Here is a 109746-nt window from a genome sequence, read left to right on the forward strand (position 1 = left end):
CTGCACTCGCGGCTCGCTCCGGATCAAAGAAACTCGCCATCGTCGCTGTCGCCAGAAAACTTCTGATCACTCTCAACGCCATCATTCGAGACAAAACCGCATTCGCATGAACACAGTTGCCATGCCGTGACTTACGAGCGCCGTGGCGGCGCAGATCCTTGCGAGACGTCGGCGGGAACGCCAAAGAGGGGAGCCCGTTCTGCATCGCTGCGTTTTCCTCCGCGTCACGGGATGGATCTTGGGGTCGGCGCGACGTCGCTTCGCTCCTGCTTCGCCCTAGGATGACGAAGGTGAAGAGGCTTCGGCCAAGCCTAAAGCTTATACACATACATGACGAACTCCTCCGCCGGTCCATGCGGCTCCCGGCGCGACTCGTAAAGCGCTCGCGCCGCAGCATTGTCCGGCTCGGTGCCGACCCACGTTTCCTCGCAGCCATTCTCCCTGCCGATCACAAACATCGCGTCGAGCATTTTTCGGGCGATGCCCTGGCGCTGGAAGGCCGGCGTCACGCCGACCTCGTCGATGTAGAGTTCGCTCACCTTGTCGGGGTGGCGATGGATGACGGCGGCGCATTCACCGACGACCACGCCGTCGGCCAGCGCCACAATCATGAAATGACCCGGCGAAGCGAGATAGGCGGCAAGCCTGTCCGGCCGCACCGGCTCGTCGAACACGTCTTCGGCGACATGCATCACAAGGGCGTCATCGCCCGCTTCCAGCCTTCTGATTTCGATCGTCATTGTGTAAATTCCTCGAAGTCGGCTCACAAACTTTGACGTTTACGTAAGTCCCAAATCATCTAACCGATTGAAATTCCTACGCCCAAAATAATCGTTTGAATTTCATCTCCACCGAGGCTATTTGGTGCGGCGAAAATCCGCGGTTCCCCGCAGCATTCCGGCCTCTTCCTCGACGCCGTTTGGCGCCGTCACAGACCAAGGGAAAACATCCTGACATGGCACGCAACAAGATAGCGCTCATCGGCTCTGGCATGATCGGCGGCACGCTCGCCCATATGATCGGCCTCAAGGATCTCGGCGATGTGGTGCTGTTCGATATCGCCGAGGGCATTCCGCAGGGCAAGGGGCTGGATATCGCGCAATCGTCGCCGGTGGACGGCTTCGACTCCAGGCTGACCGGTGTCAATGACTATGCCGGGATCGAGGGCGCCGATGTCTGCATCGTCACCGCCGGCGTGCCGCGCAAGCCGGGCATGAGCCGCGACGACCTTCTCGGCATCAACCTCAAGGTCATGGAACAGGTCGGCGCCGGTCTCAAGAAATACGCACCGAAGGCCTTCGTCATCTGCATCACCAACCCGCTCGACGCCATGGTCTGGGCGCTGCAGAAGTTTTCCGGCCTGCCCAAGACCCATGTCGTCGGCATGGCCGGCGTGCTCGACAGTTCACGTTTCCGCTATTTCCTGGCCGAGGAGTTCAAGGTGTCGGTCGAGGACGTCACCGCCTTCGTGCTCGGCGGCCATGGTGACTCGATGGTGCCGATGATCCGCTATTCGACTGTCGCCGGCATTCCGCTGCCCGACCTCGTCAAGATGGGCTGGACCTCGAAGGAAAAGCTCGACCAGATCGTGCAGCGCACCCGCGACGGCGGTGCCGAAATCGTCGGCCTGCTCAAGACCGGCTCGGCCTATTACGCGCCGGCCGCCTCGGCGATCTCGATGGCCGAAGCCTACCTCAAGGACAAGAAGCGCGTGCTGCCCTGCGCGGCGCATCTCTCCGGACAGTATGGCGTCAAGAACACCTATGTCGGCGTGCCCGTGGTGATCGGCGCCGGCGGCGTCGAGCGCATCATCGAGATCGACCTCAACAAGAGCGAGCAGAAGATGTTCGACGCTTCGGTGGCGACGGTGCAGGGCCTCACCGAGGCCTGCGTCAAGATCGCCCCGCACCTCGCCTCGAAGTGATCCCCCAGCAGCTGATCTGGAGACAACGCGTATGAACATCCATGAATATCAGGGCAAGGCGCTGCTGAAGAGTTTTGGCGCGCCGGTGGCCGAGGGCGTGCCGGTGTTCAAGGCGAGCGAGGCGGAAGCCGCCGCCAAGGCGCTGCCCGGCCCGCTCTATGTGGTGAAGAGCCAGATCCATGCCGGCGGCCGCGGCAAGGGCAAGTTCAAGGAGCTGTCGCCCGACGCCAAGGGCGGTGTCAGGCTGGCGAAGTCGGTGGCCGATGTCGTCGCCAATACCAACGAGATGCTCGGCAACACGTTGGTCACCAAGCAGACCGGCCCGGCCGGCAAGCAGGTCAACCGGCTTTATATCGAGGACGGCGCCGACATCGAGCGCGAGCTCTATCTGTCGATCCTGGTCGACCGTTCGGTCGGCCGCATCGCCTTCGTCGTCTCGACCGAGGGCGGCATGGACATCGAGGCGGTCGCCCACGACACGCCGGAGAAGATCATCACCGTCGCCGTCGACCCGGAAAAGGGCGTGACGGCGGATGACGTGAAGACGCTCAACAGCGCGCTGAAGCTCGACGGTGACGCGGCCAAGGACGGTGGCACGCTGTTCCCGCTGCTTTACAACGCCTTCGTCGAGAAGGACATGAGCCTGCTCGAGGTCAACCCGCTGATCGTCATGAAGAACGGCCGGCTGCGCGTGCTCGACGCGAAAGTGTCGTTCGACAACAACGCTCTCTTCCGCCACCCCGACGTGATGGAATTGCGCGATACCACCGAAGAGGACGAGAAGGAGATCGAGGCGTCGAAATACGACCTCGCCTATGTCGCGCTCGACGGCAACATCGGCTGCATGGTCAACGGCGCTGGCCTCGCCATGGCGACGATGGACATCATCAAGCTCTATGGCGCCGAACCCGCCAACTTCCTCGATGTCGGCGGCGGCGCTTCCAAGGAGAAGGTGACGGCGGCGTTCAAGATCATCACCCGGGATCCGGCGGTCGAAGGCATTCTGATCAACATCTTCGGCGGCATCATGAAGTGCGACATCATTGCCGAGGGCGTCATTGCCGCGGTCAAGGAGGTCGGGCTGCAAGTGCCGCTGGTGGTGCGGCTGGAAGGCACCAATGCCGAGCTCGGCAAGAAGATCATCAACGAGAGCGGCTTGAACGTGGTGTCGGCGGATGACCTTGACGACGCGGCCAAGAAGATCGTCAAGGCGGTGAAGGGCTAAGCCTGTGCCTCCGCGCAAGATAAACCTCGTCGAGGCGGCGGACCGGACGATCACTAAGGTGTTCGATCCGCACATCGCCGGCGACGTCAATGACAGCCAGGCGAAGGTCGCCAAGTTCGGCGACGTCTTCGACTGGCACGCGCATGACAATGAGGACGAAGCCTTCCTCGTCCTGCGCGGGCGTATCGCCATCGATTTCCGCGACGGGCCGGTCGAGCTCGGCGAAGGCGACTTCATCGTCGTGCCGCGCGGCGTCGAGCACCGGCCGCGCTCGCTGAGCGAACAGCCCATCGTGCTGATGTTCGAGCCGGCGACGACTTTAAACACCGGCAATGCCAAGAGCGACCTCACCGTCGCCGATCTCAAGCGGCTCTGACCATGACCGCGCAGCCTTCCTCGATCAACGGTTTTTAGAAAAGGGCTCCAATGTCCATTCTCGTCGACAAGAACACCAAGGTGCTGGTGCAGGGCCTGACCGGCAAGACCGGCACATTCCATACCGAACAGGCGCTCGCTTATCACGGCACCAAGATGGTCGGTGGCATCCACCCCAAGAAGGGCGGCGAGACCTGGACCGGCGCGACGGGCGAGAGCCTGCCGATCTTCGCCACCGTCGCCGAAGGCAAGGAAAAGACCGGCGCCAATGCCTCGGTGGTCTATGTGCCGCCGGCGGGTGCAGCTGAGGCGATCATCGAAGCGATCGAGGCGGAGATCCCGCTGATCGTCTGCATCACCGAAGGCATACCGGTGATGGACATGGTCAAGGTCAAGGCACGGCTCGACCGCTCGACTTCGCGGCTGATTGGGCCGAACTGCCCGGGCGTGCTGACGCCCGACGAATGCAAGATCGGCATCATGCCCGGCAACATCTTCCGCAAGGGTTCGGTCGGCGTTGTTTCCCGCTCTGGAACGCTTACCTATGAGGCAGTGTTCCAGACCACCAATGTCGGCCTCGGCCAGACCACTGCCGTCGGCATCGGCGGCGATCCGGTCAAAGGCACCGAGTTCATCGACGTGCTGGAGATGTTCCTCGCCGACGACGAGACCAAGTCGATCATCATGATCGGCGAGATCGGCGGCTCGGCCGAGGAAGACGCCGCGCAGTTCCTCAAGGACGAAGCCAAGCGTGGCCGCAGCAAGCCGATGGCCGGCTTCATCGCCGGGCGCACGGCGCCGGCCGGCCGCACCATGGGCCATGCGGGCGCGGTGATCTCTGGCGGCAAGGGCGGCGCCGAGGACAAGATCGCGGCGATGGAATCGGCCGGCATCAAGGTATCGCCGTCGCCGGCACGGCTGGGCACGACGCTGGTCGAGGCGATCAAAGGTTAAGTGAGTAGTGAATAGTGAATAGTGAATGGAAAGAGTGGGTGAGTAGCGGCGCGCAGTGGGGAATTCCCCTGCTTACTACCGACTATTCACTACTCACTATTCACCATTCACTCTGACAAGGAGACGGAGCCGGGCTCCGCAGACAAAAATGGCACGACAAGATCAGGCCAACGACCAGTTTTCGCTTACCTCTTTTCTTTATGGCGGCAATGCCGACTATATCGACGCGCTCTACGCCGCCTATGAGAACGATCCTGAATCGGTCAATCCCGAATGGCAGGACTTCTTCGCGGCGCTGCAGGATGACGCCGGCGATGTCCGCAAGAACGCCAAGGGCGCTTCCTGGGCGAGGCCGTCCTGGCCGCTGCAGGCCAATGGCGAACTGGTGTCGGCGCTCGACGGCAATTGGGGCCTCGTCGAGAAGGCGATCGAGAAGAAGGTCAAGGAGAAGGCGGTCGTCAACGGCGTCGCGCTGTCCGACGCCGACGTGCACCAGGCGACGCGCGATTCGGTGCGCGCCATCATGATGATCCGCGCCTACCGCATGCGCGGCCATCTGCACGCCAATCTCGACCCGCTCGGCATCGCCAAGCCGCTCGAGGACTATAACGAGCTGTCGCCGGAGAATTACGGCTTCGTCGCCGCCGACTACGACCGGCCGATCTTCCTCGACAATGTGCTCGGGCTTGAATTCGGCACGATCCGGCAGATGCTGGAGATCCTCACCCGCACCTATTGCTCGACGCTCGGCGTCGAGTTCATGCACATTTCCGACCCCGAGGAGAAGGCCTGGATCCAGGCGCGCATCGAAGGCGCCGACAAGGAGATCACCTTCACCGCTCCCGGCAAGAAGGCGATCCTGCAGAAGCTGATCGAGGCGGAAGGCTTCGAGCAGTTCATCGACGTCAAGTACAAGGGCACCAAGCGTTTCGGTCTCGATGGCGGCGAGTCGCTGATCCCGGCGCTGGAGCAGATCCTCAAGCGCGGCGGCCAGCTCGGCCTCAAGGAAGTCGTGCTGGGCATGGCGCATCGCGGGCGTCTCAACGTTCTCAGCCAAGTGATGGCCAAGCCGCACCGTGCCATCTTCCACGAATTCAAGGGCGGCTCGGCCGCTCCCGACGAGGTCGAGGGCTCGGGCGACGTCAAGTACCATCTCGGCGCATCGTCGGACCGCGAATTCGACGGCAACAAGGTGCATCTGTCGCTCACCGCCAATCCCTCGCATCTGGAAATCGTCGACCCGGTGGTGATGGGCAAGGCACGCGCCAAGCAGGACCAGTTCGCCGGCCGCGAGCGCGGTGAAATCGTGCCGCTGTCGGAACGCGCCAAGGTGATGCCGCTGCTGCTGCACGGCGACGCCGCCTTCGCCGGCCAGGGCGTGATCGCCGAGATCCTCGGCCTGTCGGGCCTGCGCGGCCATCGCGTCGCCGGCACGCTGCACTTCATCATCAACAACCAGATCGGCTTCACCACCAATCCGCGTTTCTCGCGCTCGTCGCCCTATCCGTCGGATGTGGCCAAGATGATTGAGGCGCCGATCTTCCACGTCAATGGCGACGACCCGGAAGCCGTGGTCCACGGCGCCAAGGTGGCGACCGAATTCCGCATGAAGTTCCACAAGCCAGTCGTGGTGGACATGTTCTGCTATCGCCGCTTCGGCCACAATGAGGGCGACGAGCCGGCCTTCACCCAGCCGATCATGTATCGCAGCATCCGCAACCACAAGACGACGGTGCAGATCTATGCCGATCGCCTGATCGCTGAAGGCCACATCACCCAGGCCGAGTATGACAAGATGAAGGCCGACTGGCGGGCGCATCTGGAATCGGAATGGGAGGTCGGCCAGCACTACAAGCCCAACAAGGCCGACTGGCTGGACGGCGCCTGGTCGGGCCTGCGCACGGCCGACAACCACGACGAACAGCGGCGCGGCAAGACAGCCGTGCCGGTCAAGACGCTGAAGGAAATCGGCAAGAAGCTGACCGAGGTGCCGAAGGATTTCGAGGCGCACAAGACGATCCTGCGCTTCCTTGAGAACCGCCGCCAGGCGATCGAATCCGGCGAAGGCATCGACTGGTCGACGGCAGAGGCGCTGGCCTTCGGCGCCATCCTGCTCGACGGCAATCCGATCCGGCTGTCCGGCCAGGATTCCGAGCGCGGCACCTTCTCGCAGCGCCATTCCGTGCTCTACGACCAGAGCGACGAAACCCGCTACATCCCGCTCAACAATCTGTCGGCGGCGCAGGCAGGCTACGAAGTCATCAACTCGATGCTGTCGGAAGAAGCGGTGCTCGGCTTCGAATACGGCTACAGCCTGGCCGAGCCGAAGGCGCTGACCTTGTGGGAAGCACAGTTCGGCGACTTCGCCAACGGCGCCCAGGTTGTGTTCGACCAGTTCATCTCGTCGGGTGAACGCAAGTGGCTGCGCATGTCCGGCCTCGTCTGCCTGTTGCCGCATGGCTATGAAGGCCAGGGGCCCGAACACTCATCGGCCCGGCTCGAGCGCTTCCTGCAGCTTTGCGCCGAGGACAACATGCAGGTGGCCAACGTCACCACGCCGGCTAACTATTTCCACATTCTGCGCCGGCAGCTGAAGCGCGATTTCCGCAAGCCGCTGATCCTGATGACGCCAAAGTCGCTGCTACGCCACAAGCGGGCGGTGTCGACGCTGCCGGAGATCTCGGGCGAAAGCTCGTTCCACCGGCTGCTGTGGGACGATGCCCAGCTGCTTTCCGGCCAGGCGATCAAGCTGGTCAAGGATTCCAAGATCCGCCGTGTCGTGCTGTGCTCGGGCAAGGTCTATTACGACCTCTACGAGGAGCGCGAGAAGCGCGGCATCAATGACATCTACCTGCTGCGCGTCGAACAGCTCTATCCGTTCCCGGCCAAGGCGCTGATCACCGAACTGTCGCGCTTCCGCAACGCCGAGATGGTGTGGTGCCAGGAGGAGCCCAAGAACATGGGCGCCTGGTCGTTCATCGATCCGTATCTCGAATGGGTGCTGGCGCATATCGACGCCAAGCATCAGCGGGTGCGCTACACCGGCCGGCCGGCTGCCGCTTCGCCGGCGACCGGACTGATGTCGAAGCATCTCAGCCAGCTCGCCGCCTTGCTCGACGACGCGCTCGGCGAATAGAACCCTTCAAGAGACAGAACGGACAGGCACAATGGCTACCGAAATCCGCGTCCCCACACTCGGCGAATCCGTCACCGAGGCGACCATTGGCAAATGGTTCAAGAAGGTCGGCGACACGATCGCCGCCGACGAGCCGCTGGTCGAGCTCGAAACCGACAAGGTGACGGTGGAGGTGCCGGCAGCAAGCGCCGGAACGCTGTCCGAGATCACCGTCAAGGAAGGCGAGACGGTCGAGGTCGGCGCGCTGCTGGGGACGATTTCGGCTGGCGCCGGCGCTCCGGCGGCCAAGTCAGAGGCCAAGCAGGAGACCAAGCCGCAGGCGGTGTCACAGGCGTCGAGCCCCGAGGCGGCGTCCACCGTCAAGCAGGCCGCGGCCGAGAGCGCCAAGATCGCCGGCGACGCCGGCGCGATCGAACAGCGCTCCATGCCGCCGGCGCCGGCCGCGGCAAAGCTGATCGCCGAGGCCAATCTCGCGGTCGACCAGATCGCGGGCTCGGGCAAGCGCGGCCAGGTGCTGAAGGGCGACGTGCTCGATGCCATCGCCAAGGGCGCGCCGTCGCAGCCGGCCGAGACGCCGAAGGCGGCACCGGTTGCCGTGCGCGCGCCGTCAACCGCCGACGACGCGTCGCGCGAAGAGCGCGTGCGCATGACCAAGCTGCGCCAGACCATCGCGCGCCGGCTCAAGGAAGCGCAGTCGACCGCCGCCATGCTCACCACCTTCAACGAGGTGGACATGAGCGCGGTGATGGCGCTGCGGACCAAATACAAGGACGTGTTCGAGAAGAAGCACGGCGTGAAGCTCGGCTTCATGGGCTTCTTCACCAAGGCGGTGACGCATGCGCTGAAGGAGATCCCCTCGGTCAATGCCGAGATTGACGCCACCGACATCATCTTCAAGAACTATGCCCATATCGGCGTCGCCGTCGGTACGGAAAAAGGCCTTGTCGTGCCGGTCGTGCGCGACGCCGACCAGATGTCGATCGCCGAGATCGAAAAGGATATCGGCCGGTTGGGTATTGCCGCGCGCGACGGCAAGCTCTCGGTGGCGGATATGCAGGGCGGCACCTTTACGATTTCCAACGGCGGCGTTTACGGGTCGTTGATGTCGACGCCGATCCTCAACGCACCGCAATCGGGCATTCTCGGCATGCACAAGATCCAGGACCGGCCGGTGGTGGTCGGCGGCCAGATCGTCATCAGGCCGATGATGTACCTGGCGCTGAGCTACGATCACCGCATCGTCGACGGCAAGGAAGCCGTGACCTTCCTGGTGCGCGTCAAGGAAAGCCTGGAGGATCCGGAACGGCTGGTGCTCGACCTTTAAGGTCTGGTGCTGTGGCTGAGCCTGTCGAGCCGATCGATCTGTTCGAGCTTGTCACGACAGGCCGGGCGGGGCCGATCGAACTCGGCAAAAGCAGCCGTGAAACGGTTCGAGGCTTGATCGACCCGGAGGATGTGCGGGCGGACAATTATTATCGCCACGGAGACACCGCGTCGGCGTGGTGCATCTATGGCACGAATTGCGAGTTCTTCTTCAGTCCCGATTTTCGCTTGCGGTCGATCAGCATCAAGCCTTCCACCGCAGGATTGGTAATCGGTATCTGATGGCGACCTGGCGCGGCGATTTCGAACTCAATCTTGGAAGGCATCCGGCAATTTTTTCCGGAAGCAAGCCGATTGCGCTTCACGCGCTGCCGAAGGCGCTGCAGTTCCTGAACAAATCCGAATTCAAGTGGAGAGTCGGTGGCGGCGATGAACGCGACATTTATGTCGAGCTGGCGGAAGGCTCCCGCTATTTGACTCTCAAATACGAGGTCAGCACCATTCCGGTGGACGGCAATGCAAAAATTGTCTTTGAGATAGACTACTTTCTGACTGCGGTCTCCATTGTCGACCGGGATGTTCAGGGCGGATAGAAGCGAATGACGATCCGGCCCTCCCGCATTTCCGAGCGTGCACTGGCTGCATCGATAGCAGTGGTCGTGATGGCACCGATTACCGCGCTCGCCGCCTGTCCGCTGGCGCTTGCCGTCTATGCGGATGCCGAAAGCGAGGCCGGCATCGATTTCAGGCCGACCATGGACTCGGCCACCGTCACCAACAGCTTCAAGATGGTGCTCGACAAGGGCGTCGTGCTGGACGGCATCGTCATGTGGACGGATGGCGTGGCACGGCCGCATGGTTCGCTGATGTACAAATGCCCGACAGGCGACGTCACCGGCGATGAGCTCGCCGCCTGCACGGTCTGGGAAGGTGTCGTCTACAGTTCCGACGACAAGGGCAATATCGCCTTGCTGCCGGCCGAAGGCGTCGACGCGCCGAAGACGCTGATCTTCCCCGACCTCGGGCCGTCCCTGCAGATGTCGGCGGCCTATGGCGCCAGCGGTTTTTCCAAGGTGCCGTGGGATGTGTTTCTGCTGAAGGGCTGCCAGGAATGAGCGCGGCGCAAAAGGTTCTTCTGGTCACCGGCGGCAGCCGCGGCATCGGTGCGTCGGTCTGCCGGCTCGGAGCGGAAGCCGGCTACCGCGTCGCAGTCAACTATGCCGCCAATGAAGGCGCCGCCAGGGCGCTGGTCGCTGAGATCGAGGCTGGCGGCGGCGAAGCGATCGCGGTCAGAGGCGATGTCGGCAAAGAGGCCGATGTCCTGGCAATGTTCGAGGCGGTCGACCGTGCCTGGGGGCGGCTCGATGCCTTCGTCAACAATGCCGGCATCGTCGACGTCAAGGCGCGCCTCGACGAGATGAGTGGCGCGCGGCTGGAACGCATGATGCGCATCAATGTCGTCGGATCCTTCCTCTGCGCGCGCGAGGCGGTCAGGCGCATGTCGACGCTGCACGGCGGCAAGGGTGGTGCCATCGTCAACGTCTCGTCGGCCGCCTCAGCGCATGGCTCGGCGGGTGAGTATGTCGACTACGCGGCATCCAAGGGCGCGATCGATACCTTCACCCTCGGGCTTGCCCGCGAGGTGGCGACCGAGGGCATCCGCGTCAATGCGGTGCGCCCGGGCATCATCGACACCGAAATCCATGCCTCCGGCGGCCAGCCCGACCGCGTGGCGCGCATCCAGGATACGCTGCCGATGAAAAGGGCGGGCACATCGGATGAAGTCGCGCGCGCAATCCTCTATCTGTTGTCGGACGCGGCGTCCTATTCGACGGGCGCGATCCTGAATGTAAGCGGCGGCCGCTGACGGCCGGACCAAGAAGGACACCATCATGGCTTATGACGTCGTTATCATCGGATCGGGACCCGGCGGCTATGTCTGCGCCATCAAGGCAGCACAGCTCGGGCTGAAGACGGCCGTGGTCGAGAAGAACGCGACTTTCGGCGGCACCTGCCTGAACATCGGATGCATCCCGTCCAAGGCGCTGCTGCATGCCTCCGAGGTGTTCGCTGAGGCCGGCCATTCCTTCGACGCGCTCGGCGTCGAGGTGACGCCGAAGCTCAATCTGAAGAAGATGATGGCGCACAAGGACGCAACGGTGGCGGCCAACGTCAACGGCGTCGCCTTCTTGTTCAAGAAGAACAAGATCAATAGTTTTCACGGCACCGGCAAGGTGGTCGCGGCCGGCAAGGTCTCGGTCACCGGCGAGGACGGCAAGGTCGAGGAGATCGAGACCAAGAACATCGTCATCGCCACCGGTTCCGACGTCGCCGGCATTCCCGGCGTCAAGGTCGATATCGACGAGAAGGTCATCGTGTCGTCGACCGGCGCGCTGTCGCTGGCCAAGGTGCCGGGCCATCTGGTGGTGGTTGGCGGCGGCGTCATCGGGCTCGAACTCGGCTCGGTGTGGGCGCGGCTCGGCGCCAAGGTCACCGTCGTCGAGTTCCTCGACACGATCCTCGGCGGCATGGACGGCGAGGTCTCCAAGCAGTTCCACCGCATGCTTTCCAAGCAAGGCTTCGAGTTCAAGCTCGGCGCCAAGGTCACCGGCGTCGCCAAGGCCAAGAAGGGTGCGACCGTCACTTTCGAACCGGTGAAGGGCGGTGCCGCCGAGACGATCGAGGCCGATGCGGTGCTGATCTCGACCGGGCGCAGCGCCTATTCCGACAGTCTCGGGTTGAAGGAAGCCGGCGTCGAGGTCGACGAGCGCGGCCGGGTCAAGACTGACGGCCATCTCAGGACCAATGTGCCGGGCATCTACGCTATCGGCGACGTCATCGCCGGGCCGATGCTGGCGCACAAGGCTGAGGACGAGGGCGTGGCGGTGGCAGAGTCGATTGCCGGCCAGGCCGGCCACGTGAATTATGACGTGATCCCGAACGTCGTCTACACCAGCCCGGAAATCGCCTCGGTCGGCAAGACCGAGGAGGAGCTGAAGAAGGCCGGCATCGACTACAAGGCCGGCAAATTCCCGTTCACGGCCAACGGCCGGGCGCGCGCCATGCTGCACACCGACGGCTTCGTCAAGATACTGGCCGACAAGGCGAGCGACCGCGTGCTTGGCGTCCACATCGTCGGCTTCGGCGCCGGCGAGATGATCCACGAGGCGGCGGTGCTGATGGAATTCGGCGGCTCGTCGGAAGATCTCGCCCGCACCTGCCATGCGCACCCGACAATGTCGGAAGCGGTGAAGGAAGCGGCGCTGGCCACGTTCTTCAAGCCGATCCACATCTAAGGCCCCTTCATAAACTCTACTCCGGCGGCCATCTGACGCGGTTTTCTGCGCTTCCGGTGCTCACGGCCCCAAATGTCCGCTGCGCGCCGGTTCTCGAAAACCACGCCAGCTGACTCACCGGAGCGAGTTTCTAAAGGAGCCTTTCGCGTGTCTTGCCCCAAAACAAAACGGCCCGCTTTGCAGCGGGCCGTTCGTCGTTGAATTCAGGGCCTGATCAGTTGGCCGGTGCGGGCGCCGGGGCTGGTGCAGGCGCCGGTGCAGGTTCTGGAGCAGGCGCCGGGGCTGGTGCGGGAGCCGGAGCGGGTTCTGGCGCAGGTGCGGGAGCCGGTTCGGCGGGCTTCATCGGCTCAGCCGGTGCGGGCGCAGGCGCCGGTGTGCTGGCGGCCGGCGGTTCGGCGGGCGCCGAGGGGTGTTCGCCGCTTCTTCCGAAAACATAGTACGCGACGATGGCCAGGATGATGACAACCAGGGCAATCAGCCAGCCGCTACCGCCGCCACCCGATTTGGGCGCAGGGCCAGGAGAGGTGAAGGGGTCGTTTGGGTTCGCCATAAAGTGTCCTCCGAGGATGAAAAGTATCAATCAACACCCATCAACGCGCAACCGTTGAACGGGTTTCATACTACGCTTGGAAAATGCCGAAAGCAGGGCAATTTTAACCCGGAATCGCTGGTTGGCATGTATTTCCCCCGCAAATTTGGCCGCGAGCGAGCGGAAGCCAACCGCTTTGGCCTTTTTCGCTGAAAACAGGACCCGTCCGCCATCGATCTGCGAATCAGGGCGAATCCCGACAAGGACGGCGACTCGCGTGATTCGACGTGCAACCCGACCGTGCAGATCAGCGCACGGCGGTGACGGTATAACCCGCCTTGCGAAAATCCTCGACCAGGCCTTGCGCGCCCGGAAGGTGCATGGCGCCGACCGCCATGAAGGCGTTGCCGCGAGCGAGGATTGGTCCGGCATGGTCAGCCATCACCTGGTTGCGGCTGGTGATCATGGTTTGATCGAAGGCCGCGTAGCCCGCCGCGTCGTCGCCATCGCCTGGCAGGATCGCGCGGAACAGCGGCCAGAACATGCCGGTGTCGCCGTTCAAGTAGAGCACGATCATGGTTTCGTTGACGTCGTTTATCCTGTCGCCGAGCTTGAGTGTGTCGACCAGCCCCTTCATGTGAAAGGCGAGCGGCAGCGAGGCCATGGCGCGCAGCTGGCCGGCGACCGTTTCCAGACCTTCGACGGTCTTGCCTGAAGCCATGGCATCCTGCGCGAGCTTGACGTCGAGCACCGGCGTGCCGCCGGCCTGGCGGGCGACCTCGCAAACCGGGAGCGCCACCATGGCCGACAACAGCCACGGCTTCATCTTGGACACGCTGCCCGGCGGAATGCCGCGTGCGTCGAGTGCCTTGTTCACCACCGCGGCATCGTCCGGCGACAGCAGCGACGACAGCGTGGTGTTGTCGGTGAACATCATCAGGTCCGGCTCGTTGAGCATGGCCGCCATCATCTTCTGCTTGTCGAGCACTTCCGTGGTCTCGATGATGATAGTGTCTGCGGCGTCATAGGCCGTTTGCGCGGCGGGCGGCAGCGTGGTGACGCGCGGGTCGGTCATATGCATGGTGCCGAACAGCCAGGATGGCTTCTCGCCGGCCTTTTCCAGTTTCCACAACAATCCCTTGCCGTTCGGGGTCGCGGCCGCCTCCGTCTCGATCTTGCGGTAGGTGTCCGGGTTGTCCTTCTGCAATGCCGACAGCATGTCGGCACCGCTGCAGACCGGCGTCTGCGCATGCGCCCTGCCGGCCGCAAGCAGCGCGACGATCAGGAAAGACAGGAAAAACAGGACGTTGAACGCAACAAGCAGCTTGAGCGACACAGAGGCCGCGCGGTCAGCGGTGGCGATGACACGTTTCATGGCCTGCGTCTTAAGGGAAAAAAGCGGCAAAACGGTTAACCGGCGTGGCAAAATTGTTCTGAGACCCAAGCCGATCACGCCCTCGGATGCGCGGAGTCGTAGATTTCGAGCAGCCGTGCGGTGTCGACGCCGGTGTAGATCTGGGTGGTCGACAGGCTGGCATGGCCTAAGAGTTCCTGGATGGTTCGGAGGTCGCCGCCGCGTCCGAGCAGATGCGTGGCGAAGGAATGGCGCAGCGCGTGCGGTGTCGCCGTATCCGGCAAATTGAGCGCCGAGCGCAGTTTTGCCATCTCGCGCTGGACGATGGCCGGATTGAGCGGACCGCCGCGGGCGCCGCGAAACAGCAGCCCCTTCGGGTCGATATGATAGGGGCAGAGCCGCCGGTATTCGGCAACTGCCCTGAGCGCCACCGGCAGCACCGGCACCAGCCGCGTCTTGCCGCCCTTGCCGGTGATGCGCAGCACGGTGTCGGTCTCCGACGACAGGTCGGCGCCGCTGAGGCCGAGCGCCTCGGAAATGCGCAGGCCCGAGCCATAGAGCAGCGTCAGCACAGCGGCGTTGCGGGCGGCGATCCATGGCTCCTCCGCCAACTGGCCCTCCACCGAAACGACGTGCCGCGCGTCGCCGGCGGTCAGCGGCTTGGGCAGCGACTTCGGCTGGCGCGGCGCGCGCAGCGCTGCCGCGCCCGCCGCATTGGCGAGGCCGCGCCGTTCGAGAAAGCGCAGCAGCGAGCGGATGCCGGCCAGCCCTCGCCCGAGCGTGCGGGCGCTGGCGCCGGCGTTGCGGCGGGCGGCGAGAAAGCCGCGCAGGTCTGCCGGGCGCAGATCGGCGATATCCGAAATTCCGGGCGGGCCGCCGCAATGTCCGGTCAGGAAATGCAGGAACTGGCGCGTGTCGCGCTCATAGGCTTCGACGGTTTCCGGCGACAGCCGGCGTTCGCGCGCCAGCATCTTCAGCCAGCTTTCGCGCGCTGCCTGAAGGTCGGGCTTTGCCGGGATGAGGAATTCCTGCATGGCGCTCTTCCAGTTCCCGGCCATTTTCCGGCAGCCGGGTTAGGAAGCGGTGAAGAGCGCGTCATTGAAATGACAACTGGCTAGGGATAGAGCAAGGCAAAGGACCTTTCGCCATGAGCAAGCCCCAGAACCCCGTCCAGATGGCCGTGATCGGCGCCGCGCATGGCATCAAGGGCGAAGTGCGCGTCAAGACGTTCACCGGCGAGCCGCTTGCGCTGGCCGATTACGGGCCGCTCTATGCCAGGGACGGCCGCGCCTTCCAGATCATCGACATCAGGCCGGCCAACACCGTGGTCGTGGTGCGGTTCAAGGGCGTCAGCGACCGCAACGCCGCCGAGGCGCTCGCCGGCACGGAACTCTTCGTCGACCGCTCGATGCTGCCGGACGATGGCGAGGAGGACGAATTCTACCATGCCGACCTGGTCGGCCTGGCGGTCAGGGACGACACCGGCGCCGAGATCGGCAAGGTCGTGGCGGTACACAATTTTGGTGGCGGCGACATACTCGACGTGACTCTAGGCGGGCGCAAGGGCGTGCTGATCCCGTTCACGCAGGCCGCCGTGCCGCAAGTGTCGATCGCCGAGGGTTTTGTTCGCGTCGATCCGGCGGCCGCCGGCCTGGTCGACGACGAGGACAGCGAGGCGTCCGGCCGCGACGGTTTCGATCCGAAGGGCCGGCCGCGCGGACCAAGGGATGCCGGGGGCAACCGGTGAGCTTTGCCGCCTCGGTGCTGACGCTCTATCCCGAGATGTTTCCGGGCGCGCTCGGCCTGTCGCTGGCCGGGCGGGCGCTGGAGGCCGGGACATGGTCGCTGGACGCGATCCAGATCCGCGATTTCGCCACCGACCGGCACCGCACCGTCGACGACACGCCTGCCGGCGGCGGCGCCGGCATGGTAATGCGCGCCGACGTGCTGGCGAAGGCGATCGACCATGCTTCGCCGCCGGGCGATGCGCGACCGCGCCTGCTGATGAGTCCGCGTGGAAAACCGTTGACGCAGGCTCGGGTACGCGAGCTCGCCGCCGGGCCGGGCGCTGTCATCCTCTGCGGCCGTTTCGAAGGCGTCGACCAGCGGCTGATCGAGGCGCGCGGGCTGGAGGAGGTTTCGGTCGGCGACTTCATCCTCTCCGGCGGCGAGCCGGCCGCACTGGTGCTGCTCGACGCGGTGGTGCGGCTTTTGCCCGGCGTCATGGGCAATGCGGTGTCGGGCGAGGAAGAAAGTTTTGAGAACGGTCTGCTCGAACACCCACACTATACAAGGCCGCAGGAGTTCGAGGGCCGACCGATCCCCGAGGTGCTGATGTCGGGCAATCACAAGAAGATCGCCGCCTGGCGGCGTGCGGAGTCCGAGGCGCTCACAATAACACGACGGCCGGACCTGGTGCAGAACGGCAAGATCAAAGGCTGAGATCGCTTCAGAGTCTCTGGCGACAACTTGGCTACCCTGTTGGCTATTAGCCGGGCATCCGCTCGAACTTCTGCAAGACGGGATCCCATCGTGTCCCAGGCATGGCCGCGAATGCTGTATGTCACAACCCGCGGATTGAATTGGCCTGGGTCGTCAAGGCTGGTCGCGTGGACCGCGATCAGGTCCGGCATGGCGGCGAATGTCAGATAGACCGGCGTTCCGCAGGTCGGGCAGAAGGCATGCACCTTTTCGTTGCCGCTGTCGCCCGCCAACCGCCAGGTTTTCGCTTCGCCGGTGATTGCCATATCGGCGCGCCGGCCGAAGGTCAGATAGGATCCGTGGCCAGTGCCACTGCGTTTCTGGCAATCATGGCATTGGCAGTGGTTCTCGAAGATGGGTTCGCTGCTCGTTTCGTAACGGATTGCGCCGCACGCACATCCGCCGCCATAGATCTTGCTCATCGTCGTTCTCCCGCTAACTCTTTGTTTTCACGCAATTTCGGACGGAAAACCGCTACGCACTTTTCCTGGAATCGCTCTAGCGTTTCAGGCCGATTTCGGCTTGGCGAAAAGGTCGATTCCGCTGCCGGTTTCGAGGAAGGATTTCATGCTGGACAGCACCGCCGGCCAGCCCTGGCTGATGCCTTTCGCCATGCCGCTGCCGGCTTCGAGCTCGTCATGGGTGACGGTCAGCCGCACCATGGTCTCGTATTCCTCGATGCCGAACGTCACCCGGCTGTACTGCGACGGATCGTCGGCCTGCGAGGCGTTCGCCCAGGTCATCACGAGACGGGTCGGCGGCGAGATTTCGGCGACCTTGCCAACGAGTTCGACGGTGCGCTCGTCATTGGCGCGGATATGTTCCCATTTCGATCCCGCCTTCCAGTCGGAGACGTTCTCGTGGCCCCAGTAGCGCCTGGCGATATCGGGCCTGGTTATGGCCTCGAACACTTTTTGCGGCGTAGAGCGGATATAGGTCACGTAGACAAAACTGGTCGTCTCTCTGGTCATCGGTCCTCTCCTTCGAGTTCTTGCTTCAGGTCGTGCAGCAGGCTGAGCCGCTGCCGTTCGAATTTTCGCACCCACCGCTCGTAGATGTCGTGCAGCGGCACGGGGTTGATGAAGTGCAGCTTTTCCCGGCCACGCCGGACCGTGCTCACCAGATTGGCCGCCTCCAGCAGGTCGATGTGCTGAGTGGCGGACTGCCTTGCCATCTCCAGGTTTTCGCACAGCTGGCCGAGCGTCTGCCCGTTCTGCTCGCACAGAAGGTCAAGCAGCTTTCTGCGTGTCGGGTCGCCCAGCGCTTTGAAAACCTTGTCGGCGTCCATCGCCCTCACTCCGTTGTGAGGCCAACATGCAGGTAAATACCTGCATGTCAATGAAGCTCAGCCGTGTTTCATCGCGGCGGCGGACAGGCCGGTCATGACGAACGTGATGCCTGCGCCGATATTGATCCCGGCAACCGCGCGCGGACGGCTAAGCAGCCATCGGCTCAAAACCGAAGCAAAGCCGCCGATGAGCGAAAGGCCGATGGCGGCGATGATGGCAAGCCAGGCGCCGTAGGTCAGCATCTGCGTGTTGACCGGGCCGCGGTCGGCGCTGACGAACTGCGGGATGAAGGCAAGCACGAACAGTCCGATCTTCGGATTGAGGACGTTCGACATCAGCCCCGCCAGGTAGATCGCGTGAAGAGGCCGCCGCGCCGTCGGCGCGAAACTGACGAGATTTCGCGAGAACAGCGCCTTCGCCCCCAGCCAGACAAGATATGCAGCTCCGGCGAGTTTTAGCGCCAGGAACGCGGCGGCCGAGGTCTGGATCAGCAGCGCCAGCCCGAAGGTGGCGGCAAGCGAGTGGATCAGGATGCCGGTGCCGGCCCCCATTCCCGATACCGTCGCCGCGAGGCGGCCCTGGCTCAGGCCGCGCGCAATCGAGAGCACGATGTCGGGTCCGGGCGCGAGCACGATCAGGACGCTCGCGATTGTGTAGGCCAACCAGATATCGATCGGAAACATGGCTCAGTCCTCCGTGTGAATGCGTTGGTGTCGGCTGGCTGTTTTGCGTGGTCCATTTCGACCACCAGGCTCGGGGCCGACATCGGTCATGGGCTGAACGGTAGATCGCCAGCGTCAGCACGCACAGTCACAGCCAGCGGGCATCTGATATGGTACAGTGAGGATTATCGGGCATCTGTACCAGGCGAAGTGCCTGCAATCTGTGTCAGTCGGCTCAGTCGATTTTGCGGTAGGCATTGCACATGCAAGACGATCAATCCGCAGAGGTCCTTTACCTGCAGCTCGCGCATTCGATCGCGACGCCGATCCGGGCGGGTACGCTGATGCGGGGCGAACGCATTCCCTCCGTGCGCGAACTGGCGCGCAGCCGCGCCGTGTCGATCGGCACCGTGCTGCAGGCCTATCGCATGCTGGAGGATGCGCACCTGATCGAAGCGCGACCGCGCTCGGGCTATTTCGTCGCGACACGGTCGCCGAGCCTGCCCGAACCGGAGACATCGAATCCGCCGGCAGATTCCATGGCGGTGGACGTCGGTTCGCTCGCGGCGCGAGTGATGCATCTCGCGCACGATCCCGCCTACATCTCCTTCGGCGCTGCCTGTCCGAGTGCGGACCTGTTTGCCGAGGAGCGTGTCCGCCGTGCCGTCAGCCGCGCCGTGCAACGCCACCGGGCGACACTGTGCAACTACACGACCGGCTATGGCGACGAGAGCCTGCGGCGCGCCATTGCACGCCATGCGCTACGCATGGGCTGCCAGCTCGACCCACAGGACATCGTCGTGACCAACAGCTGCCTGGAATCGATCACGCTGTGCCTGCGGGCGGTGACGAAACCGGGCGACATCGTTGCGCTGGAATCGCCGACCCTGTTTGCCTTCCTGGAGATCCTCGAGAACCTGCACCTGCGCGCGCTCGAGATCCCGACCCATCCACGCACCGGCTTCTCGCTCGATGCGCTGCAATTCGCCTTCGACACTCAACCGATCAAGGCCGTGCTCGCAGTGCCCACGCTTTCCAATCCGATCGGATCAAGTATTCCCGTGGCCGACCGGCAGCATTTGGCGCGGATGGTTGCCGACCGTGGCATCCCGCTGGTCGAGGACGTCCTCTACAACGATCTCGCCGAGCTGGACGAACAGCGCCGCGCGGTGCGCTCATTCGATGCGACCGGGCACGTCATGATGTGCGGGTCGTTCTCCAAGACGATCGCGCCAGGCCTTCGGCTTGGCTGGGTGGAGGCCGGGCGCTGGGGTGCCAAGCTCGTGCGCCTGAAGGAATCGACCAGCGGCAGCCAGACGGCGGTGCTGGAGCGTGCAATGGCCGACCTCTTGACGCAGCCGGGCATCGAGGCCGGATACCGTCAATTGCGCGCGACGGTCGCGACGCGGGTCGACGAGGCGCGCGGATTGATAGCGCGGAATTTTCCAGCGGGAACGCGCGTCACCGATCCGCAGGGCGGGTTTATTCTCTGGGTGGAACTGCCGCACAGCATCGACTCGCTTGAGCTGTTCCGGGTCTGCCTGGCGGAGAACATCGTGATTGCGCCTGGAAAGATGTTCAGCGCCACAAACCATTTCGGCCACTGCATCCGGCTGGGGCTGGGCGGACGCTGGGACGATGCCCACCGGCACGCACTGCGGCGGGTGGGGGAGCTGGCGAATTCCATGGTGACGAACGAGACCGATGCCGAGAAAGCTTCCGGCAATGGTCGGGTTCACCCCTTGGCGAAGTAATAGAAGGCGAGAAAGAGGCCGACGGCGACGACGAAGCCGCGCACGACATTTTGCGGCACGCGTTTGGCGATCCAGACGCCGGCATAGCCACCGAGCGCGCCGCCCGGGATCATGACGATCGCCTGCGGCCAGGCGATGACGCCGCCGGAGACGAAGACCAGGATGGCGATCGCGGCGATGACCATGGCCAGCATGTTCTTCAGTGCGTTCAGCTTGTGATAGTCGCCTGACTGGGTAAGGCCAAGCGTCGCCAGCATCATCACGCCCATGCCCGCGCCGAAGAAGCCGCCATAGATGGAGGTCAGGAACTGTGCCAGCGAGCCGACGAGCGAGCCCACAGACGCTTCATGATCCGGCTTCGGCGACGGCTTCAGCCATGGCCCGGCAGCGAAGAGAGCAGTTGCGGCCAGCAGCAGCCACGGCACCATGGCGCGGAAGGACGGATTGTCGAGCGCCAAAAGGATGAGCGCGCCGGCCAGCGCGCCGAAGGCCGAGATCAGACAGAGCAGCAATGCCTGGCGCCAGAAATGTCTGATGTCTGCGGCGTAGGCGAGCGTCGAGGTGACGTAGCCGGGAAACTGCGTCACCGAAGAGGTGGCGTTGGCGACGATCGGCGGCAGGCCGACCAGCGTCATGGCACCGAAGGTGATGAACGTGCCGCCGCCGGCGACCGCGTTGGCGGCGCCTGACAAAAAACCCGCCAGAAAGAGCAGGATCACGTCGAAAACAGACATCAGGGCGCCGCCGAAGACTGAATGCTTGCCCCGGATTAGGAAGCTTGACAGGAGGGCGCAACCCCGCCCGGGACAATTGCGTGATGGCATGCGCGCAAAAAAGACAGGGCCAAGGCGTGACAAAGCGTCGAAATAGCTGTATGTGCCCGCCCGAACCGGAAGAACAATCTGCCAAGCGCGATCTTCTGGCCCGTCAACAATGACGGTGTAGTCGCCCCTGCCCGATGTCTCCGACAAAGGGCATAGCCGAGCGGTCAATGGAACTGCAAGGCGAGTGTCGGACGCTCTGACTGTCGGAAGAACAAGAAGTGGATTTTTAAGAGATGGATATCCTCCGTCAGCTCGAGGCCGAACAGGCCGCCAAGATCGAAGCCAAGCGCAAGCTTCCCGAATTCCAGCCCGGCGACACCGTGCGCGTTCAGGTCCGCGTGACCGAAGGCACCCGCACCCGCGTCCAGGCCTATGAGGGCGTCGTCATCGCCCGCTCCGGCGCCGGCTTCCAGGAAAACTTCACCGTCCGCAAGATCTCCTACGGCGAAGGCGTGGAGCGCGTGTTCCCGGTCTATTCGCCGATGGTCGAGGGCGTCGAGATCGTGCGCCGCGGCAAGGTGCGCCGCGCCAAGCTCTATTACCTGCGTGACCGCCGCGGCAAGTCGGCCCGTATCTCCGAGAACACCGGCGTGCGCGCCCGCAAGCTGAACGACGAGGAGCGTGATGCGCTGAACGCCGAGAAGGCGCGCATCGAGGCCGAGAAAGTCGCCGCTGCCCAGGCGCTGGCCGCCGAGAAGGCCGCCCAAGAAGCCGCCGAGAAGAAGGCCGCCGACGAAGCCGCCAAGGCCGCCGACGAGGCCGCCAAGGCCGCGGAAGCGGCTACCGCCGAATAAGTTTTTCGATACGCATTCTTCGGAAAGGCGGCTTCGGCTGCCTTTTTTTCGTTTGGGGGCAGGCAGAGCCCGTCCCGATGGGATCGGCTTGCTCCAGGCGGAAAATCTGCCCCAGCTTTGGTTGACTCCAATTATCTTGTACACTAAACAATCGTGCATAAAATAATTGGAGAAACGAAATGCCTGCACTCTACTCCACCGAAGCCCGTGCCGTCGGCGGCCGCGCCGGCCATGTACGGACCAATGATGGCCTGCTCAGCGTCGACCTTGCCATGCCGAAGGAACTGGGTGGCAAGGGTGGCGCCACCAATCCGGAGCAACTGTTTGCTGCCGGCTATGCGGCGTGCTTCGAAAGCGCCATGCGCTTCATCGCCGGCAAGCAGAAGCTACCGCTCGAGGACGCTGTGGTGACGGCCAATGTCAGCCTGCACCCCAATGGCCAGGGCGGTTTCGCGCTTGGCGTTTCGCTGTCGGCCGAGACGAAAGGCCTTGATCAGGCGGCCACGGAAGCGCTTGTATCGGCGGCGCACCAGATCTGTCCCTATTCCAACGCCATCAAGGGCAATGTCGAGGTAGCGCTTTCGGCAGTGGCGCTTCCGGCAAAGGCAGCATGACGACAAAGACCATAGAGAGTGCCAGCGACGTCCCGGCGGCAACCGCCGGGACTTTTCCCGTTCCGCGGCTCGACCAGCAGCTCTGTTTCGCGCTCTATTCGGCGAGCGGGCTGATGACGAAGCTCTATCGGCCGTTGCTCGATCCGCTCGGGCTCACCTATCCGCAATATCTGGCGATGCTGGCGCTGTGGGAGCACGCGCCGAGCACGGTGGGGGCGCTTGGCGCGGCGCTGGGCCTGGATTCCGCGACGCTGACCCCGCTGCTCAAACGACTGGAAGCAGGTGGTCTGGTCACGCGTCGGCGCGACGCGGCGGACGAGCGCCGCGTGCTGGTCGAGCCGACCGCCAAGGGCCATGCGCTGCGCGGGCGGATGAAGGAGGTGTCCTCCGGGCTTGCCTGCAGCATGCCGCTGGAGCCTGGCGAGCTGAAGGCCCTGCACGCGACGGTCAGCCGTTTGGTCACTCGGTTGCGGAACGCTACCGAGAATGCGGCGGATCGCGACTGATCCTCACCACGACACGATCGTTCCGGAATCCGCCGATTGAAAGCATGGGAATCCGCTATCGCGCCAAGCGGTGCAGCGGATCGGCTTGCATGGCGCTTGCGGAAAGCTAAAGTCGGCGCCGGATTTTCCTGCAAGCCCCAAACGGATGGGGGCGTTTCACGTTCCGGGAGTGTGTCATGACCAAATCGAAACTGCTGCTGGCCGGCCTGCTGGCCTGCCTACTCGCGCCCGTCGCCGCATGGGCGCAGGCGCTGCCCGATCTCGGCGGCAAGAAGGTGGTTGTGGTGACGGAAAACGCCTATCCGCCGCTGCAGTTCATCGATGCCAAGACGGGAAAACAGATCGGCTGGGAATATGACGCGATGGATGAGATCGCCAAGCGGCTGAACTTCAAGGTCGAGTACCAGAACACTTCCTGGGACGCGATGATCCAGGCGGTTTCCGACAACCAGTACAACATCGGCATGACCGGCATCACCATCAAGGACGACCGCAAGGAGAAGGTCGACTTCTCCGACCCCTATATGCGCTCGGAACAGTTCATGCTGGTGCGTGGCGACGAAAGCCGCTTCACCGACGCCAAGACCTTCGGCGCCTTCAAGGACGGGCTGATCGGCGCGCAGGCCGGCACGACGCCCTTCTACACCGCCGTCTACAGCGTGCTCGACGGCAATGAGCAGAACCCGAGGATAAAACTGTTCGAGACGTTCGGCGCCACGGTGCAGGCGCTGAAGTCAGGCGACGTCGACGTGGTGCTTACCGACGGCACTGCCGGCAAGGGCTATGTCGATGCCTCCGAAGGCAAGCTGAAGTTGATCGGCGGACCGCTCGGCACCGAGGATTTTGGGTTTATCTTCCCGAAAGGATCCGACCTGGTGAAGCCGGTCAATGCGGCGATCGCAGCGCTGAAAACCGACGGCACGCTGGATGCGCTGAACAAGAAGTGGTTTCTTGATTACAAGATGGGGCAGTGAGCTCGTCTTGGCGCGAATGATGCTCGACGGTTGTGCGTCGAAAATCCCGCTGGCATTGCGCCAGGCTACCCCCCTCTGCCCTGCCGGGCATCTCCCCCTCGAGGGGGGAGATCGGATGTCGCTTCGGTCTTCGCCAATCTCCAAAGTTGCAGGATGGGCGGCGAGGGTGAAGCTGCCAATCTCCCCCCTTGAGGGGGAGATGGCCGGCAGGCCAGAGGGGGGTGCCTTGGCGCCCGGCTTTCGGAAAGCCACCTTGATCGCTGTCGCCTGATGGCAACGCCCGCAACCTCCTCCGCCAAATCCGAGTTCCCCTGGTGGCTAGCCGTAGCCGCGACGCTTGCGCTTGCGGCCGCCGTCTTTATCGCGACGAGCGGCCTCTACGCCCAGGTTTTCGCCACCGTCGCAAAGGGCATCGGCATCACCGTCTTCGTCACCGTCATTGCCTTCGCGCTGGCGTCAGTGATCGGGCTTGGCATCGCGCTGATGGGATTGTCCGGCTCGCGTGTGCTGCGCCAGGTCGCGCGCTTCTATGTCGAGATCATCCGCGGCGTGCCGATCTTGGTGCTGCTGTTCTGGATAGCCTTCGCCGGCGCGCCGGCCTTCGTCGCTGCGTGGAACGCGCTGACAGCACCGTTGCAGAATGCCGGTATCCTCGGCGAGCTTTTGGTGCGCGACGTGTCGCTCTTATGGCGCGCCATCATGGCGCTGACCATCGGCTATTCCGCCTTCATCTCCGAAGTGTTTCGCGCCGGCATCCAGGCGGTCGAGAAAGGCCAGATCGAGGCGGCCAAGGCGCTCGGGCTGACGCGTGCCCAGCGCTTCCGGCTAATCGTGTTTCCGCAGGCAATCCGCACCATCCTGCCGCCGCTCGGCAATGATTTCGTCGCCATGGTCAAGGATTCCTCGCTGGTCTCGGTGCTCGGCGTCGCCGATATCACCCAGATGGGCAAGGTCTATGCCGCCGGCTCGTTCCGCTTCTTCGAGACCTACTCGATCGTCGCCTATATCTATCTCATCCTCACCGTCGGCCTGTCGCTGGCCCTGCGGGCGCTGGAGAAGCGGTTGCGAAACCAGCACGGGGAATAGAAGTCCGGCGAAGACGGCGCTACGATGGCAGAATGCGACCAGCTCCGGAGAGTCCCATGATCGTCGACAAGGCCAATGCGGCGCTGGATTCCGTCTATGCGGCCGATACGCCGGAAGCGCTCGCCAAGGCCTATGCGGCATGGGCCGCGACATATGACAGCGAGACCGCTTCGCTCGGCTATCTGCTGCCGTTCCTGATCACCGCCTGGGTGTCGCGCCATGTGCCATTGAGCGAAGGGCCACTGCTAGACGCCGGCTGCGGCACCGGTCTGTCGGGGCCATCTCTCAAGGCGCTTGGCTATCATGACATTGCCGGGCTCGACCTGTCCGACGACATGCTCAAGATCGCCGGCAGCCGCAATGCCTACAGCGAACTGAAGAATGCGATGCTCGGCGGTCCGCTGCCCTGGCCGGACGGGCATTTTCGCGCTTTCTTCTCCACCGGCGTGTTCACCATCGGCCATGCGCCGGCCTCCGGCCTGCACGAACTGGTGCGCATCACCAGAAAGGGCGGCCACGCCATCTTCACCGTGCGCGACCAGGTTTTTGAGGCCGGCGGGTTTCAGCTCGTGTTCGATGAGCTTGCGCAGGCGCAAAAATGGCGGCCGGTCGAGGAAAGCCCATGGTTCCGCTGCTATGCGATCGGCGATCCGGAGGCGCTGGTGAAGACGTTCGTGTTCGAGGTGCTTTGATTGGGAGGGGCTCTTGGGTTCCTCGCCCCTGCGAAGCGGGGGAGAGGTGGCCCGGCGAAGCCGGGACGGAGAGGGGGACGACTTTCGCGAAGCCAAAGCCCGGTGAGAGACCGGGCGCGCCGGACAGGCCATGATATGAAGGGCCTACCAGGCCCTGAGACAACGAATCCCCAACGCCGCGCAGGCCCCTCTCCGTCCCGGCTGCGCCGGGCCACCTCTCCCCACTTCGTGGGGCGAGGAACGCAGATCCTGAAAAGGCAGCCGCAATTGCCGAAAAGCCAAAACATTGATATGAGCAGCGCCATGGAAGAGCTTTTTGGCGATCCGGCCTACAAGGGTTTCGTGCTGCAGGACAGAAAACGCCTGCCGTCGCGATTTTCCGCGCGCGTCTGCGGCGCGCCGACCAGCCGACTTAGCTAGGCCGAACTGACCAGACCGCTTGCCGGGCCGGTTGGCTTCCGGCGCTCACCTCTTCCCCATTTTCATATCGACGGATTTACGCACATGAGCGCACCGCGCACCCTCTACGACAAGATCTTCGACGACCATGTCGTCGACCGCCAGGACGACGGCACCTGCCTGCTCTATATCGACCGTCACCTCGTCCATGAAGTGACCAGCCCGCAGGCCTTCGAAGGCCTGCGCATGACCGGCCGCAAGGTTCGGCATCCGGAAAAGACGCTGGCCGTGGTCGACCACAATGTGTCGACCTCGCCGGAGCGCAAGTTCGGCATCAAGAACGAGGAAAGCCGCATCCAGGTCGAGGCGCTGGCGACGAACGCCAAGGACTTCGGCATCGAATATTATTCCGAGAACGATATCCGCCAGGGCATCGTCCACATCATCGGCCCGGAGCAGGGTTTTACGCTGCCCGGCATGACCATCGTCTGCGGCGACAGCCACACTTCGACGCACGGTGCCTTTGGTGCCTTGGCGCATGGCATCGGCACCTCGGAGGTCGAGCATGTGCTGGCGACGCAGACGCTGATCCAGCGCAAGGCCAAGAACATGCTGGTGCGTGTCGACGGCGTGCTGCCGGAAGGCGTTACCGCCAAGGATATCATCCTCGCCATCATCGGCGAGATCGGCACGGCCGGCGGCACCGGCTATGTCATCGAATATGCCGGCGCGGCGATCCGCGCGCTGTCGATGGAAGGCCGCATGACCATCTGCAACATGTCGATCGAGGGAGGTGCCCGCGCCGGCCTGATCGCGCCCGACGAGACGACCTTCGCCTATGTCAAGGACAAGCCGCGCGCGCCGAAGGGCGCTGCCTGGGATGCGGCCCTTGCCTACTGGCAGACGCTGCAGTCGGACGAAGGCGCGCATTTCGACAAGGTGATCGTGCTCGATGCGGCGAAACTGCCGCCGATCGTCTCCTGGGGCTCCTCGCCCGAGGACGTCGTCTCGGTGCAGGGCATCGTGCCGAATCCGGAAGACATCACCGATGAGAACAAGCGCACATCGAAGCTGCGCGCGCTCGACTATATGGGGCTGACGCCGGGCACCAAGATCACCGACATCGCGCTCGACCGCGTCTTCATCGGGTCCTGCACCAATGGCCGCATCGAGGATCTGCGCGCCGCCGCCAAGGTGGTCGAGGGCAAGACCGTCAATCCGCGCGTCAACGCCATGATCGTGCCGGGCTCAGGCCTGGTCAAGGAACAGGCCGAGGCCGAGGGTCTGGACAAGATCTTCCTTGCCGCCGGCTTTGACTGGCGCGAGCCGGGCTGCTCGATGTGCCTGGCCATGAATGACGACCGGCTGAAGCCGCATGAGCGCTGCGCCTCGACCTCGAACCGCAATTTCGAGGGCCGGCAGGGCTTCAAGGGCCGCACCCATCTGGTGTCGCCGGCGATGGCGGCGGCGGCGGCGATCGCCGGTCATTTCGTCGACATCCGCGACTGGAAATAGGTACTGACCTCAGCAATCCGTTGCGAACCATGCCAAACCCCGAGACCGCAATGCGGCTCGGGGTTTTGCTCTGTTTGTTTTGATGCAATTCCGGACGGAAAACCGTTCACACTTTTCCTGGAATTGCTTTGAAGGATCGCGCCGGCGACCCGCCGATAGGAGACGATCCCTGTATATTTCCGGTGTCGTTTAACTGCTTGTTTGGGCTTGGGGCCTAACGTCTTCCCCGGCGTAAGCGAGGGGAAGTCACGGTCCTTTGGACACAGGCCTATTCATAGCGCTGCTCAATCCGACGATAGCGCTGGCGCTCGGCGGTGCGTTCCTCGTGCTGTGGTTCCATCAGCGCCACCGTCCCTATCTGGCCGTGCTGGCTGTCAGCTATACCTTCTGTCCGGCGGGTTTCCTGCTGCAGTATTTCACGCTGCCGATCGGCATGGCGCCGACCAAGCTCCTGTCCAACATATGCTTCACCATTGCCGCCTGCTGCCTGGCCGGGGCGATCGTTTCGCGTTACGGGCGGCGCGTGCCCTATGTCGGGATCGGCATTCTGGCGGGCGGCGGCTTGTCGGCGCTGTGCTGGTTCCTGTTCGTCCAGCCGGACCTGACATGGCGGATTCTCTCGATGAATTTCGGTTTCGGCGGCCTCAGCCTGCTGGTCGCCGCGGAACTGCGCACCGTGCGCAGAAATGGCCCGACGGAGATGATCCTGTTCGTGCTGGCGCTGCTTTCCGGGCTCAATTTCATCGGCCGCACCCTCGCCATCGTCGTCGTGCATGGCCCCTTCACGACCTATGACGGGTTTTATTCCTCGTCCTACTGGACTACGGCGCTGCTGTCGCAGGCGTTGCTGTCGCTGTTGATCGCGCTCTCGCTGTTTACCGCCGCCGCGCTCGACGTGATGAAGGCGCTGAAGGCCGAGACCTACACCGATCCGCTGTCCGGCCTGCTCAACCGCCGCGGCTTCGAGGAACGGGCGGCTCTGCTTCTGCGGCAGTGTGACTCGGCCAGGCTCCCGGTTGCGCTGGTGCTGGCCGACCTCGATCACTTCAAGGCGCTCAACGACCAGCACGGGCATGCGGCGGGCGACAGGGTCATCGCCGATTTCGCCGCCAAGCTGAGTTTCGCCACCGGCACGCGGGGTGCTGCCGGCCGCATCGGCGGCGAGGAGTTCGCCGTGCTCCTGCCGCTGTGCGATCTTGCTTCGGCGCGCCTGTTCGCCGAGGCGATCCGTTCGCTCTATTCGTCCGATGGCGTCGCCACCCTGCCGCCGGGTGTCAGGGTGACGGCAAGCTTTGGCGTCGCCGCCCGCACCGGCGATGAAGGGCTGGCGCCGTTGATGCAGCGCGCCGACGAGGCACTCTACAAGGCCAAGAAGAACGGCCGCGACAGCGTGCGCCTGTCCTACGAGCGGGCGGAAACCGTCTTCGTTCCGGAGAACGCCAGCGTCGGCTGAAGGCGAACGCGCTTCGGCCAACGACTATGTCATCATGCCGCCCGTTAACGTCTTTTTCGCCCGTCGATGGTTTGCTGTCCTGCGGGGTATGAAGAACAATGGGCAGCGCCGAATTCATTCTGATTATCAATCTGTTCGTCGCCGGCCTGCTGGCGGCGGCCTTCATGATGATCGCCATCCACGACGTGGGCCGCGTGTCGGCGCGCTGGCTGGCGTTCGGCTACATGCTGGGCATGGCCTATTTCGCCATCGAATTCAGCATCCCGGCCTTCGACAATGCCCGGCCGGTGGTTGTCACGGCCTTTGCCGTGTTCCTCGGCGCCACCATCGCCTTCAATGGCGGGCTGGCCCATAAATACGGTGTGACGCCGCCCTGGCCGCCGATGCTGGCCTTCTTGGCCGTCGCTTCGGTCGCGGTGTGGTTCGTGCAGGATCTGCCGCGCCATTCGCTCACCCGCATGATGGCCTATCAGCTTCCCTACGCAGCCATGCAGTTCGCGGCCCTCGGCATCGTCTGGTCGTCCAGGCAAAGGCGCGGGCGTCTCGATGCCCTGCTGATGGCCGTTCTGGCCGCCAGCGCCGCGCAATTCGCCTCGAAGCCGTTCATTGCGCATGAGCTGGGTGGCTGGGGCGCCAATCCGCAAGCCTATGGGCAGACCGTCTACGCGTTGGTGTCGCAATCGCTCGGCACGGTGTTCGGGTTCGCGCTGGCGCTGCTGGCGCTGGCGATCCTGGTGCGCGACGTGCTGGCCGAAGCGACGTCGAAGTCGGAGACGGACACGCTGTCGCGGTTGCTCAACCGCGGCGGCTTCGAGCGTCATGCCGAGATCGCGCTGAAGGACGCGGTGCGCCAGGGCGTTCCGGTGGCGCTGGTGATCGCCGATCTCGATCATTTCAAGAGCATCAACGACAGCTATGGCCATGCCGCCGGCGACCGCGTCATCGAGACGTTTGCCGGCTTCCTGCGCGAGGCGGCGGCCGAGCATCACGTCGCCGGCCGCATCGGCGGCGAGGAGTTCGCCATCATCCTTCCGGGCACCAACCTCGCGGCCGCGCGGCTGTTCGCCGAAGGCGCGCGCAGTGCTTTCGGCGCGCTGCCGATCGACAGCCTGCCGGTCGAGCATCGCTGCACCGCCAGCTTCGGCGTCGCCGAGCTTCATGCGGGCGAGGATTTTTCCGATCTGCTGCGGCGCGCCGACGAGGCGCTGTATCAGGCCAAGGGCAGCGGCCGCGACTGCGTGCGCGTCTCGGCCGGGCCGACCGCGCGGCAAGACCGCGCGATGCCCAAGGTCAGCGGCAAGGGCTGAGGTTCGGCATCTCGCCGTCGGATAGGCCGTACATATAGGAGCGGCCCTTCACGAAGACCGGCGGCTGGTAGCAGCCATGGCCCGAGACATCGTCCGATTCGTTCTCATAGATCACGTCGGGCTGGCCGGCGCCGGTGTAGTCGGACAATTCCTTGGCCAACTTGCCCTCGCCGACGATGATGCGCTTGTAGCCAGCGGCGCTGTCGATGACGAGATTGCCGAAGGAATCAGCATAGACGCGATCATGGTGTCTCAGCCCGGCATAGGCCGGAGCCGTAAAGCCGACGGTCAGCGCCGTCAGCGTGAGCGCCGCGAGGCGCAGTCTGCCCGAATTCGAACGCATGGCGTCCTCCGTGATGTTTCGACCTTTGGTCTGGGGCCTGATCGAATCGGAAATTAACCTTTTCTTAACCTTTGTTAATAGCCCGGCGACTTCCGGGGCAGGATCTTGATGAACATGGTTAATATCCTGGGCCCGGCAGCCATCTTTCGGCCATGCCCGCACCATCGCCGGCCCAGGGGCTAAGGTCTGGTGACCTTGATCTGGCGAGGCATCGTGGCTAGCTTTGCCGCGCGGGAGGACAGCATATGGCGTTACGCCGGACATTTCGGGTGGCGCCGTTGGTTTTGCTGCTCTTGGCCGTAGCGGCCTGCGTGCCGCAACACAGCGCGCCGAAGGCTGGAAATGCCGCCGCCACCACTGCCACCGACCTGACGGCGCCGCAGCCGCGCACTGCGACCTACAACTGCGCCGACGGCGGCAGGATGACCATCGAAAATCTCGGCACGTCACTGCGCGTGCTCGGTCCCGACGGCACGAGCGAGGATTTGCCGGCCTCGCCCGCCAACCAGAGCAGCCGGTTCGGCATCGCACATGACGCAATCGTGATCGACGGTCGCGACGCTCTGGTGATGAAGGGTGGAAAGACGCCGCTTACCTGCACCCGGTAATGCGGTGCTACCGGTATACCGCACTGCAGCGAACGTTGCGCCGGCTTCGAGCCGGCGCCCTAATCGATTGAAGCAAAAGACCGTCGATTTGTCAGACTAAATGACGTTTCCAAAACGATTTTCTGGCTTTGACGCGGTGCAAAAAGAGCATTAGAAACCGGCTGTCCGAAGTCATATGTAAAAGCGGCAAATGCCGCATTTATCGCGGCTCCGGGACGCCGAACCTGGGGGAGCCATGAGCAAATCACCAGCCACCCGCGCAACTGCCAGACGTGAACGGCCGCTTTCGCCGCATCTGACCGTATACCGGCCGCCGATCACGATGACGATGTCGATCATCCATCGCATCACCGGCGGCGCGCTCTATTTCGGCACGCTGCTGGTGGCGCTCTGGCTGATGGCTGCGGCGAGCACCGAGGCCACCTTCGATCTCGTCAACTGGGCCTTCGGCTCGTGGCTGGGGCGGCTGATGCTGTTCGGCTACACCTGGGCCCTAATGCATCACATGCTGGGCGGCGTGCGCCACCTGGTCTGGGACACCGGCGCCGGGCTTGAGAAGCACACCGCCTCGAAGATCGCCTGGGCGACGCTGGCCGGTTCGATCGCGCTGACGCTGCTGATCTGGATCGCCGGCTACATGGCGCGGGGAGCCTGACCATGGGCGGCAAGAATACCGATATGCGCACGCCGCTGGCCAAGGTCCTTGGTCTTGGCTCGGCCCGCGAGGGTACCGAGCATTTCTGGCGCCAGCGCCTTACCGCAATCGCCAACATCCCGCTGATGCTGTTCTTCGTCGGCTTCCTGATCGCGCTCAACGGCGCCGGCTATGCCGAGGTGCGGGCAGCGCTCGCCAATCCGTTCGTGGCGCTGATCCTGGCGCTGGTGCTGATCTCGGGGCTCTACCATATGCGGCTCGGCATGCAGGTCATCATCGAGGACTATGTGCATGGCGAGGGCATGAAGCTGGCGCTGATTGCGCTCAACACATTCTTTTCCATAGCGGTCGGCGTCGCCTCGCTCTTCGCCCTGCTCAAACTGGCATTCGGAGGCTGACGTTGGCCAAGGACGCAAAAGCCGCCAGCACGGCTTCCGCCTATACCTATGTCGACCACAAGTTCGACGTGGTGGTCGTCGGCGCCGGCGGTGCCGGCCTGCGCGCCACGCTCGGCATGGCCGAGCAGGGGCTGCGCACCGCCTGCATCACCAAGGTGTTCCCGACCCGCTCGCACACAGTGGCAGCGCAAGGCGGCATCGCCGCCTCGCTGTCCAACATGGGCCCGGACTCCTGGCAGTGGCACATGTACGACACCGTCAAAGGATCCGACTGGCTGGGCGATGTGGACGCCATGGAATATCTGGTGCGCGAAGCGCCGGCCGCCGTCTACGAACTCGAGCATTACGGCGTGCCGTTCTCGCGCACCGAAGAGGGCAAGATCTACCAGCGGCCGTTCGGCGGCCACATGATGAATTTCGGCGAGGGTCCGCCGGTGCAGCGCACCTGTGCCGCCGCCGACCGCACCGGCCACGCCATCCTGCACACGCTCTACGGTCAGTCGCTGAAGAACAACGCGCAGTTCTTCATCGAGTATTTCGCGCTCGACCTGATCATGGAGCCGGACGGCACCTGCACCGGCGTCGTCGCCTGGAACCTCGACGACGGCACCATCCATCGCTTTTCAGCGAAGATGGTGGTGCTGGCGACCGGCGGCTATGGCCGCGCCTATTTCTCGGCGACGTCGGCGCATACCTGCACCGGCGACGGCGGCGGCATGGCCGCACGTGCGGGCCTGCCATTGCAGGACATGGAATTCGTGCAGTTCCACCCGACCGGCATCTACGGCGCCGGCTGCCTGATAACCGAAGGCGCGCGCGGCGAGGGTGGCTATCTCGTCAATTCCGAGGGCGAGCGCTTCATGGAGCGTTACGCGCCGTCGGCCAAGGACCTTGCCTCGCGCGACGTCGTCTCGCGCTGCATGACGCTGGAGATCCGCGAGGGGCGCGGCGTCGGCAAGAACAAGGACCATATTTTCCTGCATCTCGACCATCTCGATCCGGCGGTGCTGCATGAGCGGCTGCCCGGCATTTCGGAATCGGCCAAGATTTTCGCCGGCGTCGACCTGACCAAGGAGCCGATCCCGGTGCTGCCGACGGTGCACTACAATATGGGCGGCGTGCCGACCAATTATTGGGGCGAGGTGCTCAACCCGACGGCGAATAACCCGGACAAGGTGTCGCCCGGGCTGATGGCCGTCGGCGAGGCAGGCTGCGCCTCGGTGCACGGCGCCAACCGGCTGGGCTCGAACTCGCTGATCGACCTGGTGGTGTTCGGCCGCGCGGCGGCGATCCGGGCTGGCCAGGTCATCGACCGCAAGGCGGCGATCCCTGCGCCCAACGAAGCTTCGGTCGAGAAGATCATGGACCGCTTCGACCGGCTGCGCCACGCCAACGGCTCGACGCCGACCGCCGTGTTGCGCGAGAAGATGCAGAAGGCGATGCAGGACGACGCGGCGGTGTTTCGCACCCAGGAGTCGCTCGAAAACGGTTGCAAGCGCATTTCGCAGATCTGGGGCGAGCTGAAGGACATCAAGGTGTACGACCGCTCGATGATCTGGAATTCCGATCTGGTCGAGACGCTGGAGCTGGAGAATTTGATGGCCAACGCCATCACCACGGTCTACGGCGCCGAGGCGCGCAAGGAGAGCCGCGGTGCGCATGCGCGCGAGGATTTTTCGGCGCGCGACGACGCAACCTGGCGCAAGCATACGCTTTCGAGGCTCAGCGAAGACGGCAAAGTGACGCTTTCCTATCGGCCGGTGCATACCGAGCCGCTGCTGGCGGAAAAGGACGGCGGCATCAACCTCGCCAAGATCGCGCCCAAGGCCAGGGTGTACTGACCATGGCGCTGGCGGCAGCGGGATATTCCGACACGCCCCTTCCGGCCAAGCTCGGCCTGAAGGACGGGATGGTCGCCGCTTTCATCGCGCTGCCGCCGGAACTCGACGAGTTGGCCGATGCCGTCAATTTCGCCCAGGTTGACCGTCTGGCCGAATGGTCGGCGATCTCGGGCAGCCTGAAGTATGACGCCGTCCACGCTTTCACCCGGCAGCGCGCCGAGATCGAGGATCGTCTCGGGGCCGTCGAGACGGCGCTCAAGCGCGACGGCATGGTGTGGGTTTCGTGGCCGAAGAAGGCTTCTAAGGTGCCGACTGATGTCACCGAGGACGTCATTCGCGCCGAGGCGCTGAAGCGCGACCTTGTCGACGTCAAGGTCGCCGCCGTCAACGAGATCTGGTCCGGGCTGAAGCTCGTCATCCGAAAGGACCGCAGGTAATGGTCGAACTCACGCTCCCGAAGAACTCGAAGATCCAGCAGGGCAAGACCTGGCCGAAGCCGGAGGGTGCCACCAATCTGCGCGAGTACCGCATCTATCGCTGGTCGCCGGACGATGACGAGAACCCGCGCATCGACACCTACTTCGTCGACATGGACGATTGCGGGCCGATGGTGCTCGACGCGCTGCTTTGGATCAAGAACAAGATCGATCCGACGCTGACGCTGCGCCGTTCCTGCCGCGAAGGCATTTGCGGCTCCTGCGCCATGAACATCGATGGCTCGAACACGCTGGCCTGCACCAAGGGCTGCGACGACATTTCCGGTGCGGTCAAGGTCTACCCGCTGCCGCATATGCAGGTGGTCAAGGACCTGGTGCCGGACCTCACCAATTTCTACGCCCAGCACGCCTCGATTGAGCCGTGGCTGAAGACGGTGTCGCCGGAGCCGGCCAAGGAATGGCTGCAGAGCCATGAGGACCGCGAGAAGCTCGACGGGCTCTACGAATGCATATTGTGCGCCTGCTGCTCGACCTCGTGCCCGAGCTACTGGTGGAACGGCGAGCGCTATCTCGGTCCGGCGACGCTGCTGCAGGCCTATCGCTGGCTGATCGATTCCCGCGACGAGGCCAAGGGCGAGCGGCTCGACAATCTCGAGGATCCGTTCCGCCTCTATCGCTGCCACACCATCATGAACTGCGCCCAGACCTGCCCCAAGGGGCTGAACCCGGCCAAGGCGATCGCCGAGATCAAGAAGATGATGGTGGAGAGACGGGTTTAGGTTCTCCGCCTCGCATCTCATAAAGCAGCGATCCTTCGCGCCCCCTCTGTCCCGCCGACTTTGAGAGGGTCGGCCCTGTCGCGGCGCTCTGATGTCTGTCAAAATCACTGCGCCGAGAACCAGCAGCAAGTAGCCAAACCTATGACCGACACCGACCTTCCCATACTCCCACCCGCCGAAGCCCGCGTGCTCGGTTGCCTGATCGAGAAGAAGGAGCTGACGCCGGATATCTATCCGCTGACGCTCAATGCCGCGCATGCGGCCGCCAACCAGAAGACGGCGCGCGAGCCGGTGATGGCGCTGGAGCTCGCCGAGATCGCAAGGGCGTTCGGCCAGCTCGAGCAGAAAGGCTTGGTCAGGCGAGCTTTCGCCTCACGCGTCGAGCGCTATGAGCACAGCGTCGCGCAGCGTTTTTCGCTCACCTCTTCGCAGATCGCGGTGCTTGGCCTGATGCTGCTGCGCGGGCCGCAGACGGCTTATGAATTGCTGGTGCGGGCCGAACGCATGGCGCGTTTCTCCTCCATCGAGGCACTACGCGCCGATCTCGATCTTTTGATCGGCCGCAGGCCGCCGCTCGTCGTGCTGCTCGAGCGCGGCCCCGGTCAGCGCGAGGAGCGCTATGCGCATCTGTTGAGCGGAGCCGTGCAGATGCCGGCGTCAGCGGCCTCTGTGCAGCGGTCCTCGCCAGCCTCGGATCTGGAAGCGCGGGTCGAGGCTCTCGAAGAAGAGCTCGCGCAGCTGCGTGCACGCATCGACGCCCTGACCGGCGAAGGACGCTCCTGAACGAAAACGCCGGCCCCGAGGCCGGCGTTTCCCAAGACAAGGTCGTCTCGTTCAGGCGAGCCTGGCGTCGAGCGATACGTTGATGGCGCCGAGCGCCTTCGACACCGGGCAGCCGGCCTTGGCCTTCTCGGCCAATTCCTGGAATTTCGCGGCATCAATGCCCGGCACCTTGCCGACCACCGTAAGTGCGCTGCCGGTGATCCCCGTACCGGGAACCAGCGTCACCACCGCTTTGGCGTCGACTTGGTCGGCGGGCGTGCCGTTCTCGGCCAGGAAATGCGAGAACTGCATGGCAAAGCAGCCGGCATGCGCGGCGGCGATCAGCTCTTCCGGATTGGTGCCGGATTTGCCGCTCTCGTCTTCGAAGCGCGCCTTGAACGAATAGGGCGTGCCCTTGAGCGCCCCGCTCTGCGCGTCGAGCGTGCCTTTGCCCTCTTTCAGATTGCCTTGCCAAACGGCGTTTGCGGTGCGGTCCATGGAGTCCTCCTTGATTGTCGTGGTTGCGCCGGCCGGGCGGCGGCGTTCCCATGGACTATAGCGCGGGCGCACGGGAAGGCCACCGCGAGCCGTCATGCAATGTCGGCGGCGGCAAAAATTTTTCTGAAAAAATGTGCGTGCAAAAATGTCGACTTCCATCCGCCTCGCTCGTCCTGCGGGCGGCCATGGGTTCGTGGCCGGATGGAGGTTCAAGATGGACAATCTGTTTTTCGCCCTATGGAAGAGGCCAGGCCGCAAGGCCGAGCGACAGGAAGATTTTTGGCTGCATCCGCCGCCTTCCGGTCTCGGCCGGTTGCTGGCGGCGGTCGCGATCATCGCGGTCGCGGCGTGCCTTCTCGATCATGCGGCGGCAGTCAAAGGCCCCGCAGACAGCGTCGTCACCGCATCCTATGGTTCGTCACTGCAAGGGAGCCGGAAATGAAATATGTCTGCCTGGTCTATGGCGAGGAAAAAGACCTCCATGCGCTCACCGCCGAGGGGTCAGCCAAGCTCGACACCGATTCGCTGGCCTATGACAGGTCGTTGGACCAGCAAGGCAAGCTGATCGTCGCGCAGGCGCTGCAGTCGGTGAAGACGTCGAAGTCGGTGCGGCGGCGCAAGGGCAAGCGGCTGGTCACCGACGGTCCCTTCGCCGAAACCAAGGAGCAATTGCTCGGTTTCGTCATGATCGAAGCGAAGGATCTCGAAGAGGCGCTGGATATCGCCGGCAACATCCCGCTGGCCGAACTCGGCACGATCGAAGTCCGCGCGATCTACAACGTGCCGGGGTCCTAGGAACGGGATCCTGCTCTCACTCTTGCGGCTGGCGACCTGAAACCTGGGACGTGCGACTTCGGTGTGTAGATGCCTGAACGAAAGACCTCGGATTTCTTCGCCAGCCGCAACTCCAAAGTGTTGAAGCAAGGCAATACTTCTCTTATCCTCGCCGCGGTTTTGGGGGATTTCGACATGCCTTTCCTGCTTGCTATCCTTGGCGTGTTGGGAGCGGCCGCGTTCTGGTGGTATCGGATGAAAGCCATGAACGACGCGGCGCGCGAGGTCGCGGATGTCGTCGGGCGCGTGCAAGGCAGCATCCGGCGCAAGAAATTGCGCAAGCAGGCCGCACTGTCGCCGCTGACGGCAATCGACGATCCGGTGGTGGCCGCCGCGACGCTGATTACCGCCATCGTCTCCGAAAATGGCCCCGTGCTGCCGCAGCGCGAAGCCGTCATCCGCTTGGTGATCTCGGAGATCGCCGACAAGAAGAAGACCGATGAGGCCGTGGTCTATGCCAAATGGGCGGCGGCACAGATCGACGACACCACGATCGTCATCGACAAGCTGGCGCCGTTCCTGCGTGAGCGCCTAGACGTGGCCGAGCGAAACGATCTGCTGCAGATGGTGAACCGTGCGGCCCAGGGCGGCGAGAAGAAACTGGAGATAGCCGACCAGCGTATTCTACGGCTAAGGCAAAAGCTTGGTTTTGAGGTGAATTGACCCAGGCGACGGCCGATCTTTGAACGGAAGGCAGTCGTGCCTACATGAGGTTAGGCACACCGAACTGTCACGGCACAAATGGAAGCAATAGCCTACCTGGCTGCGGAATTGGCTGATCTGATAGGCACGCTGTTTGGAGACTGGTTGCGCAAATCCAGGGCCGGCAGGTTGGTGATCGGCATGCTGATCGCCATCGTGGTTTTTTACTACCTTCTTTGGCTGCTAGATCGCTTCCCCTTTTAAGAGCCTTGGCGTGTCGCCTGAAAGCCCCGATGCCTGGCGGATGAAGAAGTCCTTGAGCTTGGGCATGCGTTCGACGAGGCCGAGGCCGATGTCGCGGACAGTGCGCAGCGGACCGATGTCGTTCGAAAACAGCCGGTTCAGCACATCGGTGGTGATGCCCATCTGCACGGTGTCGAAGCGCCGCCACTGCTGGTAGCGTTCGAGCACGTCGAGCGCGCCGATGTCCTGTCCCAGGCGGTCGGCCTCGACCACCACTTCGGCAAGCGCGGCCACATCCTTGAAGCCGAGGTTGAGGCCCTGGCCGGCGATCGGGTGGATGCCGTGGGCGGCATCGCCGGCTAAAGCGATGCGCGGCGCGACGAAGGCGCGGGCGAGCGTCAGGCCAAGCGGCCAGGCGCGCGGCTTGTCGGCTACGTGGATCGCGCCGAGCTTGAGGCCGAAACGCTGTTCGAGCTCGTGCTCGAAGACGAGGTCGTCGCCGTCGACCAGTTTCTGTGCGTCCTCGGAGCGTTCGACCCAGACGATCGACGAGCGGTTGGTGCCGCTGCCGTCCGGCTTGAGCGGCAATGTGGCGAAGGGGCCGGCGGGCAGAAAATGTTCCTCGGCGCGACCATTGTGCGGGCGCTCATGCGCCACGGTGCAGACGATGCCGGACTGGCCGTATTCCCACTTCACCGTCTTGATGCCGGCCATGTCGCGCAGTTTCGAATTGACGCCATCGGCGGCGACCAGCAGCCGCGCCTTCAGCGTCGCGCCGTCGGCCAGATGCACGGTGATGCCGGCGCCATCGGTGTCGAAGGCGCTGACGGCGAGACCCTCGATGATGTCGATGCCGAGTTTCTCGGCGCGCCGGCGGAGCGCACCGTTCAGATCCCTGTTGGCGACCATATGCGCGAAAGGCTCGCCGGGCGCCACCTCGCCGTCGAAGGTGAGAAACACCGGACGCACCGGATCGGACGCGCGCGAATCGGTGATGATCATGTCGGTGATCGCCTGCGCCTCCGGCGCGATTTCGTTCCAGACCTGAAGCTGTTCCAGCATGCGGCAGGCGGCCGCCGCGATCGCCGAGGCGCGGCCGTCTCTTTGCCAGACGCCGGCGGGCGCGGCGTCGACCACGGCGACGGCGAGGCTGGGACGTGCCTGTTTCAGCGCCACGGCGCTGGCCAGGCCGACATAGCCGGCGCCGGCGACCAGCACGTCGAGCGAGGCCCGGGTTTTCGCATCCGCCTTGCGGTCAACCATGACAAATTCCTTTCGTGGCCCTGGCCCTTGCCGGCCATGTCCGGCCATTCGGCCTTGACTGGCCGTCATTCCTGTCGGAAACCGCCATAACACTTCCGCGGATGGAGCGCGAAACATGACAGCGGCCATGGACGAGCTTCTCGGCATTCTCGACCTCGAGCAGCTGGAACACAACCTGTACCGTGGTCGCAGCCCCAAGCTCGACTGGCAGCGCGTCTTCGGCGGCCAGACCATCGCCCAGGCGCTGGTCGCTGCCCAGCGCACGGTCGAGCCCGAGCGCCATGTGCATTCGCTGCACGGCTATTTCATGCGGCCGGGCGACACCACGGTGCCGATCGTCTACGAGGTCGATCGCATCCGTGACGGCGGCTCCTTCACCACGCGCCGCGTGGTCGCAATCCAGCACGGCCAGGCGATTTTCTCGCTGGAAGCCTCGTTCCAGCAGGATGAGGTCGGTCTCGAGCACCAGGTGCCGATGCCGCAGGACGTGCCGGCGCCCGACAGCCTGCTGTCGCAGCGCGAGTTGCTGGGCAAGTTCGGCGAGGCGGTTCCGGAAGGCATCAAACGCTACTGGGACCGCGACCGGCCGATCGAGATGAAGCCGGTGATGCTGAAGCATTATACGAGCCGGGAAAAGCTAGAGCCGGAGCAGAACATCTGGATCCGCACCACCGGGCCTGTGCCGGCCGACCGCGCCACGCAGGCGGCGGTGCTCGCCTATCTCTCCGACATGACGCTGCTCGACACCTCGACCTTCGCGCATGGCCGCGCCATCTTCGACCGTGACATCCAGGCGGCCAGCCTCGACCACGCCATGTGGTTCCACCGCAGCCATCCGCTCGACGACTGGATCCTCTACACGCAGGACAGTCCGTCGACTCAAGGCTCGCGCGGCTTTACGCGCGGCTCGCTGTTTGCCCGCGACGGCACGCTGATCGCCTCCGTTGCCCAGGAAGGGCTGATCCGGCTCAAGCGGTGAGCAGGACAGGAAAGCGGCCGTACCCGCTTCGGCCTGTCAAATAGGCATTTTCAAAAAATTGCCTATTTTTTAATCAGTGACAATACCGTGACTGTGCACGACTTGCCGTTCTGCGGCCTTCAATCTCTTTGTTTACAATAGGTTAACAGGCTGCTTCGGCAATTGGCACGGAGCTTGAATCCTAGCGGGCACTCTCCGGCTCTCATTGGGATCGGCGAAGTCGTGCAAACGCGGGGGACCCGCAACAGCAAAGGGTGAAACCTTATGAAAATCGTGATGGCTATCATCAAGCCGTTCAAGCTCGACGAGGTGCGCGAGGCGCTCACCGCAGTCGGCATCCAGGGCCTGACCGTCACCGAAGTCAAAGGCTACGGGCGTCAAAAGGGACATACGGAAATCTATCGCGGGGCGGAATACGCGGTCAGCTTCCTGCCGAAGATCAAGATCGAAGTCGCGGTCGCTCTCGACATGGTCGACAAGGCCGTCGAAGCCATCACGGCGGCGGCCAAGACCGGCCAGATCGGTGACGGCAAGATCTTCGTTTTCGGCATCGACCAGGCCGTTCGCATCCGTACCGGCGAAACAGACACAGACGCGCTTTGAGCAGCGAGCACGTATTCCAATGGAGAGTTCAATGAATATACCTTCCACCTTGAAGTCGGCGGCGCGCTCCGCGCTGCTGGGCTCGTTCGCGCTCGGAGCATTGGGCACGGTCGCCGCGCTGGCGCAGGAAGCGGCCCCCGCCGTCGCCGCAGCCGCGCCGGCAGCCCCCGCTTTCACCGTCGACAAGGGCGACACCACGTGGATGATGATTTCCACCGTGCTGGTGCTGTTGATGACCATTCCCGGCCTTGCCCTTTTCTATGGCGGCCTGGTTCGTGCCAAGAACATGCTGTCGGTGCTGATGCAGGTCTTCACCATCACCTGCGTGGTCATGATCATCTGGGTCTTCTACGGCTACAGCCTCGCCTTCACCGCCGGCAACGCCTTCATCGGCGGTCTGTCCAAAGCGTTTCTCTCCGGTGTCAGCGTATCGACGCTGTCGGAAACCTTCACCAAGGGCGTCGCCATTCCTGAACTGGTGTTCGTCGTCTTCCAGATGACCTTCGCCTGCATCACGCCCGCGCTGATCGTCGGCGCCTTCGCCGAACGCGTCAAATTCTCGGCTGTGATCCTTTTCGTCATCCTCTGGGTCACGTTCGTCTACTTCCCGATCGCGCATATGGTCTGGTTCTGGGGCGGCCCGAGCGCCTATTCCGACCCGTCCGGGCTGATCTTCAGCTTCGGCGCCATCGACTTCGCCGGCGGCACGGTCGTTCACATCAATGCGGGCATCGCCGGCCTCGTCGGCGCGCTGATGATCGGCAAGCGCATCGGCTACAAGAAGGACATCATGGCGCCGCACTCGATGACGCTGACCATGGTTGGTGCTTCACTGCTGTGGGTCGGCTGGTTCGGCTTCAACGCCGGTTCGAACCTCGAGGCGAACGCCTACGCGGTGCTCGCCATGATCAACACCTTCGTCGCCACGGCGGCGGCGGCTGTGACCTGGGCCGTGCTTGAATCGCTGCTGCGCGGCAAGGCGTCCATGCTGGGCATTGCTTCCGGCGCGGTGACCGGCCTCGTCGCCGTCACGCCGGCTGCCGGCTTTGCCGGACCGATGGGCGCGATCGTGCTCGGCATCGTCGCCACCTTCGTCTGCTATTTCTTCGTCTCGGTGGTGAAGAACACGTTCGACTATGACGACAGCCTCGATGTCTTCGGCGTCCATTGTGTCGGCGGCATCATCGGCGCGCTCGGTACCGGCATCCTGGTCAACCCCGCACTCGGCGGCGCCGGCATCGTCGACTATTCGACGGCCGACTTCGCCGCCGGCTATGCCGGAACGGCCACCCAGTTACTGGCGCAGGGCAAAGGCGTGCTGGTGACCGTGCTCTGGTCGGGCATCGGCAGCGCCATCCTCTACAAGATCGTCGACATGATCGTCGGTCTGCGTCCGTCGGCCGACGCAGAGCGCGAAGGCCTCGATCTCACCTCGCATGGCGAAGCGGCCTATCACTCGTAAGCTTCACCAGTGCCGGGCGGCTTGCACCGCCCGCATCCTCCCATCCCGTCGTGACGCTCCCGAAAAGGGCTCACGCATTGAGGCCCGGACCTGTTCCGGGCCTCTTTTTTGTCCGGAAATGCGTGCGGCCATCCCGGCGGCCCGATCACTATCAGTTGATCGGGCGCGTCTTCAGGCTTCCGGCCTGAAACATCCGGCATGCCGGTTCCGAACTGGGGTGGCGATCGTCGCTTGGGCGTTCGCGAAAAACAGGGAAGGAAACCCATCTCATGAATATCAGGAACATCTGCCTTGGAGCGCTTGCTCTTTCCATGGTCAGCGGCGTGTCGTTCGCCGGTGCTCTCGACTCGCCGGACAACATGGCGCCGTTCTTTACCGACAGCGGCATGAAGGCCATGAAGCCCAAGGCCGAGTTCAAGGCGGCCTGGGACTCGATGGCCAAGGACAAGCAGGACGCGATGATGAAGGAATGCCAGGATGCGGCGATGAGCAAGCCGTATGCCGAATTCTGCGCCAATTTGCAGGCGCTCGGCGGCGCCAACTGAGATGGCAAGGATCAGGCCCACGCGAACCTGATCTTTCCAAGCAAGCGATGGCGGGCTCGCGGGTCCGCATTTTTGTTGGTATGGATCCGGCCCGCCAAGCATCAAGTGAATGTGATTCAGAGTGATTCCACAGGCGCATCGTTTGTCGGCTAGCTTGCGCCTCGATCCCACCCCCGGATCAGCGGAGGGCCAAATCCCACTTTCGCCCTCCTCAAGAAAGGCCTCGCTGGCTCCGGCTCGCGAGGCTTTTTTGCGTCGACCCGTCCGGCTCGGCAAGGCGGGCGTCGGCAGGCATCCGCAACTCACGGTATCGGGTATTGGTCGCCTCAACTTCTTATAGTTAATGCGGCCTTAACCTTCCCACCGATAGTCTGGCATCCGAATCTGCCGGAGTGCGTGTTGCGCCCGGCCAGTCCATGACAGACGGGGAACGAGGCATGCGTTCAGGGGCTTCAGCACCGCTCGCGCTGACCGATACGGGGCACGGCATCCAGGCATTCGCACGGCGCCAGGTCGGCCGGCTGGTCGGCGTCGCCCTGTTCGTGTTCGTTGCCTTCGGCATCGCCAGCCTCGCCACCTGGAACGTCGCGGATCCGAGCTTTTCCCACGCCACCGCCAACATCGTCACCAACGCCATGGGCTATACGGGCGCGGTCTTTTCCGACCTTGCCATGCAGTTCTTCGGTCTTGCCGCCGTTGCTGCCCTGGTGCCGGCGGTGATCTGGGGCTACCTGCTGTTTTCCGCGCGCGGCGTCGACAGGCTACCGAAGCGGGGGCTCACCTGGTTCGGCTTCGCGCTGCTCGCGGCGGCGATCGCCGGCTGCGTGACGCCGCCCAAGACCTGGCCGCTGCCGACCGGGCTCGGCGGCGTGTTCGGCGACATGGTGCTGAAGATCCCCGGCCTGGTCATCGGCGGCTATCCGACCGGTCTCTTCGCCAGTGTGCTCGCCGTGCTGCTTGCCGCGCCGGCGCTGTGGCTGTTCGCCTATAGCTCGGCGCTGATCGCACGCAAGAACGGCTTCGCCGTGCTCGAGCCGGCTGCCGCGCCCGATCCGCGAGAGGACGACCTGCTCTTCGACAATGACGAGGATGAGGGCGACGAAGGCATATTGGCGCTCGGCGCAATTACTCATTGGTGGCTCTCGTTCCGCGCGTGGATGCATCGCCGCGCCGTGCGCCGCCAGCAGGAGCGGGACGAGTTCGAGCCGGAGATGGAGCCGCGTGCCAGTGCCTGGCGGCGCGCCGCCGAACGCGTCGAATCGGCCGAGTATGCCGAGGCGCGGATGAGCCCGGGCGGCCGCGCCCGGGTTGAGCCGGAATTCTTCGCAGCCATGGTCAACGACCGCAGCGTTTCCGTCGACCCCGACGATGACGACGTCTTCGACAATGACGACGACGCCGACATGGACTTCGCCGCCGACGAGCCGGTCCAGCGCCGCGCCGCGCCGAACGCCAAGGTGCAGAACTTCCGCTCCGATGCCGCGACCCGTGTCGAGGCACCGGCGCCGCGTCCGGTGGCCGGCGCCCGCGTCCAGCGCGAGGCGCAGACCTCGCTGATCGGCTCGGAAACATTCGAAATGCCGTCACTGCATTTCCTGTCCGAACCGAAGAACGTCGTGCGCGACGCCAGCCTGTCGAAGGACGCGCTGGAGCAGAATGCCCGCCTTCTCGAGGGCGTGCTGGAGGATTTCGGCGTCAAGGGCGAGATCATCCATGTCCGTCCCGGCCCGGTCGTCACGCTCTACGAGCTTGAACCCGCGCCCGGCATCAAATCCTCGCGCGTCATCGGCCTGTCCGACGACATCGCCCGTTCGATGAGCGCTATCGCCTGCCGCGTCGCCGTCGTGCCCGGCCGCAATGCCATCGGCATCGAACTGCCCAACGCCAAGCGCGAGACGGTGTACCTGCGCGAAATCATGGCCAGCCGCGATTTCGAGACCACCAAGGCCAAGCTGGCGCTGGCGCTCGGCAAGACCATCAATGGCGAGGCTGTCATCGTCGACATAGCCAAGATGCCGCACGTGCTGGTCGCAGGCACCACCGGCTCCGGCAAGTCGGTCGCCATCAACACCATGATCCTGTCGCTGCTCTACCGGCTGACGCCGCAGGACTGCCGGTTGATCATGATCGACCCCAAGATGCTCGAACTCTCGGTCTATGACGGCATCCCGCATCTTTTGACGCCCGTCGTCACCGATCCGAAGAAGGCGGTGGTGGCGCTGAAATGGACCGTGCGCGAGATGGAGGACCGCTACCGCAAGATGTCGAAGGTCGGCGTGCGCAACATCGACGGCTTCAACGCGCGCGTCCAGCAGGCGGAGAAGAAGGGCGAGAAGATTTCGCGCACCGTGCAGACCGGCTTCGACCGCCAGACCGGCGAGGCGATCTACGAGACGGAGAATCTCGATCTCGAGCCGATGCCCTACATCGTCGTCATCATCGACGAGATGGCCGACCTGATGATGGTCGCCGGCAAGGACATTGAAGGTGCCGTGCAACGCCTGGCGCAGATGGCGCGTGCCGCCGGCATCCATGTCATCATGGCCACGCAGCGCCCATCCGTCGACGTCATCACCGGCACGATCAAGGCCAATTTCCCGACCCGCATCTCCTTCCAGGTGACGTCGAAGATCGACAGCCGCACCATTCTGGGCGAGCAGGGCGCCGAGCAGCTGCTCGGCATGGGCGACATGCTCTACATGGCCGGCGGCGGCCGCATCCAGCGCGTGCACGGGCCCTTCGTCTCGGACGACGAGGTCGAGAAGATCGTCGCCCATCTGAAGCTGCAGGGCGTGCCTGAATATCTCGACGCCATCACCGAGGACGATGGCGAGGACGACGACGACGAGCCGTCCGGCAAGGGCGGGTCCGGCGGCGGCGGTGGCGGCAATTTCGAGGATTCCGACGATCCCTACGACCAGGCGGTGGCCGTGGTGCTGCGCGACGGCAAGGCCTCGACCAGCTACATCCAGCGCCGGCTCGGCATCGGCTACAACCGCGCCGCCTCGATCATCGAGAAGATGGAGAAGGAAGGCATTGTCGGTCCGGCCAACCACGCCGGCAAGCGCGAGATCCTGGTACCGACGGAGGACGACAAGTTCTGATGCGCTGGCAGGCGCTGCGCAGCGCCTGGCAGCAACCTTTGAACCTTCTGGCGCGTTGAAGCGACTGAGCGCTGTCCGACCCGCCAAACTTAAGCCTAACTGGGGGTCCACGGACTGCTACACCATACGCAACAGACGAAAGTGACCGGCATGAAAAACTTGATTTTCGCCAACAGCGATTTTGCCCCAACCCGCCGTCAGGTGCTTGGCCTTGGCATGGTCCTTGCGGGTGCCGCGGCCATAAACGTCGTGCCCGGTTTCCAGCTGCTGGCGTCGGCGCAAGCGGCTGTTCCGCCGGCGGCGCAGAAGATCGCCGACCATTTTTCGTCCGTCAAATCGATGTCTGGCGAATTCGTGCAGTTCGGGCCGAAGGGCGAGCAGACCGGCGGCAAGTTCTTCCTGGAACGTCCAGGCAAGATCCGCTTCAACTATGACGGATCGTCGAATTTCCGGGTGATTTCCGACGGCAAATCGGTAGTCATCCTCAACAAGAAGCTGAAGACGTCAGACCTCTATCCGCTGTCGAAGACGCCGCTGAAGCTGTTGCTCGACGACAGGATCGACCTCTCCGGCAACCGCGTAAAAAGCGTCAAGGAAGAGGACGACCTCACCACGATCCAGCTCTCCGACAAATCCGTGTTCGGCAATGCGAGGATCACCATGATGTTCGATCCGAAGTCCTACGAACTGCGCCAGTGGACCATCACCGACGCGCAGGGCAAGGACACGACGGTGATGATCTTCAACGTCAAGGAAGGCGTCAGCTTCGCCCCCGACACCTTCGCCATCGACTATACGGCGAACCGCGAACTGAACACGAAGACGCGGTAGGGTCCGCTCATATTCAGGTGATGCCGGCCTGACCTGAATCTCGGCGAACCCCGACCGCAGCCTGAGCCGGGGCTTCAAGCACGGCCCGGCTTGTCTTTGCCGGCGGCGGCTGGCAGGGTCCGGGGACTGACACTTTCAAAAAAGGCGTCATTTCCCGTCAGAGCCGGTCCGGCTGTGGCGGGTCTTGCGCTGTCCCGGATCCTTCGCATGCCCTTTTCCGTCGCCACCTGGAACATCAACTCCGTTCGCTTGCGCATGCCGATCGTCGAGCGCCTGCTTATTGAGCAGGCCCCCGACGTGCTCTGCCTGCAGGAGACGAAAGTTCCCGACGAATTGTTTCCCGAGAAGGCCTTCCGCAAGCTTGGCTACGAGCACATCGCCTTCCACGGCCAGAAGGGCTACCACGGCGTCGCGACGGTGGCGCGGCGGCCGATCGCGGTGGTCGAGAAACGGCGCTTCTGCGAGATCGACGACAGCCGGCATCTGTCGGTTACCGTGCGGGCCGGCGGCAAGGCGATCCTGCTGCACAATTTCTATGTGCCTGCCGGTGGTGACGAACCCGACCCGGAGATCAACCGCAAGTTCAGGCACAAGCTCGACTTTGTCGCCGAGATGAACGCCATCCGCGCCGAGCACGACGAGGTGTCCGGCTCGATCCTGGTCGGCGACCTCAACATCGCGCCACTCGAGCACGATGTCTGGTCGCACAAGCAGTTGCTCAAAGTCGTCAGCCACACGCCGGTAGAGACGGAAAGCTTCGAGGCGATGCGGCGTGCCGGCAACTGGGTCGACCTGATGAGGCTCAACGTGCCGCAGGAACTAAAGCTCTACACCTGGTGGAGCTATCGCGCGCAGGACTGGGAGGCATCGGATCGCGGCCGCCGGCTCGACCATGTCTGGTCGTCGCCGAACCTGGTGGCAAATTTTGCCGGCTATGAAATCCTGCGCCCGGCACGTGGCTGGGAGCGACCGTCGGACCATGTGCCGGTCATTGCGCGATTTGATTTAGAATAGGCGTGGTCGGCGCGTAGTCGAACCTACTCCGTAAATCGCGGCGCCAGCTCTTCGATACGGCGGATCAACGCCTGAAAATCCTCCAGGATGCGCTGATGCAGTTGCACCGCGATCTCGGGATATTCTTCCAGGATGCGGTGGAACATCTTGCGGCTCAAGCGCAGCACTTCCGAATCGATCTCGGCGGAAGCGCTGGTCAATCGGTTGGTGTCGGCAATCAGCGCCAGCTCGCTCAACATGGTGCCCGGACCGACCGTGTTGATGGGGATGCGGTCGCCATTCTGCTCGCGATAGAGCACGATGCGGCCGCTGACCACGATATAGGCCGAATCGGCCACGTCGTCCTCGCGGTAGAGCTTGTGGTTCGCCTGCAGCAGCGTGGTTTCGGCGCCGAAGGCGAGCAGGCGCAGCTGTTCCTGCGTGAAGCCCTCGAAGAGCCTCACGGCGGACAGGATGCGGATGTCGTCATCCAGCGCCATCTAGCTATGTCCCCGAGCGGTCAGTCCAATCCCTCCCTTAGAGCGCCGCATCCCATTGGACGCGCAAAGGACGCTCTAACATCTTGAATCTACGCATCATGCCTTCCAAAAATCGATTCCGATCTTTGGCCGATGCGTTTCGGAGTCGATCCTACCACCCTCCAGCATCAGGATCGCACCCGAAAGCGGTCCCGCCCGACCGCCCATTGGATCATGAAAAGTTTAAGGAACCAGCTTGTAGCCGCCGCTTTCTGTCACAAGAATTTCGGCATTGGAAGGATCGCGCTCGATCTTCTGGCGCAGACGGTAGACGTGGGTTTCCAGCGTGTGCGTGGTGACGCCGGAATTGTAACCCCAGACCTCTTCCAGCAGCACGTCGCGCGTCACCACCTTCTGGTCGGCGCGGTAAAGATATTTGATGATCGAGGCCTCCTTTTCGGTCAGCCGCACCTTGGCGCCGCGCTGGTCGATCAGGAGCTTCTGGCTCGGCTTGAAAGTGTAGGGACCGACCGAGAAGGTAGCGTCCTCGCTCTGCTCGTGCTGGCGCAACTGGGCGCGGACGCGGGCAAGCAGCACCGCGAAGCGGAACGGCTTGGTCACATAGTCGTTGGCGCCAGCCTCGAGACCGAGAATCGTGTCGGAATCGGTATCGTGCCCGGTCAGCATGATGATGGGCGCCTTGTAGCCGCCCTTGCGCAGGATTTTCACGGCCTCGCGGCCGTCCATGTCGGGCAGGCCGACATCCATGATGAGCAGGTCGACAAGGCCGCCGCGGGCCGCAGCGACGCCTTTTGCGGCCGTTGCTTCCTGCTGGACGTCGAATTCCTCGTAGAGGGCCAGTTGCTCGACGAGAGTGCCGCGCAGGTCGTCATCGTCGTCAACGATCAGAATGGTGCGTGAGGTCATGGATCAATCCGTTGTTTTGAAAAGAAAATTCAGTTGACCGCCCCCCGTTTATGCGGAAGCTGATCGACAGAACAGCCGATCACAGTGATTTGTTCCGTGACACGATCATACAAGAAAAAACGTCCATGCAATGCAGCCGGCGCATTTTTGCCAAAAGGGTTGCGCGTGCTCAGCGTGCGCGCCAGGCCAGGCAACCCTAGCCAGGGGTTTTTGCAGGCCGGCCGCCTGGTGTTTGCCTGCGCCCTGGGGCGCGCCGGCATTTCTGCCAACAAGCGCGAAGGCGACGGCACCACGCCGCTTGGCCCCATGCGGATCCTGTCCGGCTATTTCCGTGGGGATCAGTTTTCCAATGGCCGCAGGACGCGGCTGGCAATGACGCCGATCGGCCCCGATCTCGGCTGGTGCGAGGTGCCGGACGACCGCAACTACAATCGCCCGGTGAAAATCCCCTACGGCGCCAGCCATGAGCGGATGCGGCGTTCCGATCGGCTCTATGACGCCTGCCTGGTGCTTGACTGGAACATTTCGCCGCGGCGGCGCGGGCGCGGCAGCGCCATCTTCTTCCATCTGGCGCGACCCGGCTTCACGCCGACGCAAGGCTGCGTGGCGGTGACGGCCCAAACCATGGCGCGGCTGTTGCCGCTGCTGTCGGATAGGACGGTGGTGAGGGTGGTTCGTTAAGGGCCATTGATATTCAGGTAATGCCGGCCTGCAAACGATGGCTTCCTGCGCTTCCGGTGCTCATGTACTTAAGTACGCTCCGCTCCGGTTCTCGGAAGCCATTCGTTTTCGACTCGGCCTGACCTGAATCTCAACAGCCCTTCGAGCGTATCAATGGTTCGGACGGCGTGGCGGCTGCCAGCCTGTGTCGAGCAGGCCCAACCGGCCAAGCTCCCGGTCCATTGCGCGGGCGACATCCTTCCGTTCGGCGCCGATGTCGCGCAGTTGGCGATCGGAGAGGTCCTCGACATCCTGGTGGGCGATATCCTGGTGGGCGAGGCGTATGGCGACCCTGGCGTGGCGAAGCCAGTCAAGCGCAACGCTGATCCAGCTCGGCCGGGGGGCCCTCAAGGCGATGTGTAACATGGTGTGATCCGTTCTCCGGATGTCAAATCCGGTTTGATGGTGTTTCGATGGTCACATCATGTCGGATTGAAATCTAACGGGGAAACGAGTAGTTCTTGTCTCATCATCAAGTTTTCTTTGAGGATCGAAGCGCCATGATCCCACCTGATCAGGTCTCGCCCTGATGGCCCGCCTGCTGCCGGGAACCCGTGCCTTGAGAACGCTGGAGGCGGCGGCAAGGCACCTCAATTTCACCCGCGCCGCGGATGAGCTCGGGCTGACACCGGCCGCGGTCAGCCATCAGATCAAGGAGATCGAGGACCAGCTCGGACTGGTGCTGTTCACCCGCACCAGCCGCACCATCCGGCTGACGGAAGCAGGTACGGTGCTTTCCGACGCCGCGACCGACGCGCTCGACCTGCTGGGCCGGGCGGTTTCGCGGGCGCAGAAGACGGCGCGCGGAACGGCGCTGCTGAAGATCACGCTGGACGCGCAATTCGCGACGAAATGGCTGATGCGGCGCGTCGATGATTTTCGCCGGCAGCGGCCTGGCATCGAGCTGCGCTTCGACATCTCCTATGAAGTGCGCGACTTCGACCGCGACGACGTCGATATCGGCATCCGCTTCGGCACCGGCAAATATCCGGGACTATGCGCCGACCGACTGTTCGAGAACATCATCACTCCGGTCTGCAGCCCGGCCCTGCTGCGCTCCGGGCCGCCGCTCAAGGAGCCGCGCGACCTGTTCCAGCACACGCTCGCCCATATCGTATGGTCGCGCCAGGGCGTCACCTGGCCGAACTGGCGCATGTGGATGGCGGCGGCGGGCGTCGATGATTTCGACGACAGCCGGACCATCGTTTTCGGCAGCTCATCGGATGCGGTGCAGGCAGCGCTCGACGGCAATGCGGTGGCGCTCGCCGATTTCGCCATGGTGGCCAATGATCTGTCGGAAGGCCGGCTGGTGCGGCCGTTCGCACTGGGCATCAAGGTCGCGCCCGAATTCGCCTACTTCCTGGTCTATCCGGTCGGATCCGCGAATGACGCCAGGATCGTGGCCTTCAAGGACTGGATCCTGGACGAGGTCCACAAGCCGCAGCCGGACCCGACACGCCGGAGTTGGGACGAGCTTTAGATTGCGCCAGCCGCCATGCGGTCGGGGGGTGCGCTCAGCCGGCAACGACCGGCGCACCGAACCAGCCGATCACCGCGCCGATGAGAAGCAGCACGCCGAGCCAGTGACCGGTGTCGATGAGGGTCAGGTCCCAGCCAAATCCTTCATAGCGGTGGTTGACCGACAGCGTCGTTGCGACGAAGCCCAGCCACAGCACGAAGCCGAAGACCAGTCCGGCGACCAGGGTCGGTTCGCCGCCGGTCATCGCGCCGATGACAAGGGCCATAACCAGAGCCATGATCAGTTCGGCGATGAAGGAGATGATGAAGGGCAGCAGCGAGCGTTTCATCGTCGCCGGGTCGAGCTTGGCGGCCTTCAGCCACGGCTTGCTCAAGCCCATGTACCACGCGGCGCCGAACAGCCACGCCACCACGGCGGCGACGATCACCGCCAGCCAGTTCACTGCCGAAAAATCCATGGTCCCCCCCTCCGTATGCAAGTCGCCCAAAGTGCGCAGCTGCTTCGGGACAACGACATGCATATTCTTAGATGCGCGATGGAACGCCTGTTCGGCGGCGGCGTCAAGCAAGGCGCCAGACGGTCGTGCGCTTGACCTCGGCATCCTCCAGCGCGCGTGTCACCGGCACTTCGTAGACGCCAAGCGGCTCCAGGCCCGTCCTGGGCAGATAGGAGCGGCCGGGATCGCCGATCAGGATTTCCGCGTCGCGCGCCTTCAGCGCCGCGAACCATGGCATCATCTTGTCGGCGAAGGGCTTGTCGTAGAAGACGTCGCCGGCAAGAACCACATCCCAGCCTTCATCAGTGCCGATGCAGTCTGTACCGAAGAATTCCACCTCGACCTGATTGGCTTCTGTATTGAGGGCAATCGCCGTCGCGCAGAACGGGTCGACGTCGGCGGCGATCACCGCGGCCGCGCCGGCCTTCGCAGCCGCGATGGCGACAAGGCCCGAGCCGGAGGCGAAGTCGAGCACGCGCTTGCCGCGTACCGTGGCCGGATGGTCAAGCACGTAGCGGGCGAGACCTTGGCCACCGGCCCAGGCGAAGGCCCAGAAGGGCGGCGGCAGGCCGATCGCCGCCAGTTCATCCTCAGTGCGCAGCCACAGATCATGCGCCTCGTCGGCTAGGTGAAGGAGAATCTCGGGCACGTGCGGTGGCGCCATCAGCGCCGTATTGTCGAGGATGAATCTTCTGGCGCTGTTCGGCGTGAGTATCGTCACGGAGCGGGCGTCAGCCCGCCCATGCGACAGACTTCCTTCCATTCGGCCGGCGTCACCGGCTGCACGGAAAGCCGCCCGAGCCGGACCAGCGCCATTTCGGCGAGCTTGGGATTGGCCTTGACCTCTTCCAGCGTCGGCGGGTTCGGCACGTCCTTGACGGCGCGGATGTCGACGCATTCCCAACGCGGATCGTCGGTGGTGCTGTCCGGATGTGCCAGGGCGCAGACCTCGGCGATGCCGACCACGTTCAGCCCCTCATTGGAATGGTAGAAGAAGCCGAGATCGCCGATCTGCATCGCCTTCATGTTGTTGCGCGCCGCGTAGTTGCGCACGCCGTCCCACTGCGTGCCGGCCTTGCCCTTGGCCTTCAGCGCCTCGAAGGAGAACACCGAGGGTTCGGATTTGAACAGCCAGTAGTTCATGATTTTGCTCCTCCGTTCGGCCTGCAATCAACTAGCCGCCGGCTTGTTGAAGGTCCAGTTCCACTGGCGGATTTCGACGCTCTCGAACAGGCCGGCCTTGGCATAGGGGTCCGCCGCCGACAGCCTCTCGGCGCCGGCCAGGTCCGGGGCTTCGACCACGACGAGGCTGCCGTCCGGCTTGCCGTCGGCATCGAGGAACGGACCGGCGAAGGCGAGCTTCTTGTCGCCGTTCAGCCCTTCCAGGAAGGCGATATGCTCGGGCCGCGTATCGAGGCGCACCTGCAGGCTGCCCGGCTTGTCCTTGCAAATCAACGCAAACAGCATCTTTTTCAGCTCCGGTTTGTTCGAGACTTACATGTCGGTTTCGGTCTTCAGCGGCCGCGTCATCAGCGCCGACACAGCCTGTCGGACTGTAACCGTGCCGTCCAGTATGGCAGCGATGGCGGTGATGATCGGCGCATCGATGCCGCGCTCCGCGGCGATGCGGGCGGCTATTGCCGCTGTCGGCACGCCTTCGGCCAGTGGCAAACCGGCAAGCGGCTTGCCTTGACCCAGCGCCAGCCCATAGGCGAAGTTGCGCGACTGCGCCGATGAGCAGGTCAGCAAGAGGTCGCCGAGGCCCGAAAGCCCCATCAGCGTCTCCGGCTTGGCGCCGAAGGCCGCACCGATGCGGCGCAGTTCGACGAAGCCGCGCGTCACCATGGCAGCTTGGGCGCTGGCGCCGAGGCTGGCACCGGTGACCGCGCCGGCGGCAATGGCAAAGACATTCTTCAGCGCGCCGCCGATCTCGACGCCGACGAGGTCGTCGCTCGAGTAGCAGCGCAGGTTCTCGGCCGAAAAGCGGGCGGCAAGGTCGGCGGCCAGATCAGCGTCGCGGGCCGCGACCACCACAGCCGTCGGCAGTCCACGCGCGACGTCAGTGGCAAAACTCGGGCCGGACAGAGCGGCAACCGGATTCTTGGGAAGGATGTTCTCGACGATCGCGGACAGCAGCGCACCGGTGTCGCGTTCGATGCCCTTGGCGCAGAGAACCAGCGGCACGTCCTTCGGCACATGGTTCTTTGCGGCGGCCAGCATGGTGCGCAGAGCCTGCGCCGGGGTCACGGCCAGCACGCAGTCGGTGCCGTCGAGCGCGGCCCTGATGTCACTGGTCGCCACGATGCCGGGCTCGATCGCAATACCCGGCAGATAGCGCGGATTTTCGCCGCGGTCGATCGCGGCGACGGTCTCGGGGTCGCGCGCATAGAGGCGGACGAAATGGCCGGCGCGCAGCATTGCCAGCGCCAGCGCGGTACCCCAGGCACCGCCGCCGAGCACGGCAACGCGCCAGCCGCTTGGCGCCATATCCTCGCCGCCGATCATGCCCCCCTCGATCATGCCTTTGCCCCGCGCCGGCCCGAGCCGACCATCGGCGCCGAGATGCTGTCCAGCGGCCAGCGCGAGCGCGGCACGAAATCGGCGGCGTTTTCCTCAGCCATACCGGCGCGCAGCCGTTCGAGGCCGGCCCAGGCGATCATTGCCGCATTGTCCGTGCAGAGCTTCAGCGGCGGCGCGACAAATCGAAAGCCGGCCTCTGCGCACAGTTTCTCCAGCGTCGCCTTGATCGTGACGTTGGCGGCAACGCCGCCGGCAACGACCAGCGCCGGGTCCGCCTTGCCCGGGAATTCCTGGCGGAACCGGTTCAGCGCCCGCCCGACACGATCGCCCAGTGCGTCCGCCACTGCCGCCTGGAAGGAGGCGCAGATGTCGGCGACATCCTCATCGCTCAACGGGGCGATGGCCGTCGCCGCCTGGCGCACGGCGGTCTTGAGGCCGGAGAAGGAAAAGTCAGGCTGCGCCGAGCCTTTCATCGGACGCGGAAAGGCAAAGCGTGCGGCATTGCCTGACGCCGCCGCCTTCTCGACATTGGGGCCGCCGGGATAGGGCAGGCCGAGCATCTTTGCCGTCTTGTCGAAGGCTTCGCCCAGCGCATCGTCGATCGTCGTCGCCCAGCGCTGGTAGTCACCGACGCGGCGCACGGCGACGATCTGGGTATGACCGCCGGAAACCAGCAGCAGCAGATAAGGGAAGTCGAGCCCGTCGGTCAGCCGTGCCGTCAGAGCATGGCCCTCGAGATGGTTGATGGCAATCAGCGGCTTGTTCGCGGCGGCGGCAATCGCCTTGGCGGTCATCAAACCGACGATCAGCCCGCCGACGAGGCCGGGGCCGGCGGTGGCAGCGATCGCATCGATATCGCCGAGCGCCATGCCCGAATCGGCAAGGGCGGCCTCGATGATGCCGTCCAGCGCCTCGACATGGGCACGCGCGGCGATCTCCGGCACGACGCCGCCGAAGGCGGCATGCTCCTCGATCTGGCTGAGCACGATGTTGGACAGGATTTCGGGCGCGGACGTGCCGTCGAGCGCCACCACGCTGGCGGCGGTCTCGTCGCAACTCGTCTCAATGCCTAGAACGCGGATCAATTCGTCACGGTCCTCGAAGATTGTATCGCCAGGCGTTCCCCGTTAGGAGAAAACCCGGCAAGACCTCGCTTGCCCGGGGGTTATCACGGACCGCGCGCCATGCAAACAACCTTGAAAATCGGAACACGCGGCAGCCCGCTGGCGCTGGCCCAGGCGCATGAAACGCGGGCGCGGCTGATGGCGGCGCACGGCCTGCCGGAGGCAGCGTTCGAGGTGGTCGTCATCTCGACCAGCGGCGACCGCATCCAGGACCGGCCGCTGTCGGAAGCCGGCGGCAAGGGGTTGTTCACCAAGGAGATCGAGGAAGCGCTTTTGGCACGCCGCATCGACATCGCCGTGCATTCGTCGAAGGACATGCCGACGCTGTTGCCGGACGGGCTGGAGCTGTCCGCTTTCCTGCCGCGCGAGGACGCGCGCGACGCTTTCATTGGCAAGGCGGCGAGGAGGATTGCCGATCTGCCGCAAGGCGCGAAGGTCGGCTCGTCCTCGCTCCGGCGCCAGGCGCTGATCCGGCGCATGCGCCCGGATCTCGACGTGGTGATGTTCCGCGGCAATGTGCAGACGCGGCTTCGCAAGCTGGACGAGGGCGTCGCCGACGGCACCATTCTGGCCTATGCCGGGCTGAAACGGCTCGGGCTCGAACACGTCGTCACCGATTTGATGCCGCTGGACATCTTCCCGCCGGCGCCAGGGCAAGGCGCGATCTGCATCGAAAGTCGCATCGACGACCGTGACGTGGAAAAGATGCTGATGGCCATCCATGATGTACCGACCGGACAGGCGCTGGCCTGCGAGCGCGCTTTTCTCGCGGCGCTCGACGGCTCCTGCCGCACGCCGATCGCCGGCCACGCGACGATATCAGGCGAAACGCTCTCCTTCGTCGGACTGATCATCTCGCCTGACGGCACCGCCTCGCATGAGGTCAGGCTGGACGGTCCGGCACAGGACGCCGCCCGGATCGGCGCGGACGCCGCCAGGACGGTGCGGGCCAGGGCCGGCGAAACATTCTTCGACGGCTGGGCCTGACATGGTCCGCGTCCTGGTGACGAGGCCGGAACCCGGCGCCTCGCGCACGATGCGGCGGCTGCAGGACATGGGTTTTCAGCCGATCCTGCTGCCATTGACCGAGACCGTGCCGCTGCCGGTCGCCGCCGGCGCCGCCGCAATGGATGCAGCGGCCGTCGCGGTCACCAGCGCCAACGCGGTGCGTCATGCGCCGAAAGAACTGATCGCGGCGCTCGCCGGCCTGCCCTGTCATGCCGTCGGCAACAGGACGGCGCATGCGGCGCGCAAGGCAGGTTTCCTGTCGGTCGGCGAAGGTCCGGGCGATGCCACCGCGCTGGCCGACGCGATCGTTGCCGGCTATTCGGCAGGGACGATCGTCTATCTCGCCGGACGCGTGCGCTTTCCGGCCTTCAAGGAGCGGCTCATGGCAGCCGGCGTCAGGGTCCGCGCCATCGAGACCTACGACACGCTTGCGCTGGATTATTCCGACGCGGACCTGCTTGCGCGCCTGTCCAGCCGGCCGGTCGAAGCCGTTCTGCTCTATTCTGCCAAGGCGGCAGCGGCGACGGAGACCCTGATCCGGCGGCCCGCTTTGCGTGATCTTTTTGAAAAGACCACATTTTTCGCTCTGTCGGGACGTATTGCCGCAGCCTTCGAAAGCATCGCCGGGTCAAGGATCGAGATCGCGCCGGAACCGCAGGAGGAGGCGCTGCTGGAGCTGTTGCGAGCTTGGCGCTGAACCCGCGTCATCACACCGCCCCTTTTCACCGCTTGGTGATGTGCTAGAGCATCCTTAACTCGACACCCTTTGAACCATCCCAAGCCTATTTTGCGGAGCCCAAGCATGGTCAAGACGCCGAAGATGCGACATTCGAAAAGCCGCCGCGAGCCGGTGACGATCGAGCTCGAGCCCGGCTCCGTGTCGCGTATCGTCGACGAGGACGCGGCAAAGGCCGGGGCCGAGGCGAAAGCGGAGGATGCCGTCGACGCGTCGCAGCCGGAGGCTCCGCCGGAGACACCGGAAGAGCCCGTCCATGCCGACCAGACCGACCTCGAGCCGTGGGAACACACCGACGCCGCGCCGCAGGCCGGTACGGACCAGAAGGCGGACGCTTCCATGAAGGGGTCCCACGAACCGGAAGTCACCTATCCCGGAACCGAGAAGGCGGCATCGGAACAGCCAAAAGCCACCGACTATAATTTCGAGGACGCCTCCGCCAAGCCGGCGGAAGAGAAGCCGAGGACGAGCCAGGTCCGGAACGACACCGTGGCGCCGCCGAAGCGCAGCGGCATCAACGGCATTGCCGCCGGCATCATCGGCGGCGTCATTGCGCTGGCCGGTGCCGGCGGGCTGCAGTTCGCCGGCCTGCTCGGCGCGCCCGGGCCGGGCGCCGGCGGCGTGTCGCTCGATGGCGTCAATGGCGAGATCGCCGCGCTGAAGAGCGAGATTGCCGGCTTGAAGGAAGCGGGCGGCAACGGCGACGCCTCAGCCAAGGTCGATGGCCTGTCGACGGCCCTGGATCAGGTCAAGACCGATGTCGCGGCGCTGAAATCGGCGGTCGAGCAAGGTGGCGCCGGCGACAATGCCGGGCTTGCCGCGCTTGGCGACAAGGTCAAGCAGGTCGAGACGGCGGTTGCCGACCTTCAAAAGGCCGGCGGTGCCGCAGCGGTCGATCTCGGCCCGCTCAATGAAAAGCTCGCCGGGCTCGACGCACTGGTGAAATCGGCCGGCGAGGCAGCGACGGCGCAGGAAGGCCGGCTCACCGCGCTGGAACAGTCGGTATCGCAGCTTTCCGGCAAGGTCGAGGCCCAGGCCTCGCAGCCGAAGATCGCTTTGGCCATCGCCGCCTCGGCGCTGAAGGCGGCACTCGACCGTGGCGCGCCCTTCGCCGCCGAACTCGAAACCTTCGCGGCGATTTCGCCCGACGCGCCGGAGATCGCGACGCTGCGCGCCTATGCCGAGAAGGGGGTTTCGACCCGAACCGAGATCACGGCCGAGGCCGACGCCGCGGCCAGCGCCATGGTTGCCGCCGCCACGCCCGTCGACCAGAACGCAAGCTTCCTGCAGAACCTGATGACGAGCGCCGAATCGCTGGTCAAGGTCAGGCCGATCGGCGCTGTCGAAGGCGCAGGCGCCCCCGAGACGGTGGCGCGCATGGAGGTCGCGGTCAACCAGGGCGACTATGCCAAGGCGCTCGCCGAATACGAGACCTTGCCCGAAGCGGTGAAAACGGCCGGTGCCGCGTTTGCCGGCAAACTGAAGGCCCGCCTCGAGGTCGAGAAGCAGATCGATTCATTGATTGCCGGTGCGATGAAGGCGTGAGGAAAATCCGATGATCCGCATCCTGTTTTTCCTCGCCGTGGTCTTCGCGCTCGGCCTCGGCTTCGCCTGGCTGGCCGATCGGCCCGGGGAGATGGTCATCACCTTCAACGGCTACCAGTATCAGGTGACGCTGATGGTCGCGGCGGTGGCGGTGGTTGCCGTGGTCGCCGCGGTGATGATCTTCTGGTGGCTGATCAAGTCGCTGTGGAACAGCCCCTACACCATCTCGCGCTATTTCCGCGTGCGCCGCCGCGACCGCGGCTACCAGGCGCTGTCGACCGGTATGATCGCCGCCGGCGCCGGCGATGGCGCGCTGGCCCGCAAGAAGACCAAGGAAGCGGCCAAGCTGATCCGCTCCGACCAGGAGCCGCTTATCCATCTCCTGGAAGCGCAGGCCTCGCTGCTCGAAGGCGACCATGAAGGCGCGCGCGAGAAATTCGAAAGCATGCTCGACGATCCGGAAATGCGGCTGCTCGGCCTGCGCGGGCTCTATCTCGAGGCCGAGCGCCTCGGCGACCGCAACGCCGCCAGGCACTATGCCGGCCGCGCCGCGGCAGTGGCGCCGCAACTCGCCTGGGCCGCCGAATCGACGCTGGAAGAATTGACCGGGCGCGGCGACTGGGACGGCGCGCTGAAGCTGGTCGAGGCGCAGAAATCGACGCGGCAGATCGAGCGTGATGCCGCCAACCGGCGCCGCGCCGTGCTGCTCACCGCCAAGGCGCAGGCGCTGATCGACAGCGACCCCAATGCCGCCAGGACCGCTGCGCTCGAGGCCAACAAGCTGCAGCCGGATTTCGCGCCGGCGGCGGTCGCCGCGGCAAGCCTGCTGTTCAAGCAGAGCGATGTGCGCAAGGGCTCCAAGATCCTCGAAACGGCCTGGCGTGCCGAGCCGCATCCGGAGATCGCCGAGCTCTACACCCATGCCAGGCCGGGCGACGCGGTGCTCGACCGGCTGAACCGGGCAAAGAAGCTGCAGGAGATGAAGAAGAACCATACCGAATCCTCGCTGACGGTGGCGCGCGCCGCGCTCGACGCGCAGGATTTTGCCACGGCGCGGCGCGAGGCCGAGGCCGCGATCCGCATGGATCGACGCGAGGGTGCCTATTTGCTGCTCGCCGACATCGAGGAAGCCGAGACCGGTGACCAGGGCAAGGTGCGGCAATTGCTGTCCAAGGCGGTCAGGGCACTGCGCGATCCGGCCTGGGTCGCCGACGGCGTCATCTCGGAACGCTGGGCGCCGGTGTCGCCGGTCACCGGCAAACTTGACGCCTTCGAATGGCGCGCGCCGATGGAACGGCTCGGCCAGCTGATCGACAGCCACGAGGATTTGCCGGAGGCTGTCGTGCCGGCCATTTCTGCGCCGGTCGTATCGGTCAAGGAAAAGCCTGCCGACGTGATCGATCATCCGGCCGTCTCCGCCGGCAAGACGGCAGCCGCGGCCGGGGCCGTGGCGGAAAATGATGAGGACCGGGTTACGCCGGTCACCGCCGCCGCCTTTGCCGCTGTGCCGGCCGATTCCGAGGCGGTCGAACCGGCGGAGGAGCTGGCCAGGCTGCCCGACGATCCCGGCGTCGACCCCGACGAGGAAGCGGAAAAGTCGCCGCGCCGGTTTCGATTGTTTTGAGGCTCGGCCGATTGGGAATGAAGTGATGTTCGAACGCGTCTTGTCGTTTCTTAAGGATTTGCCGGGCGGTACCGGAGCCCGCGCCAACGCGGATGATCCGCGCATTGCCGCGTCGGCGCTGCTCTACCATGTCATGAGTGCCGATGGCGTGCGCCAGGACATCGAGTGGGAGCGGTTCAAGCAGGTGTTGGCGCAAAGCTATTCGATCAGCGGCGAAGAACTCGACGCACTGGCCGCCGCCGGCGAGCACGCCGACAATGAGGCGATCGATCTCTATGCCTTCACCAGCGTGCTGAAGCGCCATCTCGACGCCGAGGCGCGCAAGGCCTTCATCGGCCTGATGTGGGAGATCGTCTATGCCGACGGCGAGTTGCACGAGCTGGAGGACAACACGGTCTGGCGCGTCGCCGAACTGATCGGCGTCGAACGCCGCGACCGGGTCGAGGCGCGCCGCAAGGCGGCCGCGCAAGCGCCGGGCGCCAGCGGAACCTCAAGCGACGAATAGGGTCCTGCCCGCCGATGCCGCCCAAGCAGAGTTCGAAGCCAAGAATCCTGATCGTGCTGCATCAGGAGAATTCGAGCCCCGGACGCGTCGGCCATATGCTGCTGGAAGAGGGGTTCGATCTCGACATCCGCCGGCCGCCGCTCGGCGATGAATTGCCCGGTACGCTGGACGGCCATGCCGGGGCCGTGGTGTTCGGCGGGCCGATGAGTGCCAATGACGAGGACGAGTTCGTCCGCCGCGAGACCAACTGGCTCAACGTTCCGCTGAAGGAGAACCGGCCTTTGCTCGGCATCTGCCTCGGCGCGCAGATGCTGGTCAACCATCTCGGCGGCAAGGTCGAGGGTCATGGCGAGGGATTGGTCGAGATCGGCTGGTATCCGCTGAAAGCCACCGAAGCCGGCAAGAAGCTGATGCACTGGCCGGAGATGGTCTACCAGTTTCACCGCGAGGGGTTTTCCCTGCCCAGGGATGCGACGCTGCTGGCGACCTCAGAGACCTACCCCAACCAGGCCTTCCGCTATGGCGACAATGCCTGGGGCATCCAGTTCCATGGCGAATTGACCCGGGTGATGATGCAGCGCTGGGTGGTGCGCGGCGCGCACCGTTTCGAGTTGCCTGGCGCCCAGCCCGGCCGCGACCATCTCGGCGGCCGGCTGATCTGGGACATGCACCTGAAGCGCTGGCTCGGCGAATTTTTGGAACTGATTTTCGGCAGGCCGGCTGTTCGGTAGATTTCAGTTCCGTCCGTTCAGGTGGCGGACCTTCCGTAGCGCCGGAAACAGATAGGCCCACAACCCGGCGACGGCCACTGCGCCGACGCCGCCGATCACCACCGCAGGCACAGTGCCGATCAGCGCCGCCATGGTGCCGGCGCGGAACTCGCCGACCTCGTTGGAGGCGCCGACGAACACCTGGTTGACGGCGTTGACGCGACCGCGCACCTCGTCCGGTGTCCATAGTTGGATCAGCGTCTCCCTGATGTAGACGCTGAACATGTCGGTGGCGCCGAGGAAGGCAAGCGCTGCGATCGACAACCACGTGATGGTCGAAAGCCCGAACAGCACCGTGAAGGCGCCGAACAAAGCGACGAAGCCTAGCATGATCTTGCCGGCGTTATCGCGAAGCGGGTGCCCGGCGAGCCAGACGGCGACGCAGATGGCGCCGATGCCTGGAGCCGAGCGCAGCAGGCCGAGACCCCAGGGGCCGAGTTCCAGAATGTCGCGCGCATAGACCGGCAACAGCGCCGACGCCCCGGACAGAAGCACGGCGAACAGATCGAGCGAGATGGCGCCGAGCACGATCTTCTCGCTCCAGATGTAGCGGAAGCCGGCAAAGAGGGTCTCCATCGTCGGCTTGTCGGTGGCGCTCTGTTGGGCCGGCTTCGGAATGGTGAAGATCAGCAGGGCGGCCACCGCCATCAGGATGGCGGCGGTGGCGTAGGCAATCTCCGCCGAGAGGCCATAGAGCAGGCCGCCGGCGACCGGGCCGACGATGGTCGCCGTCTGCCAGGCGGACGAGTTCCAGGCAATCGCATTGCCGAAATCCTCCGGCGGCACAAGATTGGCGAACAGCGAGGACGAAGCCGGTCCGAAAAAGGCGCGCGCGACGCCGAACAGAGCGAGCACGGCGAAGATCGGCAGCGGACTGACGAGACCGCGCAACGTCAAGGCCAGGAGAACGAGTGCACAGCCTGCCTCGATCAGCGTCGACAGTGCCATGATCAGACGGCGGCCGAAGCGATCGGCGACGACGCCGGTGACCAGCACCAGGAGCAGCGACGGCAGGAACTGGACGATGCCGACAATGCCAAGATCGAAGGGATCGCGCGTCAGGTCGTAGATCTGCCAGCCGACCGCGACGGAGACGATCATGGTCGCGAATGTGCCGAGGAAGCGCGCCGTCCAGTAGCTCAGGAAGGCTTTGTGCCGGAAGGCCGCATAGCGCTGGTCCGGCGATATCTGTTCTGCAGTCATGAGTTAGGGCCCCGTTGCGAAGACATCGGCCGGCGGGGCACTTCCACGGTGGGCGCTGTTCCGGCCAAGGAACTTTTAGCAAAGTTCGCTGCGGCATGTGCGCCAGAATTAGCGCTGGATCAAGGGATTTCCGGTCTGTCCGCCAGATGGGGCCAGGATCACACCCTCAGCGCGGCGGAGACGGCGTCGAGGCCGCCGCGCAAGTCGGCCTCCTTCGGCCAGCCGAAGCCGACACGGAAGAAGCGCTTCGGCATGTCGAACCAGTGGCCGGGGCCGACATAGGCGCCGTGGCGCTCCAGCAGATCGCTGTAGAACCGGTCGAGATCGAATTCGGGGCCGACATTCAGTCTGGGAAAGCCGACAACGCCGCCCTCGGGCCGCACCCAGTCGACCAGCGGTTCGCGGTCGATCCATGCCTGGACGATGTCGCGGCGCCTGGCCATGTCCGGCAGCAGTGCCGCCAGGAAGACGTCGCGGCGCTCAAGCATGCCGCGCGCGATGCCTTCGTCGATGACGCTGCCGCAAATGCCGATCTGCTCCTTGGCGGCCAGGAACGTCTCCTGCAGCCCCGCGTCGCGTGTGACCAGCCAGCCGATGCGGATGCCCGGAATGCCGAAGGCCTTGGACAGCGACGAGACGCTGATCGCCCTGGAGCTCAGCGATGCCGCCGAAGGCAGGCGCCGTCCATAGGAGAGGTCGCGATAGGTCTCGTCGACCAGCAGATAACATTGTCGGCTCTCGGCGAGCGCCACCAGCGCGTCGAGTTCGGTTTGGCTCATCATCGTGCCGGTCGGGTTGTGCGGGCAGGTGACGCTGATCAGACGAGTGTTAGGTCGGATCGCCGCGGCCACGCGGGCGACGTCGATGGCGAAGCCTTCATCGAAATCGAGATCGACATAGGAGATGGCGCAGCCGATTGCCTTCGGCGTCTCGATGTTGGTGGCGTAGTTGGGCCTGACGACGACGAGATGGTCGCGCTCGGACAGCAGCGAGGTCGAGATGATGAACAGCGCGCCGGCGGCACCCGCGGTGACCAGCACGTCGTCCGGCGAAATCCCCTCATCCTGCGCCGCGATCAGCGCCCGCAATTCCTTGTCGCCGCGATGCTCGCCATAGAACAGCGTCAGGTCGGGCAGCGACAGGCCGATGTCGGAGAGCTTCTGGTCGGCGATCGAGCTTTCGGAAAGATTGTAGCGGATACGATCGTAGCCGTATTCCTCCGGCGCCTCTTTCTCGATCACCATCCTGGCATAGTTCATGGCCGCTCCCCCGAGAAAATACGTGGCCGCTCCATCTCAGCCACAGAGGCTGGCTGTCAACGGCCTGACCTTCAAACAATAAGTTCGGGATAGGACTTTCGAAATGCCTTCAGCCAACCAGCCGCTCTTCCGTAGCCCGCGACTATATCATTTTGGTCTCGAACTATCAGGAATTCGAGATCGTCCGTAAAGCAGAGGTGATCTATGCCGCCACGGTGAGCGTGCGCCAAGGACAGACCTATGGGATTGTCGAGTTTAAACAGAGTATCCGGGCGAGATATCTGACCGTGCAGTTCGGTCATCACGTAGAAAGGACTGCCAATCGCATCTTTCTGCGTTGCGTAGAACAATACGAAGAATGGATGCCCCTTGGTTCGATATGCTTCTACCTCAACCCCATCAATGTCCCTACAAGTGACCGGTGAGAGTTCAAATGCTCTCCCATATTTTTCGATCAGCCTATTATATCTTAGCTCAAACTCTGACCCACGCAGGATGTCATACCGCGACCCAAATCTCTTAAGCCCATCGGCAAAATACTCGTCGGTCTTGTTTCTGAACTGCATGGCCTGTCAGAATCGCTCCCCAAGGATCTTTCCCCGGAGGGAAGCTATCTGACAGACCATTGGCGCAGGGCCACGCCTCAAGCCGCGGCTTTGGCTTTCCTGCCCTTTGTCTTGACCGGTTCCGGCGCGGCGGCCTTGCGGCCAAGGCCGATCGACTTCGCCAGCGCGGAGCGCGAGGCCGCATAGTTGGGGGCGACCATCGGATAGTCGGACGGCAGGCCCCATTTGGTGCGATAGGCCTCCGGGCTCAGGCCGAAATGAACGCCGAGATGGCGCTTCAGCGATTTGAACTTCTTGCCGTCCTCGAGGCAGATGATGTAGTCCGGCGTCACCGACCGTCTGGGATTGACCGCGGGTACCAGCGGCGCTGCCTCGGGAACGGCCGACTGGCCGAGGCCGCTGATCGAGGCGCTGACGCTGGCGATGAGGTCGCTGAGGCCGGAAGCGGGCAAGCGGTTCTTCTCGACGTAGGCGGACACGATGTGGGCGGTGAGCTCGAGCAGATCGATGTCTTTGCGAGCGTTATTGCTGTCGTCGGCCAATTTATCTCTCCGTCGGTGGGGGGTGGTGGCACTCCTAGTCGGCAAATCTGCCCGGCGCAATGACTTCGTGCCACATCACACGTAATTTTGAACAACTATACTGAATCGTAATACTATCAGACGATCAGCGCCTTGTCGCGCCACAGTCGAAATCCGCCTTCGAAGGCTCGCGTATTGTCGCCGCGCCGCGAATCAGCAGGCAATTCGTCGAGCTTGTCGACATTGCCGCCGCCGATGACCACGTAGTCGGGCTGCATGGCGGCGCGAAGCCGGTCGACAACATCGAAGACGTATTTGCGCCATTTCCTCTTGCCGCGCTTTTCCAGGCCGCGCTCGCCGACATAATCCTCGAAGCTGCCGCCCTTCTTGTAGGGAAGGTGCGCCAGCTCCATCGGTTGGGCGACATTGTCGACGATCATCGCCGCACCCAGGCCGGTTCCCAGGCCAAGGAAAAGCATGCGGCCGCCCTCGTAACTGCCGATGGCCTGCATCAGCGCGTCGTTGACGACTTTCACCGGCTTGCCGAAGGCGGCGGCGAAATCGTAGCCGGCCCAGCCCTTGCCAAGATTCGCGGGATCGATCATCGGCCGGTTGTGGGTCACCGGGCCGGGATAGCCCATCGCGACGACGTCATAGGGCAGGCCCTCGGCCAGCGTCTTCACTGCCGCGATCATCTGCTGCGGCGTAAGTCCAGGTCCGGAATCGGCGCGGCGCTCCTTGCCGCCGGCGCTGGTCAGGATCTTGACGTGCGAGCCGCCGATGTCGATCGACAGCACGATCTGTTCGCCGTTTGCCACGGCCGGCTTGGTCGTTTTGGCCATCGCCTTGCCTCCCGGAAATTACTTCGACGGATTGATCCAGCCGTTTGGCGGGCCGAAGCCGTTCATGGCGTCTTCCGGTCCCCAGGTCTTCGGCTCGTAGGCATGCGGCGGCGTGGTGTCGCCTAGAACCGGACCAACGATGCGCCAGGCCAGTTCGCTGGCGTCCTGACGGGTGAATAGCTGGCCATTGCCGTTCATGGCATCGCCGATCAGCCGCTCATAGGGCGGCATGTCGTCCTTGCTGTCGTCGAGCGCGGTGAGTTCCACCTGCTCGCCGACCATGTCGTCGCCGGCCTGCTTGCGCTGGGCACCGATCGAGATCGCCACCAGCGGATCGATGCGGAAGCGAACATAGTTGGCGTCGCCGGGCTCGATCGGATCGAAGACGTCGAGCGGCGGCCGTTTCAGCCGCACGATCACCTCGGTGGCGTGCACCGGCATATTCTTGCCGGCACGGACGAAGAATGGCACGTCCTGCCAGCGCCATGTGTCGACGAAGAAGCGCACCGCGGCGAAGGTCTCGACCGGCGAGTTCGGCGCCACGCCGGGCTCGGCGAGATAGCCCGTGAACTGGCCGCGCACGACGTCGTCCTTGGTCAGCGTGCGGATCGCGCGGAGCACCTGCACCTTCTCGTCGATCAGATCGTCGGCGGAGCGGCCGACCGGCGGCTCCATGGCGAGCAGCAGCAATATGTTGAGCAGATGGTTTTCGATGACGTCGCGGATGCAGCCGACATCGTCATAGAAGCGGCCGCGCCCCTCGATGCCGAAATCCTCGGCCATGGTGATCTGCACGCTCTCGACGAAGTTGCGGTTCCAGATCGGCTCGAGGAAGGAATTGGCGAAGCGGAAATAGAGCAGGTTCTGGATCGCTTCCTTGCCGAGATAGTGGTCGATGCGGAAGATCGACTGCTCGTCGAACACCAGATGCAGCACGCGGTTCAGCCAGCGCGCCGATTGCAGATCGTGGCCGAAGGGCTTTTCCACCATCAGGCGCGCGGCATGCGCGGTGCCGGACTGTTCCAGCCCCTGGACCACGGTTTCGAACATGGTCGGCGGCACCGCCATGTAGTGCAGCGGCCGCTGCGCCGAGCCGAGTGCCGTCTTGAGCTTCTCGAAGGTCGCCCCATCGCGATAGTCGCCGCTGACATAGCGCAATTGCGAGGCGAGCTTGGCGAAGACCTCGTCGTCGACGCTGCCCAGCGCATTGACGATGCCGTCGCGGGCGCGCGCCTGCAATTTGCCGATGTCCCAGGGGTCGAAGGCGACGCCGATCACCGGCTCGGTCAGCGTCCCCTTGGCGACCATCTGGTAGAGGGCGGGGAAAATCTTCTTGTGGGCGAGGTCGCCGGTCGCTCCGAAGAGCACCAGCGTGTCGGACCGTTCCTGGCTCATCTTATCTCCCCTCAGGCGCCGGCCTTCGGCTTCTCGACATGGCCGCCGAAGGCATAGCGCATGGCGGACAGAAGCTTGTCGGAGAATTCGGACTCGCCTTGCGAGGAGAAGCGGTCGAATAGGGCCGAGGACAGGACCGGCGCCGGCACGCCGGTGTCGATCGCCGCTTTCAGCGTCCAGCGTCCTTCGCCGGAATCCGAAACCCGGCCGCCGAACTGGGTCAGTGCCGAATCGGACTTCAGCGCACCGGCGGTCAGGTCGAGCAGCCAGGAACCGATGACGCTGCCGTGGCGCCAGACCTCGGCCACCTCTGCGAGATCGATATCGAACTGGTAATATTGCGGGTTTTCCAGCGGGCTGGTCTCGGCGTCCGCCGTGCGCTGCCGCTTGCCGGCATTCGCCGACTTCAGGATGTTCATACCTTCGGCATAGGCGGCCATGACGCCGTATTCGATGCCGTTATGGACCATCTTGACGAAATGGCCTGCGCCGCTCGGCCCGCAATGCAGGTAGCCGAAGGGGGCGGTCCCGCCGTCCTTGGCCGGGGTGGCGCCGGCATCGGCGCCGGGCGCCAGCGTGGCGAAGATCGGGTCGAGATGGCGCACCGCCTCGTCGGGGCCGCCGATCATCAGGCAGTAGCCGCGCTCCAGGCCCCAGACGCCACCGCTGGTGCCGACATCGACATAGCTGATGCCCTTGGCCGCGAGCTCGGCCGCCTGGTCGACGGCGTCGTGGTAGTAGGAATTGCCGCCGTCGATGATGATGTCGCCGGGTTCCATCAGTGCCGCCACCTGGTCGGCGATCTTGCCGGTGATCGCTGCCGGCAGCATCAGCCAGGCGCTGCGCGGCTTGGTGAGCTTGCCGACGAACTCCTCCATCGAAGCAGCACCAACGGCGCCGTCCTTGACCAGGGCGGCGACGCTCGCCGGGTTGATGTCGTAGACGACGCATTCGTGGCCGTCGCGCATGAGGCGGCGCACCATGTTGGCGCCCATCCTGCCCAGTCCCATCATTCCGATCTGCATGGTCTCGTCCTGAACGTTTGAGGAATCGAAGATCTATTCCGGCTCATCAATGCCGACGGAGAAGTCGACATTCTCCCAACGGCCGGTGTCGGGCCAGAAAAAAGTGAAGACGATGGTGTTGCCCGGCGGCATGTCGTTAACCGGCAGGTCCACCAGATGGACGCCGAAGGCGTTCTCGGCGGTCTTGCTGTCCTGGACGGTCAGCCATTTGTCGGTCGTCCAATGGACCACGCCACGTGCCGAGAGTTCCACGCGCAGCGCCTTGCCGGCGGGAATGGTGCGGATCTTGTTGTTGAAGCGCCATATCCTGAGCGGCGACGTTGTCTTGTCCTCAATGTAGCGCTTCACGCCTTGCGGCGGCATGTCGAACACCGCGCCGTCGCGCAGCGAACGCAGCAGCTTGATGTGCTCGGAATGGGCCCAGACCAGCGGCATGGCGCTGCCTGATGGTGCGCCGCGCCGCAATTCGCGCTCCGGCATGTCGGGGCCGTCCCAGACCTGTTCGGGCAGCAGGCCGCCTTCTCCGGCCGAAGCTTCGAAGGTTTCGAGCAGGTCTGCTGCCTTGCCCTTGCGCCCGGCGGCGAGTTCGTAGTGGGCGCGCTCGCCTGCCAGCAATGGCCAGGGCCGGCCCCGGCCGGTTCCGTCGAAAGGCGCGCCGTCTTCGTGCTCGCCATAGCCGTCGCCCGTATAGCGGTACCAGAGCGGCCCTTGCGGCAGGTCGCAGCGCAGCGCGGCGTCTATCACCCTCAGCGTATCGAGGATGCGCTGATCGTTCGCCGCCCTCAGGCCGAAGCGCACCAGCGCCAGTGCATCCGGACTGACGATCGCTTCGGCCGGACGGTCGGTGTCGCCGGGCGGCCGGTTCTTGATCGGGACAAAACCGTCCTTCGGCGAGGCGGCGCCTGAAGCGTCCGGTGGCGCGATGCGGACATAATAGCCTTTGACGCCGGTATCGGTGCACAGGGCCGTATCGGAAGCATAGGTCCAGCGCTCGATCTGGTCGTTCCAGCAATCGGCGGTCTCGCGCAGATAGTTTGCCGGCTCCGTTTTTCCCGAGACGTTGAACATGTCCGCCGCCGCGAGCAGCGCTGAGATCTCGACGGCAAGTGTGAACGGGCTGTAGCCGGCGTCTTCCTCCCAGCGGTCCTCGCCGGTTACAGGGCCGTTGCGCACGACATAGGACGCCGCGCTCTCGATCATCGGCATGAAGGCGGACAGCGCCGTGCCCGAGAGGTGGCCGGCGCGGCGCAGCGCGTCGGCGAGCAGCAGCGGAAAGGCGCATTCGTCCATCTGGATTCCCGGCCAGTAGGCCGAGCCGTCGAGCCAGGCGTTTTGCGGCCAATGGCCATCCGGCTGCTGGATGGAGCGGAGATAGGCGAGGATACGCAGCGCCTCACCGGCGTCGCCTGCGGCCAGAAAGCCGCCCGCCGTCTCGACCAGGTCGCGAGGCCAGACCAGATGGTAGCCGCCGAGATCGTCGTCGCCCTTGCTGAACCCCCAGGGGATCGACAGGCTGGCAACCGCCGCGCCCGGCACGGCGAACGAACGGTGCGCGGCCAGGACCGCGGTGCTGACGCGGTAAGTGTTGAGGCCGGACGCCGCATGGCGGTCCAGCGGCAGCAGGCCATCCTGCCATTGGCGCCATCTCTGGACATAAGACTTCGCCACCGGCTCGAAGCCTCGCTTCAGGCTGGCGGAAGCATTGTCGGCCGCTTCCTCCGGCGTCGCGCCGAAGCCGAGCGCCAGCAGGGCCTTGGTTGCCTTGGCGGAAAAGCCGATCTCGCCGGTCAGCGCCACGTTGCCGTCTTCGGCCCTTTGGCTGGCCGGGTCAAGGCGGCCATCCCTCCGGAGTTGCTGCCAGCCGTCGGAAATGCCGACATAGCCGGCCGAGCAGGCGCCCCAAGGCAGCGAGGAGACGAGCGCCAATGAGACGCCGCGCCCGGAGGCGAACAGGACAGGTTTGACGCCCACCCAGGCGGTATTGCCCATGCCGGCATTGACCAGGTGCGGCGCCAGCAGCGCGTAGACGCGGTAATCGGAAGCCGAGCCTTTCAGTGGCGTGAAGGCGATCTCCTGCAGCAGAGCAGGGCATTTCGGGTCCGTAACGATGCGCTTTTCGATCCGCCAGCTTCCGTCGGCGGCGGTGTTGATCAGGCTGTAGCCGGGCACGCCATCCTCGAACGGCGCGATTTCATGCCTGGCGTCGCGCTTTTCCTCGGAAAAAGTGCCGCCGGGGCCGGTGACGATCAGACCGAGGTCGCGGGTGCAGGCGCTGTCGAGGCGCGGATAGTAGATCTCGTTCAAAATGCCGTGGCTGATGGTGAACCAGACGCGGCTGGCCGCTGAAAGTGCGGTGCCGACGCCGCTCTTGGCGCTTGACGTCCAGCGCGCCGGTATCCCCGGGGCGCCCTGAGCAACAGTCGGCGTCGCTGCCATGCATTGGTCTCCTGGCCCAGACCTAGACCAGGAGGGGAAGGGTTTTCAATCGTTGCACTGCAAGTTGATCGCCCGCCGCAACGGGAGGCGTCGTTGACAGCGGCATCGGCAAGCGTCCACTATTTCGCCGGCAGGGAGGACTGCAGGCAAACCGGGTATCGGCCGTACGCTGGCAATGGCATCGCTGCGCCCGGTCGATTTGCAGTGATGGCAGGGAGGAACCATGTCGGACGTATCTCCCCAGTTGATCGACCGGTTGGTGGCCATTTCGCGGGCGCTGGCCGGCCATATCGATACCGGCTCGGCATTTCGGGCAACAGCCATCGAAATCGGCACGCTCATTCCGCACGATCACATCGATCTGGCGGTGCTGTTGCAGGATGGACGCCTGCACGCCTGCTACGAAGCCGGCTTCCACACCAGCTGGAGCGAACTGGCGCAGCATCCGGTGGAAGGCAGCCCGATCCGGCGTGTGCTGTGGGGCGAGACGCCCTACCTGTTGTCGGACAACGCGGTTGTCGACCCACGCTTCCACTTCGCGGGAGCGTTCGACGAGCCGATCTTCGCCGCCGAGCTGCGCAGCCGCATCATCGTGCCGCTCAGGGCGCGAGGCAGCATCATCGGCGCCCTCAATATCAGCCGGCACGAGGTCGGCTGCTACACGCTGGCGGACGTGGCGGTCGCCCAGCAATGCGCCGATCTGATCGCGCCCTACATCTTCGCGTTGATCCAGACCGAGGAGGCGCGGCGCGCCATGCTGGCCGAGAGCGAGGCGCGCAACCGTGCCGAGCTTTTGCGGGTCGGAGCCTCGCAGCTGACCGAAGGCATGGAGCGCGAGCGCCGCCGCATGGCCATGGACCTGCACGACCAGACGCTTGGCGACCTCGCCCGCATCGCACGCCAGGTCTCGGCGTTTCGCAGCCAGGGCGTGGCGCGAACCGCCCAGCTTGCCGATCTCGAGCAGGAGATCGCAAGCTGCCTGACCGAACTGCGCCATATCGTCGACGACATGCGGCCGAGCGTGCTCGAACTGTTCGGCCTGCGCGACGCCGTCGAGGCGCATCTCAACCGCAGCGTCGCCAGAGCCAAGCCGCCGATAGCGGTGCGCATCGCCGACACCAGCGACGGCAGCGCCGACAGCCTGTCGGAGACGATGCGCACGGCGCTCTACCGGATCGTCCAGGAAGCGATCAACAATGCGGTGCGCCATGCAGCTCCTGGCCGTATCGAGGTGCTTCTGACATCGACCGAAAGCGTGTTCAGGGTCATCGTCACCGACGATGGCCATGGCTGCGGCGCGGTCGATCCGGCCGCCCAGGGCGGCATCGGCCACATGCATACGCGGGCCGCCCTTGTCGGGGCGCGGCTGCGTTTTGAGCCGGCGAGCCGCAAGGGTGGCACGCGCGTGGTCATCGAGGTCGACCGCGAGCCCGCCTTGGGCAAGGCCCAGGCAACGCCTGCCGCAATGCCCGGGGAACCGGCCGTGCCGGAGGTGGTGTGATGCTGGTGATGATTGCGGAGAACGACGGGCTGCACCGCACCTTCGCGCGCCGCACCGTCGAGCAGCTATGGCCGGGCGACGTCGAAGTGATCGAAGCCGGCGACGGCGCGGACGCAATCAGCCTGGCGGCCGAGCGCGAGCCGCCGCATGTCGTGCTCGACCTGCAGCTGCCCAAGGCGACGGGGATCGAGGTGGCGCGCGCGATCTGGAGCCGCCGCGCCGGCACACACATCCTGTTCTGGTCGAATTTCGCCGACGAGGCCTATGTCAGGGGCGTGGCGCGCATCGTGCCGCCCGGCTCGGTCTATGGCTATGTGCTGAAATCGGCGACGGAAGAGGGCATGCGTTCGGCCCTGCGCGGCGTGTTCCGCGAAGGCCACTGCATCATCGACCGCGAGATCCGTGGCATCCAGCACCGCGTGCAGGACCGCTTCGAAGGCATCACCGACGGTGAATATGAGAGCCTGATCGACATCGCGCTGGGTCTCACCGATCGGGCCATCGCGGCGCGGCGGGGCCTGTCGATCCGTGGCGCGCAGAGTCGCATCAAGCATGTCTACGACAAGCTCGGCATCGTGCCGCCGGAGGAGGGCGCCAGCGAGGCCTCCGTCTTCAACTCGCGCACGCGGGCGATCTATCTTGCCATGGCGCGCGGCCTGATCAACATCGACGCGCTGCGCCGCGAGCAGGACCGGCTCGACGCCTGGCTGGCGCATGCGCCGCCGCAGCAGGATCAGTGATCCTTTCCGTTTGAGTGTTCGCCGCTCTTTGCTGCAAGAGCAATCGGCTCGGTTTCGATCAGCCGAAGGGATCTTACCATGTCGGCCGTTTGCGTCTTGTATTTGAGAAAGTGCGGGGTGGTCAGATGGGCTTGGTAGGCGAGCGGGTCGGCGTAACACTCGATGACGCGCACCGCTGAAGGCGCGCCCTTTACCGACACGGCGTAAAGGAACAACACGCCGGGCTCGCGCTCTACAGACGTTGCGATCTCTTCGGCAAGCAAGGCCTTGAATTCATCGATTTGATCAGGGTCGATCTCCAATTCCGCTATGCGGACGATTGGATCGATGCGAGGCTGTGCCATTATCAGTTCCCTTGCTGTTTTGGGGACGCTACCCGGGTGTGGCCGCGCCTTGATAGCGGCAAGTGTGCAAACGCACAGTCGTCGTTGCGCTTTGACCGGTATCGCGCCACCAAGGCCGTGACTAGGCTCAGCCCCACAACAAGAAAATATCGGGGAAGCGCTCATGCCGTTCGTCAACATACGGATACTCGAGGGCCATTCGCAAAAGCGCAAGGACGAGATATCGCGCCGCGTCACCGAGGCAATCAGCGAGGTCGCGGAACTGCCCAGGGAAGCGATCTGGGTGGTGTTCGAGGACGTCGCGGCCAGCGACTGGTTCGTCGGCGGCACGGCCGTCGGAAAGCCGAAGAGCCAATAATGCCGATATCGGCGAGAGCCCGCCATTCCGGCTTCGGCGATGTCGTCGGCAACGCCGCCATGGAACGGCTTGCGACCGGCTTCAGCTTCACCGAGGGGCCGGTATGGCACCCCTATGAGAAATGGCTGGTGTTTTCCGACATTCCGGAAAGCCGCATGTACCGCCGCCTTGTCACGGGCGAGATCGAACCGTTCCGCGATCCGAGCCACAAGGCCAATGGCAATACGCTGGATCGTCAGGGGCGGCTGGTCACCTGCGAGCATGCGACAAGCCGTGTCACCCGCGCCGAGCCGAATGGCTGCGTGAGCGTGCTGGCAACGCATCATGGCGACAGGGAGCTCAACAGCCCGAACGATGTCGTCGTCGCCACGGGCGGGGCGATCTACTTCACCGATCCGAGCTTCGGGCGGATGGAATTCTACGGCGTGCCGCGTCGCCAGGAGCTGGCCTTCCAGGGCGTCTACCGCATCGACGGCGACGGCGCCCGGCTGACGCTGCTTGCCGACGATTTTGTGCAGCCGAACGGGCTCTGCTTTTCGCTGGACGAGTCGCGCCTGTTCATCAACGATACCGAGCGCGGCCATATCAGGGTGTTCGGCGTGGAAGCGAACGGCGACCTGAATGGCGGCGCCGTTTGGGCCGTGACCGAGGGCAGCGAGCCCGGTACGCCCGACGGGATGAAGATCGACAGCCGCGGCAATCTCTATTGCACCGGCCCGGGCGGCATCCATGTCTTCGACGCATCGGGCGACCTTCTGGGTGTCATACGCACGCCGGAATACTGCGCCAACTTCACTTTCGGCGACGAGGATCTGAGGAGCCTTTACATCGCCGCGTCGACTTCGCTTTACCGGCTAAGGGTTCGCGTGCCGGGACTGAGGCTGTTTTGAGCGCGTTGGCGCTCAATTCGGGACGGCCGCCGATCCAAGGTCCGGCGGCAGCGATGCCAAGGCATCGTGGCATGGAGGTGTGCCGGACGCGCTCCGGCAGGAATTGCAGCAGTCAACAACATCTGGGAGGATTTTTGAGATGAAGAAACTACTCGTTCTGAGCGCTCTGGCGGCGATGCTCGCCTCGGGCACGGCGCTAGCCGACACAAGCGGCAAGAAGATCGCCTTCTCCAACAATTATGCCGGCAATTCGTGGCGCCAGGCGATGCTCGACAGCTACGGCATCGTCACCAAGAAGGCGGTCGAGGACAAGGTGGTCGCGGCCGCAGACATCTTCACCACGGCCGACAAGGAAGTGCCGACTCAAGCCGCCCAGGTGCAGAACCTCATCCTGCAGGGTTATGACGCCATCGTCATCAATTCCGCCTCGCCCGATGCGCTCAACGGCGCCATCAAGCAGGCCTGCGACGCCGGCATCGTCGTCGTGTCCTTCGACGGCATCGTCACCGAGCCCTGCGCCTACCGCGTCGTCGTCGACTTCAAGGACATGGGCAGGCAGGAAGTCGAGCAGATGGCCAAATTCCAGCCCAAGGGCGGCAATTTGCTGGAAATCCGCGGCTTGGCCGGCACCTCGATCGACGATGCCATCCATGCCGGCATCCTCGAAGGCGTCGCCGCCCATCCCGAGTTCAAGATCGTCGGTTCGGTTACCGGCGACTGGGACCAGACCACGGCGCAGAAGGCCGTCGCGACCATCCTGCCGTCGCTGCCCGACATCGTCGGCATCGTCGACCAGGGCGGTGACGGCTATGGCGCCGCCCAAGCCTTCGCCGCCGCCGGCAAGCCGCGCCCGACCATCATCATGGGCAACCGCCAGGACGAGCTGAAGTGGTGGAAGGAACAGAAGGACAAAGACGGCTACCAGACCTGGTCGGCGTCGATCGCGCCCGGTGTCTCCTCGCTCGCCTTCTGGGTGGCGCAGCAGGTGCTCGACGGCCGCAAGGATATCCCGCACGACCTGCTCGTGCCCTATCTGGCCTTTACCCAGGACGATTTCGAAGCCGCGCTGCCGAAGATCAAGGAGGGTGGCGTCGCCACGCACGAATACACGCAGGAAGACGCGATGGCGGCGATCAAAGCCAACATCAAGTGATGGCAGAACAGACGTTGCCGTTCGCATCGCCAACCGGATATCGTTGAGCATGCCTCATGCAAACGCGGACATCATCAGACTGGACGGCGCCGAAAAACATTTCGGCGCCGTCCGCGCCCTTAGCGGGGTCGATTTTTATGTAGGCGCCGGCGAATGCGTCGGTCTCGTGGGCCATAACGGCGCCGGCAAGTCGACGCTCATGCATATGGTGGCCGGCACGCTGGTGCCCGACAGCGGCAAGATCGTGGTGCGCGGGGCCAGCGAGGACAACTTTTCGGTGCCGCGCGCACAGCAACTCGGCATACGCTGCGTGTTCCAGGAGCTGTCGCTCTGTCCGAACCTCAGCGTCGCCGAGAACACGCGCATCAACCACCCGTCGCTCAGCGGCTTCGGCTGGCGGCGCAAGGCGGCCGACCTGATCGCCGCCAAGCTCGACGAGATTTTTCCGGACCACGGCATTTCCGCCTTCGACATCGCCGGCGACCTTTCCATCGGTAGGCGGCAGATGGTGGAGGTGGCGCGTGCCTTCACGCTGACGCAGGATCCGCTCGAGCTGGTCATCCTCGACGAGCCGACCTCCTCGCTCGACGCGCATACGGCCGGCCAGCTGCTTGCCTTCGTGCGCCGCTTCGTTGCCGGCGGCGGCAGCTGCATCCTGATCTCGCATGTGCTGGGCGAGGTGCTGCAGAATGCCGACCGCATCGTGGTGATGCGCGACGGCAAGGTCGTCGCCGCAGACGCGGCAAAGTCCTTCGACCGCGACAGGCTGGTCACCGCCATGGGCGGCGCCGAGGGACATCAGAAGGCAGCGACCGAGACCGCTAAGACCGAGGCCGGCCCGTTGCGGGTCCGCGCACGCCCCACGCGGCAGCAGGACGGCAAGGAGCTTGTCGCACATGCCGGCGAGATCATCGGCCTGGCCGGGCTCGCCGGTCATGGGCAGACGGACCTGCTGCTGGCGATCTTTACCGCCGCCGGGCGCGCCAAGGCCGGCATCGAAGTGACCGCGCCGGTGGCGCTGGTGGCCGGTGACCGCCAGTCGGACGGCATCTTTCCGCAATGGTCGATATCGGAAAACATCGGCATCCGATCGCTGGCGCGGCTGCGCAGCGGGTTCTTGATCTCGCCGCAGCGCGAGGCGGAGCTCGCCGATTTCTGGCAAAAGAAGATCGGCATCCGCACCCCTGACATGAGCAACAACATCTTCTCGCTGTCCGGCGGCAACCAGCAGAAGGCTCTGTTCGCGCGGGCTCTGGGCTCCGATGCAAGAATCGTGCTCATGGACGATCCGATGCGCGGCGTCGACATCGGCACCAAGCTCGAAGTCTACGACCTCGTGCGCGAAGAGGCTAGGCGCGGCCGCACCTTCCTCTGGTACACAACCGAAACCGAAGAGCTCGACAATTGCGACCATGTCTATGTGTTCAAGAACGGCCGGATCGTCGCCAATCTGAGGCGCGACGAGCTGACGGAGGAAAAGATCATCCAGTCTTCGTTCGGCGATGCGGCCTGAGATGACAGCGGCGGCCATCGAAAACCAGCTCAAGGGCGCTTCGACGCGCAACGCGGCGGCGCGGGCGCGCATGCTGCGCAGCCTTTTGCCGGCGCTGTCGCTGGCGCTTGTGCTTTTGGCCATCGCCTGGCTCAACCCGCGCGCCATCAGCTATTTCGGCTTCAGCCTGATGCTGAACCTGGCGATCCCGATCGCCCTGGCGACGATCGCGCAGATGTTCGTCATCGCCGGCAACGAGCTGGATCTGTCGATCGGCACTTTTGTCGGCTTCGTCGGCTGCGTCACTGCGACATGGCTGAAGGATGCGCCATTGCTCGGAATCGCAGTGCTTGCCGGCTCGATCGGCGTCTACGCGCTGCTCGGCGCACTGATCCATCTGCGCAATCTGCCGTCGATCGTGGTGACGCTCGGCATGAGCTTCGTCTGGCAGGGGCTTGCCATCCTCATCCTGCCGAAGCCCGGCGGCAAGGCGCCCGATTGGCTGCTGTCGCTGATGGCGTTCAAGCCGCCTTTCATCCCCTTCCCGATCATCGCCGCGCTGCTGATCGCGGCGGTCGTGCATTTCGGCCTGATGCGCACCTCCTACGGCGTCATCCTGCGTGGCTCGGGCGGCAACGCGGCAGCACTCAAGCGCGCCGGATGGTCGCTGCTCAAGACCAAGACCGTGCTGTTCGCGCTGACCGGCCTGTTCGGCGTGCTCTCCGGCATGGTGCTGATCGGCATCACAACATCGGCCGATGCCAATATCGGCAACGGCTATACGCTGCTTGCGATCGCCGGCGTCATCCTCGGCGGCGGCGAATTCGTTGGCGGCCGGGTGTCGCCGATCGGCGCGGTGCTCGGCGCGCTGACGCTGGCGCTCGCCGCCTCGCCGCTGCTCACCTTCATGCACATCCCGCCCGACTGGCAGGTGGCCGCCAATGGCGCCATCCTCATCATCGTGCTTGCGGCCCGCGTGCTGATCAGCCGCAGGGAGAGGTGACGATGGCCTCGTTGCAGACGCTCATCGCAAAGCCCTGGATATGGTCCTTCATTGGCGCGGCTCTGGTGTGGCTGGCGACGGTCGCCTTCACCGGCGGTTATGGCGGCGGCGGCATGATCACGGCCGCACTCTCGCTCGCCGTCTTCACCGTCATCGTCGGCGTCGGCCAGATGTTCGTCATCACGCTCGGGCCGGGCAATGTCGACCTGTCGCTGCCGGCCAATATCGGCCTCGCCAGCGCGGTGGCCATGAAGGTGATGGACGGCAATGATGCGATGATCGTCGTCGGGCTGCTGGCGGCGCTCGCCTGCGGCATGGCGGTCGGCGCCGCCAACTATCTCCTGATCTGGGCGCTGCGCATTCCGCCGATCATCGCCACGCTGTCGGCCAGCTTCATCATCCAGTCGATCGACATCAGCTATGGGCGCGGGCTGCAGATCAAGCCACCGCCGGGTTTCGCCGATTTCACCAACTGGCAGGTCCTAGGCATCCCGGTGCTGGCGATCCTCACGGTGCTGTTCACCATAGGTGCAGCGATTGCGCTGCAACGCATGATCTATGGCCGCTCGGTGCTGGCGATCGGCCAGAACATCCGGGCCGCCTGGCTGGCCGGCGTCAATGTCGGGCGCGTCCGCTTCCTCACCTATACGCTGTCGGGCATGCTCGGCGGCCTCGACGGCGCACTGCTCGCCGGCTACTTCCGCGGCGCCAATGTCGACATCGGCAACGAGTACCTTTTGGCCTCGATCGCCGTCGTCGTCATCGGTGGTACGTCGGTGGCCGGCGGCAAGGCCAATGTGCCGGGCGTGTGGGGCGCGGCGCTGTTCCTGGTGCTGCTGCTCACCATGCTCAACACATTCGGCGTCAGCGCCGGCGTGCGTCTGCTGCTGACCGGGCTGATCATCGTCGGGGTGATTACAGTCGCGGGCGGGCAGAAGGCACTGCGCTGAGGACAGGCGGCTCCCACTGATCCAGCGCCGGGAGAATACCGGCCCTGCCGGAAATCCGGTTCCCATCCGGATATCGGCCCTGTAAACCCCGCGGGCGCGGTTCGCACTTGCTGGAGGTTCGTCTTGTCCGATTTCGTCAGCGTTGCAAGGGACGGCGATGTCGCGGTCGTCACCATCGACAATCCGCCGGTCAACGCCATGAGCTTCCACGTGCGCGAGCCTCTTCACCAGGCGCTGGCCGCACTGCGCGACGATCCTACCGTCGCGGCCATCGTGATTGCCTGTGCCGGGCGGACTTTTGTTGCCGGCGCCGACATCACCGAATTCGGCAAGCCGGTGCAGCAGCCGGAGCTGCGCGCCGTCATCGCGCTGCTGGAGACCATCGCCAAGCCGACGGTCGCCGCCATTCACGGCACCGCGCTTGGCGGCGGGCTGGAACTGGCGCTCGGTTGCCATTTCCGCGTCGCCGACAGCAATGCGAAACTCGGCCTGCCGGAAGTAAAACTCGGCTTGCTGCCGGGTGGCGGCGGCACGGCACGGCTGCCGCGCCTCGTCGGCGCGGAGAAGGCGCTCGGCATGATCGTCTCGGGGGCGCCGATCGGTGCTGCCGAAGCGCTTGAGGCGGGCCTGGTCGATGCGGTGTTCGATGGCGATCTTCTTGCGCAAACAGTTCGTTTCGCCAGCGAAATGGTCGTCAAAGGCGGGCCATTCCTGCCCGTGCGTAACCGCAACGATCGTCTGGGAAAGACCGATCTCGCCGCCTTCGACAGGCAGGCGACGGAGTTGGCCAAGAAGGCGCGGGGCCTCGAAGCCCCGATCGCCTGCGCGCAGGCGGTCCGCAACGCGATTTCGCTGTCCTTCGACGAAGCGCTGGCGGCGGAGCGCGAACTGTTCCTGAAACTCGTTGCCGGTGATCAATCGCGCGCGCAGCGGCATCTGTTCTTTGCTGAGCGTGAGGCGGCAAAGGGTTCCGGCAAGGATGCTTTTTGGCGCAAGATCGCCCAGGTCGGCGTCATCGGCGCCGGCACGATGGGCGGCGGCATCGCCATGGCGTTCGCCAATGGCGGTTTTCCCGTGACCTTGCTGGAAACCAGCCGCAAGGCGCTGGATCGTGGGCTGGCGACCATCGACAAGAACTATGCCGTTTCCGTTTCGCGTGGCTCGCTCAGTGAAGAGGCCAGGCAGCAGCGGCTCGACCTGTTCAAAGGCAGCACCGACTATGCCGACCTTGCCGATTGCGACCTGATCGTCGAGGCGGTGTTCGAGGAGATGGCGGTCAAGCAGGAGGTGTTCGGCAAGCTCGACGCGGTGGCCAGGGCCGGCGCGATCCTAGCCACCAACACCTCCTATCTCGACGTCAACGCCATCGCCGCCGCGACGTCGCGGCCGCAGGATGTCGTCGGCCTGCATTTCTTTTCGCCGGCCAATGTCATGAAGCTCTTGGAAATCGTGCGCGCCGAAAGGACCGCGCCGGACGTGCTGGCGACCGTCGTCGAACTGGCGCGGCGGATCGGCAAGGTGCCTGTGGTCGTCGGCGTCTGCCATGGTTTCGTCGGCAACCGCATGCTGGCCGCGCGCGGTGCGGAGTCCGAGGCGCTGCTGCTGGAAGGTGCGACGCCCAGCCAGATCGACCGTGTGTTCACCGATTTCGGCTGGCCGATGGGGCCGTTCCAGATGGGCGATCTCGCCGGCCTCGACATTGGCTGGCGCAACCGCAAGGCGCGCGGGCTGACGGCCGTGATCGCCGATGCGCTGTGCGAACAGGGGCGTTTCGGCCAGAAGACCGGCAGCGGTTTCTATCGCTATGAGAACGGTTCTCGCACGCCGGTTCCCGACCTGGAGGTTGAAGCGCTGATCCGCGCCAAGGCGGCCGAAAAAGGCATCGCGGCGCGCGCGATCGACGCAGACGAGATCATCGAACGCACGCTCTATCCGCTGGTCAACGAAGGCGCCAAGATCCTCGAGGAAAAGATCGCGGCCCGCGCGTCCGACATCGATGTCGTCTGGGTCAACGGCTACGGCTTTCCGGTCGGCAAGGGCGGGCCGATGTTCTGGGCCGGGCTCGAAGGGGGCGACAAGATCGTCGAGCGCCTCGACCATTGGCACGAGCGGACCGGCAAGGATGTCTTCAAGCCGGGGCGCCTGCTCAGGCGCATGGCCGAGACCGGTTCGTGGGAAAGTGCAGTCGGCCGATAGCGAGCCATCCAGAACGAGCGCTGGCGTTCCTTCGCGCCCCCCTCTGTCCTGCCGGACATCTCCCCCACAAGTGGGGAGATTGGCAGCTTCGCCGATGGCGCCGCTTTTTGTGACGTTGGAGATTGGCGAGAGCATTGGCGACATCCGATCTCCCCCCTCGTGGGGGAGATGTCCGGTAGGACAGAGGGGGGCGCTGTCCCACCAACGCTTCTCAAGTTCAACATCATAAAAGCCAAATTTGACCACGTGGACAAAACTCAGGCGCCGTTCCATAGTTCCCTGTCGGACATTCCTGAGAACAGCCGGCTCGACACGGCTGTCAACCAGAGGGGCATTTCCATGAAAAACGACAACTGCAAAATCCAATCGAAACGCGAGGGTTTATCGCGACGCAACGTGCTGGAACTGGGCGCACTTGGCCTGGCTGCCGCCATGCTGCCGGGCAATGCCTTCGCCAAGGACAAACTGAAGGTGGCGGCGATCTTCGCCACGCCGATCGAGGAGCCGTGGGACAACCAGATCCACGTCGCCTTGCAGAAGGCCGAGAAAGAGCTCGGCATCGAGTACAAATGGTCGGAAAAGGTGCAGACCGCCGACTTCAGCCGCGTCATGCGCGAATATGCGCAAGGCGGCTACCAGCTGGTGCTGGGCGATGCCTTCGCCGCCGAGCGTGAATCGCGCCGTACCGCCAAGCAGTTTCCGAAGACCGCCTGGCTGTTCGGCTCGGGCGCCGGGCCGGCGGAACCCAATTTCGGCGTCTTCGACAACTGGATCCATGAGCCGGCCTATCTCTCCGGCCTGATCGCCGGCAAGATGTCGAAATCGGGCACGATCGGCGCCGTGGCGGCGATGGGCATTCCGGAAGTGAACCGGCTGGTCAACGCCTTCTTTGCCGGCGCCAGGGAGGTCAATCCGAACATCAAGAAGAAGGTTGCCTTCATCGGTTCCTTCTTCGATCCGCCGAAGGCGAAGGAAGCCGCGATCGCCCAGATCGATGCCGGCGTCGACGTGATCTATGCCGAGCGCTTCGGCGTCATCGAAGCGGCGGTGGAGAAGAAGATCCTCGCCATCTCCAACATGTCCGACCAGTCGAGCCTCGGCCCCGACACGGTGATCACCGGGCCGGTCTGGAACATGTATCCGACCGTCGAACAGGCGATCAAACTGGTCAAGGCCGGCGTCTTCACCGCGCAGGACTATGGTGATTTCTCGCGCATGGCCAAGGGCGGTTCCTCTTTGGCGCCATACCACAAATTCGACAAGACGTTGCCGGCGGAGGTCAAGGATCTGGTCGAAAAGAAGAAGACCGAAATCCTCGAAGGCAATTTCCGCGTCGACGTGGACGAGAACACGCCGGTTTCGGATTGAGGTTCTGCTTTTTGGGGGTGGATGCCTGCCCGCCCTTCTGTCCTGCCGGACATCTCCCCCTCGAGGGGGGAGATTGGCAGCTTCGTCGGCGGCGCTACCTTGATGGCGAACGGTTAGCGAAAGCCGACGTGACATCCGATCTCCCCCCCTTGAGGGGGAGATGGCCGGCAGGACAGAGGGGGTGCAGCGCATTCCCATCCAGTCAAAGCTGAATCATAAAGCCAGTTCCGATCGGAGTTGCCCTTGCCCGCCCCTCTCATCGAAATGCGCGGCATCACCAAGAGCTTCGGCGCCGTCAAGGCGAACGAGGCCGTGGATCTCAGTGTGGCGCCGGGCGAAATCCTCGGCTTGCTGGGCGAGAACGGTGCCGGCAAGACGACACTGATGAACGTGCTGTTCGGCGCCTATGCGCCCGACGCCGGCGAGATTCTTATCCAGGGCCAGCCGGTGCGGATCAACAGCTCGGCCGATGCGCTCGCCGCCGGCATCGGCATGGTGCACCAGCATTTTCACCTCGCGCCGCGGCTGTCGGTGCTGGAAAACCTGTTGATCGGCATTCCCGGCAAGTCCGGCCGGATCGATCGCGCCGGCGGACTGGCGCGGCTCAACGAAATCGGCCGGCAGCACGGGCTGACGCTCGATCCCGACCTCCCGGTGTCGGCTTTGTCGGTCGGCGAACAGCAGCGGCTGGAAATCGTCAAAGCGCTGTTTCGCGGCGCGCGGCTCTTGATCCTCGACGAGCCGACAGCGGTGCTGGCGCCGACGGAGGTCGACGGGCTGTTTGCGGCGCTGCGTTCGATGGCCGCGCAAGGACTCGGCATCATCTTCATCTCGCACAAGCTCAACGAGGTGCGGGCGCTGACGCATCGCTGCGTGGTGCTGCGGCATGGCCGTGTCGCGGGGCGTGTCGATACGCCGGCCACGACCACTTCATCCGAGATGGCGCAACTGATGTGCGGCCACGAGATCGTGCCGCCGGCCAGGGGGCCGTCGACACCGGGTGCGGCGGTGCTCACCCTCGACGGCATTTCGACGTCAGGTCATTCAGGTACGGTGCTGCGCGGCGTCTCGCTCGCGGTCCGTGCCGGCGAGATCCTCGGCATTGCCGGCGTCTCCGGCAACGGCCAGCGGGCGCTGGCCGATGTGATCTCAGGCGTGCTCATACCGGACGCCGGCCAGATGACGATAGCCGGCAAAGCAGTGTCGCGGTTCTCGCCGCGCGAGGTGCAGACGCTCGGTCTCGGGCGCATCCCGGAGGACCGCATGACGACCGGGCTGGTCACCAATCTGCCGCTCGCCGATTCCATGGTGCTGCCGCGCATCGGCACCGAAGCCTTCAGCCGCAAGGGGCTGCTCAAGCCCGATGCGATCCGCGCCTTCACTGAGGAACAGATCAAAGTGTATGACATTCGTTGCCCCGGGCCGATGACGCGTGCCAGGGCGCTGTCCGGCGGCAATCTGCAGAAGGCGCTGTTGGCGCGCGAGCTTGCCTTCGACCCAAAAGTGCTGATCGTGTCGCAGCCGACACGCGGCCTCGACATAGGTGCCGCCCGTTTCATCCACGAAAAGTTCTTGGACATGCGGGCCAAGGGCTGCGGCATCATCGTCATCGGCGAGGATCTCGAGGAACTGCTGATGCTCTGCGACCGCATCGCGGTGATGTATGAGGGCCGCATCGCCGGCACGCTGGACAGTGCGGACGCCACCGTGGCGCGGCTCGGCCTGCTGATGACCGGGGCCGGGCAGGCAGAGGAGGCGGCCTGATGTTTCGCCTCGAAGCCCGCACCTCGACGCCCGCCTGGTTCAATCTGGCCCTGCCGCTGCTGGCGATCGGGGCGACACTCATCCTGTGCAGCGGCCTCATTGCGCTGGCCGGCGCCGGCGTCGTCGAAGCCTATGGCGTGATGTTTTCGGCCTCGCTCGGCGACAGCTACGCCATCACCGAAACGCTGGTTCGGGCAACACCGATGATCTTCACCGGACTTGCCGTGGCGATCGCCTTCCGCGCAAAATTCTGGAACATTGGCGCCGAGGGGCAGTTGCTGGCGGGTGCGGTGGCTAGCTGCGCCGTCGGCGCCATCCCTATGCCGGGGCCGCTCGCCATGCTCTTGATGGCGCTGGCGGGTGCTGCCGCTGGTGCCGCGGTGGCGCTGGTGCCGGCGACGCTCAGGGTGAAATTCAAGGTCGACGACGTGGTCAGCTCGCTGCTGCTCAACTCGGTCATCTTCTACGCCCTGATGGCGCTGATCGAGGGGCCGTGGAAGGACAGTTTCAGCGGCTATCCGATCTCGCCGCCGATCGAGGATTCGGCGAACTTCCCGGTGCTGCTCGAAGGCACGCGGCTGCATCTCGGCGTGGTGGCGGCGCTGGTCGCGGCACCCTTGATCTGGTTCCTGATCGTGCGCACGACGCTCGGCTTCCGGATCCGGGTCACCGGCGAAAACCCCGAGGCGGCGCGCTATGGCGGCATCCATGTCGAACGCGTGCTGATCTCGACCGCGCTGCTCTCCGGTGCGCTGGCCGGGCTGGCCGGGGTCGGCGAGGTCGGCGGCGTGCATTTCCAGGTGATGAGCGACATCTCGCCGGGCTACGGCTATTCCGGCATCGTCGTCGCCATGCTGGCGAGACTCAATCCGCTCGGCGTGGTGCCGGCGGCGATCTTCCTTGCCGCCGTCATGACCGGCGCCGAGGCGATGTCGCGGGCGACCGGCGTGCCGGCTTTCCTCAGTGATGTCATCCAGGGCACGGCGCTGCTTGCCATGTTGGTGGCGCTGCTGTTCACCGCCTATCGCCTCCGCCGCGTCGGAGCTGCGCGATGAGCGCGGTGTTCGAACAGATCTTTCAGGTCGGCTTCCTCGGCGCGATTATCCGCATCGCTACGCCGCTGGCCTTTGCGACGCTCGGCGAAATGTTCTCCGAGCGGGCCGGCGTGCTCAATCTCGGTATCGAAGGCATCATGCTGCTATCGGCGATGACCGGCTTCACCGCCACCAGCCTGAGCGGCAGCTTGTGGCTGGGCGTGCTGGTCGCGGTGCTGACAGGCATGCTGATGGGGGCGCTGCATGCGCTGTTTACGGTGGCGCTCGGCCTCAGCCAGCATGTCTGCGGCATCGGCGTGACGCTGTTCTGTTCAGGGCTAGCCTATTTCCTTTATCGGTTGATCTTCGGCCAGCAATCGGTGCCGCCGAACATCAAGGGTTTTCAGACGCTGCCAATCCCGGTTCTCTCGGACATCCCGGTGCTCGGACCGGCGGTGTTCAACCAGTTCTCGCTGGTCTACATGGCGATCATCGCCATCCCGCTTGCCGCCTTCGTGCTTTACCGCACGCCCTGGGGCCTGTCGGTGCGCATGGTCGGCGAAAATCCGCGCGCTGCCGATTCTGCCGGCGTCGGCGTCATTGCCACGCGTTTCCAGGCCGTCATTCTCGGCGGCGCCTTGATGGGCCTGGCCGGGGCCTTCCTGTCGATGGCGCAGTTCAACGCCTTCACCTTCGGCGTCGTCTCCGGGCGCGGCTGGGTGGCGATCGCGCTGGTGGTGTTCGGCCGCTGGGACCCGTGGCGCTCGGCGGGCGCCGCGCTGCTGTTCGCCTTCGTCGACGCCTTGCAACTGCGCATGCAGGCGAGCGGGCTCGGCCATATCCCCTATGAAGCGTTCCTGATGCTGCCCTTCATCTTCACCATCGTCGCCATGGCGGTGATGTCGCGCAATGCAGTGGCGCCTTCAGCGCTGCTCAAGCCGTTTCGACGCGAGGAGCGCTGACAGCCCGAGCGGCTGCCAGCGCTCCGCTTCTCACATCGCGGTAAAGCCGTTGTCGACGAACAGATGCGCGCCGGTGACGAAGCTCGACTCGTCGCTGGCCAGATACAGCGCGGCCTTCGCCACCTCTTCCGGCTCGCCGATGCGGCCCTGCTGCGCGGCGAGTGCCGCATCGGAAACATCGACGCCGAGTTTTCCCAGATCGGCGACCTCGCGCATCCCGTGCGGTGTCCGGATGAAGCCTGGGCAGACCGCGTTGCAGCGGATGTTGCGGTCGCGGAATTCGACGGCAATCGCACGCGCGAACATGTGGCAGGCGCCCTTGGTGGTGTCGTAGAGCACTTCCATCGGCGTCGCCGCTACCGCCGAGATCGACGAGGTGCAGACGATCGAGCCGCCGCCGGCTGATATCATGCCGGGCAGCACGGCGCGCGTCATCAGGAACATCGAGCGCACATTGACGGCATGCAGCCAATCCCATTCCTGAACTGTCGTCTCCAGGAAGGGCTTTATCACGATGGTGCCGGCATGGTTGAACAGCACGGTGACCGGGCCGAGTTTTTCGCCAGCGCCCTTCACCGCGGCCTCGACCTGCGCTTCGTCGGAAACATCGGCGACGAAATGCTCGGCGACATGGCCACGCGCCCGGATCGCGGCGGCGGTGGCGGCTGCCGCTTCGCCGTTGCGGTCGATGATCGCCACCTTGGCGCCTTCCGCCGCGAACAGCTCCGAGGCCGCCCCGCCCATTCCCGTCGCGCCGCCTGAAACGATGGCGACCTTGCCCGCCAGTCTTTCGCCCATGCTTTTTCTCCCATGCCCCGGTTTGGTCGTTTCACTTTGCCGTCTGCGATGATGCTATCCTTCAAGCACCGGGTGGCCAATGCCTGAAACAGGACAGAAAGGCGAGGGCATAGGCCGTTCGAGGTCAGAAGCGCATGCCGCCGCTTCGGGCCGATCAATCGCGATGACGCGGCTCTCAGCAAAGCGGAACCAATTTTCCCGTCGATTGGAGAAAATCGTTCCAACAATCGCCAAAAAATAGCACTCGACAAAGTCTACTGATTTTATAGATTAACCGGCGAGACGGAGGTCGATATGTCCTATATCCAGAACGCTCAGACTGATCGCAACGGCCAGAGGCTGGTCAATGGCCAGGCCTTTCGCCCGGCCTATGCGGGCGCCTTCGCCTATCTCGTTTTCGCTCTTGCGTTCGTGTTCACCGGGGCAGTCGTTCTCGGCCTTATTCCCTGAGTTAGGGGTGGCGGCCTACCGCCTTCAATCCGAGTTTGAAAAACCTGATCGCGGTGCGCTTTCGTGCGCCCGGGTGATGGATTTCGGATTCGCCGCATCAGCTATTCCCAACGTGATGGAGGAGATGGCAATGCCGATCGAGTTCACGCATGTTCCCGGTAAAACGCAGGACGCCAGTTTTTTCTATGATTTCGTCGAGACCGCGAACAAGCTCTCGCTGGTCGAGGATGCCGGCTTCAGGAAGATCGTCGTCGACGATCAGGCCGGCCTTTTGACCAATATGGACATTGCCGCCCAGACGCTGGACCGCACCTCGTCGCTCGAAGTGGTGCTGACACATTGGGCCGGCGTCATCGAGCCGACGGTGGCGGCGCGGCAACTGGCGGCGCTGGATGTCAAAAGCGGCGGCCGGCTGTCGCTCAGGATGCTCAGTGAGCCGCTCAGCGACGACGATGCCGAGGCGCGTCCGGTCGGCCACACTGTGGTCTGGCAACGCATTGACGAATATCTGGTCTTGCTGAAGCGGCTGTGGTCGAACGACAGGCCTTTCGACCATGAAGGCGCCTTCTACAGCGTCAAAGGCGGCTACGTCCCGCGCAAGGGGCCGCACTGCGTGACCATCCGCATGGGCGGACAGTCCGGAACCGCGCTCAAGGTTGCCGGGCGGCATGCGGATGTCTTCGAATTGGCCGCCGGCTCGCTGGACGAGGTTAGGCTGCTGATGCAGCGCGTGCGCAGTGCTGCTGCCGAACACGGGCGCGCCGGCAAGGTGCGGTTCGCGCTGCCGGTTCGGATTCGTTCCGAAGGCAAGGCCGCCGCCACCGATCACAAGGCGATCGAGGTTTCAGGTCCGCCGGGGCAGATCGCGCTTTCGCTGCTGCCCTATGCGGCCCTGGGTGTAAATGAGTTCATGATCGCCGGCATCGACCGGCCACGCGAGATCGCCACGGTCGGCCGCGAAACGGCGACGCTGCTCAGTAACACGCTGGCGCGCCGCGAGGCCGAGATGCCGCAGCCGGAGGCGTTTGTATCGCGCGCTGTTCCGGAAGTTCGCGCGGCGGGCTGAGCTGTGCAGAAGAGAGCCCTTCTGTAGCGATCCTTCACCAGAGGCGTGTGAAGGATCGCTACCGTTTTCATTCTCTCGCCTTCCCAGACAGCCGCGACAGCGCCGCCAGCACAGCACTTGAATCCGCCAGCGCCCCAAAGACGCCGTCCTCGACCGTGATCATGTGCAGCGCTGCCTCATGCGCGTATCTGTCGCCGCTGGCGCAGGCGTCCGAAATCGTCAGGCACTGGAAATTCCGATCGCAGGCCTCGCGCAGCGTTGTGTGCACGCAGACATCGGTCGTGCATCCCGAAAACAAGAGATGCGTGATGCCCTGCGAGCGCAGGACAAGTTCCAAATCTGTATAGGTGAAGGCGCCGTTGCAGGTCTTGTCGACGATGATGTCCTGAGGTGCGATGTCGATCTCTGGCACGATCTGGAAGCCGGAACCGGATCGCAGCAGGATGTCGGTGCCGTCGAGGCCGGCGCGCTTGCGGCGCCATTTTTCGTACGGCGTCATGTCGGCCATGTCGGCCCGATAGCCTTGCCTGGTGTGGATGATCCTGAGGCCGGCCGCGCGTGCTGCCGCGATCAGCCGGCTAACCGTCGGCAAGATGGCGCGCAGTGGAGCCGGGTCGTAGCCCTGTTTGGCAAAATAGCCAGTCGTCGACAGGAAATCCTGTTGCAGGTCGATGACGATGAGGGCGGTGTTTTCCGGCACCAGCCTGCCGTCATAGGGGAAATCGAACGGTGTCGCCTTGATCATGTGCCGCTTGCCTCACGCTTGCTGCCCATCATCGTGGTCGGGGAAGGCGCCGCCGTCCACCCTCTCAGTCGCCGATGCCAGGTGCTGGGCGTCATGCAGGCGCCGGTAGATGCCGCGCAGCTGCAGACCGAGACCGCGATTGTCGGCGCCGTAGAGATTGCCGGTGGCGCCGGGGATGTAGCGCAGCGCATCGTTCAGGCTGTTGACGGCTTGGGCTTCCATCTGGTCCTTGGTGATGACCGATATCGACTGCGGCGTCTCAATCAGCGGCGTGTCGGTCTTGGTGCCGGTCGAGCCTTGTTTGGCGACATAACCGTCGACCGGCCCGAAGGCGTTGTCGACGCGTTCCTGCACCTGGATCGGGTCGAGATTGGTCGCCTCCTGCGCGAAAGCCCGACCGCCGCCGAAGAGCGCAACCAGCGATATGGCCGCCGCAGGCAGGCTTCGTCCGCCCCGAAATGTTCCACGAGCAGAAACAGCCGCGCCAACCCCCGGAACTTGCCCGATTTCGACGTGCCGCCCGTGCGTCACGACATTTTTGTTGATTCAAAAAGTCATCTTCAGAGTTGACTAGTAAACTCATGTTTCATAGGCAATGGTTGCCGGGAACCGGATGCTGGGACCTGCGCAAGCCGGAGTTGCAGAAAGGCCGAAAGCGTGGCTGGAGTTCAAACTGCCTTCCGTATCGAAGCGGTGCGTTTCGCCGTCGGCGAGCGGACCCTGCTCGGCCCGGTCTCGCTCGAACTCGAGCGTTCGCGCGTCTACGGACTGATCGGCCACAATGGGTCGGGCAAGTCGACGCTCATCAAGCTTCTGGCGCGCCAGCAGCCGGCAAGTGCCGGCGCGATCAGCTTCGCCGAGCGGCCGCTGGCCGGATGGGGCGCGCGCGAATTGGCGCGTGCGCTGGCCTACCTGCCGCAGACGACGCCGGCGGCGACCGGCCTCACCGTGCGCGAACTGGCGACGCTCGGGCGCTATCCCTGGCATGGCGCGCTCGGCCGCTTCGGCCATGAGGACAAAAGGCATGTCGAGGAGGCGCTGGCGCTGACCGACATGGCCGGTTTCGCCGACCGGTTGGTGGACGAACTGTCCGGCGGCGAGCGCCAGCGCGCCTGGCTCGCCATGCTGGTGGCGCAGAATGCCGGCGTCATGCTGCTCGACGAGCCGATCTCGGCGCTCGACATCGCGCATCAGGTCGAAGTGCTGCGCCTCGTCAAGGATCTCAGCCGCAAACGCGACCTTTGCGTCGTCGTCGTGCTGCACGATCCCAGCATGGCGGCGCGCTACTGCGACGAGCTGATCGCGCTGAAGGACGGCCGGCTGCTGACCCGCGGCACGCCCGGCGAGATCATGCAGGGCGACGTGCTCAAGGGTATTTTCGGCGTCGAGATGGGGGTGTTTGCGCATCCCGTCACCGGCCAGCCGATCGGTTACGTGCAATGACAAAGCGAGGACGAAGCGTGTCCAGAACTGGTTTGTTGGCGGCGCTGGCCGCATCGGTCGTCCTGTCGACCGGCGCAGTCGTGGCGCAGGAACAGCCGGCAACGCCGGCTCCGGCAGTACAGGCCCCGGTAACCCAGGCCCCGGCGGCACAAGCGCCCTCCGCGCCCGCCGCAAATGCGCCGGCCGCAGCCGCGCCGGCGGAGCCGCAGCCAGGCGTTCAGCCGGCACCGCCAGCGGCAGGAGCAGAGCCGTCGACGGTGATCTCGCTGACGCTGCCACACGACCTGTCGCCCTGGGGCATGTTCATGGCCGCCGACATCATCGTCAAAGCGGTGATGATCGGGCTTGCCTTCGCGTCTTTTGTCACCTGGACGATCTGGCTGGCCAAGTCGCTGGAGATTTTTGGCGGCAAGCTGCGCGCGCGCCGCGCGGCCAACGCCATCGGCAATGCCGCGACGCTGATGCAGGCCGGGCGTGCGCTCGGCCACAACAACGGCCCCGGCGCCCTTCTGGTGCGCGCAGCCGAGGAAGAGGCGGCGCTTTCGGCCGGCGCGCTCAATCACGTCTCGGGCGAGGGCCTGAAGGAGCGCGTCACGTCCCGCCTGGCGCGTATCGAGGCGGCCGCGGCGCGGCGCATGTCGCGCGGAACCGGCCTGCTGGCGACGATCGGCTCGACCGCGCCTTTTGTCGGCCTGTTCGGCACAGTCTGGGGCATCATGAACGCCTTCATCGGCATCTCGCAGGCGCAGACCACCAATCTGGCGGTCGTGGCGCCCGGCATCGCCGAGGCGCTGCTCGCCACCGCCATGGGCCTGGTGGCGGCAATCCCGGCGGTGGTCATCTACAACGTCTTTGCGCGATCCATAGCCGGCTACCGGCAGATCCTTGCCGATGCCTCGGCTGGCGTCAAGCGGCTGGTCAGCCGCGACCTCGATTTCCGCACCGTGCCGCCGGCAAGTGCCATGGCAGCGGAGTAAGCAGCCATGGCGGCTAGAATTCGCGAAACGGCAAGCGACGATCTCGAGGAAAGCCACGAGATCAACGTCACGCCGTTCATCGACGTCATCCTGGTGCTGCTGATCATCTTCATGGTCGCGGCACCGCTGGCGACGGTCGATGTCAATGTCGACCTGCCCGGCTCGACCGCGACGCCGGCGCCGCGGCCCGAGACGCCAATCTTCCTGACGCTGAAAAGCGATCTCACCCTGGCGATCGGCAATGACAGCGTGCCGCGCCCCACCTTAGCCGCCGTGCTCGACGGCAGGACCAAGGGCGACAAGCAGACGCGCATCTTTCTGCGCGCCGACAAGACGGTCGGCTATGGCGATCTGATGGAGGTGATGAACCTTCTGCGCGGCGCCGGCTATCTCAAGATCGCGCTGGTCGGGCTGGAGACATTGCCCGCCGCCGATGCCACCGCGCCGGCCACGAGCGGAAGTCCGGCGCCGGCGCCAAACGGCAGCCCAGCCCAATGACTGAAGCCGCCGCCCTGCCCAGGATCGATCCGCCGCGCTTCAGCGTGCGCACGGCTGGCCTGTGGGCAGGCGCGGCAGCTCTGGTTCTGGTCGCGCATGTGGCGGTCGCCTATGCCGTGCAGAATTTCAGCCTGACCGAGATGTCGGATGGCGGGCCGCCACCGGCACTGGCGATCGAAATGTCGCCGATGGTGATCGCACCCGCCGTTCAGGAAGAGACGCCGATGTCGGATGTGGTGACGCCCGACCAGGCCGATCCAGTTGAGGAGACCATCGCCGAGGTGAAGCCGGTGACCGAGCCGACACCGGAGCCGGTCGTGGAAGATGCGGAGCCGGTCGCCGAACAGCCGGTCGAAGCCGAAGAGGCCACGGCGCCCGAGCCGGCGGAGCCGACGGTTGCAGCGCTGAGCGAGCAGCCGCCACCACTCGAAGAGGTCGTGCCCGACATCGTCGAGACGGTCGCGCCCGACGTGGTCATCCCGCTGCCGCAGCCGAAGCCGATCCAGACGGAAGTCAAGGCGAACAAGCCGGTCGAAGCGAAGAAGACGACGGAAAAGAAGCCTGTCGAAAAGCCGAAACAGCGCAAGAAGAAGGAGAAGGCAGCACCGCCCAAGACGGTGACGACTGCCAGCATCGACGCCAAGGCTGCGGCCAAGGCCGCCGCGCCAAAGTCGTCCGATGGGGCGCCGCGGTCGAGCGTCAGCCCGTCGCGGTGGAATGCCAGCCTGGCGGCGTGGATCCGGCGGCACACGCGCTACCCGAGCGCGGCAAAATCCAGACGGGCCGAAGGCACCCCGAACGTGACCTTCATCGTCGACGCGTCCGGCAGAGTGGTCTCTGCTCGGCTTGCCCGCTCGTCGGGCGACGCCGATCTCGACCGCGCGGCGCTCAGCGCGCTGAAGGGCGCCACGGTGCCCACGCCGCCGGCGGAGCTCGGTGCGCGCGTCACCCGCACGGCGCCTTTCGTTTTCAGCCTGCGCGACTAGCTGGAAATCCCTCCAGCCAGCCGGCGCGCCATGCAATCACTTTCGCGCTTGACTGACCGACGGGACGGAATAGGCTGATCCACGAAAATACCGGCCTTGGTCGCCGGGCGGCAAGAATGCCTCGTATGCCTCTCCCACCGGGTCGAGGCTGCGGGGCATTGTCATTTGGGGCTTTGCTTGAAACAGCGTATCGAGATCGGCATCCTCTACTCGCGGTCGGGAAGCTATCAGCTCGTCTCCGACGCGTGCCGGATGGGCGCGATGCGCGCCATCGCCGACATCAACGCCGACCGCCGCCATGGCATCGAACTGGTGCCTGTCGAGCGCGATCCGCAAAGCAATGCGGATCGCTATGCGACACTGTGCGAGGACATCTTCAAGACCAGCAGCGCGCGCCATGTCGTCGGCTGCGTCACTTCCTGGAGCCGCAAGGAGACGATCCCAGTTCTGGAGAAAGCGGGCGGAATGCTCTGGTACGCCTGCCCCTATGAAGGGTTCGAGGCCAACGAGCATGTGGTCTATATGCATGCTTGCCCAAACCAGCACCTGGTGCCGCTGATGGCACATGTCGTGCCGCGCTTCGGCGCCAACGGCTTCCTACTCGGATCGAACTATATCTGGGGCTGGGAGATGAACCGCGTGGCGCGCGATTTGATCGCCGATGCCGGCGGCAAGGTTCTGGGCGAGCGCTATCTGCGCATCGGCGAGACCGACGTGTCGCGTCTGATTGGGGAAATCCGGGCCACGCGACCGAACTTCATCCTCAACAATCTGATCGGCACATCGTCCTACGCTTTCCTCGCGGCCTATCGCGACCTGGCGGATGAGGATCCCGCCTTCAGCCCCGAAGCCTGCCCCGTCATCTCCTGCAATCTCACCGAGGGCGAGCTGCCGGCGATCGGCGAAACCGGGAAGGGGCATTTGTCGGTCGGGCCATATTTCGCGCCGCGGCCGGCCGCATTCGCCTCGTCCTTCGAGGCCTCCGCCTATGCCTCCGTGCAGGTGATGGCCGACGTGCTCTCGCACGATCCCGACGCCGGTCCGGCGGAATTTTCCAAGGCCTTCGCCGAACGGCGCTTCTCCACCCGGCTCGGGCCGATCGCCATCGACGCCCACTCCCAGCACGCGACGCTGCCGGTGATGATCGGGCGGATCGCGGACGGGTTCTTCGAGGTCGTCAGCCGCGAGGACGAGGTGGCGCCGGATCCATATCTGTCGCGCTACGACCCCGCCAGGACATTCGGCCGTCCGCGCCTGAGGGTGGTGTCGTGACGAGAATCCTACGCATCCCCAATCTTGGCGGCGCGCGGGCCTTCATCCTGCATCGTCCGCATCCGACGGTGCAGGCGATCACCAGGCAATTGTCGGCCATCGGTCTCGACACGGTCGATTGCTGGCCTGAATTGCCGCCCGAAGTGCTGGCGGCCGATTTCGTCTTCTTCGATGCCGATCTCGGTTTCGACGAGCAATTCCCCTGGAAACCGGGCGAAGCACCGATGCCGCTGGTGGCGCTGATCGGCTCCGAGGCGCCGGGCCGCATCGAATGGGCACTGTCGCACAAGGCCGACGCCCAGCTCTTGAAGCCGGTCGGCAATGCCGGCGTCTACAGTGCGCTGCTGATCGCGCGGCAGAGTTTTGAGGCGCGCAAGCACCTGGCGGGCGAGATCGCCTCGCTGCGCCAGCGCGTCGCCGAGCGCCAGACCATCGTGCGCGCGGTGGCTGCGCTATCGAAGGGCGCCGACGACGACCGCGCCTATGGGCAGCTGAGATCGCTGGCGATGAGTTGGCAGATCAGCCTCGAAGAGGCGGCGCGGCGGATCGTGGCGATGACTGAAGAAGAGGGTGGCGATGACCAGTCCCACCGCGCCTGACCTGCCGGCAGCCGGGCGCATGCCAGTCAAGCCGCGCGCCGGCGTTTGGCGGCGGCTGATCAAGCGACCGCTGGCGGTGCTCGGCTTGGTCATCATCGCCATCGTCCTCGCCGGGGCCATCCTGGCGCCGTGGCTGACCGGCTACGATCCGAACGAGCAGATGTTCGACGGGCTGACGCTTGAAGGCGCGCCGCTGCCGCCCGATGCCAAATTCTGGCTGGGCACCGACCTGCTCGGCCGCGATCTGCTGACCCGCATCCTGTTTGGCGCGCGCACTTCGCTGATCATCGGCATCGTCGCCAATGGCGTGGCACTGCTGATCGGTACGCTGGTCGGCGTCACCGCCGGCTATTTCCGTGGTTGGATCGGTAGCGCGCTGATGCGGTTCACCGATTTGATGATGGCGTTTCCGGCACTACTGCTCGCCATCTGTCTGGCGGCGGTGTTCGAGCCGAGCCTGTGGATCGTCGCCATGGTGATCGCGCTGGTCAATTGGGTGCAGACCGCGCGCGTCATTTACACCGAGACCAGCTCGCTCGCCGAGCGCGAGTTCATCGATGCCGAACGCACCATCGGCGCAAGTGCGCCACGCATCCTGTTTCGCCATATCCTGCCGCATCTTTTGCCGACCATCATCGTCTGGGGCACGCTCGGCATCTCGACCACCGTGCTGCTCGAGGCGACGCTCAGCTATCTCGGCATCGGCGTGCAGCCGCCTACGGCGTCGTGGGGCAATATCATCTTCGAGAACCAGACGTACTTCCAGGCCGCACCCTGGCTGGTGTTTTTCCCGGGTGCCGCGATCCTGGCGCTGGCGCTTGCCTTCAACCTGATCGGTGACGCGCTGCGCGACATCCTCGATCCGACGCAAAGGGGCCGGGCATGATCGCCTATCTCGGCCGCCGCATCATCCAGTCGCTGCTGATCCTGCTCGGCGTCTCGCTGATCACCTTTGCACTGCTCTATCTCTTGCCGGCCGATCCGGTGCGGCAGATCGCCGGCCGCAGCGCCACGCCGCAGACGGTCGAGAACATCCGCCAGCAACTCGGTCTCGACCAGCCCTTCGTCGTCCAGTACTGGCACTATCTGGTGAGCCTGCTCAGTGGCGATCTCGGCCGCTCCTACATCCAGCGCTCCGAGGTCGCCGAGCTGATCGTCTCGCGCCTGCCAGCGACGTTGCTTTTGATGGTTGGCGCTATCCTGTGCGAGCTGCTGATCGGCCTGAGCATGGGCCTGATTGCCGCCGTCAAGCGCGGCACCGCCACCGACCAGACGCTGATGGTCGCCTCCTTCGTCGGCGTCTCGGCGCCGCAATTCGTCGTCGGCCTTTTGCTGCTCTATGTTTTTGCCGTGCGACTGAGCTGGTTTCCGATCGGCGGCTACGGCACCTGGCGCCACCTGGTGCTGCCTTCGCTGACCATGGGCATCCTTGGCGCCGGCTGGTACGCGCGCATGATGCGCTCGTCGATGATCGACGTGCTGCGCCAGGACTATGTGCGCACCGCGCGCGCCAAGGGCCTGGCGCGCGGTGCCATCATCTTTCGCCATGCGCTGCCCAACGCCATCCTGCCGGTCATTGCCATGATCGGCATCGACATCGGCATCTTCATGGGCGGCATCGTGGTGGTCGAAAGCGTGTTCGGCTGGCCCGGCATCGGCCAGCTCGCCTGGCAGGCCATCCAGCGCGTCGACATCCCGATCATCATGGGCGTCACGCTGGTGTCTGCCTTCGCCATCGTGCTCGGCAATCTCTTGGCCGACATCGTCGCGCCGTTCATCGACCCGCGCATCAAGCTCAGATGAAAACCAGAAAACAACCAGAGAAAGGGAACCGTCAATGAAGCGATTTTTGGCACCCACAGTAGCGGCATCGGCGCTGGCGCTGATGCTCGGCATGGCAAGCGCACGCGCCGAGGACGCCGTCGATCCGAACGCCAAGCAGGGCGGCGCGATCACCATCACCTACAAGGACGACGTCGCCACGCTCGATCCGGCGATCGGCTATGACTGGCAGAACTGGTCGATGATCAAGAGCCTGTTCGACGGGCTGATGGACTATGAGCCAGGCACCACCAACCTGAAACCCGACCTCGCCGAAAGCTACGAGATCTCGCCCGACGGCAAGACCTTCACCTTCAAGCTGCGCCACGGGGTGAAGTTCCACAATGGCCGCGAGATGACGGCCGACGACGTCAAGTACTCGATTGACCGCGTCACCAATCCGAAGACGCAGAGCCCCGGCGCCGGCTTCTTCGGCTCGATCAAGGGCTATGACGACGTCGCCGCCGGCAAGGCTGAGAGCCTGGCGGGCGTCACCGTCGTCGACCCCTACACGGTCAAGTTCGAGCTGACCCGTCCCGACGCCACCTTCCTGCATGTCATGGCGATCAACTTCTCGCATGTGGTGCCGAAGGAAGAGGTCGAGAAATACGGCGCCGATTTCGGCAAGCACCCGGTCGGTACCGGTGCTTTCAAGCTCGCCGAATGGACGCTCGGCCAGCGCATCGTGTTCGAGCGCAATCCGGATTACTGGCACAAGGGTCTGCCGCATCTCGACAAGATCACCTTCGAGATCGGCCAGGAGCCGATCGTTGCGCTGCTGCGCCTGCAGAAGGGCGAGATCGACGTGCCCGGCGACGGCATCCCGCCGGCCAAGTTCCAGGAGGTGATGGCCGATCCCGAGCAAAAGGCCCGTGTCGTGGTGGGCGGGCAGCTGCACACCGGCTATGTCACCATGAACACCACCATGGCGCCCTTTGACAATGTGAAGGTGCGGCAGGCGGTCAACATGGCGATCAACAAGGAGCGCATCGTCCAGCTGATCAACAACCGCGCCGTGCCGGCCAACCAGCCGCTGCCGCCGTCGATGCCGGGCTACGACAAGGACTTCAAGGGCTATGCCTACGATGTCGCCAAGGCCAAGGCGCTGCTTGCCGAAGCCGGCCATCCCGACGGCTTCGAGACGCAATTGTTCGCGATGAACACCGATCCTAACCCGCGCATCGCCCAGGCGATCCAGCAGGATTTGGCGGCGGTCGGCATCAAGGCCAGCATCCAGTCACTGGCGCAGGCCAACGTCATTGCCGCAGGCGGCGACAAGGCCGGCGCGCCGATGATCTGGTCGGGCGGCATGGCCTGGATCGCCGACTTCCCCGATCCGTCGAACTTCTACGGACCGATCCTCGGCTGCGCGGGCGCCGTGCCCGGCGGCTGGAACTGGTCGTGGTACTGCAACAAGGATCTCGACGCCAAGGCGGCGGAGGCCGACTCCGTAGTCGACCCGGCCAAGGCGGCGGAACGCGACAAGATGTGGAGCTCGATCTACGACAAGATCATGGAGGATGCACCCTGGGCGCCGGTGTTCAACGAGCAGCGCTTCACCATGAAGTCGCCCCGCATGGGCGGCGCCGACAACCTCTATGTCGACCCGGTCCATATCCCGATCAACTACGACAATGTGTACGTAAAAGATGTGCAATAACTGCGACTACACCATCCACGGGCGCCACCACCATTTCGGCTGGGACAATTCCTTTGCCCCGGCCGAGCGGGTGGCGCCCGGCTCGACCATCGAGTTCCAGTGTCTGGACGCCGGGGGCGGCCAACTTCAGGCCGACAGCACGACTGCCGACATCGCCAAGCTCGACTTCGCCAGGGTCAACCCGGTGACCGGGCCGATCTTCGTCGAAGGGGCCGAGCCGGGTGACGCGCTGAAGGTGACGATCGAAATGTTCAAACCGTCCGGCTTCGGCTGGACGGCGAACATCCCCGGCTTCGGCTTGCTCGCCGACGACTTCAAGGAGCCGGCGCTGAACATCTGGACATACGACGCCACCTCGCTCGAGCCGGCGTTGTTCGGCAAAAACGCGCGCGTGCCGCTAAAACCCTTTGCCGGCACCATCGGCAATGCACCGGCCGAGAAGGGCCTTCACTCGGTGGTGCCGCCAAGGCGCGTCGGCGGCAATCTCGACATACGCGACCTCGCCGCCGGCACAACGCTCTATTTGCCGGTGGAGGTGGCGGGCGCGCTGTTCTCGGTCGGCGACACCCATGCTGCGCAAGGTGATGGCGAGGTCTGCGGCACGGCGATCGAAAGCCCGATGGATGTCGTGCTGAAGCTCGACCTGGTGAAGGATGCGCGGCTGAAGACGCCGCGCTTCACCACGCCTGGCCCGGTGACGCGTCATCTCGACGCCAAGGGCTATGAGGTGACGACCGGCATCGGCCCGGACCTGATGACCGGGGCGAAAGAGGCTGTCTCGCAGATGGTTGACCTGCTGGCCAGCCGCTACAAGCTCGACCCGGTCGAGGCCTATATGCTTGCCTCGGTCTGCGGCGATCTTCGCATATCGGAAGTCGTCGACATGCCGAACTGGGTCGTGTCGTTCTACTTCCCGCGCTGCGTATTCGAATGAACGCACGTGCCGCCAATAAACCGGCCGGGGCTGCCGCCCCGGTCGGATCGATCGCAGCCCGGCCGGTGCTGGACATTGCCGGCCTGTGCGTCTCCGTGCGTGGCGAGGACGGCGAGCGGGAGGTGGTGTCCGACCTTTCCTTCAGGCTTCAGCGCGGCGAGACGCTTTGCATTGCCGGCGAGTCCGGCTCCGGCAAATCGATGACGGCGCTGGCGATCATGCAGCTGCTGCCGCAGCCTGCCGGTCGGATCTCATCGGGCGCCATCCGGCTTGGTGAGACCGATCTGGCGGGGCTCAGCGAGCGGCAGATGCAGCGCATTCGCGGCGACCGCATCGCGATGATCTTCCAGGAGCCGATGACTTCGCTCAACCCGGTGCTGTCGATCGGCCGGCAACTGACCGAATCCATCGAGGCGCATACCGGCCTCTCCCAGGCGCAAGCGCAGCGGCGCGCCGTCGAAGCGCTGAAGGCGGTGCGCATCTCCGAAGCCGAAAGCCGGCTAAAGCAGTTTCCGCACGAACTGTCGGGCGGCATGCGCCAGCGCGTGATGATCGCCATGGCGCTGGCGCTGGAACCGGACGTGCTGATCGCCGACGAACCGACGACGGCGCTCGACGTCACCGTGCAAGGCGAGGTGCTGGAACTGCTACGCGATTTGCAGTGCGAGCACGGCACCAGCGTCATCCTGATCACCCACGACATGGGGGTGGTCGCCGAAATGGCGGACCGCGTCATCGTCATGCGGCATGGCCGCATGGTCGAAGAGGGTGCGGCGACCGACATTTTCGCCAGGCCACAGGCCGACTACACGCGCGAACTGCTGGCCGCCGTGCCGCGCATCGGCACCGGTGCCGGCCGTCAGGAATCCAAGGATGCCACCGAAGCGGCAAAGCCGGCTAATGTCGCCGATGTCAATGATTTGCATGTCCGCTTCGACCTGCGTGGCGGCTTCTTCGGCAGGGTCGACCGGCGCGTCCACGCCGTCGAAGGCGTCAGCTTTTCGATCGCGCCGAACGAGACGCTGGCGCTGGTCGGCGAATCCGGCTGCGGCAAGTCCACCACCGCCAAAGCACTGGCCGGGCTGGTGCCTTATAGCGGCGACATCGCCATCGGCGGGCGTAATCTGTCGGGGCTCGGCCGCGACGAGCGCAAAGCGGTGCGCCGCGACGTGCAGATGATTTTTCAGGACCCCTACGCCTCGCTCGATCCGCGCATGCGCGTCGGCGACCTCGTCGCCGAGCCACTGCTGATCCATGGCATCGGGTCGAGAGAAGAACGTAGAGAGCGTGTGGCGGCGTTGTTCGAGCGCGTCGGCCTGTCGGCCGACCAGATGGAGCTCTATCCGCACGAATTTTCCGGCGGTCAGCGCCAGCGCATCTGCATTGCGCGGGCGCTTGCCTTGCGGCCGAAGCTGATCATCGCCGATGAAAGTGTGTCGGCGCTCGACGTCTCGGTGCAGGCGCGTGTGCTCGACCTGTTGAAGGAATTGCAGCGCGAATTCGGCGTCGCCTATCTGTTCATTTCGCATGACATGGCGGTGGTCGAGAACATTTCCGAGCGTGTCGCCGTCATGTATCTCGGCCAGATCGTCGAGATGGGCACCCGCGACCAGGTGTTTTCCAACCCACGCCATCCCTACACGAAGCGCCTGATCGAGGCCGTGCCGGTGCCCGATCCCACGCGGCGAAGGGAGCGCTTCGCGCGCCTCGACCGGGAAATCCCGAGCTCGACGCGACGGATCGGTGAGACTCCGCCGCGTTTGGCTCTAACGGATGTCGGTGGCGGGCATCTCGTGGCCGTCTGAAGTTTTCGTGAACGCGGTCGGGTTGACTCGATCGCCTGATTGCCTAGCTAGCAAAAGGGCGCTGGGGGGCTGCACGCAAATCCGACAGTCGGCATGATATCTTTCCGCATCCGAACGCTTGCCCTTCCAGTTCTCACGGCCGGCATCTTGTCTTCCTGCGTGGTCCCCGACGATACGTCAGGTCTCGCCAAGGTAGACGCGACAACCGCAGCGGCGCGCAAGGAGATGGTCGGTCTCAGCGAGGCCGACGTCCGCATGTGCGCCGGCTTTCCCACCGCTACCGCCGACGCCGGCGGATCGGGCCGGATCTGGACCTATCAGCGTGTCGTGCAGCGTGGCAATCTCAGCGTCGTTGTTCCGACGCTCGCCGTGGGCGCGATCCCCGCAGTCGGCGGGTCGGTCAACGTTGCACCCGGCGGCTATTGCAACACGCAAATTCGCATGGTCGACGGCCGCGTCGCCGAGGTTGCCTATGCGGGCGACAACAATTTGCCGAACAGCCGCGATGCACTCTGCGTCAGCACTGTGGACGCCTGCGTGGCCTATGCGCGCCAACGCCATCAAAAGGCAACGGCCGTCTCCAGATAGGCGAGCCGATATCCAACCCTTTCGGTCAGGCGATTGTGACTTGATTGGCCTCATGAGTTTAGGTCAAACGGTGCCACCGCGATCCCATGTATCGGTATTGGCGCCGGTTCGTCGCTCATGCCATGTGGGTGCACGGCCCTCGAGGCCTTTCAGTTGGAGCGCATATGACGGTCCTCACACGTCGCAAACTCTTGAGAACTGCCGCGATTGCCGGCGCTGGTGGCGTCGGGCTCTCTGCCGTGGGCAAATGGGGCAGCTGGGCCGCGGCCACGCCCGAGCCGGTGCTGCTGAAGACGGCCCGGATCCAGGCGAAGCTGATGGATGTCGGCCAGACCAAAAATGTGCTGACCTATGGCGACGCCGGCATGCCGCCGGTGATCAGGATGAAAAAAGGCGAGACCTTCGCCGCCCGGCTGGTCAACGCCATCGACGATCCGACGACGATCCACTGGCATGGCATTCGCGTTCCCAACAAGATGGACGGCGTGCCGTTCCTGGTGCAGCCCTACGTCTATACCGGCGATCATTTCGACTACGCCTTCACGCCGCCCGATGCCGGCACCTTCTGGTATCATCCGCACTGCAACACGCTTGAGCAGATGGGCCACGGACTGACCGGCGTGATCGTCGTGGAGAACCCGAACGATCCGAAATTCGATGCCGAGGTGGTGATCAATCTGCGCGACTGGCGCCTCGGCGACGACGGCCAGTTCATCGACCAATTCCGGCCGCGCGATGCGGCAAGATCCGGCACCTACGGCACGGTGCGCACCGCCAACTGGCTCGACCAGCCGCAATTTGACGCGCCGGCCGGAGGGTTGGTGCGGCTCAGAGCCGCCATCACCGACGTCACGCGTGTCTATGCTTTTCGCGTCGAGGGCGCCGAAGCGACGGTGATCGCGCTTGACGGCAATCCGGTGCCGCAGCGCTTTGCGCCCGATGCCTTGCAGCTCGGACCCGGACAGCGGCTGGAGCTCGCCATTCGCATGCCCGACGATGAAGGGGCAGTCGTCAGCCTGGGAGACGTCAGGGGCACCAAGCCCAAAATCCTGGCGACGCTGCGTGCCGTTGGAACTTCTCTCAAACGCGACCTTCGCGACCTTGCACCGCTGGAGATCAATCCGGTCCAGCAAGTCGATCTCGCCGCTGCCGAGCACATTTCATTGTCGCTCAGTGCTACGGCGGAAAACGTGCCGAGCGACGGCATCTGCGGCTCGCTCGGCTACAGTTTCTGGGCGATCAACAAGGTGCCGTGGCCAGGCGATACGTCCGATCCGACCGCGCCGCTGGCCGAATTGAAGCTCGGCAAAAGCTATGTCATCGACATGGAAAACCTGACGCCGCAATCGCATCCGATCCATCTGCACGGCATGAGCTTCAAGGTGCTGTCGTCCTCGACGCGCCCGGTGCAGCCGATGATCTCCGACACCTATCTCATCCAGCCCAACGAGAAGGTTCAGCTCGGCTTCGTCGCCGACAACCAAGGCGACTGGCTACTGCACTGCCACATCATCGAGCACCAGAAATCGGGAATGACGAGCTATGTCCGGGTGGCCTGAGGACGCCTGGTCCGATACGCCGGAATTAGCATTGACACGGCCAGGGCCACGATATCTGGGCTGCGTTAAAGGGCGCGCGATTTCGGGCAGCTTAAGGCGCACTCTCTGGCGCTCAGCGAAGGCCAGGGCGAAGGATCCCGGCTCGAATGAGTAGGTGCGTTCCTCTTCGTCCTCGATTACCCGCACAAAGCATTGGCTGTCCGTCTCAACCATCTCAACGCGGGTTCCCAAAAGACCGCCATAGCTATCCAGATAAGCACGCACATCGCTTGGTGAATAAGGCATCACTTTCTCCCACATGGCGAAACATGTGACCGTGCCAATAATACCTGCGCGCAGCAATAAACTATGACATACCTCACACGGCGTTCAGACGTTCTGCAGCGAGGGGCGCGAGATTGGCGTGCACGAACCATGCACTTGATCGAACCCGTACCGGTGCCCGATCTCGCCAGGCGCCGGGAGCGCTTCGTCCGCCGCGATCGGGACATTCCGTACTCGACCAGAAGGGTCGGCGACGCGACAGCGAGACTGGTGCTCAGGGATTTCGGCGGCAGACATCTTGCCGCCATCTGAAATTCGAGCCGATCGATGGTCGTGGGTTCATTTCGGTGATTGATCCGATGGTGGAGCTGAGGAGGATCGAACTCCTGACCTCGTCATTGCGAACGACGCGCTCTCCCAGCTGAGCTACAGCCCCGTCCAACGGATGGCGCATTTATCGAAGGCAGCGGTTTCCTGTCAAGGCGGCGTTTTGCGCAAATGACCTCGTTTCAGACTTTGGTTCGGCATGTGGCGGAAGCCGGCTCTTGCCGGTTCGGCGTGCAATGGCTACATGTCGGCAACAATTGGAGACCGGCATGATCGCCCTTATTCAAACCATCGTCATGGCGCTTGACATCTACTGGTGGATCATCATCGCCTCGGCGATCTTTTCCTGGCTCTACGCCTTCAACGTCGTCAACTCGCGCAACCAGTTCGTCGGCACCATCGGCAACACGCTCTATCGGCTGACCGAGCCGGCGCTGCGGCCGATCCGCCGGTTCATCCCGGATCTCGGCGGCATCGACATCTCGCCGATCATTCTGCTGTTGCTCATTTTCTTCCTCCGCCAGTTCCTGCTCACCACCGTACTGTCGTTGGTCGTCTGAGCCAGCCATTCGATGGCTACGCCGTTTCGCCTGCGTGACGACGGCGTAGACCTGTTCGTCCGGCTGACGCCAAAGGCGGCGCTGGACAGGCTCGAAGGTATCGAGACAGCTGCCGACGGGCGCAGCCATTTGAAGGCTCGCGTGCGCGCCGTGCCGGAGAATGGTGCCGCCAATGCGGCACTTGAGAAGCTGCTCGCCAAGGCGCTGGGCGTGCCGGCGTCGGCTGTGTCGGTGGTTGCCGGCGGCGCGGCGCGGCTGAAGACGCTGCGAGTCCTTGGCGATCCTGCGGTGCTTACGAGAAGCATCGAGGCGTTGGATGGCCACTAGTCGCGTCGGATCGCGCTGCCCCTCATTGCCCTGCCAGGCATTTCTCCCCGTATAGTGACGGGGAGAAAGACGCCGTCACAGATGGTTTCGCCAACTACCAGCGTTGCAGAATGGACGCCAAGGTCGCGGTCAGCGGGCTTCTCCCCGTTCACGGGGAGAAGGTGCCGGCAGGTGGATGAGGGGCAGCGCCGACGTTCCTGGATTGGCGCATTTTGCGGCGAAACAAACTCATTTGGCCCCCCATAGAAGCGGGGAACAAAAGGTCTCTCAATCGCCCAGCGGCAAACGCGGGTCATCGACCTTCAGCGTGTTGACGCTCTGCTTGATGCGGCGCAGGTTTTCCAGGACTTTCGGTCCGCGCGTTTCGGCAACCGACGTGGCGATCATGTCGACGATCGCCATCAGCGCGTAGCGCGAGGATGTCGGCTTGTAGATGTTGCCGTCCTCGAGCGGCTGGAAATGGATCACCGTGTCGGCTGCCTTGGACAGCGCCGAATCCGGTGCGGTGATGGCGACGGTGACGGCGCCATATTGCTGCGCGACCTGCACGGCCTCGATGACCGAACGCGCGTAGCCCGACACCGAGAAGGCAACCACAGTCGTCTCGGGCGTGGCGACCGCCGCGTACATGCGCTGCAGCTGGCCGTCGACCTGCGCCAGCGCCGACAGGCCGAGCCGGAACAACCGGTTCTGCATCTCGGTCGCCATCATCGAGGAAATGCCGCCGGAACCGATGCACAGCACATTGCCCGAACTGGCGATGCGCGCTGCGACGCCGACCAGCGCCTTCATGTCGAGGTTCTCGCTGGCGCGCTGCATGGCCGATATCGCCGCCTCGGTGATGGCCGAGGCGATGCGCTGCTCGCGAACGTCGCGGTTCAGCGGTTCCGGCGACAAATACTGGGCGCCAATGGCGATGGCCTGCGCCAGATAGAATTTGAAGTCGCGCAAGCCTTCGCAGCCGAGGTTGCGGCAGAAGCGGGTTACCGTCGGCTCGCTGACGCCGACGCGCGCGGCGATCTCCGAAATCGCCGCCTTGGAGGCGAAGTCGAGATCGGAGAGCACGAGGCCGGCCAGCCGGCGGTCCGACTTGGTGCCGTCCTGCGACATCAGCTGCAGCCGCGTGATGATGTCGGCCGGCGTCTTCATATCGGAGTTCTCACAGGGGCAGGCCCGTCGTCTTGTCGAACAGATGGATGTTGGCGGGATCGACTGAGACCGGCAAGCGGTCGCCGGGCCGGATCTGCAGCCGGTCGCGGAACACGGCCCGCACCGTGTCGGGACCTATCGCGCCGTAGACATGGGTTTCGGCGCCGGTCGGCTCAACCACGTCGACATCGATGGCCATCGCATCGTCGGCGCCGCCGACGACGAAATGTTCGGGGCGGATGCCGGCTTCCACAGTGCTGCCCGCCGGCACGGCCTTGCCGGCCAGCGCCAGGCGGCCGCCACCTGATGTCTCGAACCAGGCCTTTGTCGCAGACCCCTTGAGGGCGCCGGAAACAAAGCTCATCGAGGGCGAACCGATGAAGCTGGCGACGAATTTGTTGGCCGGTCGGTCATAGAGTTCCAGCGGCGCCCCGACCTGCTGGATCCGGCCGAGATTCATCACCACGATACGGTCGGCCATGGTCATGGCCTCGATCTGGTCGTGGGTGACGTAGACGATCGTCGATTTCAGCCGCTGGTGCAGCGCCTTGATCTCGGTGCGCATCTGCACGCGCAATTGCGCGTCGAGGTTGGACAAGGGCTCGTCGAACAAGAACACCGAAGGCTCGCGCACGATGGCGCGGCCCATGGCGACGCGCTGGCGCTGGCCGCCCGACAATTCTCGGGGGTAACGGTCGAGATAGGAGAACAGGTTGAGGATGCCGGACGCCTTCTTGACCTTGTCGTCGATCGCCGCGCGGGTCTCGCCGCGGATTTTTGGGCCGAAGCCGATATTGTCCGACGCCTTCAGATGCGGGAACAGCGCGTAGGACTGGAAGACCATGGCGATGTTGCGCTGCTGCGGCGGCAAGTCGTTGGCGCGCAGGCCGCCGATGATGAGATCGCCGGACGTGATTGGCTCCAGCCCGGCCAGCATGCGCAGCAAGGTCGACTTGCCGCAGCCGGAAGGGCCGACCAGGACGACGAACTCGCCGCTGTTGATCTCGAGGTTGATGTCCTCGAGGATCTTGTGGTGCCCGAACGATTTCGACAGGTTGCGAAACTGGACATCGGTCATGGTCACGCTCCCAAAATGTCGTCGATGAAGGGCAGGCAGCCGGCGGTCAGCCCGGCGTCCACCGGCATCACCACGCCTGTTACGCCCGATGCGCGGTCGGAGGCAAGGAAGGCCACGGCTTCAGCCACTTCAGAGGCGTTGACGATGCGGCCGAGCGGATAGAGCCGCTGCAGTCTGCCGAGGATTTCCGGGTCCTTGGCCAGGCGATGATCCCAGGCCGCGGTGCGGATCGATCCCGGGCAGACGACATTGGCGCGTATGCCGCTGCGGCCGAGTTCGACCGCGATCGACTTTGCATAGGCGTTGATGCCGGCCTTGGCCGCGGCATAGGCCGGATTGCCGAAATGCGCGATGGCATTGACCGAGGAGATGAAGACGACGTTGCCCGAGCCGCGCCGGGCCATCGCCTTGACCAGCGGGTCGGCGAACATCATCACGCCGGTCAGGTTGAGGTCTAGCTCGTGTTCGATCTTGTCCGGGGTCAACGCCGGCAGCGTCTCGGCGCGCGTCCAGCCGGCATTGTTGATGAGGATGTCGGGAATGCCGTCCTTGTCGAGGATCGCAGCGATCGCGGCTTCCAGCGAGACCCGGTCGAGAAGGTCGAAGACGTGGCGCGAGGCGAGGTGCGGGCTGGCCAAGGCCTCGTCCGACCGATCGCAGCCGACGACCCGCGCGCCGCGCTCGTTGAGCAGCGCCACCATCGCCGAGCCGAGGCCGCCGCCGGCGCCCGTCACCACGACCGTCTTGCCTTCGAACTCGGTTCTCGAAACCACCGCGCGCGCTCCTCCCTGATCCCGGTTGGGGCTGTGAGGCTATTCGCCGAAATGTAATTTAGCAACAGATTAATCTGCTTGCGAAGCGCAGAATGATGGATAATGTAGGAAAGTCACATAAACCTATGCTGCCTCACAGCATGGGAGCGCGCAGGCGCACTTCAAAGGGAGAGAGCAGATGAGTCTGAGGAAATGGACTGTCGGCCTGATGGCCGGAATGAGCATGCTGGCGCTTGGCGCGCAGGCAGATGCCGGTGAGGTGCGCGTCACCGTTGCCGAATACAGCGCCAAGACCGGCCCCTATTTCGAAAGCGTCAAGAAGGATTTCGAGGCGGCCAACCCGGGCATCACCGTCAAGTTCGAGATCGTGCCATGGGAAGTTCTCTTGCAGAAGCTGACCACCGACATCACCGCCGGCACCAATGCCGACCTGTCGATCATCGGAACGCGCTGGTTGATCGATTTCGTCCAGCAGGATGTCGCCGAACCGCTCGACAGCTACATCACGCCCGACTTCAAGGGCCGCTTCATCGACACTTTCCTGTCGCCGTCGATCATGGAGGGCAAAACCTACGGCCTGCCGATCGCGGCTTCGGCGCGCGCCCTGTATTACAACAAGGAATTGTTCGAGAAGGCCGGCATCGCCCAGCCGCCGGCGACCTGGACCGAACTGCAGGAGGACGCCCGCAAGATCAAGGCGCTCGGCTCCGGCACGTTCGGCTTCGGCCTGCAAGGCAAGGAGATCGAGACCGACGTTTACTACTACTATGCGATGTGGTCCCAGGGCACGGAGATCCTCAACAAGGACGGCACCTCGGGCCTGAGCACACCGGGCGCGCTCGAAG

115 protein-coding genes, 1 tRNA gene and 1 pseudogene (1 of these 117 only partly in view) are annotated in these 109746 nt (G+C 64.4%); 81 read left to right on the plus strand and 36 right to left on the minus strand.

The window, feature by feature from the left end; all coding sequences use genetic code 11:
• Positions 1–311 precede the first annotated feature (311 nt).
• Positions 312–740, minus strand: a complete 429-nt coding sequence (locus ACFX5Q_RS13150) for a GNAT family N-acetyltransferase (RefSeq protein WP_404278410.1) — start codon at positions 738–740, stop codon at positions 312–314.
• A 215-nt stretch (positions 741–955) separates the two neighbouring features.
• On the opposite strand from ACFX5Q_RS13150, the gene mdh reads away from it, so the two are divergent.
• The 12 genes from mdh (at position 956) to ACFX5Q_RS13210 (ending at position 12975) form a co-directional block, all read left to right on the plus strand.
• Positions 956–1924, plus strand: a complete 969-nt coding sequence (gene mdh, locus ACFX5Q_RS13155; protein WP_404278412.1) for a malate dehydrogenase — start codon at positions 956–958, stop codon at positions 1922–1924.
• Positions 1925–1955: 31 nt separating this feature from the next.
• Positions 1956–3149: an ADP-forming succinate--CoA ligase subunit beta gene (gene sucC, locus ACFX5Q_RS13160; RefSeq protein ID WP_404278414.1), complete on the plus strand. Its 1194-nt coding sequence runs from the start codon at positions 1956–1958 to the stop codon at positions 3147–3149.
• A gap of 4 nt (positions 3150–3153) precedes the next feature.
• Positions 3154–3525: a cupin domain-containing protein gene (locus ACFX5Q_RS13165; protein WP_404278416.1), complete on the plus strand. Its 372-nt coding sequence runs from the start codon at positions 3154–3156 to the stop codon at positions 3523–3525.
• Positions 3526–3575: 50 nt separating this feature from the next.
• Positions 3576–4478, plus strand: a complete 903-nt coding sequence (gene sucD / locus ACFX5Q_RS13170; protein WP_192181726.1) for a succinate--CoA ligase subunit alpha — start codon at positions 3576–3578, stop codon at positions 4476–4478.
• 148 nt (positions 4479–4626) lie between these two features.
• Entirely contained in the window at positions 4627–7614 is a 2988-nt protein-coding gene (locus ACFX5Q_RS13175) for a 2-oxoglutarate dehydrogenase E1 component (RefSeq protein ID WP_404278419.1), read from the plus strand.
• Positions 7615–7645: 31 nt separating this feature from the next.
• Positions 7646–8938: a 2-oxoglutarate dehydrogenase complex dihydrolipoyllysine-residue succinyltransferase gene (gene odhB, locus ACFX5Q_RS13180; RefSeq protein ID WP_404278421.1), complete on the plus strand. Its 1293-nt coding sequence runs from the start codon at positions 7646–7648 to the stop codon at positions 8936–8938.
• An 11-nt stretch (positions 8939–8949) separates the two neighbouring features.
• Positions 8950–9219 carry a hypothetical protein gene (locus ACFX5Q_RS13185; RefSeq protein WP_404278423.1) on the plus strand — a complete coding sequence of 90 codons (270 nt, stop codon included), beginning with the start codon at positions 8950–8952 and terminating at the stop codon, positions 9217–9219.
• Complete coding sequence (locus ACFX5Q_RS13190; RefSeq protein ID WP_404278426.1) at positions 9219–9530, plus strand: hypothetical protein; 312 nt, start codon at positions 9219–9221, stop codon at positions 9528–9530. The genes ACFX5Q_RS13185 and ACFX5Q_RS13190 overlap by 1 nt, the downstream gene beginning before the upstream one ends.
• Positions 9531–9599: 69 nt before the next feature.
• Entirely contained in the window at positions 9600–10052 is a 453-nt protein-coding gene (locus ACFX5Q_RS13195; protein WP_404278766.1) for a hypothetical protein, read from the plus strand.
• Positions 10049–10804 carry an SDR family oxidoreductase gene (locus tag ACFX5Q_RS13200; RefSeq protein ID WP_404278428.1) on the plus strand — a complete coding sequence of 252 codons (756 nt, stop codon included), beginning with the start codon at positions 10049–10051 and terminating at the stop codon, positions 10802–10804. The genes ACFX5Q_RS13195 and ACFX5Q_RS13200 overlap by 4 nt, the downstream gene beginning before the upstream one ends.
• Before the next feature lie 25 nt (positions 10805–10829).
• Complete coding sequence (gene lpdA, locus ACFX5Q_RS13205) at positions 10830–12233, plus strand: dihydrolipoyl dehydrogenase (RefSeq protein WP_404278430.1); 1404 nt, start codon at positions 10830–10832, stop codon at positions 12231–12233.
• A 409-nt stretch (positions 12234–12642) separates the two neighbouring features.
• On the plus strand, positions 12643–12975 hold the full coding sequence (locus ACFX5Q_RS13210; RefSeq protein ID WP_404278432.1) for a hypothetical protein: 333 nt from the start codon (positions 12643–12645) through the stop codon (positions 12973–12975).
• A 94-nt stretch (positions 12976–13069) separates the two neighbouring features.
• Here ACFX5Q_RS13210 and ACFX5Q_RS13215 read toward each other — a convergent pair whose 3' ends face one another.
• Together ACFX5Q_RS13215 and ACFX5Q_RS13220 are read right to left on the minus strand one after the other, a co-directional pair.
• Positions 13070–14137 (minus strand): TraB/GumN family protein, encoded by a 1068-nt coding sequence (locus ACFX5Q_RS13215; protein WP_404278434.1) that lies wholly within the window; start codon positions 14135–14137, stop codon positions 13070–13072.
• A gap of 74 nt (positions 14138–14211) precedes the next feature.
• Complete coding sequence (locus ACFX5Q_RS13220) at positions 14212–15150, minus strand: tyrosine recombinase XerC (protein ID WP_404278436.1); 939 nt, start codon at positions 15148–15150, stop codon at positions 14212–14214.
• Between the two features lie 113 nt (positions 15151–15263).
• Between ACFX5Q_RS13220 and rimM the strand changes: the two genes are divergently transcribed.
• Positions 15264–15863: a ribosome maturation factor RimM gene (gene rimM / locus ACFX5Q_RS13225; protein WP_404278438.1), complete on the plus strand. Its 600-nt coding sequence runs from the start codon at positions 15264–15266 to the stop codon at positions 15861–15863.
• A complete protein-coding gene (trmD, locus tag ACFX5Q_RS13230) occupies positions 15860–16558 on the plus strand; it encodes a tRNA (guanosine(37)-N1)-methyltransferase TrmD (protein ID WP_404278440.1) in 699 nt (232 codons plus the stop codon). The genes rimM and trmD overlap by 4 nt, the downstream gene beginning before the upstream one ends.
• Positions 16559–16604: 46 nt before the next feature.
• Here the strand turns inward: trmD and ACFX5Q_RS13235 are convergent.
• The 4 genes and pseudogenes from ACFX5Q_RS13235 to ACFX5Q_RS13250 all read right to left on the minus strand — a co-directional run bounded on the left by ACFX5Q_RS13235 (position 16605) and on the right by ACFX5Q_RS13250 (position 18569).
• A pseudogene (locus tag ACFX5Q_RS13235) lies at positions 16605–17019 on the minus strand (GFA family protein).
• A gap of 84 nt (positions 17020–17103) precedes the next feature.
• Positions 17104–17568 (minus strand): SRPBCC family protein, encoded by a 465-nt coding sequence (locus tag ACFX5Q_RS13240; protein WP_404278442.1) that lies wholly within the window; start codon positions 17566–17568, stop codon positions 17104–17106.
• Complete coding sequence (locus ACFX5Q_RS13245; protein ID WP_192181840.1) at positions 17565–17885, minus strand: helix-turn-helix transcriptional regulator; 321 nt, start codon at positions 17883–17885, stop codon at positions 17565–17567. Before ACFX5Q_RS13245 ends, ACFX5Q_RS13240 begins: the two co-directional genes overlap by 4 nt.
• A gap of 57 nt (positions 17886–17942) precedes the next feature.
• Positions 17943–18569, minus strand: coding sequence for a LysE family translocator (locus ACFX5Q_RS13250; protein WP_404278445.1), 627 nt, complete (start codon positions 18567–18569; stop codon positions 17943–17945).
• Between the two features lie 242 nt (positions 18570–18811).
• Here ACFX5Q_RS13250 and ACFX5Q_RS13255 point away from each other — a divergent pair, with 242 nt between their 5' ends.
• Positions 18812–20302 (plus strand): PLP-dependent aminotransferase family protein, encoded by a 1491-nt coding sequence (locus tag ACFX5Q_RS13255; RefSeq protein WP_404278447.1) that lies wholly within the window; start codon positions 18812–18814, stop codon positions 20300–20302.
• On the opposite strand, the gene ACFX5Q_RS13260 is transcribed toward ACFX5Q_RS13255, so the two are convergent.
• The gene (locus ACFX5Q_RS13260; protein WP_404278449.1) at positions 20284–21036 is read right to left on the minus strand and encodes a sulfite exporter TauE/SafE family protein; all 753 of its coding nucleotides are present in this window, start codon (positions 21034–21036) and stop codon (positions 20284–20286) included. The two genes, ACFX5Q_RS13255 and ACFX5Q_RS13260, sit on opposite strands and share 19 nt — an antisense overlap.
• A 323-nt stretch (positions 21037–21359) precedes the next feature.
• On the opposite strand from ACFX5Q_RS13260, the gene rplS reads away from it, so the two are divergent.
• The 9 genes from rplS (at position 21360) to ACFX5Q_RS13305 (ending at position 30466) form a co-directional block, all read left to right on the plus strand.
• Positions 21360–21920 (plus strand): 50S ribosomal protein L19, encoded by a 561-nt coding sequence (gene rplS, locus ACFX5Q_RS13265; protein WP_006202641.1) that lies wholly within the window; start codon positions 21360–21362, stop codon positions 21918–21920.
• Between the two features lie 179 nt (positions 21921–22099).
• Entirely contained in the window at positions 22100–22534 is a 435-nt protein-coding gene (locus ACFX5Q_RS13270) for an organic hydroperoxide resistance protein (RefSeq protein ID WP_404278451.1), read from the plus strand.
• Complete coding sequence (locus ACFX5Q_RS13275; protein WP_404278453.1) at positions 22531–23040, plus strand: MarR family winged helix-turn-helix transcriptional regulator; 510 nt, start codon at positions 22531–22533, stop codon at positions 23038–23040. The genes ACFX5Q_RS13270 and ACFX5Q_RS13275 overlap by 4 nt, the downstream gene beginning before the upstream one ends.
• Before the next feature lie 176 nt (positions 23041–23216).
• A complete protein-coding gene (locus tag ACFX5Q_RS13280) occupies positions 23217–24014 on the plus strand; it encodes a transporter substrate-binding domain-containing protein (RefSeq protein ID WP_404278455.1) in 798 nt (265 codons plus the stop codon).
• Between the two features lie 270 nt (positions 24015–24284).
• A complete protein-coding gene (locus ACFX5Q_RS13285; protein ID WP_404278457.1) occupies positions 24285–25100 on the plus strand; it encodes an amino acid ABC transporter permease in 816 nt (271 codons plus the stop codon).
• A 56-nt stretch (positions 25101–25156) separates the two neighbouring features.
• Positions 25157–25792, plus strand: coding sequence for a class I SAM-dependent DNA methyltransferase (locus ACFX5Q_RS13290; protein WP_404278459.1), 636 nt, complete (start codon positions 25157–25159; stop codon positions 25790–25792).
• A 504-nt stretch (positions 25793–26296) separates the two neighbouring features.
• Positions 26297–27706 carry a 3-isopropylmalate dehydratase large subunit gene (gene leuC, locus ACFX5Q_RS13295; RefSeq protein ID WP_404278461.1) on the plus strand — a complete coding sequence of 470 codons (1410 nt, stop codon included), beginning with the start codon at positions 26297–26299 and terminating at the stop codon, positions 27704–27706.
• A gap of 256 nt (positions 27707–27962) precedes the next feature.
• Complete coding sequence (locus ACFX5Q_RS13300) at positions 27963–29159, plus strand: diguanylate cyclase (protein WP_404278463.1); 1197 nt, start codon at positions 27963–27965, stop codon at positions 29157–29159.
• A gap of 98 nt (positions 29160–29257) precedes the next feature.
• On the plus strand, positions 29258–30466 hold the full coding sequence (locus ACFX5Q_RS13305; protein WP_404278465.1) for a diguanylate cyclase domain-containing protein: 1209 nt from the start codon (positions 29258–29260) through the stop codon (positions 30464–30466).
• Here ACFX5Q_RS13305 and ACFX5Q_RS13310 read toward each other — a convergent pair.
• On the minus strand, positions 30450–30809 hold the full coding sequence (locus ACFX5Q_RS13310; protein ID WP_404278467.1) for a hypothetical protein: 360 nt from the start codon (positions 30807–30809) through the stop codon (positions 30450–30452). The genes ACFX5Q_RS13305 and ACFX5Q_RS13310 overlap by 17 nt on opposite strands.
• A gap of 245 nt (positions 30810–31054) precedes the next feature.
• Between ACFX5Q_RS13310 and ACFX5Q_RS13315 the strand changes: the two genes are divergently transcribed.
• From ACFX5Q_RS13315 to ACFX5Q_RS13345, 7 genes are all read left to right on the plus strand, one after another.
• On the plus strand, positions 31055–31417 hold the full coding sequence (locus ACFX5Q_RS13315; protein ID WP_404278470.1) for a hypothetical protein: 363 nt from the start codon (positions 31055–31057) through the stop codon (positions 31415–31417).
• Positions 31418–31652: 235 nt separating this feature from the next.
• On the plus strand, positions 31653–32072 hold the full coding sequence (gene sdhC, locus ACFX5Q_RS13320; RefSeq protein WP_404278472.1) for a succinate dehydrogenase, cytochrome b556 subunit: 420 nt from the start codon (positions 31653–31655) through the stop codon (positions 32070–32072).
• Positions 32073–32074: 2 nt separating this feature from the next.
• Positions 32075–32470 carry a succinate dehydrogenase, hydrophobic membrane anchor protein gene (sdhD, locus tag ACFX5Q_RS13325; RefSeq protein ID WP_404278474.1) on the plus strand — a complete coding sequence of 132 codons (396 nt, stop codon included), beginning with the start codon at positions 32075–32077 and terminating at the stop codon, positions 32468–32470.
• A 2-nt stretch (positions 32471–32472) separates the two neighbouring features.
• The gene (gene sdhA / locus ACFX5Q_RS13330; protein WP_404278476.1) at positions 32473–34311 is read left to right on the plus strand and encodes a succinate dehydrogenase flavoprotein subunit; all 1839 of its coding nucleotides are present in this window, start codon (positions 32473–32475) and stop codon (positions 34309–34311) included.
• 2 nt (positions 34312–34313) lie between these two features.
• Complete coding sequence (locus ACFX5Q_RS13335; protein WP_404278478.1) at positions 34314–34748, plus strand: DUF3052 domain-containing protein; 435 nt, start codon at positions 34314–34316, stop codon at positions 34746–34748.
• Positions 34748–35527, plus strand: a complete 780-nt coding sequence (locus ACFX5Q_RS13340; protein ID WP_120014443.1) for a succinate dehydrogenase iron-sulfur subunit — start codon at positions 34748–34750, stop codon at positions 35525–35527. The genes ACFX5Q_RS13335 and ACFX5Q_RS13340 overlap by 1 nt, the downstream gene beginning before the upstream one ends.
• A 141-nt stretch (positions 35528–35668) precedes the next feature.
• Positions 35669–36310, plus strand: a complete 642-nt coding sequence (locus tag ACFX5Q_RS13345; RefSeq protein ID WP_404278481.1) for a YceH family protein — start codon at positions 35669–35671, stop codon at positions 36308–36310.
• A 51-nt stretch (positions 36311–36361) separates the two neighbouring features.
• Here ACFX5Q_RS13345 and ACFX5Q_RS13350 read toward each other — a convergent pair whose 3' ends face one another.
• Positions 36362–36787 (minus strand): OsmC family protein, encoded by a 426-nt coding sequence (locus ACFX5Q_RS13350; RefSeq protein ID WP_404278483.1) that lies wholly within the window; start codon positions 36785–36787, stop codon positions 36362–36364.
• 214 nt (positions 36788–37001) lie between these two features.
• On the opposite strand from ACFX5Q_RS13350, the gene ACFX5Q_RS13355 reads away from it, so the two are divergent.
• The 3 genes from ACFX5Q_RS13355 to ACFX5Q_RS13365 all read left to right on the plus strand — a co-directional run bounded on the left by ACFX5Q_RS13355 (position 37002) and on the right by ACFX5Q_RS13365 (position 38284).
• Positions 37002–37229 carry a hypothetical protein gene (locus ACFX5Q_RS13355; protein WP_404278486.1) on the plus strand — a complete coding sequence of 76 codons (228 nt, stop codon included), beginning with the start codon at positions 37002–37004 and terminating at the stop codon, positions 37227–37229.
• A complete protein-coding gene (locus tag ACFX5Q_RS13360; RefSeq protein WP_404278488.1) occupies positions 37226–37582 on the plus strand; it encodes a YciI family protein in 357 nt (118 codons plus the stop codon). The genes ACFX5Q_RS13355 and ACFX5Q_RS13360 overlap by 4 nt, the downstream gene beginning before the upstream one ends.
• A gap of 174 nt (positions 37583–37756) precedes the next feature.
• Entirely contained in the window at positions 37757–38284 is a 528-nt protein-coding gene (locus ACFX5Q_RS13365) for a hypothetical protein (RefSeq protein ID WP_404278768.1), read from the plus strand.
• A gap of 222 nt (positions 38285–38506) precedes the next feature.
• Here the strand turns inward: ACFX5Q_RS13365 and ACFX5Q_RS13370 are convergent, their stop codons facing one another.
• On the minus strand, positions 38507–39769 hold the full coding sequence (locus ACFX5Q_RS13370; RefSeq protein WP_404278490.1) for a ubiquinone biosynthesis hydroxylase: 1263 nt from the start codon (positions 39767–39769) through the stop codon (positions 38507–38509).
• Positions 39770–39884: 115 nt separating this feature from the next.
• On the opposite strand from ACFX5Q_RS13370, the gene tesB reads away from it, so the two are divergent.
• The 7 genes from tesB to ACFX5Q_RS13405 all read left to right on the plus strand — a co-directional run bounded on the left by tesB (position 39885) and on the right by ACFX5Q_RS13405 (position 48307).
• Entirely contained in the window at positions 39885–40748 is an 864-nt protein-coding gene (tesB, locus tag ACFX5Q_RS13375) for an acyl-CoA thioesterase II (protein WP_006206119.1), read from the plus strand.
• 264 nt (positions 40749–41012) lie between these two features.
• Positions 41013–41351, plus strand: coding sequence for a P-II family nitrogen regulator (locus ACFX5Q_RS13380; protein WP_006201125.1), 339 nt, complete (start codon positions 41013–41015; stop codon positions 41349–41351).
• A 31-nt stretch (positions 41352–41382) separates the two neighbouring features.
• On the plus strand, positions 41383–42813 hold the full coding sequence (locus ACFX5Q_RS13385; protein ID WP_404278493.1) for an ammonium transporter: 1431 nt from the start codon (positions 41383–41385) through the stop codon (positions 42811–42813).
• A 269-nt stretch (positions 42814–43082) separates the two neighbouring features.
• Positions 43083–43358, plus strand: coding sequence for a hypothetical protein (locus tag ACFX5Q_RS13390; RefSeq protein WP_404278495.1), 276 nt, complete (start codon positions 43083–43085; stop codon positions 43356–43358).
• 437 nt (positions 43359–43795) lie between these two features.
• Entirely contained in the window at positions 43796–46462 is a 2667-nt protein-coding gene (locus tag ACFX5Q_RS13395) for a DNA translocase FtsK (protein WP_404278497.1), read from the plus strand.
• Between the two features lie 150 nt (positions 46463–46612).
• A complete protein-coding gene (locus ACFX5Q_RS13400) occupies positions 46613–47293 on the plus strand; it encodes an outer membrane lipoprotein carrier protein LolA (protein ID WP_192181867.1) in 681 nt (226 codons plus the stop codon).
• Positions 47294–47500: 207 nt separating this feature from the next.
• Positions 47501–48307 carry an exodeoxyribonuclease III gene (locus ACFX5Q_RS13405; protein WP_404278499.1) on the plus strand — a complete coding sequence of 269 codons (807 nt, stop codon included), beginning with the start codon at positions 47501–47503 and terminating at the stop codon, positions 48305–48307.
• A 23-nt stretch (positions 48308–48330) separates the two neighbouring features.
• On the opposite strand, the gene ACFX5Q_RS13410 is transcribed toward ACFX5Q_RS13405, so the two are convergent.
• Both ACFX5Q_RS13410 and ACFX5Q_RS13415 read right to left on the minus strand, forming a co-directional pair.
• On the minus strand, positions 48331–48786 hold the full coding sequence (locus ACFX5Q_RS13410; RefSeq protein WP_404278501.1) for a cyclic nucleotide-binding domain-containing protein: 456 nt from the start codon (positions 48784–48786) through the stop codon (positions 48331–48333).
• Between the two features lie 222 nt (positions 48787–49008).
• Positions 49009–49692: a response regulator transcription factor gene (locus ACFX5Q_RS13415; RefSeq protein ID WP_006201134.1), complete on the minus strand. Its 684-nt coding sequence runs from the start codon at positions 49690–49692 to the stop codon at positions 49009–49011.
• A 147-nt stretch (positions 49693–49839) separates the two neighbouring features.
• Between ACFX5Q_RS13415 and ACFX5Q_RS13420 the strand changes: the two genes are divergently transcribed.
• Entirely contained in the window at positions 49840–50373 is a 534-nt protein-coding gene (locus ACFX5Q_RS13420; RefSeq protein WP_404278504.1) for a L,D-transpeptidase, read from the plus strand.
• A 150-nt stretch (positions 50374–50523) separates the two neighbouring features.
• Here ACFX5Q_RS13420 and ACFX5Q_RS13425 read toward each other — a convergent pair whose 3' ends face one another.
• Positions 50524–50778 carry a hypothetical protein gene (locus ACFX5Q_RS13425; protein WP_404278506.1) on the minus strand — a complete coding sequence of 85 codons (255 nt, stop codon included), beginning with the start codon at positions 50776–50778 and terminating at the stop codon, positions 50524–50526.
• A 163-nt stretch (positions 50779–50941) separates the two neighbouring features.
• On the opposite strand from ACFX5Q_RS13425, the gene gcvA reads away from it, so the two are divergent.
• Complete coding sequence (gene gcvA, locus ACFX5Q_RS13430; RefSeq protein WP_404278508.1) at positions 50942–51892, plus strand: transcriptional regulator GcvA; 951 nt, start codon at positions 50942–50944, stop codon at positions 51890–51892.
• Between the two features lie 34 nt (positions 51893–51926).
• Here the strand turns inward: gcvA and ACFX5Q_RS13435 are convergent, their stop codons facing one another.
• The 6 genes from ACFX5Q_RS13435 to tsaD all read right to left on the minus strand — a co-directional run bounded on the left by ACFX5Q_RS13435 (position 51927) and on the right by tsaD (position 55990).
• Positions 51927–52349 carry a DUF1761 domain-containing protein gene (locus ACFX5Q_RS13435; RefSeq protein ID WP_404278511.1) on the minus strand — a complete coding sequence of 141 codons (423 nt, stop codon included), beginning with the start codon at positions 52347–52349 and terminating at the stop codon, positions 51927–51929.
• 103 nt (positions 52350–52452) lie between these two features.
• Entirely contained in the window at positions 52453–53151 is a 699-nt protein-coding gene (locus ACFX5Q_RS13440; RefSeq protein WP_404278513.1) for a class I SAM-dependent methyltransferase, read from the minus strand.
• The gene (locus ACFX5Q_RS13445; protein ID WP_404278515.1) at positions 53106–53531 is read right to left on the minus strand and encodes an EVE domain-containing protein; all 426 of its coding nucleotides are present in this window, start codon (positions 53529–53531) and stop codon (positions 53106–53108) included. The genes ACFX5Q_RS13440 and ACFX5Q_RS13445 overlap by 46 nt, the downstream gene beginning before the upstream one ends.
• A gap of 27 nt (positions 53532–53558) precedes the next feature.
• Positions 53559–53855, minus strand: a complete 297-nt coding sequence (locus ACFX5Q_RS13450; RefSeq protein ID WP_404278517.1) for a YciI-like protein — start codon at positions 53853–53855, stop codon at positions 53559–53561.
• Between the two features lie 27 nt (positions 53856–53882).
• Positions 53883–54908, minus strand: coding sequence for an NAD(P)H-dependent glycerol-3-phosphate dehydrogenase (locus ACFX5Q_RS13455; protein WP_404278519.1), 1026 nt, complete (start codon positions 54906–54908; stop codon positions 53883–53885).
• Positions 54905–55990: a tRNA (adenosine(37)-N6)-threonylcarbamoyltransferase complex transferase subunit TsaD gene (gene tsaD, locus ACFX5Q_RS13460; protein WP_404278770.1), complete on the minus strand. Its 1086-nt coding sequence runs from the start codon at positions 55988–55990 to the stop codon at positions 54905–54907. The genes ACFX5Q_RS13455 and tsaD overlap by 4 nt, the downstream gene beginning before the upstream one ends.
• A gap of 102 nt (positions 55991–56092) precedes the next feature.
• Between tsaD and hemC the strand changes: the two genes are divergently transcribed.
• From hemC to ACFX5Q_RS13490, 6 genes are all read left to right on the plus strand, one after another.
• Positions 56093–57019: a hydroxymethylbilane synthase gene (hemC, locus tag ACFX5Q_RS13465; RefSeq protein WP_404278521.1), complete on the plus strand. Its 927-nt coding sequence runs from the start codon at positions 56093–56095 to the stop codon at positions 57017–57019.
• 1 nt (position 57020) lies between these two features.
• On the plus strand, positions 57021–57737 hold the full coding sequence (locus ACFX5Q_RS13470; protein ID WP_404278523.1) for a uroporphyrinogen-III synthase: 717 nt from the start codon (positions 57021–57023) through the stop codon (positions 57735–57737).
• 105 nt (positions 57738–57842) lie between these two features.
• Positions 57843–59321 carry a COG4223 family protein gene (locus tag ACFX5Q_RS13475; protein ID WP_404278525.1) on the plus strand — a complete coding sequence of 493 codons (1479 nt, stop codon included), beginning with the start codon at positions 57843–57845 and terminating at the stop codon, positions 59319–59321.
• Between the two features lie 10 nt (positions 59322–59331).
• On the plus strand, positions 59332–60945 hold the full coding sequence (locus ACFX5Q_RS13480; RefSeq protein WP_404278527.1) for a heme biosynthesis protein HemY: 1614 nt from the start codon (positions 59332–59334) through the stop codon (positions 60943–60945).
• A 25-nt stretch (positions 60946–60970) separates the two neighbouring features.
• On the plus strand, positions 60971–61450 hold the full coding sequence (locus ACFX5Q_RS13485) for a TerB family tellurite resistance protein (protein WP_404278529.1): 480 nt from the start codon (positions 60971–60973) through the stop codon (positions 61448–61450).
• A 14-nt stretch (positions 61451–61464) separates the two neighbouring features.
• Positions 61465–62181, plus strand: a complete 717-nt coding sequence (locus ACFX5Q_RS13490; protein ID WP_404278530.1) for a glutamine amidotransferase — start codon at positions 61465–61467, stop codon at positions 62179–62181.
• A 3-nt stretch (positions 62182–62184) separates the two neighbouring features.
• Here the strand turns inward: ACFX5Q_RS13490 and ACFX5Q_RS13495 are convergent, their stop codons facing one another.
• The 8 genes from ACFX5Q_RS13495 to ACFX5Q_RS13530 all read right to left on the minus strand — a co-directional run bounded on the left by ACFX5Q_RS13495 (position 62185) and on the right by ACFX5Q_RS13530 (position 71467).
• Positions 62185–63423 carry an MFS transporter gene (locus ACFX5Q_RS13495; RefSeq protein WP_404278532.1) on the minus strand — a complete coding sequence of 413 codons (1239 nt, stop codon included), beginning with the start codon at positions 63421–63423 and terminating at the stop codon, positions 62185–62187.
• Between the two features lie 158 nt (positions 63424–63581).
• Entirely contained in the window at positions 63582–64682 is a 1101-nt protein-coding gene (locus tag ACFX5Q_RS13500) for an aminotransferase class I/II-fold pyridoxal phosphate-dependent enzyme (protein ID WP_404278534.1), read from the minus strand.
• Positions 64683–64753: 71 nt separating this feature from the next.
• The gene (locus ACFX5Q_RS13505; RefSeq protein WP_404278536.1) at positions 64754–65248 is read right to left on the minus strand and encodes a hypothetical protein; all 495 of its coding nucleotides are present in this window, start codon (positions 65246–65248) and stop codon (positions 64754–64756) included.
• 77 nt (positions 65249–65325) lie between these two features.
• Positions 65326–65790, minus strand: coding sequence for a MucR family transcriptional regulator (locus tag ACFX5Q_RS13510; RefSeq protein WP_404278539.1), 465 nt, complete (start codon positions 65788–65790; stop codon positions 65326–65328).
• Between the two features lie 116 nt (positions 65791–65906).
• Positions 65907–66611 carry an ROK family protein gene (locus ACFX5Q_RS13515; RefSeq protein ID WP_404278541.1) on the minus strand — a complete coding sequence of 235 codons (705 nt, stop codon included), beginning with the start codon at positions 66609–66611 and terminating at the stop codon, positions 65907–65909.
• 18 nt (positions 66612–66629) lie between these two features.
• On the minus strand, positions 66630–68006 hold the full coding sequence (gene zwf / locus ACFX5Q_RS13520) for a glucose-6-phosphate dehydrogenase (RefSeq protein ID WP_404278543.1): 1377 nt from the start codon (positions 68004–68006) through the stop codon (positions 66630–66632).
• 11 nt (positions 68007–68017) lie between these two features.
• On the minus strand, positions 68018–69031 hold the full coding sequence (gene gnd / locus ACFX5Q_RS13525) for a phosphogluconate dehydrogenase (NAD(+)-dependent, decarboxylating) (protein ID WP_404278545.1): 1014 nt from the start codon (positions 69029–69031) through the stop codon (positions 68018–68020).
• Positions 69032–69064: 33 nt separating this feature from the next.
• Entirely contained in the window at positions 69065–71467 is a 2403-nt protein-coding gene (locus ACFX5Q_RS13530) for a glucan 1,4-alpha-glucosidase (protein ID WP_404278547.1), read from the minus strand.
• A gap of 223 nt (positions 71468–71690) precedes the next feature.
• On the opposite strand from ACFX5Q_RS13530, the gene ACFX5Q_RS13535 reads away from it, so the two are divergent.
• Positions 71691–72968 carry a histidine kinase gene (locus ACFX5Q_RS13535; protein ID WP_404278549.1) on the plus strand — a complete coding sequence of 426 codons (1278 nt, stop codon included), beginning with the start codon at positions 71691–71693 and terminating at the stop codon, positions 72966–72968.
• The gene (locus ACFX5Q_RS13540) at positions 72968–73708 is read left to right on the plus strand and encodes a response regulator (protein WP_404278551.1); all 741 of its coding nucleotides are present in this window, start codon (positions 72968–72970) and stop codon (positions 73706–73708) included. The genes ACFX5Q_RS13535 and ACFX5Q_RS13540 overlap by 1 nt, the downstream gene beginning before the upstream one ends.
• On the opposite strand, the gene ACFX5Q_RS13545 is transcribed toward ACFX5Q_RS13540, so the two are convergent.
• Positions 73702–74052 carry a putative quinol monooxygenase gene (locus ACFX5Q_RS13545; RefSeq protein WP_404278553.1) on the minus strand — a complete coding sequence of 117 codons (351 nt, stop codon included), beginning with the start codon at positions 74050–74052 and terminating at the stop codon, positions 73702–73704. The two genes, ACFX5Q_RS13540 and ACFX5Q_RS13545, sit on opposite strands and share 7 nt — an antisense overlap.
• Positions 74053–74215: 163 nt before the next feature.
• Here ACFX5Q_RS13545 and ACFX5Q_RS13550 point away from each other — a divergent pair, with 163 nt between their 5' ends.
• The 11 genes from ACFX5Q_RS13550 to ACFX5Q_RS13600 all read left to right on the plus strand — a co-directional run bounded on the left by ACFX5Q_RS13550 (position 74216) and on the right by ACFX5Q_RS13600 (position 87222).
• Positions 74216–74410 (plus strand): 4-oxalocrotonate tautomerase family protein, encoded by a 195-nt coding sequence (locus tag ACFX5Q_RS13550; RefSeq protein WP_120014410.1) that lies wholly within the window; start codon positions 74216–74218, stop codon positions 74408–74410.
• Positions 74410–75300, plus strand: coding sequence for an SMP-30/gluconolactonase/LRE family protein (locus ACFX5Q_RS13555; protein WP_404278555.1), 891 nt, complete (start codon positions 74410–74412; stop codon positions 75298–75300). Before ACFX5Q_RS13550 ends, ACFX5Q_RS13555 begins: the two co-directional genes overlap by 1 nt.
• 139 nt (positions 75301–75439) lie before the next feature.
• The gene (locus ACFX5Q_RS13560) at positions 75440–76453 is read left to right on the plus strand and encodes an ABC transporter substrate-binding protein (protein ID WP_404278557.1); all 1014 of its coding nucleotides are present in this window, start codon (positions 75440–75442) and stop codon (positions 76451–76453) included.
• Positions 76454–76502: 49 nt separating this feature from the next.
• Complete coding sequence (locus ACFX5Q_RS13565; protein ID WP_404278559.1) at positions 76503–77966, plus strand: sugar ABC transporter ATP-binding protein; 1464 nt, start codon at positions 76503–76505, stop codon at positions 77964–77966.
• Between the two features lies 1 nt (position 77967).
• Positions 77968–78948, plus strand: a complete 981-nt coding sequence (locus ACFX5Q_RS13570) for an ABC transporter permease (RefSeq protein ID WP_404278561.1) — start codon at positions 77968–77970, stop codon at positions 78946–78948.
• A gap of 2 nt (positions 78949–78950) precedes the next feature.
• Entirely contained in the window at positions 78951–79898 is a 948-nt protein-coding gene (locus ACFX5Q_RS13575) for an ABC transporter permease (RefSeq protein ID WP_404278563.1), read from the plus strand.
• A 123-nt stretch (positions 79899–80021) separates the two neighbouring features.
• Positions 80022–82094 (plus strand): 3-hydroxyacyl-CoA dehydrogenase NAD-binding domain-containing protein, encoded by a 2073-nt coding sequence (locus ACFX5Q_RS13580; RefSeq protein ID WP_404278565.1) that lies wholly within the window; start codon positions 80022–80024, stop codon positions 82092–82094.
• 339 nt (positions 82095–82433) lie between these two features.
• A complete protein-coding gene (locus tag ACFX5Q_RS13585; protein ID WP_404278567.1) occupies positions 82434–83462 on the plus strand; it encodes a BMP family protein in 1029 nt (342 codons plus the stop codon).
• 243 nt (positions 83463–83705) lie between these two features.
• Positions 83706–85226 carry an ABC transporter ATP-binding protein gene (locus ACFX5Q_RS13590; RefSeq protein WP_404278569.1) on the plus strand — a complete coding sequence of 507 codons (1521 nt, stop codon included), beginning with the start codon at positions 83706–83708 and terminating at the stop codon, positions 85224–85226.
• Positions 85226–86281, plus strand: a complete 1056-nt coding sequence (locus ACFX5Q_RS13595; protein ID WP_404278571.1) for an ABC transporter permease — start codon at positions 85226–85228, stop codon at positions 86279–86281. The genes ACFX5Q_RS13590 and ACFX5Q_RS13595 overlap by 1 nt, the downstream gene beginning before the upstream one ends.
• Positions 86278–87222 (plus strand): ABC transporter permease, encoded by a 945-nt coding sequence (locus ACFX5Q_RS13600; RefSeq protein WP_404278573.1) that lies wholly within the window; start codon positions 86278–86280, stop codon positions 87220–87222. The genes ACFX5Q_RS13595 and ACFX5Q_RS13600 overlap by 4 nt, the downstream gene beginning before the upstream one ends.
• Positions 87223–87252: 30 nt before the next feature.
• On the opposite strand, the gene ACFX5Q_RS13605 is transcribed toward ACFX5Q_RS13600, so the two are convergent.
• Positions 87253–88020: an SDR family NAD(P)-dependent oxidoreductase gene (locus ACFX5Q_RS13605; RefSeq protein ID WP_404278575.1), complete on the minus strand. Its 768-nt coding sequence runs from the start codon at positions 88018–88020 to the stop codon at positions 87253–87255.
• Between the two features lie 294 nt (positions 88021–88314).
• Here ACFX5Q_RS13605 and ACFX5Q_RS13610 point away from each other — a divergent pair, with 294 nt between their 5' ends.
• Together ACFX5Q_RS13610 and ACFX5Q_RS13615 are read left to right on the plus strand one after the other, a co-directional pair.
• Complete coding sequence (locus ACFX5Q_RS13610; RefSeq protein WP_404278576.1) at positions 88315–88470, plus strand: hypothetical protein; 156 nt, start codon at positions 88315–88317, stop codon at positions 88468–88470.
• Between the two features lie 130 nt (positions 88471–88600).
• Positions 88601–89536 carry an LLM class flavin-dependent oxidoreductase gene (locus ACFX5Q_RS13615; protein ID WP_404278578.1) on the plus strand — a complete coding sequence of 312 codons (936 nt, stop codon included), beginning with the start codon at positions 88601–88603 and terminating at the stop codon, positions 89534–89536.
• 67 nt (positions 89537–89603) lie between these two features.
• On the opposite strand, the gene ACFX5Q_RS13620 is transcribed toward ACFX5Q_RS13615, so the two are convergent.
• Together ACFX5Q_RS13620 and ACFX5Q_RS13625 are read right to left on the minus strand one after the other, a co-directional pair.
• On the minus strand, positions 89604–90281 hold the full coding sequence (locus ACFX5Q_RS13620) for a cysteine hydrolase family protein (protein WP_404278580.1): 678 nt from the start codon (positions 90279–90281) through the stop codon (positions 89604–89606).
• Positions 90282–90293: 12 nt separating this feature from the next.
• Positions 90294–90812 (minus strand): TonB-dependent receptor plug domain-containing protein, encoded by a 519-nt coding sequence (locus tag ACFX5Q_RS13625; RefSeq protein ID WP_404278582.1) that lies wholly within the window; start codon positions 90810–90812, stop codon positions 90294–90296.
• 126 nt (positions 90813–90938) lie between these two features.
• Between ACFX5Q_RS13625 and ACFX5Q_RS13630 the strand changes: the two genes are divergently transcribed.
• The 14 genes from ACFX5Q_RS13630 (at position 90939) to ACFX5Q_RS13695 (ending at position 104999) form a co-directional block, all read left to right on the plus strand.
• Positions 90939–91724, plus strand: a complete 786-nt coding sequence (locus ACFX5Q_RS13630) for an ATP-binding cassette domain-containing protein (protein WP_404278584.1) — start codon at positions 90939–90941, stop codon at positions 91722–91724.
• A 17-nt stretch (positions 91725–91741) separates the two neighbouring features.
• A complete protein-coding gene (gene exbB / locus ACFX5Q_RS13635; protein WP_404278586.1) occupies positions 91742–92701 on the plus strand; it encodes a tonB-system energizer ExbB in 960 nt (319 codons plus the stop codon).
• Between the two features lie 6 nt (positions 92702–92707).
• The gene (gene exbD, locus ACFX5Q_RS13640; protein WP_404278588.1) at positions 92708–93199 is read left to right on the plus strand and encodes a TonB system transport protein ExbD; all 492 of its coding nucleotides are present in this window, start codon (positions 92708–92710) and stop codon (positions 93197–93199) included.
• Positions 93196–94185: a TonB family protein gene (locus tag ACFX5Q_RS13645; protein WP_404278590.1), complete on the plus strand. Its 990-nt coding sequence runs from the start codon at positions 93196–93198 to the stop codon at positions 94183–94185. The genes exbD and ACFX5Q_RS13645 overlap by 4 nt, the downstream gene beginning before the upstream one ends.
• A 177-nt stretch (positions 94186–94362) precedes the next feature.
• Positions 94363–95457, plus strand: a complete 1095-nt coding sequence (locus tag ACFX5Q_RS13650) for a transporter substrate-binding protein (protein WP_404278592.1) — start codon at positions 94363–94365, stop codon at positions 95455–95457.
• Complete coding sequence (locus ACFX5Q_RS13655; protein WP_404278594.1) at positions 95454–96056, plus strand: ANTAR domain-containing response regulator; 603 nt, start codon at positions 95454–95456, stop codon at positions 96054–96056. The genes ACFX5Q_RS13650 and ACFX5Q_RS13655 overlap by 4 nt, the downstream gene beginning before the upstream one ends.
• A gap of 19 nt (positions 96057–96075) precedes the next feature.
• A complete protein-coding gene (locus ACFX5Q_RS13660; RefSeq protein WP_404278773.1) occupies positions 96076–96942 on the plus strand; it encodes an ABC transporter permease in 867 nt (288 codons plus the stop codon).
• Positions 96939–97859 (plus strand): ABC transporter permease, encoded by a 921-nt coding sequence (locus ACFX5Q_RS13665; protein ID WP_404278596.1) that lies wholly within the window; start codon positions 96939–96941, stop codon positions 97857–97859. The genes ACFX5Q_RS13660 and ACFX5Q_RS13665 overlap by 4 nt, the downstream gene beginning before the upstream one ends.
• 34 nt (positions 97860–97893) lie before the next feature.
• Positions 97894–99537 (plus strand): ABC transporter substrate-binding protein, encoded by a 1644-nt coding sequence (locus ACFX5Q_RS13670; protein ID WP_404278598.1) that lies wholly within the window; start codon positions 97894–97896, stop codon positions 99535–99537.
• Complete coding sequence (locus ACFX5Q_RS13675; protein WP_404278601.1) at positions 99527–100471, plus strand: acetamidase/formamidase family protein; 945 nt, start codon at positions 99527–99529, stop codon at positions 100469–100471. Before ACFX5Q_RS13670 ends, ACFX5Q_RS13675 begins: the two co-directional genes overlap by 11 nt.
• Positions 100468–102276 carry an ABC transporter ATP-binding protein gene (locus ACFX5Q_RS13680; RefSeq protein WP_404278603.1) on the plus strand — a complete coding sequence of 603 codons (1809 nt, stop codon included), beginning with the start codon at positions 100468–100470 and terminating at the stop codon, positions 102274–102276. The genes ACFX5Q_RS13675 and ACFX5Q_RS13680 overlap by 4 nt, the downstream gene beginning before the upstream one ends.
• Before the next feature lie 93 nt (positions 102277–102369).
• Entirely contained in the window at positions 102370–102864 is a 495-nt protein-coding gene (locus ACFX5Q_RS13685) for a hypothetical protein (RefSeq protein WP_404278605.1), read from the plus strand.
• Between the two features lie 164 nt (positions 102865–103028).
• Entirely contained in the window at positions 103029–104423 is a 1395-nt protein-coding gene (locus ACFX5Q_RS13690; RefSeq protein ID WP_404278607.1) for a multicopper oxidase family protein, read from the plus strand.
• A 420-nt stretch (positions 104424–104843) separates the two neighbouring features.
• Positions 104844–104999, plus strand: coding sequence for a hypothetical protein (locus ACFX5Q_RS13695; protein WP_404278610.1), 156 nt, complete (start codon positions 104844–104846; stop codon positions 104997–104999).
• Positions 105000–105047: 48 nt separating this feature from the next.
• On the opposite strand, the gene ACFX5Q_RS13700 is transcribed toward ACFX5Q_RS13695, so the two are convergent.
• Positions 105048–105123: transfer RNA gene (locus ACFX5Q_RS13700), tRNA-Ala, on the minus strand.
• A 160-nt stretch (positions 105124–105283) separates the two neighbouring features.
• Between ACFX5Q_RS13700 and ACFX5Q_RS13705 the strand changes: the two genes are divergently transcribed.
• Positions 105284–105574 carry a YggT family protein gene (locus ACFX5Q_RS13705; RefSeq protein ID WP_006201184.1) on the plus strand — a complete coding sequence of 97 codons (291 nt, stop codon included), beginning with the start codon at positions 105284–105286 and terminating at the stop codon, positions 105572–105574.
• A 12-nt stretch (positions 105575–105586) separates the two neighbouring features.
• Positions 105587–105901, plus strand: coding sequence for a DUF167 family protein (locus ACFX5Q_RS13710; RefSeq protein ID WP_404278612.1), 315 nt, complete (start codon positions 105587–105589; stop codon positions 105899–105901).
• 267 nt (positions 105902–106168) lie between these two features.
• Here the strand turns inward: ACFX5Q_RS13710 and ACFX5Q_RS13715 are convergent, their stop codons facing one another.
• From ACFX5Q_RS13715 to ACFX5Q_RS13725, 3 genes are read right to left on the minus strand one after another with little or no spacing between them, the layout of a single operon-like run.
• The gene (locus tag ACFX5Q_RS13715; RefSeq protein ID WP_404278614.1) at positions 106169–107050 is read right to left on the minus strand and encodes a MurR/RpiR family transcriptional regulator; all 882 of its coding nucleotides are present in this window, start codon (positions 107048–107050) and stop codon (positions 106169–106171) included.
• A 10-nt stretch (positions 107051–107060) separates the two neighbouring features.
• A complete protein-coding gene (locus tag ACFX5Q_RS13720) occupies positions 107061–108128 on the minus strand; it encodes an ABC transporter ATP-binding protein (RefSeq protein ID WP_404278616.1) in 1068 nt (355 codons plus the stop codon).
• A gap of 2 nt (positions 108129–108130) precedes the next feature.
• A complete protein-coding gene (locus ACFX5Q_RS13725; RefSeq protein WP_404278775.1) occupies positions 108131–108829 on the minus strand; it encodes an SDR family NAD(P)-dependent oxidoreductase in 699 nt (232 codons plus the stop codon).
• Positions 108830–109079: 250 nt separating this feature from the next.
• On the opposite strand from ACFX5Q_RS13725, the gene ACFX5Q_RS13730 reads away from it, so the two are divergent.
• Positions 109080–109746, plus strand: the 5' portion of a protein-coding gene (locus tag ACFX5Q_RS13730; protein WP_404278618.1) for an ABC transporter substrate-binding protein. Its footprint extends 569 nt past the window's final position; the window shows 667 of its 1236 coding nt (coding positions 1–667); the start codon lies at positions 109080–109082; its stop codon lies beyond the right edge, outside the window.

It is taken from the genome of Mesorhizobium sp. IMUNJ 23033 (assembly GCF_044778005.1).
Taxonomy (GTDB): domain Bacteria; phylum Pseudomonadota; class Alphaproteobacteria; order Rhizobiales; family Rhizobiaceae; genus Mesorhizobium; species Mesorhizobium amorphae_A.

What these genes read in the sequence shown, in the direction of transcription:
- ACFX5Q_RS13150 (WP_404278410.1), bottom strand. Translation starts at nt 740, where the DNA reads ATGACGATCGAAATCAGAAGGCTGGAAGCGGGCGATGACGCCCTTGTG.
- mdh (WP_404278412.1), top strand. Translation starts at nt 956, where the DNA reads ATGGCACGCAACAAGATAGCGCTCATCGGCTCTGGCATGATCGGCGGC.
- sucC (WP_404278414.1), top strand. Translation starts at nt 1,956, where the DNA reads ATGAACATCCATGAATATCAGGGCAAGGCGCTGCTGAAGAGTTTTGGC.
- sucD (WP_192181726.1), top strand. Translation starts at nt 3,576, where the DNA reads ATGTCCATTCTCGTCGACAAGAACACCAAGGTGCTGGTGCAGGGCCTG.
- ACFX5Q_RS13175 (WP_404278419.1), top strand. Translation starts at nt 4,627, where the DNA reads ATGGCACGACAAGATCAGGCCAACGACCAGTTTTCGCTTACCTCTTTT.
- odhB (WP_404278421.1), top strand. Translation starts at nt 7,646, where the DNA reads ATGGCTACCGAAATCCGCGTCCCCACACTCGGCGAATCCGTCACCGAG.
- ACFX5Q_RS13190 (WP_404278426.1), top strand. Translation starts at nt 9,219, where the DNA reads ATGGCGACCTGGCGCGGCGATTTCGAACTCAATCTTGGAAGGCATCCG.
- ACFX5Q_RS13195 (WP_404278766.1), top strand. Translation starts at nt 9,600, where the DNA reads ATGGCACCGATTACCGCGCTCGCCGCCTGTCCGCTGGCGCTTGCCGTC.
- ACFX5Q_RS13200 (WP_404278428.1), top strand. Translation starts at nt 10,049, where the DNA reads ATGAGCGCGGCGCAAAAGGTTCTTCTGGTCACCGGCGGCAGCCGCGGC.
- lpdA (WP_404278430.1), top strand. Translation starts at nt 10,830, where the DNA reads ATGGCTTATGACGTCGTTATCATCGGATCGGGACCCGGCGGCTATGTC.
- ACFX5Q_RS13215 (WP_404278434.1), bottom strand. Translation starts at nt 14,137, where the DNA reads ATGAAACGTGTCATCGCCACCGCTGACCGCGCGGCCTCTGTGTCGCTC.
- ACFX5Q_RS13220 (WP_404278436.1), bottom strand. Translation starts at nt 15,150, where the DNA reads ATGCAGGAATTCCTCATCCCGGCAAAGCCCGACCTTCAGGCAGCGCGC.
- rimM (WP_404278438.1), top strand. Translation starts at nt 15,264, where the DNA reads ATGAGCAAGCCCCAGAACCCCGTCCAGATGGCCGTGATCGGCGCCGCG.
- ACFX5Q_RS13240 (WP_404278442.1), bottom strand. Translation starts at nt 17,568, where the DNA reads ATGACCAGAGAGACGACCAGTTTTGTCTACGTGACCTATATCCGCTCT.
- ACFX5Q_RS13245 (WP_192181840.1), bottom strand. Translation starts at nt 17,885, where the DNA reads ATGGACGCCGACAAGGTTTTCAAAGCGCTGGGCGACCCGACACGCAGA.
- ACFX5Q_RS13250 (WP_404278445.1), bottom strand. Translation starts at nt 18,569, where the DNA reads ATGTTTCCGATCGATATCTGGTTGGCCTACACAATCGCGAGCGTCCTG.
- ACFX5Q_RS13255 (WP_404278447.1), top strand. Translation starts at nt 18,812, where the DNA reads ATGCAAGACGATCAATCCGCAGAGGTCCTTTACCTGCAGCTCGCGCAT.
- ACFX5Q_RS13260 (WP_404278449.1), bottom strand. Translation starts at nt 21,036, where the DNA reads ATGTCTGTTTTCGACGTGATCCTGCTCTTTCTGGCGGGTTTTTTGTCA.
- rplS (WP_006202641.1), top strand. Translation starts at nt 21,360, where the DNA reads ATGGATATCCTCCGTCAGCTCGAGGCCGAACAGGCCGCCAAGATCGAA.
- ACFX5Q_RS13270 (WP_404278451.1), top strand. Translation starts at nt 22,100, where the DNA reads ATGCCTGCACTCTACTCCACCGAAGCCCGTGCCGTCGGCGGCCGCGCC.
- ACFX5Q_RS13275 (WP_404278453.1), top strand. Translation starts at nt 22,531, where the DNA reads ATGACGACAAAGACCATAGAGAGTGCCAGCGACGTCCCGGCGGCAACC.
- ACFX5Q_RS13280 (WP_404278455.1), top strand. Translation starts at nt 23,217, where the DNA reads ATGACCAAATCGAAACTGCTGCTGGCCGGCCTGCTGGCCTGCCTACTC.
- ACFX5Q_RS13285 (WP_404278457.1), top strand. Translation starts at nt 24,285, where the DNA reads ATGGCAACGCCCGCAACCTCCTCCGCCAAATCCGAGTTCCCCTGGTGG.
- ACFX5Q_RS13290 (WP_404278459.1), top strand. Translation starts at nt 25,157, where the DNA reads ATGATCGTCGACAAGGCCAATGCGGCGCTGGATTCCGTCTATGCGGCC.
- leuC (WP_404278461.1), top strand. Translation starts at nt 26,297, where the DNA reads ATGAGCGCACCGCGCACCCTCTACGACAAGATCTTCGACGACCATGTC.
- ACFX5Q_RS13305 (WP_404278465.1), top strand. Translation starts at nt 29,258, where the DNA reads ATGGGCAGCGCCGAATTCATTCTGATTATCAATCTGTTCGTCGCCGGC.
- ACFX5Q_RS13310 (WP_404278467.1), bottom strand. Translation starts at nt 30,809, where the DNA reads ATGCGTTCGAATTCGGGCAGACTGCGCCTCGCGGCGCTCACGCTGACG.
- ACFX5Q_RS13315 (WP_404278470.1), top strand. Translation starts at nt 31,055, where the DNA reads ATGGCGTTACGCCGGACATTTCGGGTGGCGCCGTTGGTTTTGCTGCTC.
- sdhC (WP_404278472.1), top strand. Translation starts at nt 31,653, where the DNA reads ATGAGCAAATCACCAGCCACCCGCGCAACTGCCAGACGTGAACGGCCG.
- sdhD (WP_404278474.1), top strand. Translation starts at nt 32,075, where the DNA reads ATGGGCGGCAAGAATACCGATATGCGCACGCCGCTGGCCAAGGTCCTT.
- ACFX5Q_RS13335 (WP_404278478.1), top strand. Translation starts at nt 34,314, where the DNA reads ATGGCGCTGGCGGCAGCGGGATATTCCGACACGCCCCTTCCGGCCAAG.
- ACFX5Q_RS13340 (WP_120014443.1), top strand. Translation starts at nt 34,748, where the DNA reads ATGGTCGAACTCACGCTCCCGAAGAACTCGAAGATCCAGCAGGGCAAG.
- ACFX5Q_RS13345 (WP_404278481.1), top strand. Translation starts at nt 35,669, where the DNA reads ATGACCGACACCGACCTTCCCATACTCCCACCCGCCGAAGCCCGCGTG.
- ACFX5Q_RS13350 (WP_404278483.1), bottom strand. Translation starts at nt 36,787, where the DNA reads ATGGACCGCACCGCAAACGCCGTTTGGCAAGGCAATCTGAAAGAGGGC.
- ACFX5Q_RS13355 (WP_404278486.1), top strand. Translation starts at nt 37,002, where the DNA reads ATGGACAATCTGTTTTTCGCCCTATGGAAGAGGCCAGGCCGCAAGGCC.
- ACFX5Q_RS13360 (WP_404278488.1), top strand. Translation starts at nt 37,226, where the DNA reads ATGAAATATGTCTGCCTGGTCTATGGCGAGGAAAAAGACCTCCATGCG.
- ACFX5Q_RS13365 (WP_404278768.1), top strand. Translation starts at nt 37,757, where the DNA reads ATGCCTTTCCTGCTTGCTATCCTTGGCGTGTTGGGAGCGGCCGCGTTC.
- ACFX5Q_RS13370 (WP_404278490.1), bottom strand. Translation starts at nt 39,769, where the DNA reads ATGGTTGACCGCAAGGCGGATGCGAAAACCCGGGCCTCGCTCGACGTG.
- tesB (WP_006206119.1), top strand. Translation starts at nt 39,885, where the DNA reads ATGACAGCGGCCATGGACGAGCTTCTCGGCATTCTCGACCTCGAGCAG.
- ACFX5Q_RS13380 (WP_006201125.1), top strand. Translation starts at nt 41,013, where the DNA reads ATGAAAATCGTGATGGCTATCATCAAGCCGTTCAAGCTCGACGAGGTG.
- ACFX5Q_RS13385 (WP_404278493.1), top strand. Translation starts at nt 41,383, where the DNA reads ATGAATATACCTTCCACCTTGAAGTCGGCGGCGCGCTCCGCGCTGCTG.
- ACFX5Q_RS13390 (WP_404278495.1), top strand. Translation starts at nt 43,083, where the DNA reads ATGAATATCAGGAACATCTGCCTTGGAGCGCTTGCTCTTTCCATGGTC.
- ACFX5Q_RS13395 (WP_404278497.1), top strand. Translation starts at nt 43,796, where the DNA reads ATGCGTTCAGGGGCTTCAGCACCGCTCGCGCTGACCGATACGGGGCAC.
- ACFX5Q_RS13400 (WP_192181867.1), top strand. Translation starts at nt 46,613, where the DNA reads ATGAAAAACTTGATTTTCGCCAACAGCGATTTTGCCCCAACCCGCCGT.
- ACFX5Q_RS13405 (WP_404278499.1), top strand. Translation starts at nt 47,501, where the DNA reads ATGCCCTTTTCCGTCGCCACCTGGAACATCAACTCCGTTCGCTTGCGC.
- ACFX5Q_RS13410 (WP_404278501.1), bottom strand. Translation starts at nt 48,786, where the DNA reads ATGGCGCTGGATGACGACATCCGCATCCTGTCCGCCGTGAGGCTCTTC.
- ACFX5Q_RS13415 (WP_006201134.1), bottom strand. Translation starts at nt 49,692, where the DNA reads ATGACCTCACGCACCATTCTGATCGTTGACGACGATGACGACCTGCGC.
- ACFX5Q_RS13425 (WP_404278506.1), bottom strand. Translation starts at nt 50,778, where the DNA reads ATGTTACACATCGCCTTGAGGGCCCCCCGGCCGAGCTGGATCAGCGTT.
- gcvA (WP_404278508.1), top strand. Translation starts at nt 50,942, where the DNA reads ATGGCCCGCCTGCTGCCGGGAACCCGTGCCTTGAGAACGCTGGAGGCG.
- ACFX5Q_RS13435 (WP_404278511.1), bottom strand. Translation starts at nt 52,349, where the DNA reads ATGGATTTTTCGGCAGTGAACTGGCTGGCGGTGATCGTCGCCGCCGTG.
- ACFX5Q_RS13440 (WP_404278513.1), bottom strand. Translation starts at nt 53,151, where the DNA reads ATGGAAGGAAGTCTGTCGCATGGGCGGGCTGACGCCCGCTCCGTGACG.
- ACFX5Q_RS13445 (WP_404278515.1), bottom strand. Translation starts at nt 53,531, where the DNA reads ATGAACTACTGGCTGTTCAAATCCGAACCCTCGGTGTTCTCCTTCGAG.
- ACFX5Q_RS13450 (WP_404278517.1), bottom strand. Translation starts at nt 53,855, where the DNA reads ATGCTGTTTGCGTTGATTTGCAAGGACAAGCCGGGCAGCCTGCAGGTG.
- ACFX5Q_RS13455 (WP_404278519.1), bottom strand. Translation starts at nt 54,908, where the DNA reads ATGATCGAGGGGGGCATGATCGGCGGCGAGGATATGGCGCCAAGCGGC.
- hemC (WP_404278521.1), top strand. Translation starts at nt 56,093, where the DNA reads ATGCAAACAACCTTGAAAATCGGAACACGCGGCAGCCCGCTGGCGCTG.
- ACFX5Q_RS13470 (WP_404278523.1), top strand. Translation starts at nt 57,021, where the DNA reads ATGGTCCGCGTCCTGGTGACGAGGCCGGAACCCGGCGCCTCGCGCACG.
- ACFX5Q_RS13475 (WP_404278525.1), top strand. Translation starts at nt 57,843, where the DNA reads ATGGTCAAGACGCCGAAGATGCGACATTCGAAAAGCCGCCGCGAGCCG.
- ACFX5Q_RS13480 (WP_404278527.1), top strand. Translation starts at nt 59,332, where the DNA reads ATGATCCGCATCCTGTTTTTCCTCGCCGTGGTCTTCGCGCTCGGCCTC.
- ACFX5Q_RS13485 (WP_404278529.1), top strand. Translation starts at nt 60,971, where the DNA reads ATGTTCGAACGCGTCTTGTCGTTTCTTAAGGATTTGCCGGGCGGTACC.
- ACFX5Q_RS13490 (WP_404278530.1), top strand. Translation starts at nt 61,465, where the DNA reads ATGCCGCCCAAGCAGAGTTCGAAGCCAAGAATCCTGATCGTGCTGCAT.
- ACFX5Q_RS13495 (WP_404278532.1), bottom strand. Translation starts at nt 63,423, where the DNA reads ATGACTGCAGAACAGATATCGCCGGACCAGCGCTATGCGGCCTTCCGG.
- ACFX5Q_RS13500 (WP_404278534.1), bottom strand. Translation starts at nt 64,682, where the DNA reads ATGAACTATGCCAGGATGGTGATCGAGAAAGAGGCGCCGGAGGAATAC.
- ACFX5Q_RS13505 (WP_404278536.1), bottom strand. Translation starts at nt 65,248, where the DNA reads ATGCAGTTCAGAAACAAGACCGACGAGTATTTTGCCGATGGGCTTAAG.
- ACFX5Q_RS13515 (WP_404278541.1), bottom strand. Translation starts at nt 66,611, where the DNA reads ATGGCCAAAACGACCAAGCCGGCCGTGGCAAACGGCGAACAGATCGTG.
- zwf (WP_404278543.1), bottom strand. Translation starts at nt 68,006, where the DNA reads ATGAGCCAGGAACGGTCCGACACGCTGGTGCTCTTCGGAGCGACCGGC.
- gnd (WP_404278545.1), bottom strand. Translation starts at nt 69,031, where the DNA reads ATGCAGATCGGAATGATGGGACTGGGCAGGATGGGCGCCAACATGGTG.
- ACFX5Q_RS13530 (WP_404278547.1), bottom strand. Translation starts at nt 71,467, where the DNA reads ATGGCAGCGACGCCGACTGTTGCTCAGGGCGCCCCGGGGATACCGGCG.
- ACFX5Q_RS13535 (WP_404278549.1), top strand. Translation starts at nt 71,691, where the DNA reads ATGTCGGACGTATCTCCCCAGTTGATCGACCGGTTGGTGGCCATTTCG.
- ACFX5Q_RS13540 (WP_404278551.1), top strand. Translation starts at nt 72,968, where the DNA reads ATGCTGGTGATGATTGCGGAGAACGACGGGCTGCACCGCACCTTCGCG.
- ACFX5Q_RS13545 (WP_404278553.1), bottom strand. Translation starts at nt 74,052, where the DNA reads ATGGCACAGCCTCGCATCGATCCAATCGTCCGCATAGCGGAATTGGAG.
- ACFX5Q_RS13550 (WP_120014410.1), top strand. Translation starts at nt 74,216, where the DNA reads ATGCCGTTCGTCAACATACGGATACTCGAGGGCCATTCGCAAAAGCGC.
- ACFX5Q_RS13555 (WP_404278555.1), top strand. Translation starts at nt 74,410, where the DNA reads ATGCCGATATCGGCGAGAGCCCGCCATTCCGGCTTCGGCGATGTCGTC.
- ACFX5Q_RS13560 (WP_404278557.1), top strand. Translation starts at nt 75,440, where the DNA reads ATGAAGAAACTACTCGTTCTGAGCGCTCTGGCGGCGATGCTCGCCTCG.
- ACFX5Q_RS13565 (WP_404278559.1), top strand. Translation starts at nt 76,503, where the DNA reads ATGCCTCATGCAAACGCGGACATCATCAGACTGGACGGCGCCGAAAAA.
- ACFX5Q_RS13570 (WP_404278561.1), top strand. Translation starts at nt 77,968, where the DNA reads ATGACAGCGGCGGCCATCGAAAACCAGCTCAAGGGCGCTTCGACGCGC.
- ACFX5Q_RS13575 (WP_404278563.1), top strand. Translation starts at nt 78,951, where the DNA reads ATGGCCTCGTTGCAGACGCTCATCGCAAAGCCCTGGATATGGTCCTTC.
- ACFX5Q_RS13585 (WP_404278567.1), top strand. Translation starts at nt 82,434, where the DNA reads ATGAAAAACGACAACTGCAAAATCCAATCGAAACGCGAGGGTTTATCG.
- ACFX5Q_RS13595 (WP_404278571.1), top strand. Translation starts at nt 85,226, where the DNA reads ATGTTTCGCCTCGAAGCCCGCACCTCGACGCCCGCCTGGTTCAATCTG.
- ACFX5Q_RS13600 (WP_404278573.1), top strand. Translation starts at nt 86,278, where the DNA reads ATGAGCGCGGTGTTCGAACAGATCTTTCAGGTCGGCTTCCTCGGCGCG.
- ACFX5Q_RS13605 (WP_404278575.1), bottom strand. Translation starts at nt 88,020, where the DNA reads ATGGGCGAAAGACTGGCGGGCAAGGTCGCCATCGTTTCAGGCGGCGCG.
- ACFX5Q_RS13610 (WP_404278576.1), top strand. Translation starts at nt 88,315, where the DNA reads ATGTCCTATATCCAGAACGCTCAGACTGATCGCAACGGCCAGAGGCTG.
- ACFX5Q_RS13615 (WP_404278578.1), top strand. Translation starts at nt 88,601, where the DNA reads ATGCCGATCGAGTTCACGCATGTTCCCGGTAAAACGCAGGACGCCAGT.
- ACFX5Q_RS13620 (WP_404278580.1), bottom strand. Translation starts at nt 90,281, where the DNA reads ATGATCAAGGCGACACCGTTCGATTTCCCCTATGACGGCAGGCTGGTG.
- exbD (WP_404278588.1), top strand. Translation starts at nt 92,708, where the DNA reads ATGGCGGCTAGAATTCGCGAAACGGCAAGCGACGATCTCGAGGAAAGC.
- ACFX5Q_RS13645 (WP_404278590.1), top strand. Translation starts at nt 93,196, where the DNA reads ATGACTGAAGCCGCCGCCCTGCCCAGGATCGATCCGCCGCGCTTCAGC.
- ACFX5Q_RS13660 (WP_404278773.1), top strand. Translation starts at nt 96,076, where the DNA reads ATGCCAGTCAAGCCGCGCGCCGGCGTTTGGCGGCGGCTGATCAAGCGA.
- ACFX5Q_RS13665 (WP_404278596.1), top strand. Translation starts at nt 96,939, where the DNA reads ATGATCGCCTATCTCGGCCGCCGCATCATCCAGTCGCTGCTGATCCTG.
- ACFX5Q_RS13670 (WP_404278598.1), top strand. Translation starts at nt 97,894, where the DNA reads ATGAAGCGATTTTTGGCACCCACAGTAGCGGCATCGGCGCTGGCGCTG.
- ACFX5Q_RS13675 (WP_404278601.1), top strand. Translation starts at nt 99,527, where the DNA reads ATGTGCAATAACTGCGACTACACCATCCACGGGCGCCACCACCATTTC.
- ACFX5Q_RS13680 (WP_404278603.1), top strand. Translation starts at nt 100,468, where the DNA reads ATGAACGCACGTGCCGCCAATAAACCGGCCGGGGCTGCCGCCCCGGTC.
- ACFX5Q_RS13685 (WP_404278605.1), top strand. Translation starts at nt 102,370, where the DNA reads ATGATATCTTTCCGCATCCGAACGCTTGCCCTTCCAGTTCTCACGGCC.
- ACFX5Q_RS13690 (WP_404278607.1), top strand. Translation starts at nt 103,029, where the DNA reads ATGACGGTCCTCACACGTCGCAAACTCTTGAGAACTGCCGCGATTGCC.
- ACFX5Q_RS13705 (WP_006201184.1), top strand. Translation starts at nt 105,284, where the DNA reads ATGATCGCCCTTATTCAAACCATCGTCATGGCGCTTGACATCTACTGG.
- ACFX5Q_RS13710 (WP_404278612.1), top strand. Translation starts at nt 105,587, where the DNA reads ATGGCTACGCCGTTTCGCCTGCGTGACGACGGCGTAGACCTGTTCGTC.
- ACFX5Q_RS13715 (WP_404278614.1), bottom strand. Translation starts at nt 107,050, where the DNA reads ATGAAGACGCCGGCCGACATCATCACGCGGCTGCAGCTGATGTCGCAG.
- ACFX5Q_RS13720 (WP_404278616.1), bottom strand. Translation starts at nt 108,128, where the DNA reads ATGACCGATGTCCAGTTTCGCAACCTGTCGAAATCGTTCGGGCACCAC.
- ACFX5Q_RS13725 (WP_404278775.1), bottom strand. Translation starts at nt 108,829, where the DNA reads ATGGTGGCGCTGCTCAACGAGCGCGGCGCGCGGGTCGTCGGCTGCGAT.